At 68.8% G+C, this 110,859-nt stretch carries 103 protein-coding genes and 3 pseudogenes (2 of these 106 running past the window's edge); 59 read left to right on the top strand and 47 right to left on the bottom strand.

All coding sequences use genetic code 11. From position 1 onward, the window contains the following. A protein-coding gene (locus H3309_RS00290; protein WP_182296403.1) for an acetyl-CoA C-acetyltransferase crosses the window boundary here: on the top strand, nt 1-210 show its 3' end. 1,044 nt of this gene lie to the left of the window's left edge; the window shows 210 of its 1,254 coding nt (coding positions 1,045-1,254); its start codon lies beyond the left edge, outside the window; its stop codon occupies nt 208-210. A gap of 80 nt (nt 211-290) precedes the next feature. Here the strand turns inward: H3309_RS00290 and H3309_RS00295 are convergent, their stop codons facing one another. From H3309_RS00295 to H3309_RS00305, 4 genes and pseudogenes are all read right to left on the bottom strand, one after another. Next, complete coding sequence (locus H3309_RS00295; RefSeq protein WP_182296405.1) at nt 291-1,160, bottom strand: 3-hydroxyacyl-CoA dehydrogenase NAD-binding domain-containing protein; 870 nt, start codon at nt 1,158-1,160, stop codon at nt 291-293. Between the two features lie 89 nt (nt 1,161-1,249). After that, nucleotides 1,250-1,351, bottom strand: a pseudogene (locus H3309_RS17735) (PEPxxWA-CTERM sorting domain-containing protein); the annotation flags it as partial. A 174-nt stretch (nt 1,352-1,525) separates the two neighbouring features. Next, a pseudogene (locus tag H3309_RS17015) lies at nt 1,526-2,716 on the bottom strand (esterase-like activity of phytase family protein); the annotation flags it as partial. An 89-nt stretch (nt 2,717-2,805) separates the two neighbouring features. After that, complete coding sequence (locus H3309_RS00305; RefSeq protein ID WP_182296409.1) at nt 2,806-3,825, bottom strand: SDR family oxidoreductase; 1,020 nt, start codon at nt 3,823-3,825, stop codon at nt 2,806-2,808. Nucleotides 3,826-3,876: 51 nt separating this feature from the next. Here H3309_RS00305 and H3309_RS16895 point away from each other — a divergent pair, with 51 nt between their 5' ends. Continuing rightward, nucleotides 3,877-4,404, top strand: a complete 528-nt coding sequence (locus H3309_RS16895) for a helix-turn-helix domain-containing protein (RefSeq protein ID WP_207791533.1) — start codon at nt 3,877-3,879, stop codon at nt 4,402-4,404. Here the strand turns inward: H3309_RS16895 and H3309_RS00315 are convergent. The 8 genes from H3309_RS00315 to H3309_RS00350 all read right to left on the bottom strand — a co-directional run bounded on the left by H3309_RS00315 (nt 4,395) and on the right by H3309_RS00350 (nt 12,001). Next, a complete protein-coding gene (locus H3309_RS00315; RefSeq protein WP_182296411.1) occupies nt 4,395-5,459 on the bottom strand; it encodes a pyridoxal phosphate-dependent aminotransferase in 1,065 nt (354 codons plus the stop codon). The genes H3309_RS16895 and H3309_RS00315 overlap by 10 nt on opposite strands. A 166-nt stretch (nt 5,460-5,625) precedes the next feature. Further along, on the bottom strand, nt 5,626-6,558 hold the full coding sequence (locus tag H3309_RS00320) for an electron transfer flavoprotein subunit alpha/FixB family protein (protein ID WP_182296413.1): 933 nt from the start codon (nt 6,556-6,558) through the stop codon (nt 5,626-5,628). Further along, complete coding sequence (locus tag H3309_RS00325; RefSeq protein ID WP_182296415.1) at nt 6,555-7,304, bottom strand: electron transfer flavoprotein subunit beta/FixA family protein; 750 nt, start codon at nt 7,302-7,304, stop codon at nt 6,555-6,557. The genes H3309_RS00320 and H3309_RS00325 overlap by 4 nt, the downstream gene beginning before the upstream one ends. A gap of 70 nt (nt 7,305-7,374) precedes the next feature. Then, nucleotides 7,375-8,586 carry a hydrolase gene (locus H3309_RS00330; protein ID WP_182296417.1) on the bottom strand — a complete coding sequence of 404 codons (1,212 nt, stop codon included), beginning with the start codon at nt 8,584-8,586 and terminating at the stop codon, nt 7,375-7,377. Beyond that, the gene (locus H3309_RS00335) at nt 8,583-10,238 is read right to left on the bottom strand and encodes a thiamine pyrophosphate-dependent enzyme (RefSeq protein WP_182296419.1); all 1,656 of its coding nucleotides are present in this window, start codon (nt 10,236-10,238) and stop codon (nt 8,583-8,585) included. Before H3309_RS00335 ends, H3309_RS00330 begins: the two co-directional genes overlap by 4 nt. Before the next feature lie 37 nt (nt 10,239-10,275). Beyond that, entirely contained in the window at nt 10,276-10,920 is a 645-nt protein-coding gene (locus tag H3309_RS00340; RefSeq protein WP_182296421.1) for a cytochrome b/b6 domain-containing protein, read from the bottom strand. Nucleotides 10,921-10,924: 4 nt separating this feature from the next. After that, nucleotides 10,925-11,368 carry a c-type cytochrome gene (locus tag H3309_RS00345; protein ID WP_182296422.1) on the bottom strand — a complete coding sequence of 148 codons (444 nt, stop codon included), beginning with the start codon at nt 11,366-11,368 and terminating at the stop codon, nt 10,925-10,927. A 60-nt stretch (nt 11,369-11,428) separates the two neighbouring features. Continuing rightward, nucleotides 11,429-12,001 carry a thymidine kinase gene (locus H3309_RS00350; protein WP_182296424.1) on the bottom strand — a complete coding sequence of 191 codons (573 nt, stop codon included), beginning with the start codon at nt 11,999-12,001 and terminating at the stop codon, nt 11,429-11,431. A gap of 457 nt (nt 12,002-12,458) precedes the next feature. On the opposite strand from H3309_RS00350, the gene H3309_RS00355 reads away from it, so the two are divergent. Genes H3309_RS00355 through H3309_RS00365 form a run of 3 tightly spaced genes read left to right on the top strand, consistent with a single transcriptional unit; the run spans nt 12,459 to nt 13,576 of the window. Then, on the top strand, nt 12,459-12,713 hold the full coding sequence (locus H3309_RS00355) for an antitoxin (RefSeq protein ID WP_182296426.1): 255 nt from the start codon (nt 12,459-12,461) through the stop codon (nt 12,711-12,713). Continuing rightward, a complete protein-coding gene (locus H3309_RS00360; RefSeq protein ID WP_182296428.1) occupies nt 12,710-13,099 on the top strand; it encodes a PIN domain-containing protein in 390 nt (129 codons plus the stop codon). Before H3309_RS00355 ends, H3309_RS00360 begins: the two co-directional genes overlap by 4 nt. Nucleotides 13,100-13,105: 6 nt before the next feature. Further along, nucleotides 13,106-13,576, top strand: coding sequence for a hypothetical protein (locus tag H3309_RS00365; RefSeq protein ID WP_182296430.1), 471 nt, complete (start codon nt 13,106-13,108; stop codon nt 13,574-13,576). 140 nt (nt 13,577-13,716) lie between these two features. On the opposite strand, the gene H3309_RS00370 is transcribed toward H3309_RS00365, so the two are convergent. Further along, the gene (locus H3309_RS00370) at nt 13,717-14,475 is read right to left on the bottom strand and encodes a glucose 1-dehydrogenase (protein ID WP_182296432.1); all 759 of its coding nucleotides are present in this window, start codon (nt 14,473-14,475) and stop codon (nt 13,717-13,719) included. A 93-nt stretch (nt 14,476-14,568) separates the two neighbouring features. Between H3309_RS00370 and H3309_RS00375 the strand changes: the two genes are divergently transcribed. Then, nucleotides 14,569-15,831 (top strand): MFS transporter, encoded by a 1,263-nt coding sequence (locus H3309_RS00375; protein WP_182296434.1) that lies wholly within the window; start codon nt 14,569-14,571, stop codon nt 15,829-15,831. A 136-nt stretch (nt 15,832-15,967) separates the two neighbouring features. Beyond that, on the top strand, nt 15,968-18,646 hold the full coding sequence (locus H3309_RS00380) for a TonB-dependent receptor (RefSeq protein WP_182296436.1): 2,679 nt from the start codon (nt 15,968-15,970) through the stop codon (nt 18,644-18,646). Nucleotides 18,647-18,703: 57 nt separating this feature from the next. Here the strand turns inward: H3309_RS00380 and trmFO are convergent, their stop codons facing one another. Then, nucleotides 18,704-20,011 (bottom strand): methylenetetrahydrofolate--tRNA-(uracil(54)-C(5))-methyltransferase (FADH(2)-oxidizing) TrmFO, encoded by a 1,308-nt coding sequence (gene trmFO / locus H3309_RS00385; RefSeq protein ID WP_182296438.1) that lies wholly within the window; start codon nt 20,009-20,011, stop codon nt 18,704-18,706. A 77-nt stretch (nt 20,012-20,088) separates the two neighbouring features. On the opposite strand from trmFO, the gene H3309_RS00390 reads away from it, so the two are divergent. Together H3309_RS00390 and H3309_RS17860 are read left to right on the top strand one after the other, a co-directional pair. Next, on the top strand, nt 20,089-21,462 hold the full coding sequence (locus H3309_RS00390) for a M20/M25/M40 family metallo-hydrolase (protein WP_182296439.1): 1,374 nt from the start codon (nt 20,089-20,091) through the stop codon (nt 21,460-21,462). Nucleotides 21,463-21,782: 320 nt separating this feature from the next. After that, nucleotides 21,783-22,241: pseudogene (locus H3309_RS17860) on the top strand (PEPxxWA-CTERM sorting domain-containing protein); the annotation flags it as partial. Nucleotides 22,242-22,489: 248 nt separating this feature from the next. Here H3309_RS17860 and H3309_RS00400 read toward each other — a convergent pair. Continuing rightward, a complete protein-coding gene (locus H3309_RS00400) occupies nt 22,490-23,287 on the bottom strand; it encodes an enoyl-CoA hydratase/isomerase family protein (protein ID WP_182296443.1) in 798 nt (265 codons plus the stop codon). A gap of 72 nt (nt 23,288-23,359) precedes the next feature. Between H3309_RS00400 and H3309_RS00405 the strand changes: the two genes are divergently transcribed. From H3309_RS00405 to H3309_RS00420, 4 genes are read left to right on the top strand one after another with little or no spacing between them, the layout of a single operon-like run. Further along, a complete protein-coding gene (locus H3309_RS00405) occupies nt 23,360-24,277 on the top strand; it encodes a sulfite exporter TauE/SafE family protein (RefSeq protein WP_182296445.1) in 918 nt (305 codons plus the stop codon). Further along, nucleotides 24,274-25,032, top strand: coding sequence for a TIGR02186 family protein (locus H3309_RS00410; RefSeq protein ID WP_182296447.1), 759 nt, complete (start codon nt 24,274-24,276; stop codon nt 25,030-25,032). Before H3309_RS00405 ends, H3309_RS00410 begins: the two co-directional genes overlap by 4 nt. A 20-nt stretch (nt 25,033-25,052) precedes the next feature. Next, nucleotides 25,053-27,629: an aminopeptidase N gene (pepN, locus tag H3309_RS00415; protein WP_182296448.1), complete on the top strand. Its 2,577-nt coding sequence runs from the start codon at nt 25,053-25,055 to the stop codon at nt 27,627-27,629. Between the two features lie 5 nt (nt 27,630-27,634). Next, nucleotides 27,635-30,541 (top strand): M16 family metallopeptidase, encoded by a 2,907-nt coding sequence (locus H3309_RS00420; RefSeq protein WP_182296450.1) that lies wholly within the window; start codon nt 27,635-27,637, stop codon nt 30,539-30,541. A 180-nt stretch (nt 30,542-30,721) separates the two neighbouring features. Here H3309_RS00420 and H3309_RS00425 read toward each other — a convergent pair whose 3' ends face one another. Beyond that, entirely contained in the window at nt 30,722-32,068 is a 1,347-nt protein-coding gene (locus H3309_RS00425; RefSeq protein ID WP_182296452.1) for an MFS transporter, read from the bottom strand. A gap of 62 nt (nt 32,069-32,130) precedes the next feature. On the opposite strand from H3309_RS00425, the gene H3309_RS00430 reads away from it, so the two are divergent. Continuing rightward, nucleotides 32,131-33,597 (top strand): lipopolysaccharide biosynthesis protein, encoded by a 1,467-nt coding sequence (locus H3309_RS00430; protein WP_243453788.1) that lies wholly within the window; start codon nt 32,131-32,133, stop codon nt 33,595-33,597. A 56-nt stretch (nt 33,598-33,653) separates the two neighbouring features. Next, the gene (locus H3309_RS00435) at nt 33,654-36,122 is read left to right on the top strand and encodes a hypothetical protein (protein ID WP_182296456.1); all 2,469 of its coding nucleotides are present in this window, start codon (nt 33,654-33,656) and stop codon (nt 36,120-36,122) included. Nucleotides 36,123-36,124: 2 nt separating this feature from the next. On the opposite strand, the gene H3309_RS00440 is transcribed toward H3309_RS00435, so the two are convergent. Continuing rightward, nucleotides 36,125-37,279 (bottom strand): DUF2157 domain-containing protein, encoded by a 1,155-nt coding sequence (locus tag H3309_RS00440; RefSeq protein WP_182296458.1) that lies wholly within the window; start codon nt 37,277-37,279, stop codon nt 36,125-36,127. Nucleotides 37,280-37,354: 75 nt separating this feature from the next. Here H3309_RS00440 and hslV point away from each other — a divergent pair, with 75 nt between their 5' ends. Continuing rightward, a complete protein-coding gene (gene hslV, locus H3309_RS00445) occupies nt 37,355-37,900 on the top strand; it encodes an ATP-dependent protease subunit HslV (protein WP_182296460.1) in 546 nt (181 codons plus the stop codon). Nucleotides 37,901-37,905: 5 nt separating this feature from the next. Next, nucleotides 37,906-39,234: an ATP-dependent protease ATPase subunit HslU gene (gene hslU / locus H3309_RS00450; protein WP_182298384.1), complete on the top strand. Its 1,329-nt coding sequence runs from the start codon at nt 37,906-37,908 to the stop codon at nt 39,232-39,234. A gap of 117 nt (nt 39,235-39,351) precedes the next feature. On the opposite strand, the gene H3309_RS00455 is transcribed toward hslU, so the two are convergent. The 7 genes from H3309_RS00455 to H3309_RS00485 are packed head-to-tail and all read right to left on the bottom strand — an operon-like array spanning nt 39,352 to nt 43,420. Next, nucleotides 39,352-40,146 (bottom strand): VOC family protein, encoded by a 795-nt coding sequence (locus H3309_RS00455; RefSeq protein WP_243453789.1) that lies wholly within the window; start codon nt 40,144-40,146, stop codon nt 39,352-39,354. Next, complete coding sequence (locus H3309_RS00460; protein WP_182296462.1) at nt 40,143-40,523, bottom strand: DUF1428 domain-containing protein; 381 nt, start codon at nt 40,521-40,523, stop codon at nt 40,143-40,145. The genes H3309_RS00455 and H3309_RS00460 overlap by 4 nt, the downstream gene beginning before the upstream one ends. After that, nucleotides 40,520-40,954, bottom strand: coding sequence for a VOC family protein (locus tag H3309_RS00465; RefSeq protein ID WP_182296464.1), 435 nt, complete (start codon nt 40,952-40,954; stop codon nt 40,520-40,522). Before H3309_RS00465 ends, H3309_RS00460 begins: the two co-directional genes overlap by 4 nt. Nucleotides 40,955-40,969: 15 nt before the next feature. Continuing rightward, entirely contained in the window at nt 40,970-41,644 is a 675-nt protein-coding gene (locus H3309_RS00470) for a glutathione S-transferase family protein (protein ID WP_182296466.1), read from the bottom strand. Between the two features lie 21 nt (nt 41,645-41,665). Then, nucleotides 41,666-42,109 (bottom strand): SRPBCC family protein, encoded by a 444-nt coding sequence (locus H3309_RS00475; protein WP_182296467.1) that lies wholly within the window; start codon nt 42,107-42,109, stop codon nt 41,666-41,668. Nucleotide 42,110: 1 nt separating this feature from the next. Next, nucleotides 42,111-42,731 (bottom strand): TetR/AcrR family transcriptional regulator, encoded by a 621-nt coding sequence (locus H3309_RS00480; RefSeq protein ID WP_182296469.1) that lies wholly within the window; start codon nt 42,729-42,731, stop codon nt 42,111-42,113. Nucleotides 42,732-42,769: 38 nt separating this feature from the next. Next, a complete protein-coding gene (locus tag H3309_RS00485; RefSeq protein ID WP_182296471.1) occupies nt 42,770-43,420 on the bottom strand; it encodes a 2-hydroxychromene-2-carboxylate isomerase in 651 nt (216 codons plus the stop codon). An 88-nt stretch (nt 43,421-43,508) separates the two neighbouring features. On the opposite strand from H3309_RS00485, the gene H3309_RS00490 reads away from it, so the two are divergent. The 4 genes from H3309_RS00490 to H3309_RS00505 are packed head-to-tail and all read left to right on the top strand — an operon-like array spanning nt 43,509 to nt 48,529. Next, a complete protein-coding gene (locus tag H3309_RS00490) occupies nt 43,509-45,764 on the top strand; it encodes a DUF3604 domain-containing protein (protein ID WP_182296473.1) in 2,256 nt (751 codons plus the stop codon). Next, the gene (locus H3309_RS00495; RefSeq protein WP_182296475.1) at nt 45,754-46,491 is read left to right on the top strand and encodes a hypothetical protein; all 738 of its coding nucleotides are present in this window, start codon (nt 45,754-45,756) and stop codon (nt 46,489-46,491) included. The genes H3309_RS00490 and H3309_RS00495 overlap by 11 nt, the downstream gene beginning before the upstream one ends. Then, complete coding sequence (locus tag H3309_RS00500) at nt 46,488-47,657, top strand: HupE/UreJ family protein (RefSeq protein WP_182296477.1); 1,170 nt, start codon at nt 46,488-46,490, stop codon at nt 47,655-47,657. The genes H3309_RS00495 and H3309_RS00500 overlap by 4 nt, the downstream gene beginning before the upstream one ends. A 44-nt stretch (nt 47,658-47,701) precedes the next feature. Next, a complete protein-coding gene (locus tag H3309_RS00505) occupies nt 47,702-48,529 on the top strand; it encodes a hypothetical protein (protein ID WP_182296479.1) in 828 nt (275 codons plus the stop codon). 159 nt (nt 48,530-48,688) lie between these two features. Here H3309_RS00505 and H3309_RS00510 read toward each other — a convergent pair whose 3' ends face one another. Next, complete coding sequence (locus H3309_RS00510; RefSeq protein WP_182296481.1) at nt 48,689-49,645, bottom strand: SphA family protein; 957 nt, start codon at nt 49,643-49,645, stop codon at nt 48,689-48,691. Nucleotides 49,646-49,781: 136 nt separating this feature from the next. Between H3309_RS00510 and polA the strand changes: the two genes are divergently transcribed. After that, nucleotides 49,782-52,583, top strand: coding sequence for a DNA polymerase I (gene polA, locus H3309_RS00515; protein WP_182296483.1), 2,802 nt, complete (start codon nt 49,782-49,784; stop codon nt 52,581-52,583). A 278-nt stretch (nt 52,584-52,861) separates the two neighbouring features. Here polA and H3309_RS00520 read toward each other — a convergent pair whose 3' ends face one another. Beyond that, nucleotides 52,862-53,485: a hypothetical protein gene (locus H3309_RS00520; RefSeq protein ID WP_182296485.1), complete on the bottom strand. Its 624-nt coding sequence runs from the start codon at nt 53,483-53,485 to the stop codon at nt 52,862-52,864. Nucleotides 53,486-53,738: 253 nt separating this feature from the next. Here H3309_RS00520 and H3309_RS00525 point away from each other — a divergent pair, with 253 nt between their 5' ends. The 9 genes from H3309_RS00525 (at nt 53,739) to msrB (ending at nt 60,472) form a co-directional block, all read left to right on the top strand. Beyond that, nucleotides 53,739-54,419, top strand: coding sequence for a YbaY family lipoprotein (locus H3309_RS00525; protein ID WP_182296487.1), 681 nt, complete (start codon nt 53,739-53,741; stop codon nt 54,417-54,419). Nucleotides 54,420-54,454: 35 nt separating this feature from the next. Further along, the gene (locus tag H3309_RS00530) at nt 54,455-54,745 is read left to right on the top strand and encodes a nucleotidyltransferase family protein (RefSeq protein WP_182296489.1); all 291 of its coding nucleotides are present in this window, start codon (nt 54,455-54,457) and stop codon (nt 54,743-54,745) included. Beyond that, nucleotides 54,742-54,876 (top strand): HepT-like ribonuclease domain-containing protein, encoded by a 135-nt coding sequence (locus H3309_RS17495; RefSeq protein WP_256401605.1) that lies wholly within the window; start codon nt 54,742-54,744, stop codon nt 54,874-54,876. The genes H3309_RS00530 and H3309_RS17495 overlap by 4 nt, the downstream gene beginning before the upstream one ends. Nucleotides 54,877-54,929: 53 nt before the next feature. Continuing rightward, nucleotides 54,930-55,838, top strand: a complete 909-nt coding sequence (gene truB / locus H3309_RS00535; RefSeq protein ID WP_182296491.1) for a tRNA pseudouridine(55) synthase TruB — start codon at nt 54,930-54,932, stop codon at nt 55,836-55,838. Beyond that, a complete protein-coding gene (gene rpsO / locus H3309_RS00540; protein WP_182296493.1) occupies nt 55,822-56,091 on the top strand; it encodes a 30S ribosomal protein S15 in 270 nt (89 codons plus the stop codon). The genes truB and rpsO overlap by 17 nt, the downstream gene beginning before the upstream one ends. A 142-nt stretch (nt 56,092-56,233) precedes the next feature. Continuing rightward, the gene (pnp, locus tag H3309_RS00545) at nt 56,234-58,612 is read left to right on the top strand and encodes a polyribonucleotide nucleotidyltransferase (RefSeq protein ID WP_182296495.1); all 2,379 of its coding nucleotides are present in this window, start codon (nt 56,234-56,236) and stop codon (nt 58,610-58,612) included. A 100-nt stretch (nt 58,613-58,712) separates the two neighbouring features. Further along, nucleotides 58,713-59,405: a hypothetical protein gene (locus H3309_RS00550; RefSeq protein WP_182296497.1), complete on the top strand. Its 693-nt coding sequence runs from the start codon at nt 58,713-58,715 to the stop codon at nt 59,403-59,405. Between the two features lie 9 nt (nt 59,406-59,414). Further along, nucleotides 59,415-60,065 carry a glutathione S-transferase N-terminal domain-containing protein gene (locus tag H3309_RS00555; RefSeq protein ID WP_182296499.1) on the top strand — a complete coding sequence of 217 codons (651 nt, stop codon included), beginning with the start codon at nt 59,415-59,417 and terminating at the stop codon, nt 60,063-60,065. Nucleotides 60,066-60,073: 8 nt separating this feature from the next. Beyond that, on the top strand, nt 60,074-60,472 hold the full coding sequence (msrB, locus tag H3309_RS00560) for a peptide-methionine (R)-S-oxide reductase MsrB (RefSeq protein ID WP_317983331.1): 399 nt from the start codon (nt 60,074-60,076) through the stop codon (nt 60,470-60,472). 68 nt (nt 60,473-60,540) lie between these two features. Here the strand turns inward: msrB and typA are convergent, their stop codons facing one another. Next, entirely contained in the window at nt 60,541-62,370 is a 1,830-nt protein-coding gene (gene typA, locus H3309_RS00565; protein ID WP_182296503.1) for a translational GTPase TypA, read from the bottom strand. Between the two features lie 189 nt (nt 62,371-62,559). On the opposite strand from typA, the gene H3309_RS17500 reads away from it, so the two are divergent. The 6 genes from H3309_RS17500 to H3309_RS00595 all read left to right on the top strand — a co-directional run bounded on the left by H3309_RS17500 (nt 62,560) and on the right by H3309_RS00595 (nt 66,367). After that, on the top strand, nt 62,560-63,432 hold the full coding sequence (locus tag H3309_RS17500; protein ID WP_182296505.1) for a helix-turn-helix domain-containing protein: 873 nt from the start codon (nt 62,560-62,562) through the stop codon (nt 63,430-63,432). Continuing rightward, nucleotides 63,429-64,436 (top strand): tetratricopeptide repeat protein, encoded by a 1,008-nt coding sequence (locus tag H3309_RS00575; RefSeq protein ID WP_182296507.1) that lies wholly within the window; start codon nt 63,429-63,431, stop codon nt 64,434-64,436. Before H3309_RS17500 ends, H3309_RS00575 begins: the two co-directional genes overlap by 4 nt. A gap of 12 nt (nt 64,437-64,448) precedes the next feature. Further along, nucleotides 64,449-64,784 (top strand): hypothetical protein, encoded by a 336-nt coding sequence (locus tag H3309_RS00580; RefSeq protein WP_182296509.1) that lies wholly within the window; start codon nt 64,449-64,451, stop codon nt 64,782-64,784. Further along, the gene (locus H3309_RS00585) at nt 64,784-64,999 is read left to right on the top strand and encodes a hypothetical protein (RefSeq protein WP_182296511.1); all 216 of its coding nucleotides are present in this window, start codon (nt 64,784-64,786) and stop codon (nt 64,997-64,999) included. The genes H3309_RS00580 and H3309_RS00585 overlap by 1 nt, the downstream gene beginning before the upstream one ends. After that, nucleotides 64,987-65,919, top strand: a complete 933-nt coding sequence (tilS, locus tag H3309_RS17605; protein ID WP_182296519.1) for a tRNA lysidine(34) synthetase TilS — start codon at nt 64,987-64,989, stop codon at nt 65,917-65,919. Before H3309_RS00585 ends, tilS begins: the two co-directional genes overlap by 13 nt. Nucleotides 65,920-66,058: 139 nt before the next feature. After that, a complete protein-coding gene (locus H3309_RS00595; protein WP_182296521.1) occupies nt 66,059-66,367 on the top strand; it encodes a UrcA family protein in 309 nt (102 codons plus the stop codon). A gap of 54 nt (nt 66,368-66,421) precedes the next feature. Here the strand turns inward: H3309_RS00595 and H3309_RS00600 are convergent, their stop codons facing one another. From H3309_RS00600 to H3309_RS00630, 7 genes are all read right to left on the bottom strand, one after another. Next, the gene (locus tag H3309_RS00600) at nt 66,422-67,426 is read right to left on the bottom strand and encodes a peptidylprolyl isomerase (RefSeq protein ID WP_182296523.1); all 1,005 of its coding nucleotides are present in this window, start codon (nt 67,424-67,426) and stop codon (nt 66,422-66,424) included. Continuing rightward, nucleotides 67,423-67,974: a GNAT family N-acetyltransferase gene (locus H3309_RS00605; protein WP_182296525.1), complete on the bottom strand. Its 552-nt coding sequence runs from the start codon at nt 67,972-67,974 to the stop codon at nt 67,423-67,425. Before H3309_RS00605 ends, H3309_RS00600 begins: the two co-directional genes overlap by 4 nt. Continuing rightward, complete coding sequence (locus H3309_RS00610) at nt 67,971-69,125, bottom strand: deoxyguanosinetriphosphate triphosphohydrolase (RefSeq protein WP_182296527.1); 1,155 nt, start codon at nt 69,123-69,125, stop codon at nt 67,971-67,973. The genes H3309_RS00605 and H3309_RS00610 overlap by 4 nt, the downstream gene beginning before the upstream one ends. Further along, nucleotides 69,122-69,538 (bottom strand): GNAT family acetyltransferase, encoded by a 417-nt coding sequence (locus tag H3309_RS00615; protein ID WP_182296529.1) that lies wholly within the window; start codon nt 69,536-69,538, stop codon nt 69,122-69,124. Before H3309_RS00615 ends, H3309_RS00610 begins: the two co-directional genes overlap by 4 nt. A 39-nt stretch (nt 69,539-69,577) precedes the next feature. Then, nucleotides 69,578-70,717 carry a DUF1501 domain-containing protein gene (locus tag H3309_RS00620; RefSeq protein WP_182296531.1) on the bottom strand — a complete coding sequence of 380 codons (1,140 nt, stop codon included), beginning with the start codon at nt 70,715-70,717 and terminating at the stop codon, nt 69,578-69,580. Further along, complete coding sequence (locus H3309_RS00625; protein WP_182296533.1) at nt 70,714-72,126, bottom strand: DUF1800 domain-containing protein; 1,413 nt, start codon at nt 72,124-72,126, stop codon at nt 70,714-70,716. Before H3309_RS00625 ends, H3309_RS00620 begins: the two co-directional genes overlap by 4 nt. A 63-nt stretch (nt 72,127-72,189) precedes the next feature. Next, nucleotides 72,190-73,308: a CaiB/BaiF CoA transferase family protein gene (locus tag H3309_RS00630; RefSeq protein ID WP_182296535.1), complete on the bottom strand. Its 1,119-nt coding sequence runs from the start codon at nt 73,306-73,308 to the stop codon at nt 72,190-72,192. 236 nt (nt 73,309-73,544) lie between these two features. On the opposite strand from H3309_RS00630, the gene H3309_RS00635 reads away from it, so the two are divergent. The 4 genes from H3309_RS00635 to H3309_RS00650 all read left to right on the top strand — a co-directional run bounded on the left by H3309_RS00635 (nt 73,545) and on the right by H3309_RS00650 (nt 77,568). After that, the gene (locus H3309_RS00635) at nt 73,545-74,264 is read left to right on the top strand and encodes a PEPxxWA-CTERM sorting domain-containing protein (RefSeq protein ID WP_243453790.1); all 720 of its coding nucleotides are present in this window, start codon (nt 73,545-73,547) and stop codon (nt 74,262-74,264) included. A 180-nt stretch (nt 74,265-74,444) separates the two neighbouring features. Continuing rightward, nucleotides 74,445-75,158, top strand: coding sequence for a hypothetical protein (locus H3309_RS00640; protein WP_182296537.1), 714 nt, complete (start codon nt 74,445-74,447; stop codon nt 75,156-75,158). Nucleotides 75,159-75,374: 216 nt separating this feature from the next. Further along, nucleotides 75,375-76,697: an FAD/NAD(P)-binding protein gene (locus H3309_RS00645; RefSeq protein WP_182296539.1), complete on the top strand. Its 1,323-nt coding sequence runs from the start codon at nt 75,375-75,377 to the stop codon at nt 76,695-76,697. 154 nt (nt 76,698-76,851) lie between these two features. Further along, on the top strand, nt 76,852-77,568 hold the full coding sequence (locus H3309_RS00650) for an RraA family protein (protein ID WP_182296541.1): 717 nt from the start codon (nt 76,852-76,854) through the stop codon (nt 77,566-77,568). Nucleotides 77,569-77,725: 157 nt separating this feature from the next. Here H3309_RS00650 and H3309_RS00655 read toward each other — a convergent pair whose 3' ends face one another. Next, the gene (locus H3309_RS00655; RefSeq protein ID WP_182296542.1) at nt 77,726-80,143 is read right to left on the bottom strand and encodes a TonB-dependent receptor; all 2,418 of its coding nucleotides are present in this window, start codon (nt 80,141-80,143) and stop codon (nt 77,726-77,728) included. 171 nt (nt 80,144-80,314) lie between these two features. Here H3309_RS00655 and H3309_RS00660 point away from each other — a divergent pair, with 171 nt between their 5' ends. After that, complete coding sequence (locus H3309_RS00660) at nt 80,315-81,325, top strand: LacI family DNA-binding transcriptional regulator (protein WP_182296544.1); 1,011 nt, start codon at nt 80,315-80,317, stop codon at nt 81,323-81,325. A gap of 76 nt (nt 81,326-81,401) precedes the next feature. After that, the gene (locus tag H3309_RS00665; RefSeq protein ID WP_182296546.1) at nt 81,402-82,358 is read left to right on the top strand and encodes an ester cyclase; all 957 of its coding nucleotides are present in this window, start codon (nt 81,402-81,404) and stop codon (nt 82,356-82,358) included. Here the strand turns inward: H3309_RS00665 and H3309_RS00670 are convergent. Then, a complete protein-coding gene (locus H3309_RS00670; protein ID WP_182296548.1) occupies nt 82,309-83,292 on the bottom strand; it encodes a 2-hydroxyacid dehydrogenase in 984 nt (327 codons plus the stop codon). The two genes, H3309_RS00665 and H3309_RS00670, sit on opposite strands and share 50 nt — an antisense overlap. A 2-nt stretch (nt 83,293-83,294) precedes the next feature. Continuing rightward, on the bottom strand, nt 83,295-84,521 hold the full coding sequence (locus tag H3309_RS00675) for a glycerate kinase type-2 family protein (protein ID WP_182296550.1): 1,227 nt from the start codon (nt 84,519-84,521) through the stop codon (nt 83,295-83,297). 78 nt (nt 84,522-84,599) lie between these two features. Between H3309_RS00675 and H3309_RS00680 the strand changes: the two genes are divergently transcribed. From H3309_RS00680 to H3309_RS00705, 6 genes are read left to right on the top strand one after another with little or no spacing between them, the layout of a single operon-like run. After that, on the top strand, nt 84,600-85,829 hold the full coding sequence (locus H3309_RS00680; RefSeq protein WP_182296552.1) for an MFS transporter: 1,230 nt from the start codon (nt 84,600-84,602) through the stop codon (nt 85,827-85,829). Further along, a complete protein-coding gene (locus tag H3309_RS00685; RefSeq protein ID WP_182296554.1) occupies nt 85,829-87,079 on the top strand; it encodes a sarcosine oxidase subunit beta family protein in 1,251 nt (416 codons plus the stop codon). Before H3309_RS00680 ends, H3309_RS00685 begins: the two co-directional genes overlap by 1 nt. Next, the gene (locus H3309_RS00690) at nt 87,079-87,321 is read left to right on the top strand and encodes a sarcosine oxidase subunit delta (protein WP_182296556.1); all 243 of its coding nucleotides are present in this window, start codon (nt 87,079-87,081) and stop codon (nt 87,319-87,321) included. The genes H3309_RS00685 and H3309_RS00690 overlap by 1 nt, the downstream gene beginning before the upstream one ends. Then, entirely contained in the window at nt 87,318-89,957 is a 2,640-nt protein-coding gene (locus H3309_RS00695) for a 2Fe-2S iron-sulfur cluster-binding protein (RefSeq protein ID WP_182296558.1), read from the top strand. Before H3309_RS00690 ends, H3309_RS00695 begins: the two co-directional genes overlap by 4 nt. Then, nucleotides 89,950-90,426, top strand: a complete 477-nt coding sequence (locus H3309_RS00700) for a sarcosine oxidase subunit gamma family protein (protein ID WP_182296560.1) — start codon at nt 89,950-89,952, stop codon at nt 90,424-90,426. The genes H3309_RS00695 and H3309_RS00700 overlap by 8 nt, the downstream gene beginning before the upstream one ends. Continuing rightward, entirely contained in the window at nt 90,423-91,301 is an 879-nt protein-coding gene (locus H3309_RS00705; RefSeq protein WP_182296562.1) for an amidohydrolase family protein, read from the top strand. Before H3309_RS00700 ends, H3309_RS00705 begins: the two co-directional genes overlap by 4 nt. Before the next feature lie 97 nt (nt 91,302-91,398). On the opposite strand, the gene H3309_RS00710 is transcribed toward H3309_RS00705, so the two are convergent. Beyond that, nucleotides 91,399-92,067 (bottom strand): GntR family transcriptional regulator, encoded by a 669-nt coding sequence (locus tag H3309_RS00710; protein ID WP_182296564.1) that lies wholly within the window; start codon nt 92,065-92,067, stop codon nt 91,399-91,401. A 103-nt stretch (nt 92,068-92,170) separates the two neighbouring features. Here H3309_RS00710 and H3309_RS00715 point away from each other — a divergent pair, with 103 nt between their 5' ends. Beyond that, entirely contained in the window at nt 92,171-93,769 is a 1,599-nt protein-coding gene (locus tag H3309_RS00715) for an FAD-binding oxidoreductase (protein WP_182296566.1), read from the top strand. 11 nt (nt 93,770-93,780) lie between these two features. Next, a complete protein-coding gene (locus H3309_RS00720; RefSeq protein WP_182296568.1) occupies nt 93,781-94,209 on the top strand; it encodes a cupin domain-containing protein in 429 nt (142 codons plus the stop codon). A 12-nt stretch (nt 94,210-94,221) separates the two neighbouring features. On the opposite strand, the gene H3309_RS17505 is transcribed toward H3309_RS00720, so the two are convergent. Both H3309_RS17505 and H3309_RS00730 read right to left on the bottom strand, forming a co-directional pair. Continuing rightward, on the bottom strand, nt 94,222-94,725 hold the full coding sequence (locus H3309_RS17505; RefSeq protein ID WP_182296570.1) for a nuclear transport factor 2 family protein: 504 nt from the start codon (nt 94,723-94,725) through the stop codon (nt 94,222-94,224). 10 nt (nt 94,726-94,735) lie between these two features. Beyond that, complete coding sequence (locus H3309_RS00730) at nt 94,736-95,143, bottom strand: nuclear transport factor 2 family protein (protein ID WP_182296572.1); 408 nt, start codon at nt 95,141-95,143, stop codon at nt 94,736-94,738. Nucleotides 95,144-95,207: 64 nt separating this feature from the next. Here H3309_RS00730 and H3309_RS00735 point away from each other — a divergent pair, with 64 nt between their 5' ends. Continuing rightward, nucleotides 95,208-95,999 (top strand): alpha/beta fold hydrolase, encoded by a 792-nt coding sequence (locus tag H3309_RS00735; RefSeq protein ID WP_182296573.1) that lies wholly within the window; start codon nt 95,208-95,210, stop codon nt 95,997-95,999. Here H3309_RS00735 and H3309_RS00740 read toward each other — a convergent pair. Then, complete coding sequence (locus H3309_RS00740; protein WP_182296575.1) at nt 95,996-96,493, bottom strand: winged helix DNA-binding protein; 498 nt, start codon at nt 96,491-96,493, stop codon at nt 95,996-95,998. The two genes, H3309_RS00735 and H3309_RS00740, sit on opposite strands and share 4 nt — an antisense overlap. Nucleotides 96,494-96,753: 260 nt before the next feature. Here H3309_RS00740 and H3309_RS00745 point away from each other — a divergent pair, with 260 nt between their 5' ends. Genes H3309_RS00745 through H3309_RS00765 form a run of 5 tightly spaced genes read left to right on the top strand, consistent with a single transcriptional unit; the run spans nt 96,754 to nt 101,801 of the window. Then, on the top strand, nt 96,754-99,228 hold the full coding sequence (locus H3309_RS00745) for a TonB-dependent receptor (protein WP_182296577.1): 2,475 nt from the start codon (nt 96,754-96,756) through the stop codon (nt 99,226-99,228). Between the two features lie 12 nt (nt 99,229-99,240). Next, nucleotides 99,241-99,675 carry a cupin domain-containing protein gene (locus H3309_RS00750; RefSeq protein ID WP_182296579.1) on the top strand — a complete coding sequence of 145 codons (435 nt, stop codon included), beginning with the start codon at nt 99,241-99,243 and terminating at the stop codon, nt 99,673-99,675. A gap of 2 nt (nt 99,676-99,677) precedes the next feature. Next, nucleotides 99,678-100,265 carry a carboxymuconolactone decarboxylase family protein gene (locus tag H3309_RS00755; protein WP_182296581.1) on the top strand — a complete coding sequence of 196 codons (588 nt, stop codon included), beginning with the start codon at nt 99,678-99,680 and terminating at the stop codon, nt 100,263-100,265. A gap of 13 nt (nt 100,266-100,278) precedes the next feature. Next, nucleotides 100,279-101,448: a class I SAM-dependent methyltransferase gene (locus H3309_RS00760; protein ID WP_182296583.1), complete on the top strand. Its 1,170-nt coding sequence runs from the start codon at nt 100,279-100,281 to the stop codon at nt 101,446-101,448. A 2-nt stretch (nt 101,449-101,450) separates the two neighbouring features. Then, complete coding sequence (locus H3309_RS00765) at nt 101,451-101,801, top strand: hypothetical protein (RefSeq protein WP_182296585.1); 351 nt, start codon at nt 101,451-101,453, stop codon at nt 101,799-101,801. A gap of 5 nt (nt 101,802-101,806) precedes the next feature. On the opposite strand, the gene H3309_RS00770 is transcribed toward H3309_RS00765, so the two are convergent. The 6 genes from H3309_RS00770 to H3309_RS00795 are packed head-to-tail and all read right to left on the bottom strand — an operon-like array spanning nt 101,807 to nt 108,521. Beyond that, a complete protein-coding gene (locus H3309_RS00770; RefSeq protein ID WP_182296587.1) occupies nt 101,807-102,547 on the bottom strand; it encodes an IclR family transcriptional regulator in 741 nt (246 codons plus the stop codon). A 24-nt stretch (nt 102,548-102,571) separates the two neighbouring features. Further along, nucleotides 102,572-102,808 carry a biotin/lipoyl-containing protein gene (locus H3309_RS00775; protein ID WP_182296589.1) on the bottom strand — a complete coding sequence of 79 codons (237 nt, stop codon included), beginning with the start codon at nt 102,806-102,808 and terminating at the stop codon, nt 102,572-102,574. Further along, nucleotides 102,808-104,799 (bottom strand): alpha-ketoacid dehydrogenase subunit alpha/beta, encoded by a 1,992-nt coding sequence (locus tag H3309_RS17040; RefSeq protein ID WP_182296591.1) that lies wholly within the window; start codon nt 104,797-104,799, stop codon nt 102,808-102,810. Before H3309_RS17040 ends, H3309_RS00775 begins: the two co-directional genes overlap by 1 nt. A gap of 11 nt (nt 104,800-104,810) precedes the next feature. Then, nucleotides 104,811-105,455, bottom strand: a complete 645-nt coding sequence (locus H3309_RS00785; protein WP_182296593.1) for a DUF1330 domain-containing protein — start codon at nt 105,453-105,455, stop codon at nt 104,811-104,813. Between the two features lie 7 nt (nt 105,456-105,462). Continuing rightward, nucleotides 105,463-106,281, bottom strand: coding sequence for an alpha/beta fold hydrolase (locus H3309_RS00790; RefSeq protein WP_182296595.1), 819 nt, complete (start codon nt 106,279-106,281; stop codon nt 105,463-105,465). Beyond that, the gene (locus H3309_RS00795) at nt 106,281-108,521 is read right to left on the bottom strand and encodes a TonB-dependent receptor (protein ID WP_182296597.1); all 2,241 of its coding nucleotides are present in this window, start codon (nt 108,519-108,521) and stop codon (nt 106,281-106,283) included. The genes H3309_RS00790 and H3309_RS00795 overlap by 1 nt, the downstream gene beginning before the upstream one ends. 151 nt (nt 108,522-108,672) lie before the next feature. Here H3309_RS00795 and H3309_RS00800 point away from each other — a divergent pair, with 151 nt between their 5' ends. Together H3309_RS00800 and H3309_RS00805 are read left to right on the top strand one after the other, a co-directional pair. Then, complete coding sequence (locus tag H3309_RS00800) at nt 108,673-109,542, top strand: amidohydrolase family protein (RefSeq protein ID WP_182296599.1); 870 nt, start codon at nt 108,673-108,675, stop codon at nt 109,540-109,542. Continuing rightward, a protein-coding gene (locus tag H3309_RS00805; protein ID WP_182296601.1) for a class I adenylate-forming enzyme family protein crosses the window boundary here: on the top strand, nt 109,539-110,859 show its 5' portion. The gene runs 176 nt beyond the window's last position; only the first 1,321 of its 1,497 coding nucleotides appear in the window; the start codon lies at nt 109,539-109,541; the stop codon falls past the right edge of the window. Before H3309_RS00800 ends, H3309_RS00805 begins: the two co-directional genes overlap by 4 nt.

Below are 110,859 nucleotides of genomic sequence, written 5' to 3' on the forward strand. Positions count from 1 at the left end.
GAGAAGTTCATCCGCGACCTGCGGCTCGATCGCGACAAGGTGAATGTGAATGGCGGCGCCATCGCGCTGGGCCATCCCATCGGCGCCACCGGCAGCATGCTGATCGGCACGATGGTCGACGAGCTGGAGCGGCGCGGGTTGCGGCGCGGACTGGTGACGATGTGCGCGGCGGGGGGGATGGCGCCGGCGATCATTGTTGAAAGAGTGTAGGGGCGGCACCGGGACCCACCCCCGCTCGCGTGCCGCGTGTCGCCCCTCCCTTCTCCGCTTCGCGGGTGGTAGGGGTGTTTTTAGCGCGTGGGCACTGGGGTTTCACCGCTGTAGTCGTAGAAGCCGCGGCCGGTTTTCTTGCCGTGCCAGCCGGCTTCGACATATTTGGTGAGGAGGGGCGCGGGGCGGTATTTCGGGTCGCCGGTGGCGTTCAGCATCACCAGCATGATGGCGTGCAGCGTGTCGAGGCCGACAAAGTCCGCGAGCGTCAGCGGCCCCATCGGATGGTTGGCGCCGAGTTTCATGCCGAGATCGATGTCGGTGACGCTGCCGACGCCTTCGCCGAGCGCGAAGATCGCCTCGTTCAGCATTGGGCAGAGCAGGCGGTTGACGATGAAGCTGGGGCTGTCGGCGCTTTCGATCGCGGTCTTGCCAAGGCGCTGCGCAAAGGCGTGGAAGGCCTCCGTGGTGGCGCGGCTGGTGGCGAGGCCGGGGATGATCTCGACAAGCTGCATCAGGGGCACGGGGTTGAAGAAATGCAGGCCGCAGAAGCGGTCCGGCCGGTCGGTGGCGGCGGCGAGCAGGGTGATGGAGATCGACGAGGTATTGCTGGCGAGCAGCGCGTCCGCCGACAGATGCGGGGCGACGGCGGCGAAGATGCGTTTCTTGAGGTCGACATTCTCGGTGGCGGCCTCGATCACCAGCGTGGCGTCGGCGAATCGGGCCTGGTTGGGCGTGGCGGTGATGCGGTCGAGGGTGGCGGCGGCGTCCGCTTCGGTCAGGGTGGCTTTTGCCACCTGGCGGCCGAGGTTCTTCGCCACCAGCGCCTTGCCGGCATCGGCGCGGGGCTGGTCGACGTCGGTCAGGATCACCCGGTAGCCAGCGGCGGCGGCGACATGGGCGATGCCGTTGCCCATCAGGCCCGCGCCGATCACCCCGATAGTCTGCATGCGAAAATCCCTCCCGATTGACCGGGAGGGATTAGGCGTTGAAGCCCTGAAAGTCGAGCGATCAGGCCGGCTTGCGGCGGCGCCTCGCGCTATGCCTGCGCTGCACGCATGCTTCGCCGTGCAGCGGCGCCGACCAGACCGAAGCCCAGGATGAACATCGCCCAGGTGGCCGGTTCGGGCACGCCGCCGACGGCCGCGAGCGCATCGCCCTTGATGGCGAAGCTGTAGGCGTAGCTGGGGATCAGCGCCTGGCCCTGCGGGCAGACGCCGCCGATGGCGATGCGGGTGAAGCTGCCGCCGACCCCGCTGGTGCAGACATCGAGCTGCTCGCCGGGCTGGCCCTGCGAGACGGAGAAGTCGTTGTCGGTGGCGAGGATGAGGGCATAGCCGCCATCGATCTTCGGGCCGAAGCTGAGGCCTTCCAACTTTTCGGTGACCGGATGGCCGGCGGCGACAAGCGCGGCCTGCACATCGAGGAACAACGATTTCTGCACCGCGGTCACGCCGTTCGGCAGGCTGTTGCTGCCGGCGAGGCTGATCCCGCTGACATCGGTGGCGCCGGCGAGGTCGACGAGATAGACGCGCTTGCTGCCGACCGGCGCCGATTGGGTGGGATCGGCTTCGCCGAGGCCGCGGTTGTCGCGCTCGATCACCAGGAACTTGCCGTTCGCCATCGCGGTGATCGAACTGATGCCGATCGAGCGGCCCTGGTTGGTGGCGCTGAAATCATTCGCGGTGCCGGGGATGCGGGCGTTGATGTCGTCGATATTCTCCAGCCGGTAGATGAACTGGCCGGTCGATTTGCCGGTGGCGACATCATAGGCGACGATGCGCAGGTTGCGGCTGCGGCGGCCATCATTCTGCGCGCCTTCGTTGACCAGCGGGTCCTGCAGCATGGCATAGGCGGTCTTGCCGTCCCGCGACAGGGTCAGCCCCTCGAACCCGCGGTTGTCCTGGCGGCCGCTGGTGATGGTGGGGCGGCCGTCGGTATAGTTGAGCGTGCCGCCGGCGGTGCGCGGCTTCAGATTGTCCGGCACGGTGAAGGTGCGGACATAGGTGCCGTCCGATTTGAACTCAATGATGGACGGGCCATATTCGTCGCTGACCAGGAAATTGCCGTTGGCGCGGCGGACGAAGCCCTCGGGATCGAGCGAGGCGCCGAGGTTGGCGGGGTTGCCGGTGGCGAGCGTCGGGTTGAGGCCGGTGTAGGGCTGGCCGTTGGCCTGTTTGAAGACGGTGGTCTTCAGCAGCGTGAAGTTGGTGATCTGGCCGCTGGGGCTGAGGTCGAGCTTGAACTGGTTGACGCGCGGCGCGAAATCGATGACGCCGCCACCGGGGCCGCGGTCGGTGATGCCGAAGAAGGTCTGGCTCGCCTTGTCGAAATGAAGATCGCTGCCGAAGGACAGGCGCGACTGGTTCGGGCTGCTGCCGAGGCCGGACAGGTCCATGGCGCCGCCGGGGACGGCATATTGCCCCATGTAGGTGATCTGCGCCTGCGCCGTGACGGCGGTGGTGGCGAGCAGGGCAGTGGCGAGCAGCGACGCGAGAGAGTTCATGGTGCGACCCCGGTTGACTGGGCAGCCCCCTTGGCCGCCATCGCAGCCCTATTGTCGGCAATATGTTACAATCAGGCGACAGCGAAGGATTAGATTTTCACCACGCCCTTCCCGATCAGGCTGTTGCCGCAATCGCGGATGGTTTCAGCTGCCGGGCGCGGCACCCAGCCCAGCCGTTCGCGGGCATGGCCGGCGTCGCAGATGCGTTCCTTGCCCAGTTCGGTCAGCACGATCCTCACCGCCGGATCGAACAGCGCGATCAGTTTCAACAGGACATCGGGAAGGCCGCGGGTCGGCACCTTGCGGGCTTTTGGACCCAGTTCGGCGCGAAGGATCGCCGCGATTTCCCGCATCCACAGGAACTGGCCGGCGCACAGGAAGCGCTCGCCAGCGAGGCCAGGGGTGGTCATCGCCCGGACATGGGCGTCGGCGATGTCCCTCAAGTCGGTGACGGGAAAGCCGAAATTGGGCGTGCCGGGGAGCGCGCCGGAGAGCAGCTTCACCATCACCTCGACACTGGCGCTGTGGTCGGCGTTCTGCACGGGGCCGAGCACCAGGCCGGGGTTGATGGTCACGAACTCCATGCCGGCGCCGTTCGCCGCCATCCAGTCGCGGGCCGCGCGCTCGGCAATCGTCTTGGAGCGGACATAGGGGTAGGTGTCGGGATGGTCGGGGTTGGTCCAGTCGGCTTCGGTGAAGACCCGGCGGGTGCCGTCCATGCCATAACAGACCGCAGCGGTGCTGCTGGTCATCACCACGCGCCTGACGCCGGCGGCTTTGGCGGCGGCGAGCACGCGCAGGGCGCCGTCGCGGGCCGGGCGGATCAGGTCATCGGGATTTTTGGGGACATTGGCGGGGATGGGGGAGGCGATGTGCTGGACATAATCCACCCCGGCGGCGGCTTCGGCCCAGCCGGCATCACTGTCCAGGTCGGCGGCGAACAGGGGCAGCGTCTCGCGCGTCTGACCCATGGCGGCCAGCATGCGGTCGGCCTTGGCGGGATTGCGGACGGTGCCGCGCACGGCCCAGCCATCGGCCAGCAGCTGGCGGATGACCTCGCCGGCGATATAGCCCGAGGCACCGGTGACGAGGACGAGGCCTTTTGCCATGACTTGCTCCTGAGATCGATTCGTGTGACATTCTGACAAATGAATAACAAAGTGTCAAAGACAGAGATGGTGCGGGCCGCGGCGGTCGGGGTGTTCGCGCGCTATGGTTATGCCCGCACGACGATGGCTGACCTGGCGGCGGCGGCGGGCATGTCGCGGCCGGCGCTGTATCTGCTGTTTGCGGGCAAGGAGGCGCTGTTCCGAGACCTGGCGGAGGCGCTGACCGGCGAGGCGCTGGCGGCCGGCGAGGCAGCCTGGCCGGAGGGAGTGTCGCTGAGGCAGGGCCTGCCGGCGGCGCTGATCGCGAAGGACCTGCCGATTTTCCGGCTGGTGCGCGGCAGTCCGCATGGCGACGAGATCCTGGCGGCGAGCAACCGGCTGTCCGCCGACCTGCACGCGGCGATGGAGGCGCGGTTCGCTGCCTTCCTGGCGGCGCGGCTGGCGGCGGCCGGGGTGGCGGAGCCGGCGGCCTGCGCGCGCATGCTGGTGGCGGCCGCGCATGGCATCAAGGAGCGCAACCGCGACGAGGCGGATTTCGTGGCCGACCTGACGCGGCTGGCGAGATTGGTTCAGGCGTAGGCGCGGTTCAAGGCAATGATGAAGCGGGTGACGTCCGCGGGGAGCCCGGTGGAGACGCGGACCCATTGCGGGTGCGTATCCGTCCAGCGCTCGGCGATGATGACGCCATCGGTTTCGAGTTGCTTGCGCAGCGCGCCCACCGGCCGGCCGCTGTTGAAGAAAACGAAGTTGGCGTGGGATTCCATGCGCGGCAGTTTCAGCGCGTCGAGCGCGGCTTCAATGCGGGCGCGTTCCGTCGTGATGCTGATCCGAGCGGCGGCAAGGAAAGCGGTGTCGGCAAGCGCCGCCTGGGCAATGGCGACCTGGGGGGCGCCGAAGATCGAAAAGCGGGCGTCGGCGAGTTGTTTGGCGAGGTCGGGGCGCGCAAGCGCATAGCCCATGCGCAGGCCGGCAAGGCCATGGCCCTTGCTGAAGGTGCGCGAGACGATGACCGGGTCGCCGGCTCGGACGCGGTCGGTCAGCGTGTCGGCGGCCGGGGTGGCGGTGAGTTCCATATAGGCTTCGTCGACGAACAGCGGCGTCTTCAGCCCGGCGGCGAAGCGGCGAAGTGTGTCGCCCTTCAGCAGCTTTGCGGTGGGGTTGTTGGGGTTGCAGAGATAGACGAGGGCGGCCCCGTCGGCCTTCGCGGCGAGGCCGGCGAGATCGATGTCGCCGTCGGTCAGGAGGGGGACGGGGTCGATGTTGCCGCCGAGGCGTTTGGCCACCGATTGCAGATGGTCGAAGGTGGGGGCCGGGGCGACGACGCGCTGGCCGCGCATGCCGAAGGCGGTGGCGGCGGCGGCGAGGATGTCGGCGGAGCCGGCGCCGATGACGACATGATCCTCGGGCAGGTTTTCGTGGCCGGCGATCCGCGCGCGGAGCTGGCGGAGCGAGGCACCGCCGTAGCGGCTGAAATCGGCGGTGCTGGCGGCGATGGCGGCGCGGGCGTTGGGGCCGGGGCCGAGGGGGTTTTCGTTGGCGGAGAGGCAGGCGGGCAGCGGCGCCGCCGTGCTGGCGCGTGCGGCTACAGGAGCGAGCGCGGCGAGCGCCAGCGCGGAACGGCGGTCAATCGGCATGGCACCCCCCGATAGCGAAACGCCGCCGAAGCTAAGCTCCGGCGGCGTTCGAGTCGAGGGTGCGCCGGCTTGGCTTCGAGTCGTCGGACGGAGCCGCGTTAGACGGCAAAGCCGCCGAAGCGGCCCGCCGGCCGGCCTGCGTTCGAGTCTGCCGGCTTTTCAGCCGTCAGCCGAGCTTGGCAGTCAATTCCGGCACGATCGTGAACAGGTCGCCGACCAGGCCATAGTCGGCCACCTGGAAGATCGGGGCTTCCTCGTCCTTGTTGATGGCGACGATGACCTTCGAATCCTTCATGCCGGCGAGATGCTGGATGGCGCCGGAGATGCCGACCGCGACATAGAGTTCGGGGGCAACGATCTTGCCGGTCTGGCCGACCTGATAATCGTTCGGCATGTAGCCGGCGTCGACCGCGGCGCGGGACGCACCGACGGCGGCACCCAGCTTGTCGGCGAGCGGCTCGATCACGCTGTGGAAATTGTCGGCGCTGGCAAGCGCGCGGCCGCCGGAGACGATGATCTTGGCGGCGGTCAGGTCGGGGCGGGCGGACACGGTCTTTTCCGCGCCGACGAAGCTGCTGATGCCGGCGTCCGCGGCGCCGCCGATGGCCTCGACCGGCGCGCTGCCGCCGGTGACCGCCTTCGCGAAAGCCGTTGGCCGGATGGTGACGATGACCTTGGCGTCGCCGCTGCTGACGGTGGCGATGGCCTGGCCGCCATAGATGGGGCGGGTGAAGCTGGTGGGGCTTTCGACCGAGAGGATGTCGCTGACCTGCGCGACATCGAGCAGGGCGGCGACGCGCGGCGTGACATTCTTGCCGAAGGTCGAGGAGGTGGCGACAAGCGCGCTATAGTTCGCCATCAGGCCGGCGACCAGCGGTGCGACATTTTCGGCAAGGCCGTTGGCGAGCGTGACGTGATTCGCCAGCAGCACCTTGGCGACGCCGGCGACCTGGGCCGCGGCGGCCGCTGCGGCGTCGGCGCCGTCGCCGGCAACGAGGACGTGGACATCGCCGCCGATCTGCGTCGCGGCGGTGACGGCGGCGAGCGTCGAATCCTTCAGGCTGGCATTGTCATGGTCGGCGAGAACGAGGACGCTCATGCGAGGGCTCCCACTTTCTTCAGGTTTTCGATGAGTTCGTCGGTGGTCTTCACCTTGATGCCGGCGGAGCGCTTCGGCGGCTCGCTGACCTTGGTGATGCTGACGCGCGGGGTGAGGTCGACGCCGTAATCGGCGGCGGTCTTCTGCGCGATGGGCTTGGATTTCGCCTTCATGATGTTGGGGAGCGAAGCGTAGCGCGGCTCGTTCAGGCGAAGGTCGGTGGTGACGATCGCGGGCAGTTTCAGGCTGACCGTCTCCAGCCCGCCATCGACCTCGCGGGTGACGGCGACATGGTCGCCCTCGGGCGCGACCTTCGAGGCGAAGGTGCCCTGCGCCCAGCCGGTCAGCGCGGCGAGCATCTGGCCGGTCTGGTTGGCGTCGTCGTCAATCGCCTGCTTGCCCAGGATGACCAGCCCGGGGGCTTCCTCTTTCGCGATGGCCGCCAGCACCTTGGCGACGCCCAGCGATTCGGACGGGCCATCATGCGTGACCAGGATGCCGCGGTCGGCGCCCATGGCAAGCGCGGTGCGGATGGTTTCGGTGGCCTGCGCCGGCCCGATGCTGACCACCACGATTTCGGTGGCAATGCCCTTTTCCTTCAGGCGCACGGCTTCCTCGACGGCGATTTCGTCGAACGGGTTCATGCTCATCTTGACGTTGGCGAGTTCGACGCCGGACTGGTCGGACTTCACCCGGACCTTGACGTTGTAATCCACCACCCGCTTCACGGGCACCAGCAATTTCATGCGTGCGGCTCCTGTCCCTTGCTCAGCGGCACGCCTTGCAACAGGCGTCCGTGAATCGCAAGGGTTGCGGCTATGCGGCGCGGGGGAAGCCCCGCGCGGCAAGGCGCATGAGCAGGAGGGCGGAGAGGCGCGCGCGTTCGGCGAGGCTGTCCACCAGCAGAAATTCGGCGTCGCTGTGGATGGCGCCGCCGCGCACGCCCAGCGTGTCCACCACGGCAAGGCCGGTGGCGGCGAGGTTGTTGCCGTCGCAGACGCCGCCGGCGGGCTGCCAGGCGATATTCAGGCCGAGGTCGGTGCCGGTATCGCGCACCAGGTGGAACAGGCGGAGCTGGTTCTCGTCCAGCGGTTTTGGCGGACGGGCGAAGCCGCCATGGCGATGGGCGCTGACATCGTGCGCGAGGGCGACGGCGGCGATCGCCGCGTCCATGGCAGCGCTGGCCTCGGCCTGCGCTTGTGGCGTGGAGGGACGAAGGTTGACGCGGAGCACGGCGTTGTCCGGCACGACATTGTTCGGCGCGCCGCCGTCGATCTTCGCGACATTCACTTTCAGCTCGGGCGAGCGGAGCGCGGCAAGGCGGAGCGCCAGGTCGGCGGCGGCAACGATGGCGTTGCGGCCATCCTGCGGGTTGCGCCCGGCGTGTGCAGAGCGGCCGGCGAGGTGGACGGAGAAGTTGCCGCTGCCGGGGCGGGCGCCGGCGAGGGTGCCATCGGGCAGCGCCGAGGGTTCATAGGTCAGTGCCAGGTGGACGCGGGCCGCGGCGGCGGCGAGCAGCGGGGCGGAGCCGAGGGAGGAGACTTCCTCGTCTGCGTTGAGGATGATTTCATAGCCGAGGCGTGAGGCGTCGGGGCTGGATTCGAAAGCCGCCAGCGCGGCGAGCATGACGGCAATCCCACCCTTCATGTCGGCGACGCCGGGGCCGTTCAGGGTGTTGCCGTCGAGCCAGCGCAAGGACTGGAAGGGGTGATCGACGGCAAACACCGTATCCATGTGACCGGTGAGCAGTACGCGGGTGGCGGCGTTCGGGCGGACGGACAGGTGGAGGTTGCGGCCGTGGGGCAGCGGGCGTTCCTGACCGTCGGCGGTCATCTGGGTGGCGGGAGCGGGGTCGACGAAGGCCATGGTGCCGAGCGCCGCGAAGGCGGCGGCGAGGGTGGCGGCGGTGGTTTCGAGGCCGGCGAGGTTGCGGCTGCCGCTGTTGATGGCGCACCAGGCCTCGACCTGGGCCAGCATGGTGGCGGGATCGATGGACGCCAGCGCGGCCGCTTCCGCCGGGCTGATCATGCGCCGTCCGCCAGCCGCCGGCCGGGTCCGATTTCCTGCGGGTCGGTCAGGATGTGGATCAGCGCGGCGCTGCCCGCGGCGCGGGCGCGGGCAAGCGCATCGGGGAAGGCCCCGGTGGTGGTGACGGTTTCGCCGTGCAGGCCGAAGCTGCGGGCGAAGGCGGCGAAATCGGGGTTGGTCAGGCGCGTGCCGCTCTGCCGGCCGCTGAAGTCGCGGGCCTGGTGCATGCGGATGGTGCCGTACTGGCCATTGTCCAGCACGACAAAGATCGGCCGCGCGTCCTCATGCGCGCAGGTGGCGAGTTCGTTGCCCGACATCAGGAAATCGCCATCGCCGGCGACGACCACCACGGTGCGGTCCGGATGCAGGATGGCGGCGGCGATGCCGGCGGGGACGCCATAGCCCATCGCGCCGGAGGTGGGGGCGAGCTGCGTGCCGGCTGCGCGGTGGTGGTGGAAGCGGTGCAGCCAGGCGGCGAAATTGCCGGCGCCGTTGGCGAAGATGGTATCGGCGGGGAGCGTTTCGGAGAGGTGGGCGATGATGGCGGCGGGGTTGGGGCCGGACTGCACGCTGGTGGGGGTGGTCCAGGCGAGATAATCGGCGCGGGCCCCCTCCGTCACTCGCTGCGCTCGTGCCACCTCCCCCGCTTCGCAGGGGAGGAGCTTGGCCAGTGCGCTCAGCGTGGCGCCGATGTCGGCGTGGAGGGCGAGGGCTGGTTGCCAGACGCGGCCCAAGGCCAGCGGGTCCGGGTGGATGTGGACCAGGGTGCGGGCGGCGCTTTCGGGGGTGAAGAGGGTGTAGGCCTGGCTGGGGTTTTCGCCGAGGCGGGCGCCGACGCACAACAGCAGGTCGGCGGCTTTCACGCGGGTGACGAGCGCGGGGTTAGCGCCCAGGCCGAGTTCGCCGGCGTAGAGCGGGTGGCGGTTGTCGAAGCGGTCCTTGCGGCGCCAACTGGTGACGACGGGCATTTGCCAGGCTTCGGCGAAGCGGCAGGCATCGGCAACCTGTTGCGCGCTGACGCCGGGGCCGCCGAGCAGCAGCAGCGGGCGCTGAGCGGCGGCGAGGCGGGCGTGGATTTCGGCGAGCGCGGCTGCGTCTGGCGCGGGCGGGGCGATGCGGGCGGGGGCGACGGCGGGGTGGACGGCGGGTTCGGACAGCTGGTCCTCCGGCAACACCACCACCACCGGGCCGGGGCGGCCGCTGGCGGCGGCGGACAGCGCCGCCGCCATCAGTTCGGCGGTGCGGTCGGGGCGGTCGATGGTAATGACGCGCTTGGCGATGGTGCCGAAGACGGCGGTGTAATCCACTTCCTGAAAGGCTTCGCGGCCGAGCATGTCGGTGCCGACCTGGCCGACCAGCAGCAGCATCGGCGTGCTGTCCTGCTGCGCGGTATGAAGCCCGATGGCGGCGTGGGTGGCGCCGGGGCCGCGCGTCACCATGGCGACGCCGGGGGTGCCCCGCAACTTGCCATAGGCTTCGGCCATGTTGGCGGCCGCAGCCTCGTGCCGGCAGGTGACCAGGCGCAGCCGGTCGCGGACATCGTGCAGCGCATCGAGGACGGCAAGGTAGGATTCGCCCGGCACGGCGAAGGCGTGGGTGACGTTCGCTGCGATCAGGGCATCGACGATGGTCTGGGCGACGGTGCGTGACATGGGTGGCCTTGTGCCCGCCGGCGGTGCGCTTGGCAATTCAGCCGATACCGGGCGCGCCCCTGCCAATCCACCAGGCGAGGCCGGCGGCGACAACCGCGACCGGCACGCCCGCCCAGGCCGGGGCCATGCGCGGCGCGGGTGTGTTCGGCGGGATGTCGCGCCGGCCGGTCAGCATTGCCGTCACCAGGTTGCGCCGGCGCACCACGGCGTAGAAGAGGATGGCGGCGAGGTGCAGCCCGATCAGCCACAGCAGCAGGTCGAACCCGCGATGGTGCCATTCGCGCGCCGCCTCTGAGGTGTCATAGCTGACCAGGTGGCTGAGCGGGCCGGAAAACAGCCCGTCGACATCCTGCGCCACCAGCCCCAGCGCCATCTGAACGACGAGCAGCGTCAGCAGCGCAATGATGCTGAGAGCACCAAGGGGCGAATGGCCGACCGGGTTGATCCGCCCGCGCAGGTAGCCGAGAATGGCGCCCGGCCCGCGTACGAAGCTGCGGAAGCGCGCCGGCTCGCTGCCGACGAAACCCCAGACGATACGGAAGACGACGAGGCCGAGCGCAACCAGGCCGAGCTGGACATGCCGCTCCATCTTGCCTTCCTCCGCCGTCCACCACATCGCCGGGATCAGCAGAACGAGGCTCCAGTGGACGATGCGGACCGGCGCGTCCCACAGGCGGGCCATGCGGCTATTTCTTTTCCTCGCGGAACTGGTCGTGGCACGCCTTGCAGGTGCCGCCGGTGGCGCGCAGCGCGGCGCCGACCGCGGCGATGTCGGTGCCCGCGGCCGCCGTGTTAAGCGCATTGGCGGCGGCGGCGAAATTGGCGGCGGCCTTGGCGAAGTCGCCCGGCTTGCTCCAGATGTCGGCCTTAGCCTCTGTCTTGGCGCCCGTGCCGCTGCCGGCGGGGAACCATTTGGGCAGATCGGGGGCGAGCCGGTTCAGCGTGGCGGCGTTGGTGCGGAACACGGCGATGTCGGGCGAGCCGCCGCGAAACTCGTCGCCCATCGCCTTCATGGCGCGGCCCATGGCCTTGAAATTGGCTTGGCGCGCCTCGATCACCTTGGCGGGCTGGGCGAGCGCGGGGGCGCCCATGGTCAGCAGAATGGCAAGCAGGGGAAGGGGTTTCAGCATGGCTGCACTTTCATCCGCGATGCGCCCCTGCCGCATCTGTCGCGCGTCGGCCGGCTGCCGTCAAGCGAGCTTTCCCGACATGAAGTGGCGGCGGCAGAGCGCGACATAGCGGTCGTTGCCGCCGATTTCGGTCTGCTCGCCATCACGCACCATGCGGCCCTGAGCGTCGACGCGGGCGTTCATCGTTGCCTTCCGCCCGCAGTGGCAGATGCCCTTCAGCTCGATCAGGTTGTCGGCGAGCGCGAGCAGGGCGGCGCTGCCTTCGAACAGCCGGCCCTGGAAATCGGTGCGCAGGCCATAGGCGACGACGGGGAGGTCGCGCTCGTCCACCAGCCGGGCGAGGTCGAGCACCTGGGCGTGCGTCAGGAACTGGGCCTCGTCCACCAGCACGCAATCGACCGGTGGGGCGCGGTTGATGATGGCCTCGAACAGGTCGGTCGTCGCGTCGAACGGCGTGGCGGGGGAGTCGAGGCCGATGCGGCTGGCGATGCGGCCGACACCCGCCCGCGTGTCGATGGCGGCGGTGAAGAGGGCGGTTCGCAGGCCCCGTTCGGCATAGTTGAAGGCGGCCTGGAGCAGGGTGGTGGATTTGCCGGCGTTCATGCTGGCATAGTAGAAATAGAGTTTGGCCATGGCCCGGCGGGGCGTAGCCGTTGGAGGAAAATTGCGCAGCAATTTTCTGAAACGGCTCGACTCCCGCCGGTGCCTGGCCGGCGGGGCGGAGGGCTTGCCCGACGAGCCCGGCCGACAGCGTGGCTTTGCCACGCTTTTTGTTCTTTACTTCCCTTCTTGTCGCTCTCTCCACACGCGGCGCTGTTCGTTTCGCGCGGCTTGGCCGCGCAGGGGCTGTAGGTTTATGGAAGGTTTGTCGAAAAAAGTGACAGCCTGAATCAACGGCTTAGCAGAGATGGGGGTTTTCAACAGAGTCGCGCGGTGTGGATGGCGGATGGAACGAAACGGCGTGATACCGATATGGTTATCACAGGACAACGGATTTGACAAGCTGTTTGTGCCGGCTTGTTGGCGGCCATTGAGAGGTCTGTGGACAGGCTGCCCGATTGTTCGTATATACATGGTTGGAGGATATACCATGGCCGCACTCAACACGCGCACCTTCAAGTCCGGCAACAGCGAGGCGCTGCGGTTACCAAAAGGCTATGGTTTTGGTGTCGGCCGGGCCGTGCGGCTGGAGCGCCGGGGCGCGGAGTTGGTCGTCACTCCGGTGGCCGAGAAGGAAGAGCTGACGCCGTTTCAGCAGATGCTGCGTAAATTGGCGACCTTGCCGGCGCCCGATTATGTCGAGGAGCGTATCGGGCCGGAGCCGCCGGAACGGCCGGGTCTTTGATCCTGCTCGACACCAGCGCGGCCATTCCGATCCGCGACGCCCATCCGGCCATTCTGCTGCGTGCCGCCGAATGGACGGTGGCGTCCATCTCCGTCGTGACCGAAATCGAGTTGGAGGGTGGGGTCGTCAGCGACCCCGCCCAGTCGTCCCGCCGGCGTGCGCGGCTGGACCTGTTGCTGACGCAGGTGCGCGTGTTGCCTTTTCAACGCGACGCCGTGCGGGTCTATCGCGCGATCGTTGAAGCGTCGGGCTTTTCGCGGCGCAAGGTGATCGACTGCATGATCGCGGCGACAGCCATCGTCCACGACCTGCCGCTGGCGACCCTGAATCCGGGCGATTTCAAGGATATCCCGGGCTTGAGCGTGGAGAATTGGGGCGTTTCGTGAAATGAGTTGGCGGCATTCCGAGACTATATCCAAGCTAAAGTCTGTTCACTTAGCAAACCGTTGCCGCAATTTGAACTGATCAGTGCAACAGAAATTTTGGGTAAAACAGGAACATCAAATGTGATGAGCAGATCTCGTGCGCAGGCATATTTATTGGTTGGCGTGGTGCAAATCCTGCTTTTGATTCTTTTTGAGATGTTTAGCAAATATCTGCCGACTTCAATATATTATTCAGTATTTGTAATTATTCCGTTCGTTGGCTTCCTGTTGGTCAAAATAATCTATCACCACAAAAATGAATATTATAGTATTGTTGATACCAAAATTGCGCTATTTGCGGCGGCAATATCATTCACATGTGCCTATCTGATCACCAACCCTGGCACAGCGGGTAGGTGGACAATTATAGTGATCATGTGTTTGGCGCTAGTTGGTGGTTTGGCAATGACGCTCATATGGTCTAAAAGGAAGAAGTAGTTTTATAATGTTCAAACGCCTGATGTACGGAGGTATTGAAACGGGTTGCAAGATGCGCGCGCCCGCTCGTTGCCATCATAACCCCATGCCCGCTGTACACGTGGGAGTCTTCGTGGCGCGAGGAGCTTGGGCGGGTCGGATTATTGCGCACTAATCCCCCCATCGATCCAGAGTTCGGCGCCGGTGACGAATTTGGCTTCGTCGCTGACCAGGTAGACGGCGGCGTGGGCGACGTCGTCTGGCTCTCCCACCGTGCCGAGCGGGATCTGGCGGCCGAGTTTGGCCAGCGTCGCTTCCTTGTCGGTGCCGAAATTGTCCAGGATGGGCGTGTCCACGAAGGCGGGGTGGACGCTGTTGCAGGTGATGCGGTAGTTTTTCTTCGCGCAGTGCAGCGCGACGGATTTGGTCAGGTGGCGGACGCCGGCCTTGGCGCTGTTGTAGGCGGCCATCTGCCCGCTGGCGATGACGCCGGCGATGCTGCTGATGTTGAGGATGCTGCCGCGCGTGCCGTCCCGCGCGTTGGTGGCGGCGATGGCGGGAACGCCGTGCTTGCAGCCGAGGAAGACGCCGTCCAGGTCGATGGCGTGGACGCGGCGCCAGCTTTCGAGGCTGGTGTCCTCGACCGTGCCCGGCGTGCCGATGCCGGCGTTGTTGACCAGGATGTGCAGGGCGCCGAAGGTCTCGACAGCGAAGGCGACCGCCGCCTGCCATTGTGCCTCGTCCGTCACGTCATGCGCGAAGCTGGCCTGGCCGAGCGCGGCGGCTTCGCGGGCGGCGCCGTCGGCGTTGATGTCGGTCAGCAGCACGCGCGCGCCTTCGGCGACGAAGCGCCGGGTCATGGCGAGGCCGAGGCCCGACGCCGCGCCCGTTACCAGGGCCACTTTTCCTGCCAGCCGCATCGCGCTTCCTCCCCATGTTGCGGCGCTGACATTGATTGATGGCGCGCCGCGGTTATCCCTGCGGGCTAACGGGCGTGAGGGGAGAGCGCAAGCATGTCGGTAACCGGAGGGGCGCACAGCCAGTTGACGGACAGCAGCCCGCTGAGTTCGACCCGCTGGGCGATCCTGGCGCTGGTGGTGGTGGCGACGATCATCAACAATTTCGACCGGCAGATGATCGCGCTCTTAAAGCCCTTCATCGAGGCGGAGTTCGGCTGGGGCGACACGCTGTATGCGCGCCTGGCCTTCTGGTTCCAGATCGGGGCGGCGGTCAGTTACCTGTTCGCCGGCTGGTTCGTGGACCGCGCCGGCGTGCGCATCGGCTATGCCGTCGGGGTCGGCGTCTGGTCCTTCTTCACGCTGCTGCATGCCTTTGTGCAGAGTTTTGCCGGCATGGTGGGGTTGCGGATCGCGCTGGGCGGGTCGGAGAGCGTGAACACGCCGGCGGCGATCAAGGCGGTCGCCACCTATTTCCCGCCGCGCGAGAGCAGCCTGGCCATGGGGATCGCCAACAGCGCGTCCAACATCGGCGCGATCATCACGCCGCTGGCGATTCCGGCGATGGCGATCGCGTTCGGCTGGCGCAACGCCTTCATCGTGACCGCGGTGGCGGGGTTCGTGTGGCTGGTGGTGTGGCTGCTGGTGCGGCCGGCGGCGCCTTCCCTGGCGGGTGTGGTGCCGACGCCCGAAGCCTCTTTGGTGCACGAGCCGGCGGACCGCTGGTTCGACCTGCTCCGCGACCGGCGGGTGGCGGGGTTCGCGCTGGCAAAGGCGCTGACCGACAGCGTCTGGTGGCTGATGATGTTCTGGGCGCCGGATTTCTTCATGCGCACCTTCAGCCTGACGGTCAGCGAAGTCGCGCTGCCGGTCGCGGGGGTCTATGTGCTGGCGGCGCTGGGGTCGGTCAGCGGCGGCATGCTGGCGCAGCGGCTGATCCTGCGCGGGATGCCGGTGAAGGACGCGCGGCTGCGGGTGCTGTTCACCTATGGCACGCTGGCGCTGGTGGCGCCGATCGCGCTGTTCACCGCGCAGCTGTGGGTGTCGGTGCTGATGGTGGGGCTGGTGCTGTTCGCGCACCAGGGTTTTTCCACCAACCTGTTCGCGACCGTGATCGATGCCTTTCCGGCGCGGCGCGTCGCCTCGGTGGTGGCGCTGGGGGCGCTGGCGGGCAATGTCGCCGGTGCGGTGGTGCAGCTGCTGGTCGGCTGGCTGCTGGAAACGGGGATCGGTTACCTGCCGCTGTTCGTGGCGGCCGGGCTTGCCTATCTTCTGGGGGCGCTGGCGATCCGGGCACTGACGCTGCGGGCCGGGGACTGATGCAAGGATGCAACAGGTAGGGCACGGCATGCAGTGTTGCAATGCAGCAATGCTTGCGCGCGCATCGGGCAGGCAATAGGCGGCGCTCAACTAATGAACAGTCGGCTATCATGCCGCGATCCTTGGGAGAGATAATTTGCGCAGCCTTCTTTTGACCTCCGCGGCACTGCTCGCTTTTGCCGGCGCGGCCCACGCGCAGACGGCGCCCGCCACCCAGCCCGTGGCGGCGGATGAAAATCCGGGCGAAATCATCGTGACCGCGACCAAGCGCGCGCAGCGCCTGTCCGACGTGCCGATCGCGGTCAGCGCGGTGACGGCGGAATCGCTGCAGAATTCCGGTGCGACCGACATTCGCCAGCTGAACCAGCTGTCGCCGTCGCTGCTCGTCTCCTCGACCAGTTCCGAAGCCGGCGCCGGCGTGGCGCGGATCCGCGGCATCGGCACCGTGGGCGACAACCCCGGCCTGGAAAGCTCGGTCGCGGTGTTCATCGACGGCGTCTATCGCAGCCGCTCGGGCGTCGGCCTGACGGAGCTGGGCGAGATCGACCGCATCGAGGTGCTGCGCGGCCCGCAGGGCACGCTGTTCGGCCGCAACGCCAGCGCCGGCCTGATCAACGTCATCACCGCGCAGCCGAAGTTCGAGACGCAGGGCAACGCCGAGGTCAGCTATGGCAATTATGACTATTGGCGCGTGGCCGGCGGCATCACCGGCGGCCTGACCGACAAGATCGCGGTGCGGCTGGACGGCGTCTATACGAAGCGCGACGGCTTCATCAAGGACCTGACCTCGGGCCGCGGCCTGAACAACCGCGACCGTTACCTGCTGCGCGGCAAGGTGCTGTTCGAGCCGACCGACGATGTCTCGATCCTGCTGACCGCCGACTATGCCAGCCGCAAGGAGGAGTGCTGCGCCTCCACCTATGACACGCCGTTCGGCACCACGACGCGCGACGCGTCGGGCAATGTGGTGTTCCTGCCGAACGCCAATTCGGTGCTGAACATCCTCAACCAGCTGGGCGGCAACATCCAGATCGCCGACCGGTACAAGCGGGAGACAGCGATCACCCCCGGCCGCGGCTATCAGTCCGACGTCAAGGATTATGGCTTCAGCGGCGAGCTGAACTGGCAGTTCGGCGACACCAAGCTGACCAGCATCACCGCCTATCGCGACTGGAAGGTGACGAGCGGCCAGGACGCCGACTTCATGGCGCTGGACGTGCTCTATCGCCCCGGTGGCGCGAAGCGGCAGTTCCGCACCTTCAGCCAGGAACTGCGGCTGAACGGCACGGCGTTCGATGACCGGCTCGACTGGCTGGTCGGCGGCTATTACGCCGACGAGAAGCTGGATGTGACCGACAACCTGGCCTATGGCGCCGACTATCAGCGTTATGCCAACTGCCTGGTGGTCAATGGGCTGTCGGGGGTTGCGGCGTCCATCGGTCTGCCCGGGCTGCTCAGCACGTCGCAACCGGGCTGCATTAGCCAGACCGTGGCGGCGGCCATTCCCGATGTGCCTGCGCTGGCAGGCCTGCGCGGGCCTGCGCGGCTGTTTGCCGGGCTGACGGTTCCGGGGCTGTTCGGCTATGATGCGGTGGCGGCGGCCGTGGGCCAGCCGGGCAACTCGCTGGTGGGTGACGGGCTGAATGACCGCTACCGCCAGAACAGCCGCAACTATGCCTTCTTCACGCACAATGTCATCGACATCACCGACAAGCTGTCGCTGACGCTGGGCGCGCGCTACACCAACGAGCGCAAGGAAGTGTTCGCCAACCTGGCCAGCGTCGGCAACCCGCTGTGCGGCGCCATCCAGACCAACCCGGCCCTGGCGGGCCTGGCGACGCTTCCCTGCGTCATCAACAACCGGGTGAACGGCGCCTACACCGGCATCAAGAAAGAGGACAAGTTCAGCGGCACCGTGGTGGTCAGCTTCAAGCCCACCGACCGCCTGCTGACCTATGCCAGCTACTCGCGCGGCTACAAGGCCGGGGGTTTCAACCTCGACCGCTCGGCGCTGCTGCCGTCCGCGCCGAACATCAACCAGCTGACGTTCGAGCCGGAGACAGTGAACGCCTTCGAGCTGGGCGCCAAGCTGCGTGGCCGCGAGTTCAACCTGAACATCGCCGGCTTCTATCAGGAGTTCTCCAACTTCCAGCTGAACACCTTCAACGGGGTGAACTTCCTGGTGGAGAACACCACGGGCTGCAAGACCGCGCTGGCGGCGAACGGCAGCTGCGCACCCGGTGACACCAAGGCCGGCGTGGTCAGCAAGGGCGTGGAGATCGAGGCCAACATCTTCCCGATCGACAATGTCGTGTTCAACCTGGGCCTGACGGTCGCCGACACCAAATATCGCAAGCCGCTGGTGGGCCTCAACGGCCGGCCGCTGCCGGGTGCGCTGGCGCTGCTGCCGGGTGAGCGGCTGTCGAACGCGCCGCTCTATGTCGCCACGACCAGCTTCGCCTGGATGCCGCCGATCGGCGACACCGGGATGAGCGCGCTCTTCTATGTCGACATGCGTTATCAGTCCGAAATCCGCACCGGGTCCGACTTGTTCCCGGAAAAGACGCAGCAGGGCTTTGCCGTGGTCAATGCGCGGGTCGGCCTGAACGGCAAGGACAAGCGCTGGTCGGTGGAAGCCTGGGCGCAGAACCTGCTGAACGAGAAGTTCACCCAGGTCGGCTTCAACACCCCGCTGCAGGGCGGCGGCTCCGCCGGCCTGGTGGAGCGTGGCCTGGGCACGGTCGGCAACACGCTGTTCTCCAGCTTCCTGGGCGAACCGCGCACCTATGGCATCACGGTGAAGACCAAGTTCTGATCGACCTCATGGGGAGGGAAAGGCCCGTCGGCAACGATGCCGGCGGGCTTTTCCGTGTCAGGCGTTCAGCCAGTCCGCCAGCGCGGCGCGGGCGCGGGCGGCGTGGGCGGCCTTGCGGCTTTTCTTGTGGATGTCGTGCAGCGGCGGGAACAGGCCGAAGTTGACGTTCATCGGCTGGAAGCTGTCGGCCTCCGCACCGCCGGTGATGTGGTGCAGCAGCGCCCCGATGGCGGTGGTCGGCGGCGGGGGCGGCAGCGTCGCACCCCGCAGATCGGCGGCCGTGAAACGGCCCGCCAGCAGGCCAATCGCCGCGCTTTCGACATAGCCCTCGCACCCCGTGATCTGGCCGGCGAAGCGAAGCCTCGGCTCGGCGCGCAGGCGCAGCCGGTCATCCAGCAGCAGTGGCGAGCGGATGAAGCTGTTGCGGTGCAGGCCGCCCAGGCGGGCGAACTCGGCCTGTTCCAGGCCGGGGATGGTGCGGAAGATGCGGACCTGTTCGGCATGCTTCAGCTTGGTCTGGAAGCCGACGATGTTGAACAGCGTCGCCATGGCATTGTCCTGCCGCAGCTGCACCACCGCCCAGGGGCGCTTGCCGAACCTCGGGTCGCGCAGGCCGACGGGTTTCATCGGCCCCCAGCGCAGCGTTTCCGGGCCGCGTTCGGCCATCACCTCGATCGGCATGCAGGCCTGGAAATAGGGGGTGTTCGCCTCCCATTCCTTGAAACTGGTCTTCTCGCCGGCCAGCAGGGCCTCGATGAAGGCGTAATATTGCTCCTTGTCCATCGGACAGTTGAGATAATCGGCCTCGCCCTTGTCATAGCGGCTTTGCGCCCACACGATGCCGCGGTCGATGCTGTCGGCGTGGACGATGGGGGCGATGGCGTCGAAGAAGGCGAGATGGTCTTCGCCGGTAAGGCTGGCGATATACGCCGCCAGCGGCGCGGCGGTCAGCGGCCCGGTGGCGATGATGGTGGGGCCCCAGCCGGCGGGCGGCGAATCGATGCGCTCGCGCACGATGGTGACGTTGGGATGGGCGGCCAGCGCGGCGGTGACGCCGGCTGCGAACTGCTCGCGGTCGACGGCCAGCGCGCTGCCGGCGGGCACCCGCGCCCTGTCGGCCTCGCGCAGGATGAGGCTTTCCATGGCGCGCATCTCGGCATGCAGCAGGCCGACGGCATTGTGTTCGGGATCGTCGCTGCGGAAGCTGTTGGAGCAGACCAGTTCGGCAAGGTCCGTGGTGTGGTGGGCCGGCGTCGCCTCGATGCCGCGCATTTCGTGGATGACGACCGCAATGCCGGCCTCGGCCAGCTGCCAGGCGGCCTCGCTGCCGGCAAGGCCGCCGCCGATGATGTGAACGGGTGTCATGCCGCTGCAATACCCCCTTGCGCATGCGGTGCAAGCGGCCGACAAGGGCCATGGGCAGGGCATGGCCGAAAGTGACGATGATGCGCCTGCTGCTGTTGACCGCCCTGTTGCTGTCGTCCGTCGTCCAGGCCGCCGAGCCGGCGGACAGCGCGGCGAAGCTGCGCGACGCCGCGCTGGGCAATGGCGAGGCGTACAGGTTTCTGGAGGCGATGACCACCGAGGTGCCGCTGCGGCTGGCGGCGACCGAGAGCGAGGCGAAGGCGGCGGCCTGGCTGACGGCGCGGCTGAAGGCCATGGGGTTCAGCAATGTGCGCAGCGAGCGCTTTCCGATGCCGCGCTTCGATCGCGGCGTGGAGACGGCGAGCATCACCGCGCCCTTCCCGCAGCCGTTGCACATCACCGCGCTCGGGCGTTCGGGCGCCACGCCACCCGAAGGGCTGGAGGCGGAGGTGGTGCGCTTTGCCAGCCTGGACGATCTGCGCGCCGTGCCCGACGGCAGCCTGACGGGCAGGATCGCCTATGTCACGCACGCGATGGTGCGCACGCAGGACGGCAGCAGCTATGGCGCGGCGGGCGCGGTGCGACGGTCGGGGCCGTCGATTGCCGCAAAAAAGGGGGCGGCGGCGATCCTGATCCGGTCGCTGGGCACTGATCACCAGCGCAATCCCCATGCCGGCAGCAACAGCTGGGACGCCGGGCAGGCGCCGATTCCCGCCGCGGCGATGAGCCTGCCCGATGCCGAGCAGCTGGACCGGGTGTTCGCGCGCGGCAGGCCGGTGACGATCCGGCTGGTGCTGACGCCCCGGATCACCACCGGCACCAGCCAGAATGTACTGGCGGAGATCCCGGGCAGCGATCCGGTGCTGGGCAAGGAGGTGGTGCTGATCGGCGGGCATTATGACGCCTGGGACCTGGCGACCGGCGCGCAGGACGATGCATCGGGCTGTGCCATTGTCGTGGCCGCGGCAAAGACGATCCTGGACGCAAAGCTGAAACCGAAACGGACGATCCGCGTGGTGCTGTTCGGTGCCGAGGAGCCGGGGATCTTTGGCGGCCGCGCCTATGCCGAGGCCCACAAGGCCGAGGTCCACGCACTGGCGGCGGAAAGCGATTTCGGTGCCGGACGGGTGTACCAGATCTCGTCGCGCGTGAACGAGGCGGCGCTGCCGGTGGTGCGCGACATGGTGCGGCTGGTGGCGCCGCTGGGGGTGTCGGGCACGCGCGACAATGACAATCGCGGCGGGCCGGACCTGGTGGCGCTGGCGGAGGCCGGCGTGCCGACGCTGGAGGCGCAGCAGGACGGACTGCATTATTTCGACGTGCACCACACGCCGGACGACACGCTGGACAAGGTGGAACCGGCGGCGCTGGCGCAGAACAGCGCGGTCTATGCGGTCATCGCCTGGGTGGCGGCCAACAGCGGGGTGGCGTTCGCACCCGTCAAACCTTGATGTCTGTTTCGGCGCGGCCGGCACCGACCCTGACGCCGTCGGCAAAACTTAAATGTGAAAGAAGGTAAATCGCTGATATTCGTGCTTAACGTCACATTCGTTAACTTGCACGTAAAGGGCGCAACAGTCATATCCGCCGGGCAACCGAAAGGACATGACCCATGAAAACGCTCGCTCTCGCCATCGCCCTGCTGGGCACCGCCACCGCCGCTTCGGCGCTCACCGTCACCAGCCAGGCCTATGACGCCCCGCTGTCGGCCGGCCAGTCGATGGTCGTCACCTTCGACGCTCCGAACGCCGCGGGCTACAGCTTTGCGAGCAGCCCGAACCTCTTCGTCGGCAGCCATTCGGGCATCGCCGCCGCTCCGGCCGGTGACGCCACGCGCTATGCCGCGGTGCTGGGGGGCCAGACGCTGACGCTGAACACGCCGAACCTGAAGTCGCTGTCGCTCTATGCCGGCTCGATCGACACCTACAACTGGATCACCTTCAAGGGCGCGAACGGTTACAGCCAGACGGTCAGCGGCAGCGCGTTCGCGGTGGTGCCGAACGGCAGCTGGACCGAGGCGCTGGCCAACCGCCGGGTGGATTTCGATTTCGGCGGCAACCGGGTGAACCAGGTGATCTTCGGCTCGAACGGCAACAGCTTCGAGTTCGACAACATCGCCGCCGCCGGCGCGGTGCCGGAACCGGCGACCTGGGCGATGCTGATCGCGGGCTTCGGCCTGGTTGGCATGGCGGCGCGCCGCCGCAACAGCCCGAAGGCCGTGCTTGCATAAGGTTCAGGGTCGAACAGCCTCAGGGTCGGAAAACCTCTTGAGGTCGCAATCGAGAGGCGGGCCGGCGGTGCGAAAGCACCGTCGGCCCAACCCTTTTGACCGGCGGCGCCGGAGAAGACGGCGCATTGGCGCCGGCGCGCGGTCGCGCTTGCGGCCTGCGGGATTTTTTGGCCGGCTTCGCCGGAAGAAGGCGGCGCATTGGCGCCGGCGCGCGGTCGCGCTTGCGGCCTGCGGCCGATGACTCCGGATCAGCTGTCGCGCCAGGCGGGCGGGCGTTTATCCAGGAAGGCGCCGATCGCCTCGCGGTGATCGGCGGTGGCGGTCAGCAGCACCTGCTGCCGGTCCTCCAGTGCCATGGCGGCCTCCAGGCTCGGCGCGTCGATGTTCATGGCCAGGCCCTGTTTGGTGAGGCGCAGGCCCATGGGATTTTTCGCCAGCATCTCGTCGGCGAGCGCGAGGCCGGTATCGAGCAATTTGTCCGCCGCGACCGTTTCACTGGTGAAACCCAGTTTTTCGGCGCGTTCGGCGGTCAGAAACCGCGCCGTCAGCATCAGCTCGGCGGCGACGCTGGCGCCGATCAGGCGCGGCAGCAGATAGGAACAGCCGATGTCGCAGGATGACAGCCCGATGTTGATGTAGGCGGCGTTCATCCGCGCGTCGGGCGCGGCGATGCGCACGTCCGACGCCAGCGCCAGGCTGAAGCCGCCGCCGCAGGCCGCGCCCTGCACCAGGGCGATGACCGGCTGCGGGCAGCGGCGCATGCGCTGGACGATGCGGGCGATGCGCTGCTGCACGTCGAGCGCGGCGCGCACGCCCGTGTGCAGGCTGTTCGACGGCGATTTCAGGTCCAGCCCGGCGCAGAAGGCGCGGCCCTCCCCGCGCAGGATGACGACGCGGACAGGGTCCCGCTCGACCAACCCCTCGAAATAGGTGTTCAGCGCGTCGATCAGCGGCCGGTCGAGCGCGTTCAGCACCTCGGGGCGGTTGAGGGTGACGATTTCCAGCGCGCCGTCGCGGTGCGATTCGATCAGCAGCGGTTCGGTCACGGGCAGCCCTCCTTGAAAATTTCATGATGTGCCGGTTTGCCCCGCTGCCGCATCTGCTTCTAAAGACAGTGCATGGACCTGTATCTGCCGATTGCGGAAATGTCCGTGAACGCGTTGCTGATCATCCTGCTGGGTGGCGGGGTGGGGTTCCTGTCGGGCATGTTCGGGGTGGGTGGCGGCTTTCTGACGACGCCGCTGCTGATCTTCTATGGCATTCCGCCGGCGATCGCGGTCGCTTCCTCGGCGACGCAGATCACCGGGTCCAGCGTGTCCGGCGCGCTGGCCTATTGGCGGCGGGGGGGCGTGGACCCGAAGATGGGCGCGGTGATGGTGGGCGGCGGGCTGCTGGGGTCGGTCATCGGCAGCATCGTCTTTGCCTGGCTGAAGGCGCTGGGGCAGATCGATGTGGCGATCGGCATCATCTATGTGCTGTTTCTGGGCGGCATCGGCGGGCTGATGCTGAGGGAGGTGCTGGGCACGATGCGCCGGCAAAACGCCGGTTTGCCGGTGCAACGGCGCGCGCGGCGGCATCATCCGCTGGTGGCGGCGCTGCCGTGGCGGATGCGATTCCCGCGCTCGGGCCTCTACATCTCGCCGCTGGCGCCCTTCCTGCTGGGGGCGGCGGTCGGCGTGCTGACGGTGATCCTGGGGGTGGGCGGCGGCTTCATCATGGTGCCGGCGATGCTCTATCTGCTGGGGATGAGCGCCGCGGTGGTGGTGGGCACCAGCCTGTTTCAGATCGTGTTCGTGACGGCGTTCAGCACGATGCTGCATGCCGCGCAGTCCCAGTCCGTCGATATCGTGCTTGCCGTGCTGCTGCTGCTGGGCGGCGTGGTGGGGGCGCGGCTGGGGGCGCGGGCGGCGGAGACGCTGCCCGCCGAACGGCTGCGGCTGTTCCTGGCGCTGCTGGTGCTGGCGGTGGCGGTGCGGCTGGCGGTGCAGCTGACCTGGCGGCCGCCGGAGCTGTTCTCGATCCAGTTGCTGGCATGATCCGGGCGTTGCTGCTGTGGCTGCTGTGGGCCGGCGCCGCGCTGGCGGCCGAGCCGCGGCTGGTGACCGACCTGTCGCAGAGCCGGATCGACATCAGTTACCGCTTCGCCGGCGCGGAGCTGCTGATCTATGGCGCGATCCAGTATCCCGGCGGGCGCACGCCGGGGGACGAGCCGGGGATCGCCATCGTGGTGCGCGGCCCGACGGCGCCGCTGACGCTGCGGCAGAAGGAGCGCATCGCCGGCATCTGGATGAACACGCGCGCCGTGCGGTTCGAGAGCGCGCCCGGCTTCTATGCGGTGGCGACGACGGCGCCGGTGCGCGAGCTGTTGGATGAGCGCAACGCGGCGATCTATGAGATCGGCCTGCAGCACCTGCAACTGTCGCCGGCGACCGCGGTCGATCCGGCGACGACGCGCGCCTTTCAGGACGGATTGCTGGCGCTCCGGGCGCGCGCGGGCCTTTATGTCGAGCAGCCCGGCGGCGTGCGCGTGACGGAGAATGTGCTGTATCGCGCGCGCATTCCCATTCCCAGCGCGGTGCCGGTGGGGGAATATCGCGCGGAAATCTACCTGATCCGCAAGGGCCGGGTGCTGGCGCGCTCCACCACGCCGATCGTCATCGACAAGACCGGGTTCGAGCGCGGGGTGTGGCGCTTCGCGCAGGAGCACAGCATCGCCTATGGCCTGCTGGCGGTGGGAATCGCGCTGTTCGCCGGCTGGGCGGCGGGGCTGGTCACTCGACGCAAGGGCTGAAAGCCGATAGCGCTGCGCCTATGCACAATGCCGAAGCTCCGCACGCGCCCACCCGACTGATCGATTACCGCCCGCCGGACTGGCTGGTTCCACAGGTAAAACTGCGTTTCGAACTTGAAGCGCAGCGGACGCTGGTGCACGCGACGCTGCATGTCGTGCGCAACGGCGCGCATGACCGGCCGTTGCGGCTGGACGGGCAGGCGCTGGAGCTGCTGCATCTGGCGGTCGATGGCGCGGCGCACGACCATCGCCTTGCCGATGAAAAGCTGACCATCGCGCTGGGCGCCGATGCGGCGGTGGTGGAGACGAGCGTCGCCATCGCCCCGGCGGCGAACACGCGGCTGATGGGGCTTTATGCCAGCGGCGGCCTGCTGTGCACGCAATGCGAAGCCGAAGGGTTCCGGCGGATCACCTTCTTCCCGGATCGGCCGGACGTGCTGAGCCTCTATTCGGTGAGGCTGGAGGCCGATGCGGCGGCCTATCCGGTGCTGCTGGCGAACGGCAATCCCGGCGCGACGGGCGCGTTGCCCGATGGCCGGCATTTCGCCGAGTGGGACGATCCGATCCCCAAGCCCTGTTACCTGTTCGCCGCGGTGGCGGGCGACCTTTCGGCGCTGTCCGACCGGTTCACCACCATGTCCGGGCGGGAGGTGGCGCTGAACATCTGGACGGCGGCGGCGGACGTGGCGCGCTGCGGCCATGCCATGGCGGCGCTGAAGGCGAGCATGGCGTGGGACGAGCGCGTCTATGGCCGGGAATATGACCTGGATGTCTTCAACATCGTGGCGGTCGCCGATTTCAATTTCGGCGCGATGGAGAACAAGGGGCTGAACATCTTCAACAGCAAATATGTGCTGGCCGATGCCGAGACCGCGACCGACTGGGATTTCGACAGCATCGCCGGCATCGTGGCGCATGAATATTTCCACAACTGGAGCGGCAACCGGGTGACCTGCCGCGACTGGTTCCAGCTGAGCCTGAAGGAAGGCTTCACCGTGTTCCGCGACCAGCAGTTCAGCGCCGACCAGGGGTCCGCGGCGGTGAAGCGCATCGAGGATGTGCGCGGCCTGCGCGGCATGCAGTTCGCCGAGGACGCCGGCCCGCTGGCGCATCCGGTGCGGCCCGACAGCTATGTGGAGATCAGCAATTTCTATACCGCGACCATCTATAACAAGGGCGCGGAGATCATCCGGATGATGCACCGGCTGCTGGGCGAGGCGCGGTTCCGGGCGGCGAGCGATTCCTATTTCGCCGCGAACGATGGCCGGGCGGCGACGGTGGAGGATTTCCTGGCGGCGATGGCGGGACAGGGGCTGGACGCAGACACCTTCGCGCGCTGGTACCGGACGCGCGGCACGCCGGTGGTGGCGGCGGCGCTGTCGCACGATGCCGAGGCAGCGACCGCGACGCTGACGCTGCGGCAGTCGAACCCGCGGGCGCCGGACGCCGCGCCGCTGCCGATCCCGCTGGCGACCGCGCTGTTCGGCCGGCAGACGGGCGCGCGGCTGGGCGAGGAGCGGCTGATCCTGCTGGACCAGGCCGAAACGCGGGTGACGTTCGAGGCGGTGCGCGAACCGCCGGTGCTCTCGATCAACCGGGGCTTCTCCGCACCGGTGCTGGTGCAGGCGGCGCAGTCGGCGGACGACCTGGCATTCCTGGCGGCGCATGATGACGACGGGTTCGGCCGCTATGAGGCGATGCAGCAGCTTTTGCTGAACGCGCTCATTCAATCCGCGGGCGGTGGCGGCACGGCGGGGCAGGAGGCGGTGATCGCGGCGGTGCGGGCGACGCTGCGCCAGGCCGACGCCGACCCGGCCTTCGTGGCGGAGACCGTCCTGCTGCCGGCCGAGGCGCTGATCGGCGACCGGATGGGCGAGGTGGATCCGGAGGCGATCCACGCGGCGCGGGAAGCGTTGCGGCGGACGCTGTCGGGGGCGCTGCGCGAGGAGTGGTGGGCGCTGTTCCACGGGCTGGCGGACACGGATTTCGCGCTGACGCCGCTGGCCAAGGGCCGGCGGCGGTTGCGCGGCGTGGCGCTGGGCATGCTGATGGCCGGGGATGACCATGAGGCGACCGCGGCGGCGTTCCTGATGTTCGCGGATGCCGCCACCATGACCGACCGGATGGCGGCGCTGGGGGCGCTGGCGAACAGCCGGGCGGTGGAGCGCGAGGAGGCGCTGCGCCTGTTCGAGGCGCGGCACGGCGCGGACGCCAACGCCATGGACAAATGGTATGCGGTGCAGGCGGCCTCCTCCCGACCCGACACGCTGGCGGCGGTGCGCCGGCTGCAACAGCGCGCGGACTATTCGCCGGCGAACCCGAACCGGTTGCGGTCCCTGGTGCTGACCTTTGCCAACAACCAGCTGCGCTTCCATGCGGCGGATGGCGGCGGCTATGATTTCCTCACCGAGACGCTGCTGGCGGTGGATGCCATCAACCCGCAGTCGGCGGCGCGGCTGGCGGCGCCGCTGGGGCGGTGGAAGCGGTTCGACGCGGGGCGCGCGGGCCTGATGCGCCGCGCGCTGGAGCGGATCCGCGCCACGCCCGGCCTGTCGAAGGATGTTCAGGAAATGGTCAGCAACAGCCTCGAAGGTTAGTGGACATGCGCTTTTTCGTGATGATGCTGGCGGCCGCGGCTGCCCTGGTGCAACCGCTGCATGCCCGGGGCGGGCCCACCCCGATGCCGACGGCGAAACTGGCGAAGGTGCAGGCTTTGGCGCCGGCGCCGCTGTCCGAGCTGGTGCGCAAGGTCGACATTCCGTTCGAGCGGTTCGTGCTGCCCAATGGCCTGACGGTGATCGTGCATACCGACCGCAAGGCGCCGCTGGTGCATGTCGGCGTCTGGTACAAGGTGGGCAGCCGTGACGAGCCGCTGGGCAAGGGCGGCTTCGCGCACCTTTTCGAGCATCTGATGTTCTATGGCAGCCAGCATCATGACGACGAGCATTTCCGGCCGCTGGAGGAAGTGGGCGCCACCGACAGCAACGGCACCACCAGTTTCGACCGCACCAATTATTTCCAGACGGTGCCGACGCCGGCGCTGGACCTGGCGCTGTTCCTGGAGAGCGACCGCATGGGCTGGTTGTTGCCGGCGGTGACGCAGGCGAAGCTGGACCGGCAGCGCGACGTGGTGAAGAATGAGAAGCGCGAGGGTGACAACCAGCCGTTCGGCCAGGTCGGCTATGCGCTGTTCGGCAACCTGTTCCCGGCGGACCACCCATACAGCGTGACTTCGATCGGCAACCCGGCGGACCTGGACGCGGCGACGCTGGACACGGTGCGCGGCTGGTTCCGCACCCATTATGGCCCGAATAATGCCGTGCTGGTGCTGGCCGGCGACATCGATCTGGCGACCGCGCGCCCGCTGGTGGAGCGTTATTTCGGCAATATCCCGGCGGGGCCGACGCCGGCGGATTTCGCGGCGCCGCTGCCGGTGCGCACGGAAACGACGCGGGTGACGCTGAGCGATGCGGTGTCCGCGCCAAGGCTGTTCCGCGCCTGGGTGGTGCCGGGGCGGAAGGATGCCGCCGTGCCGCTGGTGGATGTGGCGCTGACGGTGCTGGCGGACGGCGCGACCTCGCGCCTCTATGATGCGCTGGTGCGGCGGGAGCGGCTGGCGGTGGGGGTGAGCGGCGGCATCAGCCCGCTGGACAAGGCGAGCGTGGCGACCTTGATCGTCGACCTGCGGCCCGGTGTCGATCCGGCGGTGGTGGAGCGCCGCGTCGATGCGCTGTTGGCAGAGTTCCTGAAAAGCGGCGCGAGTGCCGACGAGGTTTCCCGCGTGGCGACGCGCGCGGTGGCGCAGACGGTGCGCGGGTTGGAGCGCATCGGCGGCTTCGGCGGCAAGGGCGCGGTGCTGGCGGAAGGCGAGCTTTATGCCGGCGACCCCGGCGATTTCCGGCGCGAGCTGGGGGTCTATGCCGGCGCGACGCCGGCGCGGGTGCTGGCGGCGGCGCGGCAATGGCTGTCGAAGGGCGACCTGCGGCTGAACGTGGTGCCGGGCGAGCGCAAGGAGGCGGAAATCCGCGTGGCGCAGGCGCCGCGGGTGATCGAGACGCCGGAAAGGCCGGCGGCGGCCGCGCCGCTGTCGGCGGGGATCGACCGCAGCCGGGGCCTGCCGCCGGCGGGACCGGCGACGCAGCTGCGGCTGCCGGCACTGGAGCGGGCGACCCTGTCGAACGGGATCGATGTGCTGCTGGCGCGGGTGCCGGCGGTGCCGGTGGTGCGCATCGCCTTCAGCCGGCCCGGCGGCAGCAGCAGCGACGACCGGGCGAAACCGGGCGCCCATGCGATCATGCTGGCGATGCTGGACGAGGGCAGCAACGGCCGGCTGGGCGCCCTGACCGGGCCGGACATCGCGCGGCTGCAGGAGCGGCTGGGGGCGTCGATCTCGGCGAGTTCGACGCTCGACCGGACGCGGGTGACGCTGAGCGCGCTGACGCCCAACCTGGCGGCCAGCGTGGCGCTGTTCGCCGACGTGATCCGCGCCCCGGCCTTTCCAGCGGACCAGCTGGAGCGGGTGCGCGGGCAGGCGCTGGCGGGGCTGGCGGCGGCGGAGAAGGATCCGGATGCGCTGGCGATCAACGCGCTGCCGCCGTTGATGTACGGCGCGGCGCACCCCTATGGCCTGAGCTTCAATGGCCAGGGGACGGTGGCGGGCGTGGGCGCGCTGACACGGGCGGATGTGCTGGTTCGGCACGACGCGGCGCTGCGGCCGGAGGGCGCGACGCTGATCGTGGTGGGGGACACGACGATGGCGGGCGTGAAGCCGCTGCTCGAATCGGCCTTTGGCGACTGGCGCGGGCGGGGGGGCGACCTGCCGCCGCCGGCCGGCGCGGTAACGGCGGCGGGGGTGTCGCCGCGCATCCTGCTGATCGACCGGCCGGGGGCGCCGCAGTCCGTGGTCATGGCCGGGCGGGCGATGGCGGCGACCGGCGCGGAGGACCGCATCGCGCTGGCGGCGGCGAACGACATTTTCGGCGGGCAGACGACGGCGCGGCTGAACCAGAGTTTGCGCGAGGCCAAGGGCTGGGCCTATGGCGCGTCGGCCAGCGTGGCGCCGACGCGGTTGCAGATGCCGTTCCTGCTGAGTTCGTCGGTGCAGACCGACCGGACGGGGGCGGCGATCGCGGAAATCCGCCGGCTGCTGGGGGCGTTTGCCGGCACGGCGCCACCGACCCGGGCGGAGCTGGACCGGGTGGTGGCGAACAGCATCCGCAGCCTGCCGGGCGATTTCGAGACCGGCGCGGCGCTGCTCGGCTCGCTGGAGCGGAAGCTGAACCTGGGGCGGCCGGACGATTATTTCGCGACGCTGCCGAAGCGGCTGGAGGCGCTGACACCGGCGGATGTCGTGGCGGCGGGCTATCCGGGGCCGGACGCGCTGGTCTGGGTGGTGGTGGGCGACGCGACGCTGGTGGAGCCGCAGCTCAAGGGGCTGGGGTTGCCGGTGGAGCGGCGAAGCGATCCTGATAGCCGTTCGGGAAGCGGTGCTTCGCGCCCCCATCCTTGAGCGCCGGGCGCCGTTCATCGTGGCGACGGCGACGATCATGCCGGTGTGATTTTTTCAGGCGGGCGCGGGAACCGCGGGCGGTGGTGGGGGTTATGGAATCGCAATCCGGCATCGCTTCCCCCGCCGCGATTGCAATTGCCGCGGACCACCCCCGTCCTGCGGCACACGCGCCGGCCCGATTCAGTTCGGGTCGGCGCGGTTCGTTCGGGCATCCAGCCGCGCGCGGATCGCGGCGTGGGCGGCGGCGGTGATCGGCCATTTGCGGATCAGGATGGCGGCGGTGAGCGCCAGGATGGCGGTGGGGATGGAGAAGATGAGCTCCAGCCCGAGGATGGCGTTGGCGCTGTTGGCGGCGCCCGGGCGGGGATCGAAGCCGATGAGCGCGAGCGCGGGGTAGGTGAGGCCGACGGGGATGCCATAGCCGATCTTTTGCGTGGCGGTGAGGATGGCGAAGCTGAGGCCGGTGGTTTCGACGTCGCCGCGCTCGGCCCGCTGCGCATCGGTGAGGTCCGACAGCATGGCGCGCAGCAGGAAGGGGCCGGCGGCATAGGGGATGCCGGCGACGATCATGGCGATGGCGGCGACGGGGACATTGTCGTTGGGCAGCAGCACGATGCCGGCGTTGGTGAGCATGAACCAGAGGGCGGCGATGGCGAGCGCCTGGTGCTTGCCGAGGCGCTGGGCGAGGCGGATCCACAGCGGCGCGGCGGCGAGGCCGGCGACGAAATAGCCGAGCAGCAGCAGCGAGGCGGTGGCGGCGGGCATGCCCTTGGCCGCGGTGAAGAAGAACAGGAACAGCGCGCCGGTGATGCCGGGCGCGATGCCGAGCAGCAGGTCCACCCAGAGCAGGCGCTGCATGCGGCCGTCGCCGAGGACGGCGCGGACGTCGGCGAGGCGGACGCGGTGCTGTTCGGGTGGGGCGGGGCCGTCGCCGACCAGCAGGACCGCGGCGAGCGCGGTGGTGGGCAAGAGCGCCATGATGAACCAGCCCATGGCGTGGATGCCGGGCGCCACGCCTTCGCCGGGCAGCAGGCGGGCGACCAGCGGCGGGATGATGAGGACGAGCAGCAGGCCGATGACGTTGGTGGCGCTCCACCAGCCGAAGACGCGGGCGCGTTCGGCATAGTCCGGCGAGAGCGTGCTGCCCCAGCTGGTCTGGGAGAGATAGACCATCGACCAGCCGAGGTAGAGCAGCAGCAGCCAGGCGGTGAGGCCCAGCGCGGTGACGCCGGGTTTCGCCATGAACACGCCCCAGACGCCGAGCGCCAGCACGAAGGACCCGCTGAGCAGCCAGGGGCGGAAGCGGCCGAAGCGGCTGCGCGTGTTGTCCATCAGCGCGCCGATGAAGGGATCGATGGGAATGTCGATGACGCGGACGAGGAAGAAGATGAAGCCGACGGTGGCGAGCGGCAGGCCGAGCGTGCCGGCATAATAGGGGGGCAGGTAGACGATGAGGGGGAGGCCGAGCGCCGCCACCGGCAGGCAGGGGCCGCACCAGGCGACGAGGGATCGCAGCGGAACGCGCAAGACAGTCTCCTTGGCTTGCCATGTCTTGCCGCAAGGGTGGTGGCGGCGATAGGGGGAAAGCGATGGCCCGGCCCGCCCCTTCCGATGCACCGCTGGCCGATGGCGCGGCCCTGGCGAAGGGCGGGCGCACCAGCTTCCTGGGGTTCCTGCTGCGGCTGCTGGCGCGGCTGCCGTTCATCTTCATCGCCAGCCGGCTTTATGGTGCGGCGCCGCTGGGGCAGTTCGCCTATGCGACGATGGTGGTGGAGTTCGTGGCGGCGCTGGCGCTCATTGGGCTGAAGCGCGGGCTGGCGGCCGACATGGCGCGGGGTGAGCGGCCGGAGACGCATATCATCGCCGATGGCATCGCGTTGACGATGCTGCTGTCGGCGCTGGGGGTGGCGGTGCTGGTGCTGTTTCCGGTGCTGATGTTTCCGGCGGGGGAGATCGGCCTCAACGACCGGCTGCTGGCGCTGATCGTGCCGGCGATCGTGCTGTCGGACCTGACGCTGGCGGCGCTGGCCTATCGGCTGCGGATCGACGCGCAGGTGCGGGCGCGCTCGGTGGTGGAGCCGTGGGTGCTGACGCTGGTGGCGGCGGCGCTGGCGTTCACCGCCTGGAAGGAGGACGGGCTGCTGATCGCCTATGCCGCGTCGATGGTGGCGGCGATGCTGGCGTCGGTGGTACCGTGCTGGCGGCTGTTCGGTGCGGTGGAGGGGTGGACCCCGTCGCCGCGGCGGCTGTGGCGGATGGCGCGGCGCAACGGGCCGCTGGCGGGCGCCGACCTGGTGGAGTGGGGCACGCGGCGGCTGGACATCTTCATCCTGGGCCGGTTCGCCAGCGCGGAGATGGTGGGCATCTATTTCGCCGCGCAGCAGCTGGCATCGCTGCCGCAGAAGATCCGCAGCAGTTTCGACGCGGTGCTGGCGCCGCTCTTGTCGCAGGCGCTGGCGCGCGGCGACCGGGTGGCGACGGCGGCGAACCTGCGGCAGGTGGGGTTCTGGGTGCTGGCGTTCCAGGTGGCGGCGGTGCTGGGGCTGGCCTTTCCCGGCGATGGCTGGATGGGGCTGTTCGGGCCGGCCTTTCCCGCCGGCACGATGGTGATGGTGACGCTGCTGCTGGTGGAGGTGGTGGCGTCGCAGGCGAGCCTGGCCGAGGCGGCGATGGTCTATGCGCTGCCGCGGCTGAACTTCCTGTTGAGCGCGGCGGCGATGCTGGTGCAGGCGGCGCTGTCGCTGTGGCTGACGCCGATCTATGGCGGGGAGGGGGCGGCGCTGTCGCTGCTGGTCGCGGTGCTGCTGCTGGCATGCGCGAAGGCGGTGGTGCTGTCGCGGCATCTCGGCGCCTCGGTGCTGGCGTGGCGCTGGTCTTTGTTGCTGTGCATGGCGCCGGCGGCGCTGCTGGGCTGGCTGGCGCGGGGCTGGCCGGAATGGCTGATGCTGGCGGCCGGCGTGCCGCTGATCCTGCTGGCCTTCGGCGCGACGCTGTGGCGCTTCGGCTTCCTGCCGGCGGACCGGCTGCTGTTCCGGCGCCATCCGGACCCGCGCTGACTTTACAGCCGGGGGCGAATCGTGAAGTCTCCCCTGACAGAGGAGCGGGGGACGGCATGGCGAAGGCGGGGGAGGATCTGCTGGCGGCGGAACGCGACCAGGTCGCGCGCCGGCGGCGGCACCAGGGCACCCCGGCCGACGCGCCGGTGCTGGGGCTGGCGATTTCCGGCGGCGGCATCCGCAGCGCGACGCTGGGGCTGGGCATCTTGCAGTCGCTGTCGACGCATGGCGTGCTGGGGCGTGTCGATTATCTGAGCACGGTGAGCGGCGGCAGCTATATCGGCAGCTTCCTGGGCAGCCTGTTCGTGCCGCCGACGGCGCGTGGCGACGCGGACGCGGTGGATGCGGCGGTGGTGCGCGAGCATGTGAAGACGCTGGGGCATGACCCGCTGGGCAGCCCGATGGGGCTGCTGGCGGTGCGGCAGTTGCGGCAGTTCGGGCGTTACATCGCGCCGCGCGGCGCCGGGGACCTGATCTATGGCCTGGGGATCGTGATCCGCAACTGGATCGCGCTGCAACTGGTGATCGGGGTGTCGCTGCTGGCCATCTGGCTGTCGGCGATCAAGGCGGCGGTGGCGATGCGGGCGGAATTCTCCCCGACCGAACTGGCGCTGCTGCTGCCGCCGCTGCCGTTCAGCCCGCTGTGGGGGCTGACGGCGATCGCGCTGGTGTGGCCGGCGGGGGCGGCGCTTGCCTATTTCATGTCCCGCCGGGATTATTTTCCGCCGCCGCCGCTGCAATATGTGAAGCGGGTGTGGTGGTGGGTGCTGATGCTGGTGCTGGCGCTGTGCGTCTGGCGGCTGGTCGATCCGCCGCCGGAAATGGGCGGCACGGTGCGGCTGCTGCTGGCGGGCGCCGCGGCGGCGATCGCGGTGGCGCTGCTGGTGGACGCGAAGGTGCGGCAGGCGCAGCCGCCGGCGCGCAGCGACTGGCAATCCTCGGCCGTGGCGCGGGAGGACCGCATCCGCGCGAACATCAGCCGCATCCAGGCGAGCGGCATCACGCTGGTGTCGGCGCTGGCGATGGCGGCGGCGGCGGACACGGCGGCGCTGTTCCTGGCGACCTGGGTGACCAAGGCGGCGCTGCTGTCGGGCGGGGTGCTGGCGGTGGCGGCGATGCTGGCGCGGCGTTTCCTGTCGAAGGTGGATGTGAAAAAGGGCCTGGCGATCGCCAAGAAGCGGCTGGGGCTGGTGGTGAACCTGGCGGGCATCCTGCTGGGGGTGCTGGTCATCCTGTTCTGGGCGGCGTTCGCGCACCTGATCGCCTGGGACGATGACAGTTTGCGCACCGCGGTGCGGCTGGAGGAGCTGGTGACGTCGCCGGCGATCCTGGACCGCGCGGTGCTGATCACCGTGGGGGCGGCGCTGGCGGTGGCGTTCAGCCCGTCCTTCCTGAACCTGTCGTCGCTGTCGATCTTCTATGCCGGGCGGCTGCGGCGGGCCTATCTGGGCAGCAGCAACATCGACCGCAGCGACGACCGCTATGCCGTGGGCAAGGACCAGAAGTCCGACGATATCCGGCTGCACTGCTATTACCACGAGAGCCTGGCGCCGGTGCACCTGATCAACGTGACGCTGAACGAGACCAGCGGGCAGGGAAGCAATGTGGTGCAGCGCGACCGGCGCGGGCGCAACATCGCGCTGTCGCCGGCGGGGATGCTGGTGTCGGGCGACGATCCGCGCAACCTGAGCGCGCGGCCGCTGGACCGGGCGGAGGTGGCGCGCTTCGACTGCCCGGTGGGGGAGCCGCTGCCGCTGTCCGCCTGGGTGGGCATTTCGGGGGCGGCGGTGTCCACGGGCCTGGGGTCGCGCAGCACGGTGGGGCTGGCGCTGCTGGCGGGGCTGTCCAACGCGCGGCTGGGATATTGGTGGCGGGTGGAGCGGCAGGGCGGCTTCTTCGCGGTGTTCCGCAACCGGCCGGTGCAGGCCTATCTGCTGGACGAGCTGAACGCGCGCTTCGTGGGCGACGCCGGGGTGCGCTGGAACCTGTCCGACGGCGGGCATTTCGAGAACAGCGGGCTGTATGAGCTGATCCGGCGCCGGCTGCCGCTGATCATCGCGGCGGACAATGGCGAGGATGCCGAATATCAGTTCGCGGATGTCGCCAACCTGGTGCGCAAGGCGCGGATCGATTTCGCCACCGGCATCCGCTTTCTGGACGCGGCCGAGCTTGACGGGGTGCTGGGCGCGGGCACGCGCATCCGGCAGGCGTTCGACGGCACCGCGGGGTTCAGGGCGGATGCCTGCTGCGCGACCGCGCTGCTGGCGCGCATCACCTATCCGGACGGCGGCGCCGGCACGCTGATCCTGCTGAAGCCGCGCGTGGTGGCGGACGCGCCGCTCGACCTGATCCGTTATCAGGCGGAAAATGCCATGTTCCCGCACCAGTCGACCGGCGACCAGTTTTTCGACGAGAGCCAGTGGGAAAGCTATCGCCGGCTGGGGCAGCTGATCGCCGACCGGCTGTTCGCGGGCACACCGGAAGTGCCCGACCTGTGGCATCCGGCGATGCTGCGGCCGCTGTAGGATCAGCTTCGGGCGGTGCGCATGATGCGCTGCCAGCCCCAGGCGAGCGCGATCAGCAGCAGTCCGCCGCTGACCAGGCCGGCGCCGGTGGTGGCCATCGAGCCGAACAGCTCGAGGTAGATGATGAACAGGCGCAGGGCGAGGGCGGCGATGGCGATGCCGAACAGTGCGCCCCAGCCCGTGCGCGCGGCGGCGGCGGCGATGCTGCCCCAGAGCGCGGCGTAGAGCAGGACGCCGAGGAGGCGGCTGCCCCAGGCGTCCGGGTGCGGCAGGGCGGTGGCGAGCGCGACGGCGACGAGGGGCCCGAAGAGCAGCGGCAGGCGGAGCGCCGGCGGCAGGCTGTCCGTGTGCCGGACGGCCCAGAGGGCGAGCGCGGTGGCGAGCGCGGCGGGGATGAGGCGGATCGCCATGTCCCGCGCCTGGGCGGCGGTGATGGCGTCCGCCCAGGCGAAGTGCGCGACGCCGGCGCCGGCGAGCAGGGCGACGAGACCGACCGCCCGGAGCGCATCGCCGACCGGGCCGCCGCGCGTGGCGGCGATGGCGATGAGCAGCGCGGGCGTCGCCATGGCGACGCCCTGGGCGAGCAGGCGCGCCGTGCCGGTGCCGGGGGGCTCGGCGGCAAGCGCGATGGCGGCGAGGCCGGCGACCAGCGCCCAGCCGAGCGCGGTCCAGGCGGTGCGGCCGAGCAGCAGCAGCGGCGCGGTCATCAGCGCGAGCCAGAGCGCGAGCGCGCGCCACAAGGGCCCGGTGAGGACGAAGACCTGCGCCCACAGGAAGATGCCGGCCATGACGATGGCGCCCAGGATGACCAGCAGCGCCTCCTGTCGCGCGGTCTCGCCGGCGCGGTGCGCGCGGATGAGCAGCAGCGCGGTGGCGGCGGTGAGGACGCCATGGCCGCCGAGCTTGACGGCGTCCGGAATGCGCGCCCAGTTGGCGGCGACCAGCAGCAGGAGGCCGAGGCCGACGGCGAACAGGCCGAGGCCGGCGAGCGCCCAGCGCACCAGCGGGCGTTCGCGGCTGCCCTCGTGGGCGGCGATGCGGCGGGCGGCCTCCGCATCGATCAGGCCGGCGGCGACCCAGTCGCGGAGCTTGTCGTCGAGCGCCATGGCCGCCCCCTGCCCGGCCGGGGCGCGGCTGTCCAGCGCCGGGTCTTCCATCGGCGGGCGCGCTTCCTACATGGGTTCGGCCCGCCCACGCGAGGTGGCGCGGCGGAAAGGACATGATTTTCCCACATGGCAGAGACGGTGAGCTGGCACGGCACGACGATTTTGTCCGTGCGCAAGGATGGCAAGGTCGTGGTGATCGGCGACGGCCAGGTGTCGATGGGGCAGACGGTGATGAAGCCGAACGCCAAGAAGGTGCGGCGGCTGGGTGGCGACGGCAGCGTGATCGGCGGGTTCGCGGGCTCGACCGCGGATGCCTTCACCCTGTTCGAGCGGCTGGAGGCGAAGCTGGAGCGCTATCCAGGCCAGCTGACGCGCGCGGCGGTGGAGCTGGCGAAGGACTGGCGGCAGGACCGTTACCTGCGGCGGCTGGAAGCGATGATGATCGTTGCCGACAGGGATGTGACGCTGATCCTGACCGGCACCGGCGATGTGCTGGAGCCGAATGACGGCATCGCGGCCATCGGGTCGGGCGGCAACTATGCCCTGTCGGCGGCGCGGGCGCTGGCGGACAGCGGCCATGATGCCGAGGAGATCGGCCGGCGGGCGATGAAGATCGCTGCCGACATCTGTGTCTATACCAATGAGAATGTGACCGTCGAGGTGATCCAATGAACGAGATGCCCAACCCCGAACAGTTCGTCAGCGGCATCGCGGCATTGACGCCCAGCCGGATCGTGGCCGCGCTCGACCGGCATATCGTGGGGCAGCGCGACGCCAAGCGCGCGGTCGCCGTGGCGCTGAGGAACCGCTGGCGGCGGCAGCAGCTGGACGCTGACCTGCGCGACGAGGTGACGCCGAAGAACATCCTGATGATCGGGCCGACGGGGTGCGGCAAGACCGAGATCAGCCGGCGGCTGGCGAAGCTGGCGGAGGCGCCGTTCCTGAAGATCGAGGCGACGAAGTTCACCGAGGTCGGCTATGTCGGCCGCGACGTTGACAGCATCATCCGCGACCTGGTGGAGGAATCGATCCGGCTGGTGCGCGAAAGCCGGCGCGCCGGGGTGAAGGAAGCGGCGGAAGCGGCGGCGCTCGACCGGCTGGTGGATGCGCTGGTGGGCAAGGACGCGAGCGAGGCGACGCGGCTGGCGTTCCGGGCGCGCGTGCTGGACGGCGCGATGAAGGGCCGGGAGGTGGAGGTCGAGGTGGAGGATGCGGGCGGCATGCCGTTCGACATTCCGGGGATGCCGCCGGGCAGCGTCGGCATGATCAACCTTGGGGACATGCTGGGCAAGGCGATGGGCAAGCGGACGAAACGCCGCAAGATGCCGGTGGAGGCCGCGTGGGAGCTGCTGGTCAACGAGGAGAGCGACAAGCGGCTGGACAGCGACGACCTGACGCGGGAGGCGGTGCGCAACGCCGAGCAGAACGGCATCGTGTTCCTGGACGAGGTGGACAAGATCGCCGTCAGTGACGTTCGCGGCGGCAGCGTCAGCCGGGAGGGCGTGCAGCGCGACCTGCTGCCGCTGATCGAGGGCACCACCGTTGCCACCAAGCATGGCCCGGTGAAGACCGACCATATCCTGTTCATCGCCAGCGGCGCCTTCCATGTGGCGAAGCCCAGCGACCTGCTGCCCGAACTGCAGGGGCGGCTGCCCATCCGGGTGGAGTTGAAAGGCCTGACCCAGGCGGATTTCCGCCGCATCCTGACCGAGACCGAGGCCAGCCTGACGCGGCAATATGCGGCGCTGCTGGGCACCGAGGGCGTGACGCTGCGCTTTACCGATGACGGCCTGGACGCGATCGCGCGGATTGCCTTCGAGGTGAACGACCGGGTGGAGAATATCGGCGCGCGGCGGTTGCAGACGGTGATGGAGAAATTGCTGGAGGACATCAGCTTCGACGCGGCGGATGCGGAAGCGCAGACGCTGGAGATCGACGGCGCCTATGTGGGGCGGCAGCTGGAGGCGATCGCCAAGGACAATGACCTGAGCAAGTTCATCCTCTGAGGGCGATGGGGGTCGCGGTCACGACCCGCATTTTGATGGCATCAAAATGCGGGTCTGTCTTTCTGTTGTCGCGCATCTTTCTGCGGAAAACCGGTATCCACTTTTCCGCGATGCGCTCTAGAGGCGCGGCCCCACCAGCCCGAAATGCGCGCCCTGCGGATCGGCGGCGTTGAGGCTGTATTCGCCGCCGGGAATCTCGATCGGCGGCTGCATCAGGGTGCCGCCATGGTCCTGGATGTGCACCACCGCGGCGTCGATGTCGGCGACGCGGAAGTAGAAGCTCCACACCGCGTGCGGCACGCCGGGCATCAGCGGCATCATCGCGCCCAGCATGGCATGCGGTGCACCTTCAGCGCCGCGCCCGGTGTGGCGCAGGAAGTCGTATCGCCCGATGCCGGGCATGTCCATGCCGCCATCGGCGACCCAGCCGAAGCGCTGGCCATAGAAATGCAGCGCGGCCGGTGCGTCGGGCGTCATCAGCTCGTTCCACGCGCAATGCCCCAGGCGCGGACGGTCATAGGAGAAGGCGCTGGCCTCCCCCTCGCCGGTCGGTGTCATGACATAAAAGGGGGCGCCGTGCGGATCGGCGACCATCGCGAAACGCCCGACGCCCGGCATGTCGCGCGCCGGCATCAGCAGCCGCCCACCGCCGGCGGTGATCGATCCGACCATCGAATCGACATTGTCGACCGCGACATAGCCCACCCAGCCGGGCCGCGCGCCACCTTCGGTCATCGCCGGCGTCAGCTGGAGCATGCCGCCGACCATGCCGTCGCTGGCGGTGATTTCGGCATAGTCCGGGTCGTCGCGCACCGTCCAGCCGAGCATCGGCGCATAGAAAGCCGTCGCGGCGCGCGCGTCGGGCGTCATCAGCTCATACCAGATCCAGTCACCGTGATGATTTGCCATCATTTTTCTCCCGCACCCATGTCCACCACCGGCACGAAGCCACCGAAGATCATGCGCTTCCCGTCGAAGGGAAGCGGATTCTTCGCCTGATCGAGGCGCGGATCGTCGTTCGCCGGGTCCTGCATCCAGGCCATCGCCGCGTCGCGTGTCGCCTTGTCGGGCCATTCGATCCAGCTGAAGGCGACCGCTTCATCGGCGGTTGCGGCAACCGCGCGGCGGAAATCGGTGAGCGTGCCGTCCGGCACATCATCCTCCCACGCCTCGACGATGCGGGTCGCGCCGCGTTCGAGGAAGATCGCATCCGCGTGGCGCGCATGGTCGATGAAGGCCTGGCGCCGATCCCTCGGCACCGCGATCACGAAACCGTCGAGGTAGCTCATCGCGCCTCTCCCTGCATCGGGCCGCCGATCGACCAGCGATAGCCGAACGGGTCGACCACCTGGGCATAGCGGTCGCCCCAGAACATGTCGGCGGGCGGCATGGCGGCGCGCGCGCCGGCGGCGACGGCGCGGCCGAACCAGACGTCGGTATCGTCGACCTGCAGGTGCAGCGTCAGGCCGCTGCCGCCGGCCGGGCCGACATCGGCGGGGCCGACATATTCGGGAAACTCGTCGTGCAGCATCAGCGATGCGCCATTGATGACGACGTGGGCGTGCATCAGCCGCCTGCCATCCTCGGCCAGCTGGCGGTGGCGCTCGGTCGCGCCGAAGGCCGCGCGATAGAAGTCAATCGCCTCGGCGGCGCGGTTGTCGCCGATCTGGATATGCGGCGTCAGGCCGCCCGTCGGCGTCGTTTCGGCTGTGTCTGCCATGTCTGCTCTCCTCCCTTACGCAACATCCCGGAAATCGGCGAGCTGCGCCGCATGCGCCGCACGAAATGCCGGTCTCGCGGTGCCGCGCGCGACATAGTCGGCAAGGTTCGGATGCGCCGCCACCAGCGCCGGCGGCGCCTGCGCCCGCAACACATCGACCATCAGCAGGTCGCCGATGGTGAAACGGCCGTCGAGCCACTCGCGGCCGCCGAGCGCCACCGACAGCTGCGCCAGCCGCGTTTCGAGGAAGGGCCGGACCAGATCGCCTGCCTCATCCTGCCACGGCTTGCCATCGGCGAGCCAACCCATCACGAAGAGCATCTGCGCAAAGGGCTCGATGCTGTTGAGCGCGGCGAACGCCCAGCCGATGGCACGCGCCCGGGCGCCGTCCTCGCGCGGCAGCAACCGCGCATCCTTCGCGCCGATGTGAAGCAGGATCGCGCCCGATTCGAACAGCGTCAGCCCGCCTTCCTTATAGACCGGCACCTGGCCGAACGGCTGGTCGGCGAGATGTTCGGGCGACTTCACGCCGCCACCCCCGCCGGCGCCGCCGACGAGCCGGACCCGGTAGGGCAGGCCGATCTCCTCGAGCGCCCAGCGTATGCGGCAATCCTTCACCCGCCCGCGCGCCATGTCGGGCACCCATCCATAGGCGGTCACTTCGATGTCGGCTGCCGGATCAACGGGCATTGTACGGCTCCTGCAGCGCGGTCACTGAGTGATGTCGGGCGTGACCAGGCGGGCAAGCTTGTCGAGCGAATCCTGCCAGCCGAGATAGCACATCGCGACCGGGATCGCATCGGGGATGCCGGCCTGCTCGATCGTCAGGTCGGTGCCGCCATCGACGGCCTTCATGTCGACGGTCACCATCATCTCGCCCGGCATGGCCGGATCGTCGAAGCGGTCGGTGTAGCGAAGCCGCCGGCCGGGCACGAACTCGTGATAGTCACCGCCGAAGCCGTGGGCGTGGCCGGTGGTGAAGTTGGTGAAGGACATGCGGAAGCTGCCGCCGTCGCGCGCATCCATGTGATGCACATGCGCGGTGAAGCCATAGGGCGGAAGCCACTGCGCCATCGCGTCGGCGTCTGTGAAGGCGCGGAAGACCTTGTCGGGTGTGGCGGGCAGCACGCGGTGCAGGTTGACGGTTCCAGGCATGTCACGCTCCTTCGGATGATGCGGCGACGCCGCACAGCATGGCGATGTAACGCTTCAGATGGGCGATGCTGCCGAGCGCCTGCGACGGATCGCCCGTGGCCTTCGCCAGGATGAAGCCGCCCTGCAGCACCGCCTGCGTGTGCAGCGCGAGATCATGCGGATCGACCCCGGTCACGCCGTGGGCGGCGAGCGCGGCGGTGATGTCTGGCACCAGCGTGTCGGCATGGCCGGTGATGCTCGCGCCACAGGCGGCGCGGATCGCCGGGCTGCTTTCATGCACTTCCTGCACCATCGTGCCGGCGACGCAGCTGAATTCGGCGGCGGTGCCGGCGATCAGGCCGGCGCGAAAGTCGAGATAGGCGAAAAGGCGCGCCAGGGGATCCGCGGCATCATGATAGGGCGCCGCCGCGAACAGCGCGCCGGTGGTTTGCGACCAATGGTCGGCGGCGGCCACGCCGAGCGCTTCCTTCGACGCGAAATGATGGAAGAAGGCGCCCTTGGTGACGCCGGCCGCGGCACAGAGCGCATCGACGCTGGTGGCGGCGAAGCCCTGCTTGCGGATCAGCCGGACGGCCGCGTCGAGCAGCGCGGTGCGGGCAGAGGGGGCGGTGCGACTCGACATGAGGCATACATACCAACCAGTCTGTATGTATGCAAGACCTATTCGCGCGCCACCAATCCGTTTTGCCGCAGGCGCCAGAGCAGCACATCGATGCGGTCCTGGCCGAAGAAGGGTTCGCCGTCGAACAGCATCAGCGGCACGCCCCAGTGGCCGCTGGCATCCTGCGCGGCTTCGTTGGCGGCGATCGCCGCGTCCAGCCGCGCTGTCTCCTCGCGCTCGGCGATGTCCAGTGCCGCCCAATCCAGCCCGGCCACCGCCGCCGCCTCGGCCAGATGCGTGCCCTGATGCCAGTCCGGCGTGCCGCCCCAGATGCGGGAGGCGACCGCATGCGCGAACGCCAGCCCGTCGCCCTGTTCGGCCGCCGCCTGCCCCAATCGTGTCAGGCGGCCGATATGGGGCTGCTCCGCCGCGATCTCGCGGGTCGCCATGTTCTGCACGATGGGGTCGGGGCGCGGCGGGGCGAAGGGCAGGCCGGCCATCTGCGCCAGGCGGAAGACATCGCGCACCACATACAGGGGCCAGCGCGGGTCGATGCGTTCGAAGAAGCCGGCGTCGCGCACCGCCAGCGGGCGGACGGGGCGGAAACGGATGGCGAGGTCCCATTCGGCGCGGAGCGCGAGGAGGCGCGGGGTCGCCAGATAGGAATAGGGCGAGCGGAAGGACCAGAACAGGTCGATGGTCAGCGTCATGCGGAGCATTTGACACGGCCGGCGCCGGCGTGACAAGCTGCGCGAAATAACGGCATTAAATGCGCCAATAGTTTGGGAGGTACGCGGCATGCGGCGTGTTCTCGGCTGGAGCCTGGGGGGACTGGTCGGGCTGGCAGCCATGCTGGGCGCGCTGTGGTGGCTGTTCGGCGCCGGCTGGCTGGGGAATGAGCGGGACGCCGGGACGATCCGCAGCCCGCGCGTGCCGGACGCGGTGGTGGCGGCGCGCGATGAGGGCGTGGCGGCGGCGCGGCCGGCGGGTTCGGTGAAGCAGATCCTGTTCGGCGACCTGCATGTCCACACCAGCTATTCGACCGACGCTTTCCAATGGGCGCTGCCGATCAATGGTGGCCCGGGCGTGTTTCCGGTGGCGGATGCCTGCGATTTCGCGCGGACCTGCGCGGCGCTGGATTTCTGGGCGATCACCGACCATGCCGAGGCCTCGACGCCGACGCGCTGGGCGCGCACGAAGGCGGCGGTGCGGCAATGCCAGGCGGTGAGTGGCGACGGGCCGAATCCCGACCTGATCAGCTTCCTGGGGTTCGAATGGACGCAGGTGGGGCGGCTGCCGGACGAACATTATGGCCACAAGAATGTGATCTTCCGCGACCTGGATGATGCGAGCGTGGCGGCGCGGCCGATCTCGGCGGGCGGGGTGGCGACGACGGTGTTGCGCAACACGCGCATCGGCATCCGGCCCGGCGTGCTGATGCTCGATATGGAGCACGGCGATGTTTATCGCGATTTCAACACCTTCCTGCGCAAGATCCGCGAGGTGCCGGATTGCGATGCCGACACCCCGTCCGACCGGCTGCCGGCGGGCTGTTATGAATCGGCGGCGACGCCGGGCGAGCTGGTGCGGCGGCTGGATGCGCAGAAGCTGAAGCCGATCATCATCCCGCACGGCGGCACCTGGGGATTCTACACCCCGCCGGGGACGACGCTGGACAAGGCGCTGGCGGCCAACGACGTGCCGGAGCGTTTCCCGCTGGTGGAAATCTATTCCGGCCATGGCAACAGCGAGGAGTATCGCAGTTGGCGGGAGGTGCTGCCCGGGCCGCTGAGCGCCGCGGGGCCGACCGCCATCTGCCCGCCGCCGTCCAAGAACTACACGCCGAGCTGCTGGCGGGCGGGGGAGATCATCGCGGCGCGCTGCCAGGCGGAGGGGGGTACGGACTGCCCCGCGCGCGCGGCCTATGCGCGGGCGGCCTATGCCAACATGGGGGTCGCCGGGCATCTGGCGGTGAAGGGAGAGACGCCGGAAGAGTGGCTGGACGCCGGGCAGTGCACCGATTGCTACCTGCCGGCGTTCAACTATCGCCCGCGCATGTCGGTGCAATATGGGCTGGCGATCAAGCGCTTCGCCGCGGACGGCACGCAGGCCGCGCGCTGGCGCTGGGGGTTCATCGGCAGTTCGGACAACCATCGGGCGCGGCCGGGGACGGGGTACAAGCAGGTGGACCGGCGGCGGAACACCGAGGCGTCGGGCGCGGTCAGCGAGGCGGCGCGGCGCGCGCAGCTGGGCGACATGCTGAAGGAAAAGCCGAGCGCGAATGCGACGCTGATCCCCGCCGAGAAGCTGGTGGCGATGGGCGGCTTTCAGTTGACCGAGTTCGAGCGGCAGACGAGCTTCTTCCTGACCGGCGGCATCGCGGCGGTGCATGCCGAGGGCCGCAGCCGGGCGGCGATCTGGGATGCGATGCAGCGGCGGGAGGTCTATGCCACATCGGGCCCGCGCATCATGCTGTGGTTCGACCGGGTGCTTCCCGACGGCCGGCGGCTGCCGATGGGCAGCATCAGCGAGGGGACGGCGAACCCGACCTTCAAGGTGAAGGCGGTGGGGGCGTTCAAGCAGAAGCCGGGGTGCCCGGATTTCGCCCGGGCGGGGAATGACGCGGCGCGGTTGCAGGCGCTATGTTCGGGCGAATGTTTCAACCCGACGGACGAGCGCGAGCGGATCACCCGGATCGAGGTGGTGCGCATCCGGCCGCAGGTGCGTGCCGGGGAGGATGTCGGCGGGCTGATCGAGGACCGGTTCCTGGTGCATGCGTGCCCGCCGTCGGCCGATGGCTGCACGTTCCGCTTCAGCGACCCTGGCTATGCGGCGGGGCGGCGGGACGCGATCTATTATGTGCGGGCGATCCAGGAGGCGACGCCGACGATCAACGCCGATCCGCTGAACTGCACGCGCGATGCCGCCGGCAAATGCGTGAAGGTGCGGCTGTGCTATGGCGACTATCGCAGCGGCGCGTCGGAATGCCGGGCGCCGTCCGAGCCTCGGGCCTGGTCGTCACCGATCTACCTCGACTGGCCGCGTGCGTCCTGAGCGGCTGTTCGGGCTGGCGGCGGCGGCGGGCCTGCTGCTGGCGCTGGCGGTGGCGCTGGGGCCGTGGCGGGAGGATGCGACGCCCGACGACCTGGTGGCGCGGGTGGGCGATGGCGGCGTGACGCGCGCGGCGCTCGACCGGGCGATGGCGGCGCTGGCGGCGGACAATCGCAATGCGCCGGGGCCGGCGGACCGGGCGCGGGTGCTCGACCGGCTGATCGACGAGGAGTTGCTGGTGCAGCGCGGCATCGCGCTGGGGCTGCCGGAACGCGAGTTGAGCGTGCGCAAGGCGATCGTGGATGCGATGCTGCAATTCGCGAGCGTGGAGGGGGAGCGGGCACCGGGCGAGGCGGAGCTGCGGGCCTTTTATGACGCACGGCCGCTGCTGTTCGCGGGTTCGCCGGCGGTGACGCTGGCGGTGAGCGTCGATGGCCGGGCGCTGGAGCTGCCCGCGGCGTTGCCGCTTGATCGGGTGGCGGGGCTGGCGGGGGCGACGGTGGCGGCGCTGGCGGCGCGGCTGGCGGTGGGGGAAAGCGCATCGGCGAGGGGCGAGGACGGGCGGGCCTATGCCGTGCGGATGCTGGCGCGGTCGGCGGGGGAGCGGGTGCGGTTCGAGGATGCCCGACCGGCGGTGGAGGCGGCGTGGCGGCGGCAGGCGCAGGAGGCCGCGGTCGAGGCCTATCTGAAGACACTGCGGCGCGAGATGCGGGTGAGCAAGGCGGAATGAGGTGGCTGTGGCTGCTGCTGATCCTGCTGGCCGCGCCGGCGGGGGCGCATACGCGCAGCGAGAGTTTTTCGGTGTGGCAGGGGGAGGGGCGGACGCTGCACGGCGTGTTCCGGGTGGATGCGCGCCGGGCGACGCAGCTGATCGAGCCGGGTGGCGGGCTGGAGCCGGCGCTGCTCGCGCATCTGGCGGCGACGGTGGTGCTGACGCAGCACGGGGCGCCCTGCCCGGCGGCGCCGCCGCGGCTGTTGGCGGGCGCGCCGGGCGAAGTGCGGGTGGAACTGCGTTTCACCTGTGCATCGCCGCTGGACGGCGGGACGGTGCTGCGGGTTGCCGCGTTCCGCGACGTCTCCCCCAGCCATGTGCATTATGCGGTGTTCAGCGATGCCGCCGGTGGGCGGCAGGAGGTGGTGCTGAGCGCGGCGCGCATGACGACGCCGGTGGTGGCGGAGCGGCGGGGGACGGATTTCCCCGCCTATCTGTGGCTGGGGCTGACGCATGTGCTGTCCGGCGCGGACCATCTGGCCTTCCTGCTGGCGCTGGCGCTGCTGGCGGGAACCCCGGCGCGGGCGGCGCTGGCGGCGACGGGGTTCACGCTGGGGCACTCGCTGACGCTGGGGCTGACCGCGACCCGGCATCTGTCCCCGGACGTGCCGGCGATCGAGGCGATGATCGGGTTCACGGTGGCTTGGGCGGCGTGGGCGGCGATGCGGCATGGCCGCACACGGGGCATTGGGAGGGATAGTGCGCTGTTGCTGGCTGGGGCCGTGCTGGTGCCGGCGGTGCTGGCATGGGTGCTGGGGCGGTCGCCGGCGTGGGGGGTTCATGCCGGGCTGGCGCTGTTCGCCGGTGCAATGGCGTTTCGCCAGCAAAACGAGGGGTCATGGATGGCGGTGGTGCTGGCGGCTGCCTTCGGCCTGGTGCATGGCGCGGGCTTTGCCGGCGCGCTGATCGAATTGCAGGTGTCGCGGGACCGCATCCTGCCGGCGCTGCTGGGGTTCAACCTGGGCGTGGAGGCGGCGCAGCTGCTGGTGCTCGCGGTCGTCGGCCTGGTGGCGCTGCTGGCGCGGCGGGTCGGCCCGGACCTGCGGCAGCGGGCGCGGACGGTGACGCTGGCGGCGCTGGCCATGCTGGGCAGCTTCTGGTTCGTGACGCGGTCGCTGGGGTAAGACGCGCGATGGACGCATCGCGGGGAATCTGTTAGTCGATATTCATGCAACTAACGCCCCGTCTTTCGCCGCTCGCGGCCCTCTGTCTGATGGTCATCGCGACGCCTGGCCTGGCGCAAACAGCGGCGCCAGCCGCGCCGACTCCCGTTGCGGCCCCCGCGCCCGATCCGGCGCCGGCGAAGAAGGCGAATGACGGCACGGACCCGACGCAGCTGCTGACGACGGCGGGTATCTCCATCGAGCATTTCGATTTCGGCGGCGGTTTCTGGCGCGACCAGCTGAACGCCGACCTGACCATTCCCTTCGGCAGCGGCGACCGCCAGTCGCTGCGGGTGCGGACGCCGTTCGTCGCCACCAATGTGGGGCGCGAGCGCGGCTATGGTTTCGGCGACGTGCAGGTGCGCTATACCAGCGTGCTGAACGTGACGCGCAAGGCCGGCTGGGTTTTCCAGGGGGAGATGGCGTTCGATACCGCCGCTTGGCCGGAACTGGGCACCGGAAAGAATGTCGCCAAGCTGACGCTGATCTATGCGCGCTTCCTGCCAGGCGGCGTGATTTTCGCGCCCGCGGTGGTGCACAGCGAATCACTGTGGGGTCGGACCGGGCGGCGGGGGGTGAGCGTGACCACGGTCGACTTCTATGTCGTGCCGAAGCTCGCCAACCCGCGATTCTACATGACCATCGACCCGAGCCTGACGCAGGACTGGGTGAACGACAAATTCTATCCGGCGGCGGCGGTGACGCTGGGCTACAAGCTGGGGCCGGCGATGGGCGGACAGTTGCAGGCGTTCGTGAAGCCGTCGGTGGCGGCGTTCGGCGACCGGCCGTTCAACTGGGCGATGCAGGCGGGCGTTCAGCTGCTGGGTTTCTGACGACGGCCGCGCTTCAGAGACCGTTTGAGAAATCGTTCAGGCCGTGGCGAGAAGGGTGATTTGAGAGCACCAAAGCGCAGCGACCTTCAGGGTCGTGAGCATCGGAGCGCAGCAAATCGCCCTTCGCAGCCCGGCATGAGCGATTTATCAAACGGTCTCTCAGAATTTGGTGCCGATTGAGAGCATGTAGATGTCGCCTTTCAGGCGTTGTTTGTTGTGCACGTCGAAGATCATCTTGCCGATGACGAAGATGTTCTGCTTGCCGATGTCGAAGCTGCCGAAGGCCGAGGGGCCGACGCCGATGCCGCTGCCCTTGAAGCCGTTGCGGGCGTAGAAGGGGAGCTTGCCGCTGTCCGAGCTGATCTGTTCATACCAGTAGCCGGTGACGCCGACGCCGACATGTTCGGAGAAATATTGCCCCAGGTTGAAATCCAGGTGGAACTCCTCGCCGGTCTTGTATTGCGTGTCGGGGTTCTTGAAGTTGAACAGGATGCCGGCGGTGAAGGACAGGTCGCGGCCCTTTTCCTCGTCGAGATAGGTGTAGCTGACGGTGGGATCGATGGACCAATAGTTGCGGCTGAGATTGAGGATCGCGTCCGGGCGGTATCGGCCGGTGGGGATGACGACGCCGGCGGCGGCGGTGATGTGGTGGTTGCCTTCCTTCCAGTTGAGCTGGATGGGGATCAGGAAGATGTCGCCCACGCCGGCGACGTTGCCGCGGCGCAGGACGGGGATGCCGCTGAGGCTGCCGCGCAGGTTGACATCATAGATGACGGGGATGACCGCGGTGGCGGAATAGCGGCCGCCGAAGATCGTGGCGTCGGTTTGCCAGGCGAGCTTGACGTTGGAGGCATAAAGCTGCTGGTCGAGCCGGGCGGTGATGGCCTGGCCGAGCAGCGGCACCTTGGCGCGCGCGGTATAGTAGAAATTGTCGACGAGGATATAGACGCCCTTCGGCTGCGCGACGGCGGCGCCAAAATCGCCATAGGTGCCCTGAAGATAGGCGCTGCCGCCGCCCTCGCCGGCGTGGACCGCGCCGGAAAGCCCGGTGGCGGCAAGGCCGGCCGCTGCCCAGGCAAGGAGGCGGGCGCCTTTGCTGCTGCGGTTGCTCATCATGGCGCTGTCTCCTGTCTAATCGACATATATCGGAAATCAGCGCCCGGGTCAAAGCCCCCGACCATGGCGTGCGCCGGGATGGGAGGTGCGGGAAGATTCGGTTTGGGCGCCGGCGATCTTGGCGGTAAAGCGGGGCATGACCGCACCGCATCTGACGCTGGTGGACGGCAGCGGGTTCATTTTCCGCGCCTACCACCGTTTGCCGCCGCTGACCGATCCGCAAGGCGTGCCGGTGGGGGCGGTGTTCGGATTCACGGCGATGATGTGGAACCTGATTGAGGCGGCGCGCAAATCGCCGGAGGATGATTATCTGGCGGTGATCCTGGACGCGGGGAAGCGCAGTTTCCGGCACGACATCTACGCCGAGTACAAGGCGAACCGGCCCGATCCGCCGGAAGACCTGCTGCCGCAGTTTCCGCTGATCCGCGATGCCGTGAGGGCGCTCTCCGTCCCCTGCATCGAGCGCGACATGATCGAGGCCGATGACCTGATCGCCAGCTATGCCGAGGCGGGGATCGCCGCGGGGATGAGCGTGACGATCGTGTCCAGCGACAAGGATCTGATGCAGCTGGTGCGGCCGGGGCTGAGCCTGCTCGATACGATGCAGAACAAGCGCTTCGGCGAGGCCGAGGTGCTGGAGAAATGGGGGGTTCCCGCCGCGCAGCTGGGCGACCTGCTGGCGCTGATGGGGGACAGTGTGGACAATGTGCCCGGCGTGCCGGGCGTGGGGCCGAAGACGGCGGCGGATTTGATTAAAGAGTTCGGCAGCCTGGAGGGGGTGCTGGGCAATCTGGAGGCGGTAAAGCGGCCGAAGCTGCGCGAGGCGCTGGCGGCCAATGTGGAGGCGGTGCGGTTGTCGCGCGTGCTGGTCGATCTGAAACGGGATTGCGCGCTCGATCCGCCGCTCGAGGCGCTGAAACTGCCGGAGAGCCAAGCGCAGGAGGTGCTGGCGGATTTCCTGGCGAAACATGGGTTCCGGTCGCTGCTGGCGAAGCTGGGGACGGTGGGCACGGCCGCCGCGGACAGCGCGAAGGCGACGCGGGCGGCGAGCGCGCCGCCATCCGAGGCACCGCCGGCGGTGCCGTTCGACCATGCCGCCTATGAGACGGTGACCACGGTGGAGCGGTTGGAGGACTGGATTGCGGACGCGCGCAAGGCGGGGGTGGTGGCCTTCGATACCGAGACCAGCGCGCTCGACGCGATGCGGGCGGACATCGTGGGGTTCAGCCTGGCAACCGCGCCGGGGCGGGCCTGCTATGTGCCGCTGGCGCATGTTTCGGGCGAGGGGCTTTATGCCGAGCCGGTGGCGCAGCTGGACAAGGCGGTGGCGCTGGCGGCGGTGAAGCCGCTGCTGGAGGACCCATCCGTGCTGAAGGTCGGGCAGAATTTGAAATATGACCTGATCGTGATGCGGCGCCTGGGGGTGGATATCGCGCCCTTCGACGACACGATGCTGCTGAGCTATGCGCTGGATGCCGGCAACCACAACAGCCATGGCATGGATGAGCTGAGCGTGCGGCATCTGTCTCACACGCCGATTTCGTTCAAGGAGGTGGCGGGGACGGGCAAGGGGCAGGTGAGTTTCGGCCAGGTGCCGCTGGACCGGGCGACCGCCTATGCCGCCGAGGATGCCGATGTGACGCTGCGGCTGCACGGGGCTTTGAAGCCGCGGCTGGCCGACGCCCAGGTGACGCGCGCCTATGAATGGTGCGACCGGCCGCTGGTGCCGGTGCTCGCCGACATGGAGATGGCCGGGATCAAGGTGGACCGGGCCGAGCTGGCGCGGCTGTCGGCGCTCTATGCCGCCGAGATCGAGCGGCTGGAGGGCGAGGTGCACGCGCTGGCAGGCGGGGCCTTCACCATCGGCAGCCCCAAGCAGCTGGGCGAGGTGCTGTTCGACCGGCTGAAGCTGCCGGGGGGGAAGAAGAGCGGCAAGTCGGGGCAATATGGCACCGACGTGACCGAGCTGGAGCGGCTGGCGGCGCTGCCGGAGGGCGGCATCGCGCGCCTGGTGCTAGACTGGCGGCAGAACAGCAAGCTGCGATCGACCTATACCGAGGCGTTGCAGAACCAGATCAACCCCGACACCGGCCGCGTGCACACCAGCTTCTCGATGGCGGTGGCCTCCACCGGCCGGCTGGCCTCGACCGATCCGAACCTGCAGAACATCCCCATTCGCACCGAGCTGGGCCGGCGCATCCGCTATGCCTTTGTGGCGGAAGCCGGCCACCGCATCATGGCGGCGGATTACAACCAGATCGAGCTGCGGCTGATGGCGCACATCGCCGACGTGCCGGAGCTGAAGGCGGCCTATGCCGCGGGGCAGGACATCCATGCCATCACCGCGCGGCAGCTGTTCGGGCTGGGCGCGGATGCGGCGGTGGACCGGGACCAGCGCGGGCGGGCGAAGACGATCAACTTCTCGATCATCTATGGCATCAGCGCCTTCGGCCTTGCCCAGCGGCTGGGGATCGACCGCGGCGAGGCGGCGCGCTTCATCGAGCGTTATTTCGAGCAGTTTCCGGGCATCCAGCGTTACATGGCGGAGACGACGGCGTTCGTGCGCGAGCATGGTTTCGTGCGCACGCTCTATGGCCGGCGGGTGAACCTGCCGCTCATCAGGTCCAAGGTGATGGGGGAGCGGCAGTTCGCGGAGCGGGCGGCGATCAATGCGATCGTGCAGGGGACGAGCGCCGATATCATCAAGCGGGCGATGATCCGCATGGGGCCGGCCTTGAAGGACGCGGGGTGCCGGGGCACGCGAATGTTGTTGCAGGTGCATGACGAGCTGGTGTTCGAGGTGCCCGATGATGAGGTGGAGTGGGTGCAGCCGGTGATCCGCGCGGTGATGGCGGGCGCGGTGGGGCCGGCGCTGGAACTGAGCGTGCCGCTGGGGGTGGAGATCGGGGTGGGGGCGAGTTGGGGAGACGCGCATTGACCCAGCGTTCATCCCACCAAGGGGGAGGTGGCGCGCAGCGCCTGAGGGGCATCCTACTCACAGCACAAGCATGGCACCATCCACCACACCCGTCGCCCCGGGCTCGACCCGGGGCTTGGATTTTTCGTTGCGACCGCCGGCAAGCCGGCCCGACCGCCACCAAGTTAGGGATACTGTCCCCAGATTTCCCCGTCCTCGGTTTTACCCGACCAAAAGGCATACTGTCCCGTGAATTCACGCTGTCACGTGTATTCACGGAATGTTGGTTCCGGAATGCTCTATATCGGATGCCAATCTCCGCACTCTGAGTCGACCACTAACTCTGCTGATAGCAAGTCGGCTACCGCCTCCGCACCTTTCGCACGCAAGCAAATCTTAACTGCCGCAATAAAAGTCGGTACCAAAGTCGCACCGGCAGTCACAATGCTTGCCAGAATCGCAACGACTGCACTCGTTTTCAAGCAATCTTCTATCTCATCTTCAATGCTGGAAGGAAATTCCAAATCCAGGAAGATGCCTTTCGTGCACGATCTGTGATAAATAACAGGGACATCAGTGCATACACGACCAAGGGGCAAGTCAACACAGCGAGTGGTCATCTCAGTTTTTGTTTCCGGCCAGCCAGATATCGTAGTAATACCGATTCTTTTCTTGGATTTTGCTAAGATGAACGTTCCAGTCGCATTGATGACATCTGACGGAGGAGCGGGAGCGGGAGCAGGCGTAGGAGCAGGATATATTGTGGGCTCTTGATCCGGCTTCTCCCGAACGGGGGGCCAGTCTTCATTCCGCAGAAATACATTCTTGACTGAGTCGAGCACACTCTCGGCATTCTCCGCACCGACATTGCCAATCGGCGGATTGACGCGATCGGAGGGCTCAAATCTACAAATAAAATCCATGCTTCTTCCTCCCAAAGCCAACGCGTCCGATTTTGAAGATGCCAGTTTGCCGTGTCAAGGACAACTGCCGGTCGCATCTATAGGATTCGTAGGATTCCCGGGACAGTATACTCAATTGAGCTGGCGGCTGCCGGCTGGAACGCCCGCCTTTAGCGAGACGGTTGTCGAACGGGCGGTCGGCGCGATAGGATCTGCTGTTTGGAACGGCGAACTAATGTCGGCGAGTGGGGAAGGTGAGATGGGACGAGGCGCATTGAGACAGATTTTCGCAGGTGTCGCATTGCTGGTGCCGCTGGCGGCAGCGGCGCAGGGCCATATTGTGGTATCGAGCGACGACCGGTGGCAGCAATTTGTCTGTCCGGACGGGCGGATGGTGTCGATGCAGCTGGACGCGGTGGTCGGGACGGCCAGGGTGATCGACAGCGGCACGATGAAGCGGACGCTGTTTCGCGCGGTCGATCCGGTGGCGGCGAAGGGTTTGGCCGGAACGCGCTATGTGGCGGGGCAGCTGACGCTGACGCTGCTGCCGGGGGAGATCGCGTGGCACCAGCGGCCGCTGGCGGCGATGCGCTGCCCGGCGGTGGCGGCGGGGCCGGGGGTGTTGACGGGGACGGCGACCTATTTGCAGCGGATGGCGCTGCCGCCGGGCAGCCGGTTGACGGTGACGCTGGCGGATGTTTCCCTGGCGGACGCGCCGATGAAGGTGGTGGCGACGACCGAGGTGCGGCCGGGGCTGAACCAGGTGCCGCTGCATTGGCTGATCCGCTATGATCCGGCGAAGGTGCCGCCGCGGGGGATGACCTGGGCCGTCAGTGCGCGGCTGGTGGATGCGCAGGGAAAATTGCGGTTCATCACCGATACGCGGGTGCATGTGATCGAGGATGCGGCGGCGCCGAAGCCGGTGGAGCTGGTGATGGTGGCAGTGGGGCGCTGATTGCGTGGTGACGCGGATGGCGGTATGGATGGCGCATGCGCCCTTCTGCCGCCCTTGCCCTGCGACGGACGGAGGTTCTGGACCTTTTGGGACGGTTCAGGGCCGGAAATCCGCGCGTTTTCGGGTCTGTGGCGCGCGGTGAAGACCGCGACGGCAGTGACCTTGACCGGCTGATCGATGCGGCACCGGGCACGACGCTGTTCGATCTGGCGCGGCTTCATAACGCGCTGAGCGATCTGCTGGGCGTGCCTGTGGACATCGCGACGATGGGAGGGATGACGCCGCGGTTGATGGCGCGGGTACAGTCGGATCTGAAGCCATTGTGACCTACCAGCGCGCTCTCGATCTTGTGGATCAGATGCTGGAAGCTGCGCGGCAGGCGGTGCGGACGATGCGCAACGTGCTGGGACATGCTTATGTGAGGGTCGATTTCGATACGATCTGGCAAACGGTGTGACACGACCTTCCTGTTCTCGAGACCGAATTGACGAAAGTGCGCGCGACCCTGTGATGCCGCACGGCTGGCTGGTGATTGACAAGCCGTTGGGGCTGACCTCCGCGCAGGTGGTGGGGCGGTTGAAGCATGCCATGCGTGGCAGTTATGGCAAGGTGAAGATCGGGCATGGCGGGACGCTGGATCCGCTGGCGACGGGGGTGTTGCCGGTGGCGCTGGGGGAGGCGACCAAGCTGGCGGGCCATCTGCTGAACGGCAGAAAGGGCTATGCGTTCACCGTGGCGTTCGGGGTGGCGACGGCGACCGACGATGCCAAAGGGGCGGTGACGGCGACGAGCGCGGTGCGGCCCGACGAGGCGACGCTGCGGGCGGTGCTGCCGCAATTCACCGGCCCGATCCGCCAGCGGCCGCCGGCCTATTCCGCGCTGAAGGTGGATGGCGAGCGGGCCTATGCGCGGGCGCGGGCGGGGGAGGATGTGGTGCTGGCCGAGCGGGCGGTGACGATAGATGCACTGACGCTGGAGGCGGTGACGGCGGACAGCGCGACGTTTGTGGTGACGTGCAGCAAGGGCACCTATGTGCGCAGCCTGGCGCGGGACATCGCGCTGGCCGCTGGCACGGTCGGCCATGTCTCCATGCTGCGGCGCACGGAGGCCGGGCGGTTCGGGCTGGCACAGGCGATTGTGCTGGACAGGGCGGTCGCTCTCTGTCATGGGGCCGCGCTTGGACAGGCCCTTTTGCCGCTGAGTGCCGGACTGGACGACATCCCGGTCCTGGTGCTCGAACCCCACGAGGCGACGCTGCTGAAAAGCGGCCGGCGCTTGCCGGGGCCCCGCGCGAAACCCGGCACCTATCTCGCCACCCTCGGGTCTGTTCCGGTGGCGCTGGTGGCGGTTTCCGCACTCGACGTGCGCGTTGAGCGGGGATTCAATCTGGAAGGAGACCCCGATGTCGGTCACTGCTGAACGCAAGGCGGCGATCATCGCCGACAATGCCCGCGCTGCCACGGATACCGGCAGCCCCGAAGTGCAGGTTGCGATCCTGTCAGAACGCATCGCCAATCTGACCGAGCATTTCAAGACCCACGCGAAGGACAACCATTCGCGGCGCGGCCTGCTGATGCTGGTCAACAAGCGGCGGAGCCTGCTCGACTATCTGAAATCCCGTGATGCGGCGCGCTATCAGGCGCTCATCGCGAAGCTGGGCCTGCGGAAGTAAGCGCCCGGTAACCCCCATGCGACGGCCTCCGGCAACAGCCGGGGGCCGTTTTCGCATATCCCGGCGTGGAGCGAGGTTGCACCGCCGGTTGTTGGAACCGCCTTCGGCCTGATGGCGTCGGGGGCATGAGAAAGTAATCCCGATGTTCAATATGGTGAAAAAATCGATCGAATGGGGCGGCCGCACGCTGACGCTCGAAACCGGCCGCGTGGCGCGGCAGGCGGATGGCGCGGTGCTGGCGACCTATGGCGAGACCGTGGTGCTGTGTGCCGTGACCGCGGCCAAGAGCGTGAAGGAAGGCCAGGACTTCTTCCCGCTGACCGTGCATTATCAGGAGAAGTTCAGCGCGGCTGGCCGGATCCCCGGCGGCTTCTTCAAGCGCGAGCGCGGCGCGACCGAGCATGAGACGCTGACCAGCCGTCTGATCGACCGCCCGGTGCGGCCGCTGTTTCCGGAAGGCTTCTATAACGAGATCAACGTCATCGCCCAGGTGCTGAGCTATGACGGGGAGAATGAGGCGGATATCGTGGCGATGATCGCCGCGTCCGCCGCGCTGACGCTGTCCGGCGTGCCCTTCATGGGGCCGATCGCGGCGGCGCGCGTGGGCTTCGCCGATGGCGAGTATCAGTTGAACCCCAGCAAGGAAGCGCTGAAGGAAGGCCGGCTGGACCTGGTGGTGGCCGGCACGCATGACGCGGTGATGATGGTCGAATCCGAGGCGAAGGAGCTGTCGGAGGACGAAATGCTGGGCGCGGTGATGTTCGCGCACCGCAGCATCCAGCCGGTGGTGGGGCTGATCATCGCGGTGGCCGAACAGGCGGCGAAGGAGCCGTGGGAGCTGAAGGGCAGCGACGATGCCGGCGCGATGCTGGCGACCATCCGCGAGGCGGTCGGCGCGGACATCACCGCAGCCTACAAGCTGACGCAGAAGTCCGAGCGGCAGGCGGCGCTGGCCGAGGCCAAGGCGAAGATGAAGCCGCATTTCGCCGACGCCGACGCGACGACGCAGCAGAAGGCCAGCAAGCTGTTCAAGAAGCTGGAGGGCGATATCGTCCGTGGTGCCATCCTGAAGGAAGGCCGGCGGATCGACGGGCGTGACACGAAGACGGTGCGCCAGATCGAGGCGATGGTGGGTTTCCTGCCGCGCACGCATGGCTCCGCGCTGTTCACGCGCGGCGAGACGCAGGCCATCGTGACGACCACGCTGGGGACGGCGGATGCCGAGCAGATGATCGACGGGCTCGACGGCCTGAAATATGAGCGCTTCATGCTGCACTATAATTTCCCGCCCTATTCGGTGGGGGAAGTGGGGCGGTTCGGGGCGCCGAGCCGGCGCGACATCGGCCATGGCAAGCTGGCCTGGCGCGCGATCCATCCGCTGCTGCCGGGCAAGGAGGAGTTTCCCTATACCATCCGCGTGCTTTCCGACATCACCGAGTCGAACGGCTCGTCCTCGATGGCGACGGTGTGCGGCGGCAGCCTGGCGCTGATGGATGCCGGCGTGCCGCTGAAGCGGCCGGTGGCGGGCATTGCCATGGGCCTGATCCTGGAGGGCAAGGACTTCGCCGTGCTGAGCGACATCCTGGGCGACGAGGACCATCTGGGCGACATGGATTTCAAGGTGGCCGGAACGAGCGAGGGCATCACGTCCCTGCAGATGGACATCAAGATCGCCGGCATCACCGAGGAGATCATGAAGGTGGCGCTGGCCCAAGCCAAGGACGGCCGTGCCCACATCCTGGGCGAGATGGCGAAGGCGCTGGACAGCGTGCGCACGGAAATGTCCGCGCACGCGCCGCGCATCGAGACGATGCAGGTGCCCAAGGACAAGATCCGCGACATCATCGGCACCGGCGGCAAGGTGATCCGCGAGATCGTGGCGACGACCGGCGCCAAGGTGGACATCGAGGATGACGGCACGGTGAAGATCGCCAGCGCCGACGCCGAGAAGATCGAGGCGGCGCGCGCGTGGATCATCGGCATCATTGCCGAGCCGGAAGTGGGCAAGATCTACACCGGCAAGGTGGTGGGCATGCCCGAGTTCGGCGCGTTCGTGAACTTCCTGGGGGCGAAGGACGGCCTTGTCCACATCTCCGAGATCATGAATGAGCGGGTCAACAAGGTGAGCGACGTGCTGACCGAGGGCCAGATGGTGAAGGTGAAGGTCATCGGCGTGGACGACCGCGGCAAGGTGAAGCTGTCGATGCGGCTGGTGAACCAGGAGACGGGCGAGGAGCTGCCGGACAGCCGGCCGCCGCGTGAGCCGCGCGAAGGCGATGATCGCCCGCGTGGTGATCGCGGCCCGCGCCGGGATGGCGATCGCGGGGATCGGGGCGGTGATCGCGGCCCGCGCCGGGATGACCGGGGTGGTGATCGCGGCCCGCGCGGTGATCGCGGTGGTGATCGGGGCCCGCGCCGCGATGGCGGTGGCGAGCGTCGGGAGCGGCGCGAGCGCGACGATGCGCCGCGCGCCGATGACGGCGGCGACGTTGGCCTGCCGGCCTTTCTGACCGAGAAGTAATCGTTCAGAGGACAGACAGGGCCCGTCGGTATCACCGGCGGGCCCTTTCTTGTGTCGCGTGGCCGTTGCGGTAGAAGGGCGGCGATTGTGGAGATGTCCGATGCGTGCCCTGTTCCTGTTGCTGGCGCTGGCCGCCGTTCCCGCGGTGGCGCAGCCCGCCGTTCCGCCCGCGCCGGCCGCGGTATCGCCGGCCACCGACGCCGCCGTCGATCGCCTGCTGGCGGCGATGGGCGGGCGGGAGCGCTGGGCGGCGGCGACGGGTTATCTGACCACCGGGCTGCTGGTGGTGGAGGGCGAGAAGGCGCCGCGCGAGACGACATTGTGGGTGCGGTTCGACACGCCGCAGACGCGCAGCGAAGCCCGCGCGCCGGGCAGCCTGCGGGTGACACTGCTGGACGGTGACCGCGTGGTGCGGCGGCTGGACGGGGTGACCGGCAATGCCGACCGGGCGACGGTGGCGGGCGAGGTGCTGTGGTGGCAGGGCAACCTCTATCGCAACCTGGCGCGGCTGGCCAAGCGCGACCCGGCGCTGGTGGTGACGCTCGCCGGCAACCGCCTGACGCTGAGCGAGGCGGGTGACACGCTGCTGTGGATCCGGCTGTCCGCCGAGGGCCGGCCGGCGGCGTTCGGCAATGCGTTGAACGAGGAAGGCAGCGAGCTGGGGCCGCTGGTGGCGCAGGGTGATGTGCGCGTGCCGGAATTTGTCAGGCGCAATGGCGGGTTGTGGCGCCAGCAGATGCGCAGCTTTGCGTTGAACCCGGATTTTTCGGGCGTATCCTTCACGACACCATAGGGGCACTTCATGAAACTGATCATCGGCAACAAGGCCTATTCGAGCTGGTCGCTGCGCGGCTGGTTGGCGGCGAAACAGTCGGGGCTGCCGTTCGAGGAAGAGGTGGTGTCGATGTATGACGCCGCCTGGGCGACCCGGCGGGAGACGGCGGATTTCGCGCCCTCGGGCGGGAAGGTGCCGATCCTGTGGGATGGGGATGTGGCGGCGTGGAACGCGCTGGGCATCATCCACCATCTGGACGCGAAGACCGGCGGCACGCGCTTCTGGCCGGTGGATGCGGCGGCGCGGGCGTTCGCGGCAAGCATCGCCGCCGAGATGCAGGCAAGCTTTGCCGCGTTGCGGACGCATTGCAGCATGAATGTGCGGCGGCATTATTCGGGCTGGGCGCTGCATGCCGATGCGGTGGCGGACGTGGCGCGGGTGGATGCGCTGTGGCGTGAGGGGCTGGCGCGCTTCGGCGGCCCCTGGCTGGCGGGTGCGGACTATGGCGCGGCGGATATCCTGTTCGCGCCGGTGGCGAGCCGGTTCACCACCTATGACGTCAGGCTGTCGCCAGCGGCGGAGGCCTATCGGGCGCGGGCGATGGCGCATCCCTGGGTGGCGGAATGGGTTGCCGAGGCGCACAAGGAAGCCTGGGTGCTGGACCAGTATGAATATTGAGGTGTGTGGTGGCTGAGGATTTTCCGGTGCGGTTCAGCGATGCCGAGTGGCGGGCGCGGCTGACACCCGAGCAATATGCGGTGATGCGCGGGCATGGCACGGAGCGGCCGGGGAGTTGCGCGCTGCTGCATGAGAAGCGCGCGGGGGTGTTCCATTGCGTGGGGTGCGAGCGCGCGCTGTTCGTGAACGGGGAGAAGTTCGAGAGCGGCACGGGCTGGCCGAGCTTTGGCGCGCCACTGGCGGGCGCGACGGCGACGACGGTGGATCGCAGTTACGGCATGGTGCGCACCGAGGTGCATTGCGCCAGCTGCGGCAGCCATCTGGGGCATGTGTTCCCTGATGGCCCGCCGCCGACGGGGCTGCGATATTGCATCAACGGGGTGGCGTTGCGGTTCGAGGTGGGGTGAGGCGGCGAATGCGCGTCCCCACCCCCGCTCAGCTTCGCTGAGTCGCCCCTCCCCTGAAGGGGAGGGGGTTACGCGCTTTTGCGGCTTTGGCGTTTGCGTTCGTGGGGGTCGAGGTAGCGTTTCCTGAGGCGGATGCTTTTGGGCGTCACTTCGACCAGCTCGTCATCATCGATGTAGGAGATGGCCTGTTCCAGCGTCAGGCGCTTGGGCGGGGTGAGGCGCAGCGCGTCGTCCTTGCCGCTGGCGCGGAAGTTGGTGAGCGCCTTTGATTTCAGCGGGTTGACCTCCAGGTCGTCGTCCTTGGCATTCTCGCCGATGACCATGCCCTGATAGACGGCTTCGCCGGGCGAGACCATCAGCACGCCGCGCGGTTCCAGATAGCCGAGCGCATAGCCGACCGCTTCGCCGGTCTCCGTCGAGATCAGCACGCCGTTCTGGCGGCCGGCGATCGGGCCTTTCCAGGGGCCGTAATGGCTGAACAGGCGGTTCATGATGCCGGTGCCGCGCGTGTCCGACAGGAATTCGCCATGGTAGCCGATGAGGCCGCGCGAGGGGCCGGTGAAGGTGAGGCGCTGCTTGCCGCCGCCCGAGGGGCGCATGTCGGTGAGCTCGGCCTTGCGGATCGCCATCTTCTCGACGACGGTGCCGCTGTAATCCTCGTCCACGTCGATCACCACGGTCTCATAGGGTTCGGTGCGGTTGTGCGCCTCGTCCTCGCCGAAGATCACGCGGGGGCGGCTGATCGACAGTTCGAAGCCTTCGCGGCGCATGGTCTCGATCAGCACGCCCAGCTGAAGCTCGCCGCGGCCGGCGACCTCGAAACTGTCCTTGTCGCTGCTTTCGGTGACCTTGATGGCGACATTGCCCTCCGCTTCGCGGAACAGCCGGTCGCGGATCATGCGGCTGGTCACCTTGCTGCCTTCCTTGCCGGCGAACGGGCTGTCGTTGACGGCGAAGGACATGCTGAGCGTGGGCGGGTCGATGGGTTGCGCGGCCAGCGGCTCCGTGACGGCCGGGTCGGCGATGGTGTTGGCGACGGTCGCCACCGTCAGCCCGGCGAGGCAGATGATGTCGCCGGCCTGCGCTTCCTCGACGGTCACGCGCTCCAGCCCGCGGAAGGCCATGATGCGGGTGGCGCGGCCGTCCTCGACGGTGCTGCCGTCGGGCGCGAGGGCGCGGATCGGCATGTTCTGGCGGATGCGGCCGCTGCTGACCAGGCCGGTCAGGATGCGGCCGACGAAATTGTCGCGGTCGAGGAGCGTGACGAGCATCTTGAACGGGCCGTCGGGGTCGGCCTTCGGCGGCGGCACATGGCGGACGATGGTTTCGAAGAGCGGCGTCAGGTCGCCGTCGCGGACCTCCATCGTCTCCCCGGCATAGCCGTTGCGGCCGGAGGCGTAGAGGGTGGGGAAGTCGAGCTGCTCGTCGCTGGCGTCGAGGCTGACGAACAGGTCGAAGACTTCGTCGAGCACTTCCTGCGGGCGGCCGTCGGGGCGGTCGATCTTGTTGACGACGACGATCGGTTTCAGGCCGAGCGCCAGCGCCTTCGAGGTGACGAATTTGGTCTGCGGCATGGCGCCCTCGGCGCTGTCCACCAGCAGGATGACGCCATCGACCATGCTGAGGATGCGTTCCACCTCCCCGCCGAAATCGGCGTGGCCGGGGGTGTCGACGATGTTGATGTGGGTGGTTTCACCGGCCTTGTCCGTCCATTCGATGCTGGTGCATTTGGCCAGGATGGTGATGCCGCGCTCGCGTTCGAGGTCGTTCGAGTCCATCGCACGCTCGGCGACGCGCTGATTGTCGCGGAAAGTGCCCGACTGGCGGAACAACTGGTCGACGAGCGTCGTCTTGCCATGATCGACGTGGGCGATGATCGCCACATTGCGGAGCGCCATGAAACGGGGCCATTCTTTGCGAAAGGGGGAGGTCTTGGCGCGCGGCCATAGCCGAGATGCTGTATTGCAGCAAGGGCGGGCTGTGGCGTTGCCTTTGGCGCACGCGGGCGATAGGACGGTGGGGGGCGTGGCAAGGCTGTCTCCGCTGGGTCGCATCGGACGGAGAGACAGCCCGGGAGACGGGTGTTGGTGGACGCTGAACAAGAGGCAGTGACGATCGGCGCGGCGCTGCGCGGCGCACGCGAGGCCGCCGGGCTGAGTCTGGCGGACGTGGCCGACCGGACCAAGGTGCGGCCGGGGATCCTGAGCCTGATCGAGGCGGACGAGCATGACCGGCTGCCGGCGCTGACCTATAGCCTGGGGTTCGTGAAGGCCTTTGCCCGCACAGTGGGCATGGATGCCGATGCGGCGGCGGAACGTTACCGGCGGGAGAGCGACAAGACCGCGCCGGTGCCGCAGCTGAATGACCTGCAACCGCTGGACCAGCGCCGGCTGCCCACGGCGCGGGTGGTAGTGCCGGCGACGGTGCTGGTGGTGATCGTGGTGGGGCTGGCCTGGGCCTGGGGCATGGGCTGGTTCGACGCGGCGACGCCGCCGCCGCCGGTGGTGGAAGCGCCGGCCGCACCCTCGACACCCGCGGTTGCACCCGCCACGCCGGCGGGCGTGGTATCGGCGGCGGGGGCACCGGCGGCTGCGGGAGCGGTGCCGGCCGCGCCGCAGGGCGACACCGTGATCCTGACGGCAAACGAGGATGTGTGGATGCGGGTCTATGACCGGATGAGCGGGCGCTCGGTGTTCAACGGCACGCTGGGCAAGGGACAGAGTTTCACCGTGCCGCCGGCGGAGGCGGGATGGTTGCTGCGCGCGGGGCGCGCCGGGGAGTTGACCGTCACCGTGGGTGGCGTGGCGATCCCGCCGCTGGGCGGCCGGGCGCAGGCGGTGAAGCATGTGCCGCTGGACGCGGCGGCGCTGCGCGCGCGGGGCGGCGGGGTGGCGGCCGGCGCGCGGGCGGTGGCGCCGGCGGACGCCCAGGCCTCCAACATGCCGACGCCCGTTCAATGAGGGCGGCGTTTCTGGGGCTGATGCTGCTGGCGGCGCCGCTGCCGGCGCAGGAACCGCCGGCCTCGCAAAGGAGCGTGGCGGCAGTGGAGCGGCGGGTGGGCACGCTGGAAAGCCAGATGCGCGCGGTGCAGCGGCAAGTGTTTCCGGGCGGCGACAAGCGCTTTTTCGAGCCGGAGAATGCGCCGGTGTCGGCCGCGCCCGCGGCGCCGACGGTGGCGCCGGGAACGCCGGCGACCAGCCCGCTGGTGGACCTGACGGTGCGGGTGGACGCGCTGGAGCGGCAGCAGAAGGCGCTGACGGGTCAGGTGGAGCAGTTGCAGTTCCGCACCCGGCAGCTCGATGAGGCGCTGGCGAAGTTCCGGGCGGATGCCGAGTTCCGCATGACCACGCTGGAGGGCGGAACGCCACCGGGCGGGGCGACGGTGACCCCGCCGGGCGGGGCAGTGGCGCCGCCGCCGGGCGGCATGCCGGCCACCGTGCCCGGGGTGGTGCCGGGGGCAGTGCCGCCGGCAGGCGCGAAACCGGGCGTGAAACCGGGGGCGCCGGTGGCGAAGCCGGGCACGCCGCCCGCCACCGCGGCGGCGCCGGCGAAACCGGTGGCGGCGGGCACCCCGGCGGCGGAGGAAGCGGCCTATCGCGCGGCGCTCGCCAAATGGACGGCGAAGGATTATCCGGCGGCGGCGGTGGCGTTGCAGGATTTCGTGACCGCCAACCCGAAGGCGGCGCGTGCCGGCCACGCCCAGTTCTGGGCCGGGCGGGCGATGATGGAACAGGGCCAGCATGCGCAGGCGGCGAAGGCGTTCCTGAGCGGCTATCAGAATTATCCGCGCGGGGAGCGGGCGCCGAACAGCCTGTTGTGGCTGGGCAAGGCGCTGACCGCGATGAAACAGCCGAAGGCGGCCTGCCAGGCGCTGGACCAGCTGGCGAGCGCCTATCCCGACAAGCTGACGGGGCAGTTGAAGACCGACGCCGACGCGGCGCGGACGGAAGCGAAGTGCCGATAGGGAGACAGGCGGATGGCGACGTTCAATCCCGATGTGCCGGTGGTGCAGGCCGATCCGACGGTGGAGGTGACGGTCGGTGCCGCCAATCCGCTGCCCCTTGGCGCCAACCGCTTCCGGCTGGTGGCGGTGGATGATTCCGGCAATGAATCCGATCCCGCCTTTCTGGACGTGATCGTGCAGGATGTCGGCCGGCCGACGGCGGTGCTGGACATGGTGGACGGCAATGGCCGGCGCATCGATCCCCGGGTGGCGGCGGGCGCGAGTTTTCGCCTGTCCGGCGCGCGCTCGTCGGACGAGGCGCCGGGGCGGATCGTGGAATATCGCTTCACGCTGCTCAGCCGCGACTGATGCCGCCGGCGCTGCAGCCCGGCGACATCCGGCGGACCGCTTTGCCCGACATCCGGCTGCGGGCGCCTGACCGGCCCGGGCGGTACCGGGTGCAGCTGATCGTGGTGGACCACCTGGGCCGGGAAAGCGCGCCGGCGGTGCTGCGGCTGACGGTGGTGCCGGGGCCGGGATGGTGGCCGCGCTTTTGGGACCGGCTGGGGCGATGGAAGCGCTGACCGGCGCGCTGGCGGCCGGCGTGGGCGAGGCGGCGGCGCCGTTCGCGCTGGCGGTCTCCGGCGGCCCGGACAGCCTGGCGATGCTGGCGCTGGCGCGGGCGGCATGGGAGCCGGAGGCGCTGCTGGCGTTGACGGTGGATCATGCGCTGCGCGCGGAGGGGGCGGCGGAAGCGGCGGCGGTTGGCATGCTGTGCCGGCGGTTGGGCATCGGGCACCGGACGCTGCGCTGGGAGGGGCCGAAGCCCGCGGCGGGCGTGCAGGCGGCGGCGCGGGCGGCGCGCTATGCGCTGATGCGCGATGCGTGCGTGGCGGCGGGGGTGCGCTGGCTGCTGACGGCGCATACGGCGGATGATGCGGCGGAGACGCTGTTGATGCGGTTGAACCGGGGCGCGGGCGTGCGCGGGCTGGGGGGCATCCGGGCGCGGCGGGATTTGGGGGACGGCGTGACGCTGCTGCGGCCCCTGCTGGGGGTGCGTCGGGCGGACCTGCATGCGGCGCTGCCGCCGGACTGGCCGGTGGTGAGCGATCCGTCCAACGAGGATGCGCGCTTCACGCGGACGGCGGTGCGGCGGCTGCTGGCGGGGGCGGGGTGGCTGGACGCGGCGCGGCTGGCGGACAGCGCGGCGCACCTGCGGGCGGCGGAGGAGGCGCTGGGCTGGATGGCGGAGCAGGCCTGGCGCGGGCGGGTCGAGCGGCGGGAGGGTACGGCGCTGCTGGATGTGGCGGGGCTGCCCGAGGAGCTGGCGCGGCGGTTGCTGCTGCGCGCGCTGGGGGAGCCGGAACCAAGGGGGCCGGACCTGGCGCGGTTGATGGCGCGGCTGGCGGCTGGGGGGCAGGGCACGCTGGGCGCGCGGCAGGTGCGCGTGGCGCGCGACGGGCGCTGGCGGGTGCGACGGGTGGAAATGCCGTCGAACGGCTGAAATCGGGATTTCGTCGGGCATCGGTCGGGCAGCCATCGGGCCCGGCCCCTGTCTCGTCGGGCAGGATCGGCGGACAAGGGAGCCACGCCGGAGACGCCGCCAATCCTGGGGACCCCGGTCGGACGATGGGAGACGAGAGATGACCAGCTTCAAGATGATGATCGCCGCCGTTGCCGCTTTCGGTGCCTTTGCCGCGGTGCAGGCCGAAGGGGTGAGGTCGGTGAATGTCGAAACCGCCGACCTGAACCTGGCGTCGGCGCGGGGTGTGGCCGAGCTGCACGGCCGGATCGGCGTGGCGGTGAAGGCGGTGTGCGGCAAGGCCGATGGCCGCGATCTGAACGCAACGGCCGATGTCGCCCGGTGCCGCGCCGAAAGCCTGCGGGCGGCGATGCAATGGGCGGATGCGGTGGTGGCGCGCCAGGGCGCGACGGTGATCGCCAGCCGCTGAGCGCGTGACGGTTGGCGAAGCCCCCGGAGCCACCGGCTCCGGGGGTTTTTGCCGTCAGGGTTTGGTTCGGATGGGGACGGGGATGTTGCAGATGTCGGCGCCGCCGGCGGGGTGGATGAAGAAGCGGTCGCGGCGGTTGGCGCGGGCGGCGGCGTAAGCGTCGAAGCTGGCGCTTTCGGTGGAGAGATATTGCAGGCGGGGTTGTTCGGTGGCGGGCAGGTCGCTGGCGAGGCGGATGCGGGTGATGGGCGTGCGTTCGGCCGGCGTTTCGTAGAAGCCGAGCGGGCCGGTGCCGCGGGGCAGGCTGCTGAGATGTTCGATGCCTTGCACGACCCGGCCGACGAGGGCGATGTTGCGGTCGAGATGGCGCGGGGCGTGGCCGATGACGGTGTAGAGTTCGGCGCCGCTGCCGGCATCGGGCGGCATGCCGCGGCCGACGCCGACCATGCCGTAGCAGTGGACGGGCCAGATGCGCTTGCCGTCTGAGGCGAGGGGCCAGCCGATTACGTTATGCGCGGAGGGGGCATAAGGGTCTTTCGTGGGCTTGGCGCTCTTCAAAAGCCCTTTCAGCCGAGTTGCGTAAAAAACCTGCAATCCAATGTCGCGGAACTCTTGACCGTCCGTAGGATCGAATGATGTCGTGAAAATCATGCCGATTTTTGGCGATGCGGTGTATCGGGCATTGGACGTCGACAGGAGGGGCGGCAGTCGTTTTGCTTTTATGGGGTCTTCACCATCAGGGTCGCCCCATTGCGTAACATAATTGTCCTGGACCCGGACAATGGCGGTGCCGTCGTACCACGCTGCCCTTGCTAGTCTGCGGACATTGGCGACCCATGGCATGCTGAACGGCAGCGGGATGAGCTGGATGACGACGCGGCGCGGTTTGTTGGCGAGGGGCGGGAGGTCCATGACGAGGAGGTCGGTGGCGGGGATGGTGATCCAGTCGGCGGCCGGTGCTTGGGCGACGACCTCATTGGGAGACGGCGCGGGCGGCGCGGCCGCGAGGAGGAGGGGGGCGAGGAGGAGAGCGCCGACGGCCGGGAAGCATGTTTTCATGTTGGTTCTGCGACCGCGCCGACCCTCACCCCGCACGCGCTGTCGCGCGAGTCGCCCTCTCCCGCAAGGCGGGACAGGGGAGTCCAGCGCATGGCGACGTCGCAGCGGGCGTATCGTGTGCCGTAGCGGGCCATGATGTCGGCGTCGTGGGTGAAGCCCAGTTTTTCGTAGAGGTGGATGGCCGGCGCGCAGATCCTGTTGGTGAGCAGGTAAAGGGTGGTGATGCCCATGGTTCGCGCGCGGTCCAGCGCGGCGGCGAGGAGGGCTTCGCCGGCCTTCATGCCCTGGGCGCGGGCGAGCACGCCCATCTTGGTGAGTTCATAGACGCCGTCGCCGGCCTTCATCAGCGCGACGGTGCCGATGATGCCCAGGTCGGGGTCTTCGGCGAACAGGATGACGCCGCCGCGGTCGATGATGAGCGTGCGGGGGTTTTCGAGAAGGAGGCGGTCGTTTTCCTCCAGCGTGAACATGCCCTCGATCCATTCGGCGTTGATGGCGTGGAATGCGGGGGCGAGGTCGTCGGTGAAATCGCGGATCGTCAGCGTCATGGCGTCATGTCTGGCCGAAAGGGCTGGCTGCCGTAAAGGCGCTTGTGTTCATTCAGCGCGAAACGGTCGGTCATGCCGGCGATATAATCCGCGATGTGGCGGGCGCGGGCGGGGTCGCCCTCGGGCAGCGTCTCGAACCAGCGGTCGGGCAGGGTGGCGGGGTCGGCGCGGAAGCCGGCGAACAGCGCGGTGACGACGGCGGCCGCGGGCTCGCGCACGGCGTTGACGCTGGGGTGGGTGTAAAGCGCGCGGCGGAGGAAGGCTTTCAGCGCGCGGTCGTGCGGGGCGAAGGCGGCGGAGAAGCGCGCGATGGTTTGCCCGGCGCCGCGGATGTCGTCGGGGTGGCGGGGGTCGAGTGCGGCGAGGTTTTGCCGGGTTTCGCCGAGCACGTCGCCCAGCATCAGGCCGATGAGGTCGCGGACCAGTTGCGGGCGCAGGCGACGGGCGGGCGTGCCGGGGAAGCGGGTTTCGACGCCGTGCCACAGGTCGGCGAGCAGCGGCACATCGGCCAGCACCTGGTCGAGCGTCAGCAGCCCGGCACGCAGCCCGTCGTCCAGGTCGTGGGCATTGTAGGCGATGTCGTCCGCGATGGCGGCGACCTGCGCCTCCAGCCCGGCGTGGCTGGCGAGATCGAGCGGGAAGGCGGCGTCCGCCTCTGCCAGCGCCCAGCCGGGGCGGGGCACGGGGCCGTTGTGCTTGGCGAGGCCTTCCAGCGCCTCCCAGCCCAGGTTGAGGCCGGGGTAGGCAGGCGTGCGCGCCTCCAGCCGGGTGAGGATGCGCACCGTGTGGCCGTTGTGGTCGAAGCCGCCCCAGGGCGCCATGGCGGCGGTCAGCGCGTCCTCGCCGCTGTGGCCGAAGGGCGGGTGGCCGAGGTCGTGGCCGAGCGCCAGCAGTTCGGTCAGGTCCTCGTTCAGGCCCAGGCTGCGCGCCACGCTGCGGGCGAGCTGCGCGACCTCGAGGCTGTGCGTCAGGCGGACGCGGAAATGGTCGCCATCGGGCGCGACGAACACCTGGGTCTTGTAGCGCAGGCGGCGGAAGGCGGTGCAGTGGATCAGCCGGTCGCGGTCGCGGGCGAACGGGGTGCGCGTGCCGTCAGGCGTGTCGGGATGCTGGCGACCGCGGGTGGCGACGGTGGCGAAGCGCGCGGTCATGCAAGGCCCTTTTGCAGTACGGTCACATCGGACAGGGTATAGCCGATAGCCTGGTAGAAGCCCTGTGCGACGGCGTTGTCGGCACGCACCATCAGGTTCAGTTTCGGCACGCCATGTCGCAGCAGCCAGGCCTCGGCGGCGGTCATCAGGGCGCGGCCGAGGCCGTGTCTCTGGCGGGCCGGGGCAACGGCGAGATAATAGACCCAGCCGCGATGGCCGTCGTGACCGACCATGACGGTACCGGCCAGCCCGACAGCATCGTGCAGACCGAGGATCGTGGAGGCGGGGCCTGACAGCGCCCGGTCGAAATCGCTGCCCGGATCGTTCCACGGCCGGGTCAGGCCACAGTCATGCCAGAGCGCGATGGTCGCGCCGCGGTCGGCGGGGACAAGGGGCGCGGGGCGGTTGGTCACGCACGGTTGGTAGGCCGGGCGGCGGCGTTTGGCGAGGGGTCAGAGGGTCAGCGGTGGCGGCGGGGCGTCGGGGAAGAGCTGGCGGGCAAGGCGGGCCGGGTCCTGCGCGAAATGGCCGGCGGCGAGGGTGAGGATGAGGGCGCGGAGGTCGGTGGTGGGGCGCAGGTCGCGCCCCTCGAACCGGGCGGCGGGGGCAAGGCCGGGCCAGTCCGCCAGCACGCGGCCCGACAGGCGGGGGAAGGCGGCAAGGCCGCCGCCGGCGACGAGGGCGGCGCCGCCGGTGCCATGATCGGTGCCGCCGGTGCCGTTGACGGCGACGGTGCGGCCGAATTCGGTGGCGGCGAGCACCAGCGTGTCCGCCCAAAGAGGGCCAAGGCCGGAGGCAAGCGCGGCGATGGCGCCATCCAGTTGCCGCAGCTGGTTGGCGAGACGGCCTTTCTGGCCGCTGTGGGTATCCCAGCCGCCGATTTCCAGCGTGGCGAGGCGGGGACCGTTGGCCTGGGCGAGGAAGGTGGCGGCGATCTTCGCCAGTGCCTGCGGTTCGGCGCGGTTGCCGGTGGGGTCGGCCATGCCGCTGGCCAGCGTGCGGGCGCTCAGCGCCTCGCTCCACAGCGGGTGCAGCAGCGGGTCGGCGGCGTAGAGGCGGGTGACGCGCGACAGCAGCGCTTCCTGCGCGTCGGGCAGGTTGCTGGGGGCATAGCTGGTGACGTTCGCCGGGCCTTTCAGCGCCAGCGGGATCACGGGCGCGATGGCGACCGCGCTGCTGCCGGCGAGCGCCCCGGTCAGCCGGTTCATCCAGCCATCGCGCAGGGCATGGACGGCGGCGGCCCCGCTTTCCAGCACGTCCTGGCCATCGAAATGGCTGCGGTCGCGATAGGGGCTGGCGACGGCGTGGACGAAGCCGGCCTGGCCCCGCGCGGCGAGCGCGGCGGTCTGGGCGAGCGCCGGGTGCAGGCCGAACAGCCCGCCGGGCAGCGGCAACGGGTTTTCCACGACCAGCGCGCCGCGCGCGGCGGCATAGCCCGGGTCGGCGCCGGGGATGACGGTGTCGAGGCCGTCCATGGCGCCGCGCAGGATGATGAAGACGAAGCGGCGCGGGGTGGGCGCGGCGGCGAAGGCGAGGCCGGGCAGCAGGCCGGCGGCAAGGCCGGTGCCGAGCAGGAGACGGCGGCTGATCATCGGCGCAGGAACTCCGGCGAGAGGAAGAGGAGGGCGAGCGCCTGGGCGCCGCTGTCCGCCGCGGTGATGGCGTTGGCGGTGGTGGGCGTCAGCGTGCCGGGCAGCAGGCGGGGGGCCAGCGTGCGGGCGTCGAGCGCGGCGGGGAGCAGGGCGGCGAGGCGCTGCGCGGTCTCGACGCGGCGCATCAGCGCGTCGGGCGCGGCCCAGGTGGCGGCGGTGTCCCCCCAGCCGGCAGGGGAGCCGGGCCGCCAGGGCGGCTGGCCGAGCGCGTTGAGGGCCGGCACGATGCCGAAGCCGGGAAGGTCGCTGAGGCCGGCGCCGCGCAGGGCGGCGATCAGCCAGTCCCAGGGGCTGCGCACCTTGGCGGCGGGGGCCGCCCAGCTTTCGGGGGCGCTGGCCAGGGCGCGGTGGAGCGTCGGCAGGTCGCCGCGGCCCTGCAGGAAGCTGTCGGCGAGGCGGGCGACGAGGGCGGGTGGCGGATTGTCGGCGACGAAATGACGGGCGAGCTTGGTGGCGAGGTGGCGGGCGGTGGCCGGGTGGCTGGCGAGGGTGGCGAGCATCGCCTCGGCCTGGGTGGCACCGCCCTGGCGATAGCGGGTGCCGAGCAGGCGGCGGTCGCCGGGTTCGTGCCAAGCCGGCTGGAAGACGAAGGCGCCGTCCGGGGCATCCCGGCTGAGGCGGGCAAGCGGCCCGCGCCGGGCAAAGCCTCCGACGCTCCAGCCGGTCAGCGCGCGGGCGAATTCGCTGACATCGGCCTGGGTGTAGCCACCGTCGACGCCGAGCGTGTGCAGTTCGAGGATTTCGCGGGCGAGATTCTCGTTGAGGCCGACCGGGCGCGGCGGCTGGCCATCGGCGCGCGGGCGGCGCGCGGCGGCACGGGTGCCGACCTCGCTGCCGGGGCCGATGGACTGCGCCTGGTCGAGGTAGAGCAGCATGGCGGGATGGCGGACGACGGCAAGCAGCAGGTCGGCGAAGCGGCGGTTCAGGTTGGGGCGGATCGCCTCCACCTCCAGCGTGTGGGCGAGGCCGAGGGTCTCCAGCTTGTCGGCGCTGACGGTGAAATGGTTGGCCCAGAAATGTGCCAGCCGTTCGGCAAAGGGCGTGGCCGTGGTGAGGGCGGTGACGGCGCGGGCGCGCACGGCCTGGCTGTAATCATCCTGCGCCTGTTTGCGGACGATGCGGCGCGCCTCCATCCGGGCGGCGGGGTCCTGCCCATAAGTTTCGCGCAGCGCGACGAGGCGGGCGGTGACGGCGGCGCTGCCGGCGACGGCGGGAAAGGCGTCGGCACGGAAGCGGTCGAGCTGCGCCAGGAGGTCGGCGCGCGGGTCCGCGGGGGCCGGCCCATCGGGGCGGGCGCCCAGGCCGAAGCGGTTGGCGGCGATGGCGGGGGCGAAGACGGGCAGCGACATCGGAACCTCTGCGCCTGACTACGCCGCGCGTTCGGGCTTTTCCCCGGCGGTTGCGTCCAGGCGTTAGCGCACCGCGCCCGATGCCTTCAGCGCGGCGGCATCGAGGCCGAGTTCGGCGAGCAGCGCGTCCGTGTCTGCGCCGGCTTTCGGGGCGGGCGTGGGGGTGGGGACCGTGGTGGCGCTGTAGCGGGGCGCCGGCATCGGCTGGGTCATGCCGCCGATGTCGGCGAAGCTGCCGCGCGCGGCATTGTGCGGGTGAGCCGGCGCCTCCGCCATGCTGAGGATGGGGGCGTAGCAGACGTCGGTGGTTTCCATCAGCGCGTCCCAGTGGGCGCGGGGCCGGGATTTGAACAGCGCGGTCAGCTTCGCCTTCAGCGGGCCCCAGCTGGCGGGGTTCATCTGGGCGTCGAAATCGGGATCCTGGTCCAGGCCGGTGCGGGCGCGCAGCTCGGCGTAGAATTGCGGCTCGATGCTGCCGATCGAGATCCACCGGCTGTCGGCGGTTTCATAGCTGTCGTAGAAATGCGTGCCGGTGTCGAGCAGGTTGACGCCGCGCTCGTCTTTCCAGATGCCCAGCCCGCGGAAGCCCCAGATCATCGCCATCAGCACGGCGGCGCCCTCGGTCATGGCGCAGTCGATCACCTGGCCCTGCCCGGTCTTCTGCGCGTGCAGCAGCGCGGCTGTCATGCCGAAGGCGAGCATCATGCCGCCGCCACCGAAATCGCCCACCATGTTGATCGGCGGCGTCGGCTTGTCACCGGCGCGGCCATAGGCGTGGAGGGCGCCGGCGAGCGCGATATAGTTGATGTCATGGCCGGCGGCGGGCGCATAGGGGCCGGTCTGGCCCCAGCCGGTCATGCGGCCATAGACGAGGCGCGGATTGTCCGCGAGCAGCGTGTCGGGGCCGAGGCCCAGGCGCTCCATGACGCCGGGGCGCAGGCCTTCGAAGAAGCCGTCGGCGGTCTTCACCAGCGCGCGCACGGTGGCGATGCCGTCGGCATGTTTCAGGTCGACGATGATCGATCTGCGGTTGCGGCCCAGCACCGGCTCGGGCGCCTGGGCACCGGGGCGGTCGATGCGGATCACCTCCGCGCCATGGTCGGCGAGCATCATGCCGGCAAAGGGCCCGGGGCCGATTCCCGCCATTTCGATGATTCGGATGCCGTCGAGTGGCCCGGCCATGTTCGTCTCCCTGCGGCTAACCATGATTTTGCCACGTGCTAGCGCGTGGGCGGCGCGGGAGGCAAGCCGCTGATTCGACAGGGGTGACGGGAAAAATACCAATTAATGTGTCAGTTAAGTTATAATCTTTCCATCCACTTCGGCTTTGACGCTGCATTGACGAACGATGCGGAACCCGTTCTAGCGACGCTAAAGGTCGCAGCGTCGAAAAGGCGCGATAACAAGGTGGGGTTCGCATGATCAATCGCATGAAGCTGACCGTTGCCGCGGCGCTGGTGTCGTTGGCGGTGATGCCGGCGCGGGCGCAATATCTGGTGGATACCGGGGCCGGCGCGGGGCCGGATGCCTGGGTCCTCGCCGGCGGCGCATCGCAATGGGGCACCAATGTCAACTGGGCGGGGAAATTCACGCTGTCCAGCGCCTCGGTGATCACCTCGCTGGAATATTGGATGGATGTGGTGAATGCCGGGTCCTTTGCCATTCGCGTGTACAGCGCCGCGAAGGGCCTGCCGGGATCGTCCGCGGCGCTTTATGCGCGCGGCGTGTCGATGGGCAGCAGCAGCGTGGCGGGCGGCGCCGCCTGGCGGGGGGCGACACGGCAGGCGCTGACGCTGGCACCGGGCAGCTACTGGATCAGTTTCGAATCGTCGCGGACGTCGACCTTTGACGCGCTGCTGCCCAATTATCCCGCCAGTCCGCTGCTGGATCAGGCGTTCCGCGTGGGCAGCGATCCCTGGGAGCCGGCGGGCACTTTCGAGCCTTTCGGGGTGCGCATCGGCGGTTCGGCTGTGGTGGCCCTGCCGGGTGACCAGCTGGAGGGCGGGGCGCTGCTGGGCCGCTTCGACGCGGGCGCGATGAATGCGGCGGTGCCGGAAAGCGCCACCTGGGTGATGCTGATCGCCGGTTTCGGGCTGGTTGGCGCCGGGCTGCGCCGACAGCGGGCCGCCATCGGCTGACCGCAGATTCAGAACGGGTCATATCCCCCCCGGTCGCCTGCCGTGCGACCGGGGGTTTTCTTTTGCCGCCGACGTACGACAGTGCGGAGGATGAATGATTAACCATATTTCATGTGGGCGCGATCCAGGTCTTGTCATGTCGCGTCCGGGGCCCTGTTCTGTTGCGTAAAGGGGGATCAAGTGGATCTGAGGCTGGACACGCCGTCAATCCGGTCGAGCGACCGGACCTGGTTCGCCCCGTTTCTTTACAATGCCGGCTACTTGTTCAGCTATCTGCTGTTTCCGACCCGGGTCTGGCCCTATCGTCTGCTGCGCTTCTTCGGCATTGGCCTGATGGGACTGACGCGGGGTGTCGGAACCGCCGGGCTGCCGCTCGCCACGGGCAATGCCATCTGCATCGCGGGGTACCGCCATTCGGCCAACAGCTTCCTGGTCAGCAATGTCGACCGTGATGTGCATGCGCTGGTCCTGTCGCACAACCATCGCGCGTGGGAAGTGCGCCGCGCGGTGGCGTTGAAGCTGCCGGTCCTGTTGCTGGTGCGCGATCCGAAGGCCATCGCGGAATCCACCTGGCTGCGGTCTCGGGTGGGATGGAACGGCCAGCGCTATCCCATCTGGCCGGCGACCACCCTGCTGTGCTGGATGCTCTATCATCGCGCGGTGATGCGGTTCGAGAGCCGGCTTTCGGTCGTTTGCTTCCAGCGCGTGATCCGGGGCTGGCCGGCGGTGGTCGAGGCCGCCGCGGCGCGCGGCGTGACCTTGCACCTGCCGGCGCGGGAGGAAGCGATCAATGGCCTTGGCAATTTGCGGCCGGTGACGCTGAGCCGCTGGGCGTCATGGCTGCTGCGCCACGCCGAGGCGCGGCATCGCGCCCTGGTGGCGAAGAGCATTTAGAGTGCATTTCGCAAAAGTGTGAAGCGGTTTTCCGACAAGAGTGCACGACAACAAAAGATAGACCCCCATTCTGATCCCATCAGAATGGGGGTTTGGCACGGCCGGTCCGACAAGGAAGGCGCGGGGCCGCAGGAGCAGCCGTCGCGCTTCAACTCCGGGGCAAACGGGGCTAGATCGGTGACGCGCGCTGTGGCGTTCCGGTCGGGAGCATTGAACATGTCATCGGCCGTGGGGCGCGTCGCCATCATCGGTGCGGGATTTTCCGGCACCATGTGCGCGATCAACCTGGTGCGCCACGGCGCCGCCGTCGACCTGATCGACGCCTCCGGGCATTTCGGTGGCGGCCTCGCCTTCGGCCGCGCCGCCCCCGGCCATCTGCTCAACGTCCGTGCCGCCAACATGAGCGCGCTTCCCGATGCCCCCGACCATTTCGCCCGCTGGATGGCGCACCAGGGCATGGACGGTCATGGCTTCGCGCCGCGCCGCGCCTATGCCGACTATCTGGCGCAGCTTCTGGCGGAGAGCGAGGCCGCGCATCCCGGCATGCTGGCGCGCCACCATGGCCGCGCCGTCGCTGCCTCGCCCGCCGGCATCACGCTGGACGGCGGCCCCTTCCTGCCCGCGCGTGCCACCATCCTGGCCGCGGGCAATTTCCCGCCCGTGCTGCCGCCGGGCGTCGATCCGGCAAGGCTGCCCCCCGGTCGCTGGCACCCCGACCCGTGGCGGCTGGATGCGCCCGCCCTTGTGCGCGCAGGCCCGGTGCTGCTGCTCGGCACGGGCCTGACCATGGTCGATGTCGCGCTCAGCCTGGCGCGCGCCGGGCCGGCGCCGCTGCACGCGCTGTCGCGGCGCGGCCTCACCCCGCGCGCGCATGCCGATGCCCCGCCGGCGCCGTTGCCCGATTGTCCGCGCGGCAGCCTCGCCGAGTTGCTGCGCGCCACCCGGCGGCGGGCGGCGGACGTCGGCTGGCGCTCCGCGGTCGATGCCCTGCGCCCCTACACCGCCTCGCTCTGGCAGCGCGCCACCCTTGACGAGCGCCGCCAGTTCCTGCGGCATCTTCGCCCCTGGTGGGACGTTCACCGCCACCGCCTTGCCCCCGAGGTCGCCGCGGATGTCAGGGCGCTGCGCGAAACCGGCCGCCTCTCGGTGGTGGCGGGCCGCATGGTTGCCGCCGTGCCGTCGCCGGAGGGTATCGCCGTCCGCTGGCGCGGCCACGATGGCGACGAGACCAGCCTCAGCGTCGCCCATCTCGTCAACTGCACCGGCCCCGCCGGCGATCCGTCGCGCGCGGGCGATCCGCTGATCGGCGCGCTGCTGGCCCGCGGCGATGTCCGCCGCGATGCGCTCGGCCTCGGCCTCGACGCCGACGCCCAGTGCCGCGCACTCACTGACGCCGGCCCCAGCGACTGGCTGCATCTGGTCGGCCCGCTCAGCCGCGGCGCCTTCTGGGAGATGACCGCGGTTCCTGACATCCGCCGCCAGGCCTGGATGCTCGCCCGGCGCCTGTGCGCCGCCCATTGGGTCGGTGGCGAGCTTTGATCCGGACCACCAAGCGTCTGCCCGCCCGCCGTCCAAGGGGGACAGCGGGCGGCCTTCCCGACCTCCCCTGCCTTGCCGATCGCGGCATGCATATATATGCAGCTTCCAGACGTCCGGGCGATGCGATCCCCGGTGGCGGGCCTTTGCGGGAGGGATGACCATGGGCTGGGGTGACGGGGTCGACGCGGCGTTGCTGGCGCGGTTGCGGGCGTTCGACACGCCGACCATCTGCAATGCGCTGGAGCTGGCGACCGGCGGCCGGCGCGCGACCGGCTTCACGCGGCGCACCATGGTCTGCCCGTTCCCGGCGCTGCCGCCGATGGTGGGCTTCGCGCGGACGGCGACGCTGCGCAGCGCCGCGCCAAGTTCGATGGCAGCGGCGGAGGCGCGGGCGCTGCGGCTGCGTTACTATGCCCATGTCGCAGGTGGCGGGGTGCCGACCATCGCGGTGATCCAGGACCTGGACCATGATGTCGGGCTGGGCGCCTTTTGGGGAGAGGTCAATTCCAAGGTCCATCGCGCGCTGGGATGCGCCGGGGCGCTGACCAACGGCGCGGTGCGCGACCTCGACATGCTGGCGCCGGACTTTCCCATCGTCGCCGGCTGCGTCACGCCGAGCCATGCCTTCGTCCGCATCGAGCAGGTGGGCGGCGATGTCGAGATATTGGGGATGCCGGTGCGCGACGGCGACCTGATCCATGCCGACCGGCATGGCGCGGTGACGATCGACCGCGACGCGGCGGCCCGCCTGCCGCATGCGATCGAGGTGATCATCGCGCGCGAGCGGCTGATCCTGGAGGCCGCCGCGCAGCCGGGGTTCGGCGTGGAGGCCATCCGCCGGGCGATGGCGGAGGGCGACGACATTCATTGAATCATTGCGTGCGCGACGACCGCGTGAGAAATTGCGCGGGGGGTGGCGAAAACGGTGATTTGCGCGCACCGGAGCGCAGCGTGCTTGACGCACGTGAGCACCGGGGCACAGCAAATCGCCGTTTGCAGCCCGCTCTGCGCGATCTATCGCACGGTCGTCAGAATTTGGCGCGGAGGCGCACGCCATAGTTGGTGGGCAGGCTCCAGGTGGTCTGGTTGATGCCGTCGCCGCCATAGACGGTGCGCTGGTTGACGATGCTGTTCTCGATATTCTCGACATAGGCATCGATACCGAAGCGGTCGTTGGCGCTGCTCCAGCTGACGCGCAGGTCGGTCTTGGTGAAGGCCTTCTGGTCGCCGTTGTTGTCGAGGAAGGAGACCTGCGTCTGTGCTGAATAGGCGCTGGAGAAGAAGAACTGCACCTGCGGCGTCAGCCGGCCCATGTCGCCCAGGTCGATGTCATAGGCGCCGATGACGCTGGCGGTGAACTCCGGCGCGAATTGCGGCCGCAGGCCGCGCAGGCTGATGAAGCGCGCGGTCGGCTGCCCCAGGCCCTTGACGGTCTGGTGCGGGGCCAGCACGCTGTAGGCACCGAATTTCGAATCGAGATAGTTGGCGGTCAGTGTCACGCGGAAATTCTCGACCGGCAGGATTTCCAACGCGGCTTCGACGCCCGTCGTCTTGATGTCGCCGCCGTTGACCGCGATGGTGTCGACGCTGCCCGAGGCGTTCAGCCGCTGGAAGCTGGTGACCAGGTTCTTGTATTTGGTGTGATAGATCGAGCCGTTGAACTGGACGCGATTGTCCATGAAACGGCTCTTGATGCCGAGCTCGTAGTTGATCGACTTCTGGTCGCCGGTGGTGGTGCCGTCGGTCGCCAGCGAGCCCGAGAGGAAACCGGTGGAGACCTGCGCGAAGACCAGCACATCCTCGCCGGCGTCGAACTCGACCGCGCCGCGCCAGGTGACGTTGCTATAGTCGCGCTTGGTCCTGCTGGTGGCGAGCGCCGGGTCGGTGGAGAAGCCATCGACGGTGATCGGCGCGAACAGCGGGAATTGCGGGCCGCGATAGGAGGTCGGCCCGTTGAAGTTGACCGAATCCTTCTTGTCGATCGAGTAGCGGATGGCGCCGACGACGCGCAGTGAATCGATGAGTTCGTAGCTGGCCTGGCCGAAGGCGCCGAGCGTGGTGACGTTGACATATTGGAAGGTGTTGGAGTTGCGGCCGTTGCGGTTGGCAACCGTCGGATCGCCCATGTTGATCTGGTTCACCAGGATCGGCGTGGGGTTGAGCACACGGACCGTGATGCCGTCGGGCGTCGTCACCAGCGGGCGGATGGCGTTGTTGAAATCATCGGTGACGAGGTAGCGCAGCGAGGCGCTGAGAAACTGGATCTTGTCCCGCGAGGCATAGCCGCCGAGGTTATATTTGAAGCGGCCGGTATCGCGGGAGGCGAGTTGCAGTTCCAGCGTGTAGGATTTCACCCGCTCGCGCAGGAAATCGGCGGCGATCGGCGCTTCGCTGAAGTCATTGTCCTGACCGACATCGAGCTTGAAGTCGGTGTAGCTGGCGATGATCTTGCCATCGAGCGTGTCGGCGAGCGGATAATTGCCCTCCAGCGTGGCGTTGAACTCGTCGATGCGGTCGTTGTGGACGAAGTCCTTGTTCACCGTGTGCGGGTCATTGGGGTTGAAATCGCGCGTGCCGGCGGCACCGCGCCGCGGGTTGCGGCAATCCTTGGTGGTGCCATAGGGATCGGTCAACCCTTGAGCGTTCAGGTTGCGGCAGACGCCGGTATAGGCGAACAAGCCGGCGACATTGCCGCGTTCACGCACATTGGTGACACGCAGCGTCAGGTCGCCGCCGCCGGCGGGGGCATAGCGCGCCGAGCCGCGGAAGGCGACGGTGTCGATGGTGCCGAGATTCTCGCCGTTCAGGTTCTTCACATAGCCATCGCCGCGCTCGTAATAGCCGGCAAGGCGCACGGCGAAGGAATCCGACAGCGGCGCGTTGACGAAGCCTTCGGTGCGCAGCGTGTTGAAGCGCGCGTAGGAGACGGTGGCGCCGGCGGCGAAGCCGGTGGTGCTGGGGGCGTTGGTGTAGAGGTTGACGGCACCGGCGAGCGTGTTGCGGCCATAGAGCGTGCCCTGCGGGCCTTTCAGCACTTCCATGCGGGAGACATCGAAAAAGGCGCGGGTCTGTTGCGAGGCGCGGGGTTTGTAGACGCCGTCGACGAAGACCCCGACCGAGGGCGCGGCGTCGAGGAAGGTGTTGTTGGAATTGGCGCCGCGCAGCGAGATCTTGGCGTCGGGACCATAGCGGGCGAAGGTGAGGCCGGGCGTGATCAGCTCGATCCGGCTGACATCGGTGATGCCCGAGCGTTCGAGACCGGCGGCGGTCACGGCCTGGATGGCGATCGACACGTCCTGGATATTCTCGGCGCGTTTCTGCGCGGTGACGATGATATCCTCCAGCCCGCCGGTGTCGGCCTTCGCCGCGGTCTGCGCCTGGGCGGCACCCGTCAGCGCCAGCAGGCTGACGGAGGCCAGGATGATGTTCATCGGTGCGATCTGCATGTGCTTTTCCCCCTTCGTGCCACAATTGCCATCGGGCATCGCCCCGGCCCTTCTTCGGGCACATCGGCGGTTGCGGCGGCAAAGGTGCGACAAACTGAATATATATGCAACAGCAAACTGCATATATTTGCAAGCTCTTGTTTCGCGCGGTGCGTTGCTTAAGGTGCGGCGGTGCCCAAACCGAAACGCGCTTCCTCGACCGATGTCGCCCGGCTGGCCGGCGTCTCCCAATCGGCGGTGTCGCGCGCCTTCTCGCCCGGTGCCATCGTCTCCGTCGCCACGCGGGAAAAGGTGCGCGCGGCGGCGGCGCAGCTGGGCTATCGGCCCAATGCGCTGGCCAGCAGCCTGATCACCAAGCGCACCAACATCGTCGCGCTGATGACCGGCGACATCGCCAATCCGCACTATGCCCGCACCATCAACGCCTTCTCGCTGGGGTTGCAGGAGCGCGGGCTGCACGTGCTGCTGTTCTCGCTGACCGACGGGCAGGATGTGGAGGCCGCGGTGGAGGAGGTGCTGAAATATCGCGTCGATGGCGTGATCATGATTTCGGCGGCGCTGTCGGCGGAGGTGGGGGAGGCCTGCGCCAAGGTCGGCGTGCCGGTCGTGCTGTACAACCGCTATGCCTCGCAGCCGAACGTCAGCTCGGTCCGGATCGAGAACCGGCGCGGCGGCGCGATGGTGGCGGAACATCTGGCAGGCAACGGCCACCGCCAGCTGGGGTTCATCGCCGGCACGCGGGTGGATCGCACCAGCGAGGACCGGGAATGGGGCTTTGTCTCGACGCTGGCGAGCGTGGGGGCGTTCCTGACGGCGCGGGTGGAGGGGGATTATAGTTTCGAAAGCGGCCGGGCGGCGATGCACGAGATGATGCGTGCCGTGGTGGTGCCGACGGCGGTGTTTGCGGCGTCCGACCTGATGGCGTTCGGCGCGCTGGACGCGGCGCGGCACGACCTGAAGCTGCGGGTGCCGCAGGACATCGCCATCGTGGGCTTCGACGACCTGCCGGCGGCGGGCTGGCCGAGCTATGACCTCTCCACCATCCGCCAGCCGGTGGAGGCGATGGCGACGGCGGCGGTGCGGCTGCTGCTGGAGCGGGTGGGCAATGCCGCCGCCGAGCCGCAGACGCTGCTGGTGCCCGGCACGCTGATAAAACGCGGGTCGTCGGCGATCACGCGCTGAGCGTCACGCGCCACGGTTGCGCCGCCCGCCGGTCTGTGCTGAATATATATGCAGCACAGACAGGGGTGGTGGGCAGATGCGCGGTTTTGACCCGAAATTCACAAGTTTTCCCGACTATATCGAGAAGATCACGCGGGAGATCTGGGAGGATCGCGGCATCGGGCTGTCGCTGCGGAAATATTATGCGCCCGACGTGATCGTGCGGGCATCGAATGCCATCATCACCGACAACCGCGGGGTGACGGCGGCGACGCTGGCGACGCTGAACGAGTTTCCCGACCGGCGGCTGGTCTATGAGGATGTGATCTGGGCCGGCAACGACGACGAGGGCTATATCTCCTCCCACCGGCTGATCTCGGTGATGCGCAAGCAGAATGACGGGGCCTATGGCAAGGGTCTGGGCCAGCTGGTGCGCTCCCGCATCATCGCCGACTGCGTGGTGCATGAAGGGGTCATCACCGAAGAGTGGCTGGTGCGCGACCATGGCGCCTTCGCCGCCTGCCTGGGGACGACTCCGCGCGCGCTGGCGGAGACGATGATCGCGCGCGGCGATACCAGCGTGTTCACCCCGGCGAACGACAAGCCGGGGCCCTATCGGGCACGGATCGAGGATGGGGCCGAGGCGCGGCGCTATGCCGAGGCGTGGCGCACGATCTGGGGGGCGAAGACGCCGGCGGCGATCCGCGACCATTATCACCAGGGCGTGACGGCGTTCGTCGCCAATGGCGAGGTGCTGAGCGGGCATGAGGATCTGGACCGCTTCGTGGTCGGCTATCTGGCCTCCTTTCCCGATGCCGCGCTGACCGTCGACCATCTGATCGTCAACCGCGATCCGGGGCAGCCGGTGCGGCTGGCGCTGCGCTGGTCGATCGAGGCGACGCACAAGGGCTGGGGCCGGTTCGGCGAACCGACCGGCGCGCCGGTCTATATCCTGGGGATGACGCACGCCTATATGGTGGATGGCCGGGTGACGATGGAGTGGATCACCATCGACGAAGTGGCGATCTGGAAGCAGATCCTGGCGGCTGGCTGACCGGGTCCGGCAGCGGGTCGCCGGCGAAGAACGCGCGGGCGTTGGCGAGCGCGCGCAGGCCCATGGCGGTGCGGGTCTCGGTGGTGGCGCTGCCGAGGTGGGGCAGCAGGAAGCTGTTGCGAAGGCTGGCGTAGCGCGGGTCGAACGCCGGCTCGTTGGTGAAGACGTCCAGGCCGGCGGCGGCGAGCTGGCCGGATCGCAGCGCGGCGATGACGGCGTCGTCGTCCACCAGTTCGCCGCGGGCGGTGTTCACCAGGATGGCGCCGGCGGGAAGCCGGGAGAGCGTGTCGGCGTTGATGATGGCGCGGGTCGCCGGCGTGAGCGGGGCGTGCAAGCTGAGGGCCTGGCAGCGCGGCCAGAAGTCGGCGGCGTCGGCAACGAACTCCCAGGGCAGGCCGGGTTGTTCGCGGCGGCCGTGGTAGAGGATGGTCATGCCGAAGGCGGCGGCGCGGGTGGCGGTGGCGGCCCCGATGCGGCCCATGCCGAGGATGCCGAGCGTCTTGCCGCCGAGGTGCGTGCCGAGCATTGCGGTGGGGGCCCAGCCGGTCCAGGCGCGGGCCCGCATCATCGCCTCGCCCTCCGCGGCGCGGCGCGCGGCGCCGAGCATCAGCAGGATCGCGAGGTCGGCGGTGGCGTCGGTCAGCACGTCGGGCGTGTTGCTGATGGCGATGCCGCGCGTCGTGGCGGCGGCAAGATCGATATGGCTGGTGCCGACGCCGAAATTGGCGAGCAGGCGGACAGTCGTGGGCAGCGCCGCGATGGTGGCGGCGTCGAGCCGGTCGGTGACGGTGCAGAGCAGCGCGTCGGCATCGGTGGCGGCGAAGTCGGCGGGCGTCCAGGGCCGGTCATCGGGGTTGGCGCGCAGGGTGAAATGGCGCGCGGCCTCGGCCTCCACGGCGGCGGGGAGGCGACGGGTGAGGGCGAGGGTGGGCATGGTCAGCTTTCGATCAGGATGGCGCGGAAATCATTGACGTTGGTGCGCGTGGGACCGGTGACGATCAGGTCGCCCAGGCCAGCGAACAGGGCGTGGGCGTCGTTGTTGGCGAGGAGGGCGGCGGGGTCGAGGCCGCGTGCGCGGGCGCGGGCAAGCGTGGTGCCGTCGGCATGGGCGCCGGCGTTGCTCTCGCTGCCGTCGATCCCGTCCGTGTCGGCGGCGAGCGCAGTGACGGGGAGGCCGGCGATGCCGAGCGCCAGGGCGGCGAGATATTCGGCGTTGCGGCCGCCGCGCCCGCTGCCGGTGACGGTGACGGAGGTTTCGCCGCCGGAGAGCAGCAGCTGCGGGCCGTGGCCGACCAGACCGCGGGCGAGGGCGGCGTGGGCGCTGCCCAGGGTGCGGGCCTCGCCCTCCAGCCGGTCCGAGAGGAGGGTGCAGCGCAGGCCGCGGCGGGTGGCGAGCGCCGCGGCGGCGCTGAGCGCGGACGCGGCGGTGGCGGCGATGCGGTGGCTGAGCGCCGGCAGGACCGGCGGCGACGCGGGACGGGCGAGGTGGCGGGCGATGTCGTCGGGCAGCGGGATGCGCCAGCGGGCGAGGATGGCGGCGGCGGCCTGTGGCGGGGAGGGGTCGGGAAAGCTGGGGCCGGAGGCGACGAGCGCGGGGTCGTCTCCGGGCACGTCGGAGATGACGATGCTGTGGACGCGCGCCGGCGCGGCCGCGGCGGCGAGGCGGCCGCCCTTGAAGGCCGACAGGCGGCGGCGGACGCTGTTGATGTCGGCGATGGGGGCGCCGCAGTGGAGGAGCGCGCGCAGCACGGCGGCCTTGCTGGCGGGGTCGATGCCGGGCGCGGGCAGGGTGGTGAGCGCCGAGCCGCCGCCCGAGACCAGGACGAGCGCGAGATCGTCGGGACCGAGGGTGGCGGCAAGGTCGAGCATCCCGCGGGCGGCCTGGGCGCTGCGCGTGTCGCCATGGGGGTGGCCGGCGAACAGCAGCCGGATGCGATGCAGTGGCAGGCCGTGGCCGTCGCGGGTGACGGCGAGGCCTTCGAGCGGTCCGGGCCAGTGCGTTTCGACGGCGGCGGCCATCGACGCGGCGGCTTTTCCGAAGGCGAGGACGGCGGTGCGGCCGCGCGGTGGCGGGGGCAGGCAGGGGGGGACGCAGTGCGCCGGATCGGCGGCGGCGACGGCCGCGGCGAACAGCTCGGTCAACAGGGCTTGCGCTGGCGTCATGGCTGGTGAATATATATGCAGTGAGCGCCGCACAAGCGCTGACGGCAGCGCGAATGGCAGCGCGGAGGGGGGCTTTCGATGCAGGCGATGGTGAGGGCAGAGGATATCCCCATCCGGCGCCGGGTTGTTGCCTTCGTGTTTTTCATGCTCGCCGACTTCTTCTATGGCTGGGCGTGGAATACCGAAAGCGTGTTCCGCCCGGACATCCGCGCGGCGCTGGGGCTGACGCTGACGGAAGCGGGCCTGATGTACACGGCGCAGGGGCTGGGCGCGCTGGTCGGCGGCGGGCTGATCATCGGCCAGGTGGCGGACCGGATCGGCCGGCGCAACGCGCTGTTCGTGGTGATGGTCGGCTATGGCCTGGCGTTGCTGGCGGGCACCTATGTGGTGAATTTCGAGCAGCTGATGGCGCAGCGCTTCGTGCTGGGGTTGTTCCTGGGCGGCGTGTTCCCGACGGTGGTGGGGCTTTATACCGCCCTGTTCCCGCGCCAGGTGTGCGGCAAGCTGGCGGGATTCTACAACGGCACCTTCAACGGATCGGTGACGGTGATGGGGCTGATCGTGGCGAGCGCGTTCAGCAGCGACTATCATCTCTATCTGCTGATGGGGGCGATCCCGCCGCTGCTGCTGGCGCCGTTCGCCTTCCTGATCGTGCCGGACGACCGGCGGGTGGTGGCGTTCGGGACGGACCCGGCGGCGCCGACGGTGGCGCGCGGCAGGCTGCCGATCGCCGAACTGTTCGGACCCGGCCTGTCGAGCCAGACGCTGCGGCTGGCGGCGATGGTGGGGCTGAACTTCTTCGGCTCGGCGAGCTTCATCAACTGGCAGACCACCTACATGGAGGAGGTGCGCGGCATCGCGGGCGCAAGTTCCAAGGCGATCTTCGGCTGGCAGTTCGCCGCCGCGATCGTCGGCGGGTTCATCTGGGGCGCAGTGAGCGACAGGTTCGGCCGGCGGGTGAACGCCTGGGGGTTCCTGGCCGGGGCGGCCTCGGTGCTGCTGTACCTGACGGTGGCGACGACGACCGCGACCCTGGCGCTGGCGGGGCTGGCCTATGGCTTCTTCATCGCTGCCTCGGTGATCTGGGGGCCGTGGCTGACCGAGCTTTATCCGTCGCATCTGCGGTCGACCGCGGCGTCGATCTTCCAGTGGGGGCGGATCGTCAGCTTCATGGCGCCGCCGATCACCACCGCGGTTGCCGCGGCGACCAGCCTGGGGGTGGCGATGGGGCTGGCGGCGGTGGCGTTCACGCTGTCGGCGCTGATTTGGCTGAGCCTGCCGGAGACCTTGCACCGGGAGGGACGCTGATGCGGACCTATTCGGCGCTGGCGCTGCTGCGCGAGGGACTGTCGGGCCATCGCGGCTGGCAGCGCGCCTGGGCCGATGCCACGCCGAAGCCGCATTATGACGTGGTGATCATCGGCGGTGGCGGGCATGGGCTGGCGACCGCGCATTATCTGGCGGCGGAGCATGGCATCAGCAATGTGGCGGTGTTGGAAAAGGGCTGGATCGGCGGCGGCAACACCGGGCGCAACACCACCATCGTGCGCTCCAACTATCTGTGGGACGAGAGCGCGCGGCTCTATGACCATGCGCTGGGGCTGTGGGAAGGGCTTTCGGACGCGCTCAATTACAATGTGATGTTCTCGCAGCGCGGCGTGATGAACCTGGCGCACAATCTGGGGGATGTGCGCGAGGGCAAGCGCCGGGTGAATGCGCTGCGGCTGAACGGGGTGGACAGCGAGTGGCTGGAGCCTGCCGCGGTGAAGGCCTTCTGCCCGCCGCTGGAGGTGGGTGCGGCGGCGCGATATCCGGTGATGGGCGCGACCCTGCAGCGCCGGGCGGGGACGGCGCGGCACGATGCGGTGGCCTGGGGCTATGCCCGCGCGGCGTCGGCGCGCGGCGTGGACATCATCCAGAACTGCGAGGTGACCGGGTTCCGGCGCGAGGGCGGGCGGATTGCCGCCATCGAGACGACGCGCGGCAGCATGACCGCCGGCAAGGTGGGGATGGTGGTGGCGGGGCATTCGAGCGTGCTCGCCGACATGGCAGGCTTTCGCCTGCCGGTGGAGAGCCACACGTTGCAGGCGCTGGTCTCCGAACCGGTCAAGCCGGTGCTGGACACGGTGGTGATGTCCAACGCGGTGCATGTCTATGTCAGCCAGTCGGACAAGGGGGAGCTGGTGATCGGCGCGGGGATCGATGATTATCTGAGCTATGCCCAGCGCGGCAGCTTTCCGGTGATCGAGCATCAGATGGGGGCGCTGCTGGCGCTGTTCCCGAGCTTTTCGCGGCTGCGGATGCTGCGGGGCTGGGGCGGGACGGTGGACATCTGCCCGGACGCCTCGCCCATCATCGGCCGGACGCCGCTGGACAATCTGTTCATCAACTGCGGCTGGGGCACGGGCGGCTTCAAGGCGACGCCGGGATCGGGGCATGTGTTCGCGCACACCATCGCCCGGGGCGAGCCGCATCCGCTGGCGGCGCCGTTCGGGCTGGAGCGGTTCACCAGCGGGCGGTTGATCGACGAGCATGGCGCCGCGGCGGTGGCGCACTGATGCTGCTCATTGTCTGCCCGCACTGCGGTCCGCGCGACCAGACCGAGTTCAGCCATGGCGGCGAGGCCGGGCGGGTGCGGCCCGCCAACCCGGAGGTGCTGGGCGATGCCGAATGGACGGATTACCTGTTCATGCGGACGAATCCGAAGGGGGTGCACAAGGAGCGCTGGTGCCACAGCGCGGGGTGCCGGAAATGGTTCGTGACCGGGCGCGACACGCGCAGCCACGGGTGGGTCAAATGAGGGTATCGGCGGGCGGGGCGCGGATCGACCGGGGCCGGGTGCTGCGGTTCCGCTTCGACGGCGTGGCGATGACCGGTCATCCGGGCGACACGCTGGCGTCGGCGCTGCTGGCGAACGGCGTGCACCTGGTGGGGCGGAGTTTCAAATATCACCGGCCGCGGGGGATCGTCTCGGCGGGGGCGGAGGAGCCGAACGCGCTGGTGACGGTGGGGGAGGGGGCGTTCGCGGAACCCAACACGCGGGCGACGATGGTGGAGCTGCATGAGGGCCTGGTGGCGACGAGCCAGAACCGCTGGCCCTCCCTTTCGTTCGATGCCGGCGCGCTGACCGGGCTGTTCGGGCGGTTCTTTCCGGCGGGCTTCTACTACAAGACCTTTTTCGGGCCGGCCTCGCGCTGGACCGGGCTGTATGAGCCGTTCATCCGGCGGATGGCGGGGCTGGGGCCGGCGCCGACGGCGGCCGATCCCGACCATTATGACCGGGTGGTGGCACATTGCGATTGCCTGGTGATCGGCGGCGGCGCGGCGGGGCGGGCGGCGGCGGCGGCTGCCTCAGGCCGCGTGATGATGCTGGATGAGGGCATGCCGGGCGCGGACCCGCCCGGCGTGACGTGCCTGTGGCGGACGACGGCGTTCGGGCGTTATGACGACAATCTGGTGATGGCGGTGGAGCGGGTGGCCGACCATCTGCCGCCGGATGAGCGCCGCGGGCCACGGCAGCGGCTGTGGCAGATACGGGCGAAAGAGATCGTGCTGGCGACCGGCGCGCATCAGCAGCCGCTGGTGTTTCCGGGGAATGACCTGCCGGGCGTGATGCTGGAGAGCGCGGCGGTGCGCTATCTGAACGATTTCGGCGTGCTGGTGGGGCGGCGGATCGTGGTGGCGGGCGAGATCGGTGGTGCGGACGCGCTGCGCGACGCCGGGGCGGAGGTGGTGCACCTGCCGCATGTGCTGGCGGCGCATGGCGGCAGGCGGGTGCGCGGCGTGACCGGGCCGGACGGGCGGCGGATCGCCTGCGACGCGCTGCTGATGGGCGGGCATTGGCAGCCGGCGGTTCACCTGTTCACCCATGTCGGCGGCAAGGTGGCGTTCGATGCCGGGCGACATGCCTTCCTGCCGGTGGCGGCGGAGGGTCAGCCGCGCTGCGTGGGAGCATGCGCGGGCGAGCTGCCGGTGGTGGCGCCGGTGGCACCGGTGGTGGGGCCGAAGGCGTTCGTGGATTACCAGAATGACGTGACGCTGGCGGACATCGACCTGGCGGCGCGGGAGGGGTTCGTCTCGGTCGAGCATCTGAAGCGCTATACCACCACGGGGATGGCGACCGATCAGGGCAAGCTCTCGAACCTGAATGCGCTGAGCCGGCTGGCGGACAATCTGGCGGTGGCGCCGGGGGTGGTGGGGACGACGACCTTTCGCCCGCCCTATACGCCTGTCACCTTCGGCGCGCTGGCGGGGCATGACCGCGAGCTGCTGATCGATCCGGCGCGGACGACGCCGCTCCATGGCTGGCATGTGGCCCGCGGCGCGGTGTTCGAGGATGTCGGGCAGTGGAAGCGGCCCTGGTATTTTCCGAAGGCCGGCGAGTCGATGCACGAGGCGGTGCTGCGCGAGGGGCGGGCGGTGCGTGAGGGCGTGGGGATGCTGGACGCCTCCACGCTGGGGAAGATCGACATCCGCGGGCCGGACGCGGCGGCGCTGTTGAACCTGGTTTATACCAATGCCTGGGCGAAGCTGGAGGTCGGGCGCTGCCGCTATGGCGTGATGCTGGGCGAGGACGGGATGGTGTTCGACGATGGCGTCAGCGCGCGCATCGCCGACGATCATTTCATCATGTTCACGACGACGGGCAATGCGGCGCGGGTGCTCGACCGGCTGGAGGATTATTGCCAGACCGAATGGCCGCACCTGGAGGTGTGGCTGAATTCGGTGACCGAGCATTGGGCGGCGGCAGTGGTGACGGGGCCGCGGGCGAGGGACCTGTTGAAGGGCGCGGTGAGCGGCTGCGACCTGTCGGCCGAGGCCTTTCCCCATCTGGCGTGGCGGGAGGCGGTGGTGGCGGGGCATCCGGTGCGGCTGTACCGCATCAGTTTCACCGGTGAATTGAGTTTTGAAATACACAGCGATGCGCGCCATGCCGTGGCGGTGTGGCAGGCGCTGTGGGCGGCGGGCGAGGCGCTGGGGGTGACCGCCTATGGCACCGAGACGATGCATGTGCTGCGCGCCGAGAAGGGCTATGTCATCATCGGGCAGGAGACGGACGGCACGGTGGGGCCACATGACCTGGGGCTGGGCTGGGCCGTTTCACTGAAGAAACCCGATTTCATCGGCAAGCGCAGCCTGGCGCGGCCGGACATGCAGCGGCCGGACCGCAAGCAGCTGGTGGGGTTGCTGCCCGATGCGGCGGTGCCCGAAGGCGCGCAGCTGACCGCGGGCGCGGCGGACAGGGCGATGCTGGGGCATGTGACCTCGGCCTATCACAGCCCGGTCATGGACCGGCCGTTCGCGCTGGCACTGCTGAGCGGTGGTCGCGCGCGGGTGGGGGAGGAGGTGTTCGCCCGGTTCGGGGGCGCGCCGGTGCGCTGCACGGTGACGGAGGCGATGTTCCATGATCCGGAAGGGGTGCGGATGAATGGCTGAGCTGGCGCGGATGCCGGACCGGGCGATGCTGGTCCTGCGCAGCCGGGACGCGGCGGCGTGCGGCCTGCCGGTGGGTGTGGGGTCCGCGGCGGCGTGGCGGGGCGGGACGGCGGTGTGGATCGGCCCGGACGAGTGGCTGCTGATCGGCGGGGACGGGGTGGGTGGCGACGATGCGCCGGCGCTGCTGGCGGGGTGCGCGGGGTTGCCGCTGGTGGCGGTGGACGTGTCGGGCAACCGGTCGCTGTATCGCCTGCACGGGGCGGACGCGGGCGCGGTGCTGGCGCGGGGCTGTTCGCTGGACCTGGCGGGGCTGGCGGTGGGGACGGGCTGGTCGACGCTGCTGGCGCGGGCGCAGCTGGTGCTGCTGGTGGCGGCGGACGGCTATCGGCTTTTGCCGCGGCGGTCGTTCGGCCGCTATCTGGAGGCATGGTTCCAGGCGGTGGGGGTTGCGGTGGCGGAGCGGTCATGATCGTCGACGGGCATCACCATTTCTGGCATTTGAACGAGGTTCATTATCCCTGGCTGGCGGCGGCGGGGACGCCGCGCTTTTTCGGTGATCCCGATCCGATCCGGCGGGACTATGGCGTGCCGGAATTCCGCGCCGACCATGCGCACGTGGACGTGCGCGCCTCGGTGCACATCCAGGTGGGGGCGGCGGATGCCTTCGCCGAGACCGCCTGGGTGGCGCGGCATGCGGCGGCGCAGGGCTGGCCGGTGGGAATCGTGGCGGCGGCGGACCTGACGGCAGCGACGCTGGCGGACGACCTGGCGCGGCACGCGGCGCTGGCGGACGGGCGGCTGCGCGGGGTGCGGCAGATCGTGGCGCGGCATCCGTCCGAAGACGGGCCGGGAGCGGGGGCCTTGTTGCGCGATCCGGCGTTCGCGCGCGGGCTGGAGACGCTGGCGGCGGCGGGGCTGCGGTTCGACCTGCAACTGACGGGCGAGCTGCTGGCCGAGGCGGCGGCGGTGTTCGGCGCGGTGCCGGCGCTGCGGGTGGCGCTGTGCCATGCCGGCTCCCCCTGGGACGCGAGCGAGGGGGGCATGGCGCGCTGGCGGGAGGGGCTGCACGCCTTCGCGGCGCTGCCCGGCGCGGTGGTGAAGCTGTCCGGGCTGGGGATGCTGCGGCGTGACGGCGCAGGGGTGGGCGCGATCGCCGACGGGCTGCTGGCGGCGTTCGGCACGGCGCGGATGATCTGGGGCAGCAACTGCCCGGTCGATGCGCTGCACCGGCCATGGCAGGCGCTGTACGCGGAGGCGCGGGCGCTGGTGCCGGCGGCCGGGCGGGAGGCGGTGTTCGGCGGCAACGCGGCGGCGTTTTACGATCTGGATACCAAAACCCCCTGATGTTGACTCATCAGGGGTAGGAGGCGGCGCATGGGCGCCGGCGCCCGGTCGGGCTTGCCGCCCGCGGCGGAGGGGATGGCATCGCAGGGACGGGCTATTAGCCCTTGCTGCTGTTGCGCATGTTGGTGAGCACCCAGCGGATGTGGCTGACGAAGGTGACGACGCTGCTGTGGGCGTCGCCGGACAGGATCATGGCGTGGATCTGCCGGTAGTTGAGGATATATTGTTCCCAGTGGCCGCCCGGCGCCAGTTCGGCGAGCAGCGTGGTGTAGAAGCGGATGTAGGGCCGGCGGTAGAAGAAATCGAGGAAGGCGTTGCCGGACAGCGCGTTCAGCTCGATGTGGTAGCGGTAGAGCGCTTCGACGAAGACCTGCGGGTGGCGGCGGATCCAGGCGTCCTCGATGCGGGCGAAGGCCTCGATGATGACGGCGCGGGGGGCTTCCTCGCTCATGCGGGCGGTGGCGAGGCGGACGCCGAGGACGCAGATCGCCTCGGTGAACTCCAGGAACTCGACCAGCTCCTTGGGGCTGAGGCGGCGGATGCGGGCGCCGCGGTTGGCGACCAGCTCCACGACGCCTTCGCCGGCGAGCATGTGCAGCGCCTCGCGCACGGGGGCGCGGCTGACATTATATTCCTCGGCCAGGTCGGCGGCGATCAGGCGCTGGCCCTGGACATAGCGGCCGCGCATGACGCCATCGACGATGGCATCGACGACGGCGGCGACGGAGGAGATTTCCTCGTCATCGATCTTTGCTTCGCTGGTCATTGCCCCTGCCTAAACCATGAAGTGCCGGCCGCCAAGTTTGTCGGTTGATGCGGGAGACAATTTTGCATACAAAAATGCCAAGCGATTCGAGGGAGACTAGCGCATGGCGACGGTGTTGGCGGAGGTTCGGGACGGTGACGGCCTGGCGCAGCGGCTGCGGCAGCTGCTGGGCAACGACCATGTGCTGGTGGACGAGGCCAGCCGCGCCTTCTACTCGACCGACCTGAGCTGGCGGCCGCGCGAGGTGGCGGCGATGGTGGCGCGGCCCGGCAGCGTGGAGGAGCTGGCGGCGACCGTGGGCGCGGCGACGGAGGCCGGCTTCGCGGTGGTCGCGCGCGGCGGCGGCATGTCCTATACCAGCGGCTATACGCCGGAGCGGCGCGACACGGTGCTGCTGGACACGCGGCGGCTGAACCGGGTGATCGAGGTCAACACCGAGGACATGTATGTGCTGGTGGAGGCCGGCTGCACCTGGAAGGAGCTGCACGAGGCCCTGGCGCCGCACGGGGTGCAGACGCCCTATTGGGGGCCGCTGTCGGGCGCCTATGCGACGGTCGGCGGCGCGCTCAGCCAGAACAGCCTGTTCCATGGCTCGGGCATCGGCGGCACCGCGGCGGAGAGCGTGCTGGGGCTGAAGGTGGTGCTGGGCGACGGCCAGCTGCTGACCACGGGCAGCTGGGCGCATCGGGCCGGCAATCCCTTCTGGCGGCATTTCGGCCCCGACCTGACCGGGCTGTTCACCGCGGACACCGGCGCCTTTGGTGTGAAGGCGGTGGCGGCGCTACGGCTGGTGACGGCGCCGAAGCACACGGGGTACCTGTCCTACAAGTTCGACACGCTGGAGGCGATGCTGGCGGCGCAGGTGAAGATCGCGCGGCTGGGGATCGCGTCCGAATGCTATGGTTTCGATCCCTATTACAATGGCGGCTTCGAAAAACAGGGCATCACCTTCGAGGAAGGCCTGTCGATTGTCGGCAAAATTGCCCGGAAAGGCGGGCTGAAGGGGTTGAAGGCGGCGGCGAAACTGGCGCTGGGGGGCAAGCGCATCCTGAAGGATGTGCCCTATTCGCTGCACATGACGCTGGACGCGCATACCGAGCTGGTGGCGGCCGAGCATACCGACATGGCCGCCGAGATCTGCGCCGAGCTGGGCGGGACGGAGATGGCGAACAGCATCCCGACGGTGTTCCGCGGCGCGCCCTTCGGCGGGGTGCGCACCATCCTGTTGGGCAGCGAGGGCGAAATCTGGATTCCGGTGCATGGTTATTTCCCGCTGTCCCGCGCGATTCCGGCGGCGCAGGCGACCGAGCGCTTCCTGGCGGAGCGGCGCGACCTGATGGACCAGTGGGGCATCAAGACCAGTTACCTGACCTGTTTCAGCGGGCCGGAGTTCGTGATCGAGCCGAGCTTTTACTGGCATGACGAACTGGGCGAGTTCCGGCTGAGCCTGATCGAGCCGGAGTTCGCCGAGAAGTGGAAGGACATTCCGGCGAACGAGGCGCGGCGCGCTGTGGCGCTGAAGCTGCGCGACGAGCTGCGCGACCTGTTCGACAGCCTGGGCGGGCTGCACCTGCAGATCGGCAAATATTACCCCTATACCGACATCATGAACAATGCGCCGCTCGCGCGGGTGGTGCGCGGGGTGAAGGAGGTGCTGGACCCGCAAGGCCTGGTGAACCCGGGGTCATTGGGATTGCGTTGAGGGAGACGGCCATGGACCGCATCAGCTGGGGCAAATTCGCCCATTACCGTTACGACCCGACCGATCTGGACGCGGAGCCGGACCTGCAGTTTCCGTTCGTCGAAGGCTCGCGCTTTCGCGCCGCGAACATCGCCATCGATGAGCCGGCGGTGCAGATCAACATCGAGGATTTCTACCAGGGCGTGGAGATCCCCTGGACGCTGGCGCATGACGAGGTGCACACGGTGATCAGCGGCGAGTGCGAGATCGACTATCACCTGCCGCCGCTGATGCTGGAATCGGGGACGGTGCGGGTGAAGGCGGGCGACGCCTATTACATGCCGCGCGGCTGCCGGGTGGTGTGGCGGGTGCTGAGCGAGGAACCGTTCCGACATTATTGCGTGTGTTTCCCGAACCCCGGCTATCCTATTCCGGTGGTGCGCAGCGTGCGGGAGGCGTAGTTTTCCGGGTCTTCAGGACGGGCTGGCGTCGAGGATCTGGCCGGCGAGCGGGCTCAGGTGCAGGCTGAGGGCTTTCCAGCCGGCCGGCGTGCGGGTGCAGACGGCGGAGACGAAGCCGGGGCGGAGACGGAAGCCGGCGTCCTTCGGCTTGCCGCGCAGGTTGAAGAAGGCGGAGACGATGCCGGTCTCGCCATGCACCTGCGCCGTAACCTGCGACAGGATGATTTCCAGCCGTTGCCAGTTGGCGGCGTGGAAGGCGAGGTGATCGGCGGCGGCGGTGCGATCCATGGCGAAGGGCACATCGTGATCGATCATCAGCGCGGCCTCGGCGAGGAAGTCTTGGCGGGCGCGGGCCAGCGCCGTCGGCGCGTCTGCAGGGGCGGTGAAGGCGGCGCGGAAGGCGGCCTCCAGCCCGGCGGCTGGGTCGGGCGCGGCCATGGCGGCGGCGGGGAGCGTGGCGGCGGTAGCAGCAGCGAGGGCGGCGGCAAGCGCGGTGCGGCGGTCCGTATCGGTCATGGCGCGTCCTTCAGGCGGGGGATTGGCGGGTGACGTGGCCGATGATCGGCGACTGGTGCCAGCTGGCGAGTTTCCAGCCGTCGGTTCCGCGCCGCCAGCCCTGGCTGAACAGCATCGGGCGCAGGCGGAAGCCGGCATCGACCGGCTTGCCGCGGAACATGGCGAAGCCGAGCACCGCGCCGCTGCCGCCGGACGCCACGAAGCGCAGGCCGCTGGGGAGCCAGGCGAAGCCCTGCCAATTGTCCGGACCGTGGAAGGCGATGTGCGCCTGGAAGCCGGCGCGGTCGACGCGGAAGGGCAGGTCTTCATCGAAGATGATCGCCTGGGGCAGGATGGCGGCGTAGAAGGCATCGAGGTCGCCGCGGGCGAGGGCGGCGGCGAGCGCGGCGAAGGCGGCTTCGAGTGATGGATCGGACATGGGGACCCTCTTGCCAGTTTTGCATACAGAATCATAAGATAGGTTGCGATGCAAGGGAGGGTTTATGATTCGCTGTGGCTATGTCGATATCGCTGCCGGACAGGTGCATTACCGGCATGTCGCCGGCGAGGGCCTGCCGATCCTGTTCTTTCACCAGAGCGGCAGTTCCGCGAAGATGTGGGACAAGGTGATGACCCGGCTGGACGGCGGCCGGCCGATGTTCGCGTTCGACATGGCGGGCTATGGCGGCAGCTTCGATCCCGATCCCGAGCGGGATCCGACGATGGCGGACTATGTCGACTGGCAGGCGGCGGCGGTGGCGGCGCTGGGGATTTCACGCGCGCATCTGGTGGGGCATCACACCGGGTCGTGCGTGGCGGTGGAGCTGGCGGCGCGCCATCCGGCGCTGGCGCAATCGCTGACGATGGCGGGGCCGGTGCCGCTGACGCCCGAGGAGCGGGCGGAATTCGCCAAGCATTTCGGCACGCCGTTTACACCGCGCGCCAGTGGCGGCTATCTGCTTGATAACTGGCATTATCTCCACAATCTGGGGGCGCATGCCGATGTCATGCTGCACCATCGCGAGCTGGTGGACACGCTGCGCGCCTGGTTCACCCGGGTGCAGAGTTACAACGCGGTGTGGGGGCAGGATTTCGCCGGGTTCCTGATGGCGGTGCAGGCGCCAATGCTGTTGATGGCGGCGGAGGATGATGTGCTGTATCCCTTCCTGGCACGCGCGCTGGCGATGCGGCCGGATGCTGAAAGCTGGCCGGTGAAGGGCGCCAATTTCGAGCCCGACCTGGACCCGGACGGTTTCGCGGCGGGGCTGTCGGCCTTTGTGGCGAAGCATGGTTAGCTGCCCAGTATCTTGCGGTTCAGGACGGTTTGGGTGGACTGGTCGTAGAGGCCGGTGAGGCGTTCGAGCGCGGCGGCGCCTTCCTCCAGCGCGGGTGACAGGCCGTTGACGTCGCCGATCAGCGCCACCAGCAGTTCCTGCCGGACGCGGGCGTAGGCGTCGGTGGCGGCGCGGCCCTTGTCGGTCAGGCGGTAGCCGGCCTCGCGCTTGCTGTTGCCGGTGATGCGTTCAATGAGGCCGGACTGTTCGATCTTGCGCAGGGAATATTGCAGCGTCGAGACGTCGTTGCGGTTGAGGAAGAGCAGCAGTTCGGAGAGATTCTGCGCCTCGCCGCGCATGCGAATCGAGTGCAGCAGCCAGACGTCGGTGGCGCCGAGCGGCGTGCCGCTGACACTCTTGTGCAGGAAGACGCACCAGCGGCCGAACGCCTCGACGGCACGGATCATGGCGAGCTCGGCGCGGGTCAGCGCCGCGGCGCTGTGGTCCGCGGTCATGTAGCGGACCGGCTTTCCGTCCTTATCGCTATCCGTATCAGCACCTTGCGGTTCGGTTGCCGCCATTTGCCTGCCCTTTCGCCGGTTCTGTTCCGTGCAATTCACCTGCGTTTTGGCTGCGCCAGCACAAACCCCAACGCGGCGAAATGCGATGGTTTAAGATGCATTCTTTTTCGTTGACAGCAAGCGAAAGCTGCACAGAATTGTATGCAAAGAGGGATGACTGCGAGCACCCGCAAAAATCACAAGGGAGAGATCGGATGACGGGTCGGAACGGAACATGGGTGGCGGTCCTGCTGGCGTCGGTCGCGCTGCCGGGCCTGGCGGTGCCGGCGGTGGCGCAGACCGCGGCGGCGCCGGCGGCGCCGGCGGTGGAGGAGATCATCGTGACCGGCACCAAGCGCGATGAGAAATTCATCGATGTGCCGGTGGCGGTGCAGGTGTTCAGCGAGAAGGCGATCACCCAGGCGGGGATAACTCGGCCACAGGATTTCCTGGGGCTGACGCCGAATGTCACTTTCATTCAGTCCAACCATGCCGGTGAGGCGTTCGTCAATGTGCGGGGTCAGACCAGCGTGCGGCAATCCGAATCGGCGGTGGCGGTGGTGATCGACGGCGTGCAGCTGGCGACGCAGAATGAATTCAACGGTGAGCTGTTCGACATCCAGCAGATCGAGGTGCTGAAAGGGCCGCAAGGCGCGCTTTACGGGCGCAATGCGGCGGCGGGCGCGATCATCATCACCACCAAGCCGCCCACCGACGAGTTGAGCGGCTCGGCCTCGATCAGCTATGGCAACTGGCAGTCCGTGAAGGCGGTCGTCAGCGCCGGCGGCGCGATCGTCCCCGGCAAGCTGCGGGTACGTGTGTCGGGCGCGATCAATGACAGCGAGGGGCCGTTCACCAACATCATCACCGGCGAGAAAAGCTATCGCACCAACGAGAAGACCGGCCGGCTGCGGCTGGACTGGAACCTGACCGATGACGTGAAGCTGGATATCCGGGTCGGCGGCAGCCATCTGACCGGCGGCGCCATCGCCGCGCAGGCGCAGGGGCCGAACATCGTGGTGGGCGGTGTGCGCAGTCCGGTGAACAGCAATGCGCCGACTGCGCCCTATGTCAGCGACGTGCCGGGATCGAACGTGCAGGACAAGTTCAGCAGCTCGCTGAAGCTGGATGCCGATTTGGGGCTGGGGACGATCACCGCGGTCAGCGCCTACAGCCGGATCGTCGATAATTATCAGGCCAAGCTGTTTCCCTACATGACGCATGCCGATCCGCGCAACGATGCCGGCAATGCCATATTGTTCGGCGACCAGACGCAGAAATATCGGATCGCCAACAAGGCGTTCAGCCAGGAAATCCGCTTCACCTCGAAGGGGGATGGCCCGGTACGCTATCAGGCCGGGCTGTATTTCCTGACATCGACCCGCAATTTCACCACCGAACAGGGCTATAACGGCCGGGTGCCGCTGAACCCCAACGGCACGCCCAACATTGGCGTCAGCGGCTTTCTGCCCAATCCCAACGGCCTGATCCGCGGCAGCCTGGACCCGGCGATTTCAACGGCCATCTTCGGAGCGGCGTTCAACCGCTGGGATCGGCTGCTGATCGGCGGAGGCGCCATCGCGCCGACGCTGGGGATCGACGGGCTGGACAGCAGCAACCCGACCAACGCCTATGACATCAGCGAGTATAAGGCGCGCAACTTCGCGCCCTTTGCCAATGCGCAGTGGGATATCACACCCGATATCGAGCTGGGGGTGGCGGCGCGCTATGACATCGAGAAGCGCGAGGTGCGGACGCTGACGCCGAACGTCATCAACCCCTTCACCGGCGCCAGTTTCAACGATTGCGTGCGCATCCTTGGCGTGCAGCCGGGCGCCTGCAGCAAGGAGAAGACCTTCAAGCAGGTGCAGCCGAAGGTGACGCTGACCTACAAGTTCCCGGAGCGCAATGGCTCGGTCTATGCCACCTGGGGGCGCAGCTTCAAATCCGGCGGCTTCAACGCCATCGGCACGCGCGAGCGGGTGGTGCAGGCGACGCAGGTGGGGATCACCCGTGCGCAGGCGGAGGCGCTGGTGTTCGTGCGCGACGATTATGACAAGGAAGTCGCCGACAGCTATGAGGTGGGCTTCAAGTCCGAGTTCGCCGACCGGCGGGTGTCGCTGAACGGCGCCGGTTTCATCACCAATGTGCGCAACGCGCAGCAGTTTGTCTTTTTCCCCGCCGGATCGGTGCAGGCCGTGTCCGCCATCGACAAGGTTGAGATCAAGGGTTTCGAGTTCGATGCAACCGCGCGGGTCGCCGATACGGTCACCCTGTTCGCCGGCTTCGGATACATCGATCCGAAGATCAAGGCGTATCGCGCACAGGCATCTAGCGTCGGCAACCGCGCGCCCTACGTATCGGACTACAACCTGACCGTTGGCTTTCAGGTCAACCAGCCGCTGTCGGACAGCCTGACGCTGAATGCCCGCGGCGAGTATAACCGGCAGGGGTCGCTGTTTTTCGACAGCGCCAATACGCCCGGCACGAAGCGCGATCCGGTGAACCTGGTCAACGGCCGGCTGGGGCTGAGCGGCGAGCGCTGGGAGGCGGCGGTCTGGTCGCGCAACCTGTTCAACGAGCGCTATCGCAGCGAGAGCGTGGTGCTTGTCACCGGCATTGGGGTGTTCAATCCTGGCTTCCCGGCGCTGCCCCGCAGCTTCGGGGTGGAAGCCAAGTTCAAATTCTGACGGAGAGATTGCATGCCCATCGGTCTTGCCCCCACGCCGCGGTCGGGTTTCGGCATCCACAGCATCGACGATGCCGTGATGGACGCGGCGCCGATGCTCCCTCTGCCGTTCAACCCCGGCGTCAGCATCCGCGGCTATTCGGCGATCAACCAGCCCAACTGCCAGGTGATCATCGAGGATTTCATGCCCGGCGACGAGTTCGTGTGGACCTTCGTGCATGACGAGTTCCAATATTGCCTGAGCGGTGAGATGGAGGTGGAGGTGTTCCTGCCGCCGCTCTACGCCGAGAGCGTAAAGGCGCGCATCACGCCGGGCACCGTCTATACCTATCCGGTCGGCGCGCGGAAGCATGTGAAGGTGGTGGGCAGCGTGCCGTTCCGCCACATCTGCTTCTGCCCGCCCAGCCCGGACTATCCCTTCCCCACCTATGACGAGCTGAAAGGGTAGCCATGCCGAACCCGTCGATCACGCCCATCCCGCGCGACGCGCTGCCCGCCGACCTGCAACCGCTGCACGATACCGGCGTGGAGCGGACGGGCGACGCGACGATCATCGGCGTGATGGCGCACCAGCCGGACATCCTGCGCTGGTATTTCGGCGAATTCTACGATGGCCTGTTCTACAACAAGCATCCCGGCATGACGGTGGATGTGCGCAGCAAGGAATTGCTGCGGCTGAAGCTGTCGAAACAGCATGGCTGCCAGTTCTGCAACCGCTTCAACACGGTGGAGGCGCTGGCCGCCGGCATCACCCAGGCACAGGTGGATGCCATCTACGACCCCGAAAGCCCGGTGTGGGACGCGAAGGACCGCGCCGTCATCGCGCTTGCGGAGGAGATGATGCTGCAGAACATGGAGGGGCATCTGTCGCCCGCCCTGCACGCGCGGCTGTGGGCGCATTACAGCGAGGCGCAGATCATCGAGCTGGGATTCATCGCCGCCGTGCTGACGGGGGTTGCGAAATGGATTTTCACCTTCGACATGGTGAATCGCGAGGAAATCTGCCCGATCCAGCGCCCGGCGCTGGCAGCCGAATAGGAGGAGAGTGAGAATGGAAACGCTCGATCTGACCCGCCAGGCGCCGCACGCGGTGCTGCCGCAGACCACCGCCGAGGAGTTCGACCGGCAGGAGTTCGTGAAGAGCCTGAAACTGCACCTCGCCAGCAAGGTGAGCCTGGGCAACAAGGCGGCGTTCGAGGGCCGGGCCGCGCCGGCCTTCGCCCGGGCGCATGGCAAGCCGCCGGAAAGTCACCACGACATCCGCCGCGCGATGGCGGACGAACCCTATTTCAACTTCTGGAGCGCGTTGCAGCGCAACAGCCAGGAGATGATGTGGAAATCGGTGCAGATCCCGGTCGAACGCCAGCTGCCGGCGATCATCGAGGCCGGCAAGGCGGCGGCGGGCACCGGCACGCTGCGGCTGAACCCGGCGCTGGAAATCCCGCGCTATCACCGCAGCGTCGACATCCACTGCATGCCCGGCGGCTATCACAGCGAGTTCGCCGAGGACGACCTGGCGAACGGCGCGGTCTATGATCGCGCGGTCTATATCTATGCCATGGGCCGGATGGGACCGCTGAACAGCGACATCGGCGACACCACCATCGCCGCCATCAAGGCGCGCTTCCCCGGGCTGAAGCCGCGCCGCATCCTGGACATGGGCTGCACCGTCGGCCATTCTACGCTGGGCTATTGCGATGCCTTTCCCGATGCCGAGGTCCATGCCATCGATGTCGGCGCGCCGGTGCTGCGCTATGCCCATGCCCGGGCGCGGTCGCTGGGCAAGACGGTGCATTTCAGCCAGCAGAATGCCGAGGCGACCGATTTCGAGGATGGTTTCTTCGACCTGATCGTCAGCCACATCCTGGTGCACGAGACCGGCCACCGGGCAATGCGCGCCATCATGCGCGAATGCCACCGGCTGCTGAGCCCGGGCGGGGTGGTGGCGCATGCGGAAACGCCGCCCTATCGCGACCTGCCGGCCTATGACGCCTTCATGCTGGATTGGGACACGCGCAACAACAACGAGCCTTACTGGGGCGCATCGCACGAGATCGTGGCGGCGGAGATCGCGGCGGAGACCGGCTTCGATCCGGCCAAGGCGTTCGAACTCTATCAGCCGAGTGCCTTCGAGGCCGCGGAGGCGAAGCGCACCAAGGTGTTCCAGGGGGGTGATTTCGGCGGCGGCGGCGCCTGGTGGCTGTGGGGTGTGCAGAAATAGCCATGGGCATCGAGCTGCAGAAAAAGGCCCGCGGCGAGCGGCCGCGCTATTTCGCCGATCCGGCGATCGACAAGACGCTGGCGATCACGCTGGCGCTGGCCGGCGAGGTGGCGGTGCTGCGCGACCGGCTGGACAGCATCGAGCGCATCCTGGAATCGGGGGCGCCGCTGACCCGCGCCGCCATCGACGGCTTCGTGCCCGATGCCGCCATGCGGGCGGAGCGCGATGCCTGGCGCGACCGTTACCTGGATAATGTACTGCGCATCGTCCACCAGGAGCGCGAGGAGCTGGAGCAGCGGGCGGCGGAGGCGCAACCCTATGAGGCGGCGATCGAGCTGGTGGAGAAGGGGTAGGCCCGTCAGTCCACCAGCGTGCGCGCGGAGGCGCGGCGCAGCAGGTCGACGATGACGTCCTGCCGCCGGGCGATGCGCTGGCTGAGCCCGGCGACGGCGAGCACCAGCGGTTCCGCGCTGTCCTCCTGCTGCAGGGCGACGGCGACCGCGCCGGCGTCGGGTGTCACCCGGTCATAGACGGCGGCATAGCCCTGCTTCTTGGTCTCCGCGATGGCACGCTCGGCCTCCGCCAGCAGCGCCGCGGTGATCGTCATGTCGCGGCGGGCCACCTCGCGCAGGATGACGGGGACGCGCGACGGCGGCATGCCGGCGAGGCAGGCGGTGCCGACCGCGGTGCCCAGGATGGGAAAGCGCGTGTCCGAATCGAGTTGCAGCGCGATCGGCTGGGTGCCGGGCAGCACGCGCAGGCAGCGCATTTCCGTGCCGGCCAGCGCCGTCAGCGTGATGGTCTCGCCGGTGCTGGCCTGAAGCGCGCGCATCGTCGGCAGGATCTGCTCGTCGATCAGCAGTGGCGGCAGCCAGTCCGCCAGCGCCACCAGCCGGCGGGTGGGGAGATAGCTGAGCTCGACCGGGTGCAGCGACAGATAGCCCTGGGCGTGCAGGCTTTTCAGCAGCACCCCCAGGCTGGACTTGGGGTAATCGAGCAGGCCGCAGAGCTGTGCCAGCGACAGGCGGCGCTGTTCGCGCGCGAACACCTCCATGATTTCGAAGGCGCGCGCCGCCGATTTGACCAGGCCATCAGACATGGCGCGGGCATAGCCGGTGCCAGTTCAGGTCACAATCTCGGCAATCGGGGTGCCGATCCGCATGGTTTGCCCGATGGCGCCGAGGACGGTGATGGTGCCGGCAAACGGGCTTTCCACCTCGAAACTGCTTTTCTCGGTCTCGATCGAATAAAGTTTCTGGCCGACCGCGACCGTGTCGCCGGTGGCGACGAACCATTCGACCAGCGTGCCTTCCTGCATCGAGACCGCGAGCTTGGGGATTTTCAGCGTCATTTTCGGCATCAGAGCAGGGCCCTTGCTTTCCGGACGATCCCGGCGGCGTCGGGAAAGTGCATGGATTCGAGGTTCTGGGCGAAGGGGATCGGCGTGTAGCGGGCGCCGAGGCGCGCGACCGGGGCCTTGAGCTGGCCCCAGAGGCTTTCCTGGAGCCGGGCGGCGAGCTCGGCGCCGAAGCCGCAGAACTCGACCGCAGCGTGCACGATCAGCGCCCGGCCGGTGCGCGCGACGGAGGCGCGGACCGTCTCGAAATCGAGCGGCACTAGGCTGCGCAGGTCGATCACCTCGGCCTCGATGCCGTCCGCGGCGAGCGTTTCGGCGGCGGCGAGCGCCTCCTGCATCGCCCAGCTGTAGCTGATGATGCTGAGGTCCCTGCCGGGGCGCGCGATGGCGGCCTTGCCCAGCGGCACGCGATAGGGCTGTTCGGGCACCGGACCGGGCACGAAATAGCAGCGCATCGCCTCGAGGATGATGACCGGGTCGGGATCGTCGACGGCGGCGAGCAGCATGCCCTTGGCGTCGTAGGCGTTGGATGGCGCGATGATCTTCAGGCCGGGGATATGCGCGAACCAAGCCTCCAGCGACTGGCTGTGCTGCGCGCCGAAGCTGCCGACCTTGCCGGCGGTCAGCATCCTGAGAACGATGGGCACGCTGGTGCGGCCCCCGGACATGTAACGCAGCTTGGCGGCATGGTTGGCGATCTGGTCCATGCATACCATGGCGAAATCATTGATCATGATCTCGGCGATGGGTTTCAGGCCGGCGAGGCTGGCGCCGATGGCGGCGCCGACGATGGCCTGTTCGGAAATGGGGGTGCCGCGCACGCGGTCGCGGCCATATTTGGTGGACAGGCCATAGGTGGCCTTGACGATGCCGCCGGCGGGATCCTCGATATCCTCGCCCAGCAGGATCACGTCGGGATTTTCGGCGAGGGCCTGGTCCTGCGCCTCGTTGATGGCCTGGCCGAACATGATGCGCCGTGTTGTTTCGATGCGCGCCGGTTCGCTGGGCGCGGGGCCGGGGATTTCCGGGCTGTGCGTGGGGTCGGCGAAGATGTCGGTGGTCAGCTCATGCGCCCCCGGCGCCTGGGCGCTTTCGGCGAACGCCTGCGCGGCATCGACCTCGGCCATCACCCCTGCCTCCAGCGCGGCAAGGTCGGCGTCGGTCGCATGGCCATCGGCGATCAGGCGCGCGCGGAAGGTGATGACCGGCGCCTCGGCGCGGGCGGCCGCCAGCAGCGCGGCATCCATGTGCGCCTCCTCGCTGCCATAGCTGTGGCCCTGCAACCGGTGCGCGACGCATTCCAGCAGGGTCGGGCCGTCGCCGGCGCGGGCGCGGGCGATGGCGCGACCGGCGGCGGCGTGCAGCGCATAAGGGTCGGTGCCGTCGACCTTCTCCCCGGCCATGCCATAGGCGGCGGCGCGCGACGCGATGTCCGGCGAGGCGGTCGAGCAGGCGAAGCTGGTGTATTCGGCGTAGAGGTTGTTCTGGCAGACGAACAGCAGCGGCAGCTTCCACAGGGCGGCAAGGTTCAGCGCCTCGTGCACGGCGCCGATGTTGGCCGCGCCGTCGCCGAAGCTGCACGTCACCACCCGCCCCGTGCCCTTCAGCTTCGCGGCGAGCGCCAGGCCGGTGGCGATGGGCGCGCCGGCGCCGACGATGCCGGTCGTCACCATCAGGCCGCTGGTGGGGTCGGAGAGGTGCATCGGACCGCCCTTGCCCTTCGACGTGCCCGATTCGCGGCCATACATTTCCGCCATGATTTCGGTCAGCGGCGTGCCCTTGGCGACGATGTCGTGGATGCAGCGATAGGTGATGACGCTTTCATCGTCGGGCTTCAGGTGGGTGGCGATGGTGGCCGGGATCGCCTCCTGCCCGCCGCAGGGATAATATTGGAATTGCAGGTCGCCCGCCGCCAGGCCCTGCTGGATGCGCTGGTCGGTGCGGTGGATGCGCACCATGGTGCGATAGATGGCGATGGCGGTCTGCGAATCCATGTGCGTCTCCGTCAGCCGGCGATGCCGGCGGTCAGTTGAACCTCGAAATCGCCCTTGCCGGTCCGGATGGGGATGGCGACCGTCTGATAGCGTTCCGAGAACCAGAAATCCTGCGCCGCGGCGATGTCGGGCCAGCGGCTGATGGCGAGGATGCCCCAGCCCCAATTCCCGTGCAGCACGCGGACGCTGCCGCCGAGTTCGAACAGCGGGTAATAGCCGCCGCGTTCGCGCAGCATCGGCAGGATCACGTCGCGATAGGCGTCCATGGCGGCTTCGTCATGGCCGGTGCCCTCGATCAGCATATAGGCGCGGGGGCGGTCCGACGCCGGCACGGTGACCGTGGCGATGGTCGGCACCGGATGGCCGGGCCAGCCCTCCCACGCCAGCCCCGCCGCGCCCAGCACCTGCGCGCCGGCGGGAAGGCCGGCCGCGAGCGCGGCGGCGCCGGCCCAAAAGGCGTCGAGATCGGGCGCCCAGGCAAAGCGCGCGATCAGCAGCGAGGTGTGGATCGTGCCCGGTTCCAGCACGTCCACGGCACCAGCCTCGCTGGCGGCGAGGATGGTGCCGCGCGCGGCCTCGATGGTTGCGACCCAGGAGGCATGATCGATCGGGGACGGCGATTTCAGGATGAGGAAGGAAGGGGCAAGGCCGGTCATGGTATCCTCAATGTCTGGCCGCGAAATCGCCGAGGGCGGTGTTGAAGCCGGCGGGATCATCCCAGAAGGGGCTGTGGCCGGCGTCTGGCAATTCCACCAGCGTGGCGTCGGGGATGCGTTCCGCCATCCAGCGGCCGACCTCGCCGGGCATCACCGGGTTGTTGCGGCGGCCGTAGATCAGGAGGGTCGGCAGGCTGATGCCGGCGAGCATGGCGCGGCTGTCGGGCTTCACCATGTCGTCGATCAGGTCGGCGACCGCGTCGGTCGGGGTCAGCCAGGTCTGGCGGGTCATCTCCGCCAGCGTGTCCGCGTCGGGGGTCGTGGCGAAGCAGCCGAGCAGGAAACCGCCGAGCGCGGCGGTGCGGTCGGCGCGGACGCCGGCGGCGAAACCCGCACCGGCTTCGGGCGGGAAATCGCCGAAGGTCGGATGCGCCCAGCCCTCGGCATTGGTGAGCCGCGGCGTCATCTCGGACAGCCACAGGCTGCGCAGGCGGCCGGCGCCGTGGCGTTGCAGATAGTCGAGCACCACCATGCCGCCGAAGGCAACGCCGCCCAGGCAGAGGTCGTGCAGGTCGAGCGCGGCGATGACATGGGCGAGGTCGTCGGCGCACTGCGCGATGCTGTGGCCGTGGCTGCCCTTGCCGGACAGGCCCTGGCCGCGCAGGTCGAGCGTGATGACGCGGTGCCGCGCAGCGAGCGCCTCGAGATTCTTCTGCCAGAAATAGCCGGCGGGAAATTGCAGCCCCTGGAGCAGCAGCAGCGGCCGCCCCTGGCCGCGGTCGTCGATCCACAGCGGCACGCCATCGGGCAGCGTCAGCGTGCCCATCAGAATTTCACCGACGCGCGCACGCCATAGGTGCGCGGCGGCGCGACATAGGCCTGCCCCACCAGCTGCGGGTTGAAGGCGCCGGATTCGAGCACTTCGGTGAAATAGGTCTCGTTGGTGAGGTTCTGCACAAAGCCGCCGAGCGAGAAACGGTCGTTCGCCGACGTCCAGGTGAGCGAGGCGTTGGCGGTGACGGTGCCGCCCTGCGCGATCAGCGGCCGGTTGAACTGGGTGAAGAACATGTCGGACTGGTGGCGCAGGTCGCCGCGCAGGTTGACCTTGCCGGCATCGCCCAGCTCGGCGGTGTAATCGACGAAGGCGGTCAGCACCCATTGCGGGGCGCGCGGCAGGCGGTTGCCCTTGAGGTCGATGGGATTGGCGGCGTCGCAGCCGGGGCTGACCGGCGCGGTCGGCTGCGTCGGATCCCCGGTGCAGAATTTGCGGTATTTGGTGTCGAGATAGGCGAGCGTGCCGCCGACCTGCAACCCTTCCGTCGGGCGCGCGGTGAACTCCGCCTCGGCCCCCCAGATGCGGCTGCTGGCGGCGTTGGTCAGCACCGATTGCAGGTTGACGATCTGGCCGACCTGCTGGTTCGTGTAGTCATAGTAGAAGCCGTTGGCGTTCAGCGTGAATTTCCGGTCGGCGGTCTGCAGTTTCACGCCGGCCTCATAGGCCCAGACCTTTTCCGGCTCGAACGCCGGCTGCACCGCCAGCAGGTTGAAGCCGCCCGACTTGAACCCGCGCGTCACCGAGGCGTAGAGGTTGGTGCTGTCCGACGCCTCATAGGCAATCACGAAGCGCGGGGTGAAGGCGTTGAAGTCCCGGTCGAGGCTGGGCGTGCGCACGAACGGCGCCCCGAAGTTGATCTCGTAGCGATAGGTGGATTTGCGGTTCTCGTGGCTGTAGCGGCCGCCGATGGTGAGCTTCAGCCGGTCGGTGGCCTGCCAGCGCACTTCGCCATAGCCGGCGAGCGCGCTGGTCTTGGCGGTGCCGTCGATGGCGATGTAGAAGGGCAGGCCGGCGCCGAAGGTGAAGGGAAGGGCGATGAAACTGTCGCCGGTCTCCCGGAAATAAAAGCCGCCGAGCAGCCATTGCAGCGGGCCGTCGCCCTTCGAGCTCAGTTGCAGTTCCTGGCTCCACTGCTCGTTGCGGTCCTGCTGGATATAGTTGACGTAGAAGGTGTCGGCGCCGTCGCCGTCGTTGAACCAGTTGAAGCGCGTCTTGCGATAGCCGGTGATGGAGGCGACATCGACGCCACCGGCATCATAGCCCAGGTGAAGCGCCACACCGGTCTGCCGGGTCAGGAAAAAGTCGCTGCGCTTGCTGCCGACGCCGCGGGTGAAGCCGGGGATCGCCGGTTCGAACCCCTGGTTGACGGTGCGCAGGTTGCCCGGCGCGAAGGCGGTTGCGCCGCCGCCGAAATCGGCGTTGGGCAGGGCGCCGGGCCGGTTCAGATATTTGTAGGCGGGAAGGTTGGACCGGTCCTCCAGATGCTCGACCGAAAGGCGCGCGGTGAACGGCCCGCCATCGTCATAGCCCAGCTGGCCCCGCACCGCCCAGACATCCTTGCTGTCGAGGTCGCCGAAGCCGCGTGACCGGGCGTTGGCGTTGGTGTTGGTGGTGAAGCCGTCGCGCCAGCTGCCCAGCGCCGCGACGCGCAGCGCCCAGCCGCCGCCCAGCGGCGCATTGATGTGGCCATCAACCCGGACCGCGTTGTAATTGCCATATTCGCCGGTCAGGTGGGCGCTGAAACGGTCGGCATCGGGGGCGTTCGGAATGACGTTGATGACGCCCCCGGTGGCATTCCGGCCATAGAGCGTGCCCTGGGGTCCGCGCAGCACCTCCACCCGGTTGATGTCGAACAGGTCGAACAGGCCGGCGGCCGCGCGCGCGACATAGACGCCATCGCTGTGGACGGCGACGCCGGGGTCGCCGGCGATGGTGTAATTCTCGTTGCCGATGCCGCGGATGCTGATCTTGCCCACGACGCTGCGCTGCACCAGCAGGCCCGGCGTCAGGTCGGAGAGTTGTTCGGTGCCGCGGATGCCGGCGGCCTCCAGCGTGCTGCCGGACAGGGCGGTGATCGAGATGGGCACATCCTGAACCGAGGCCGCCCGCCGTTCCGCGGTGACGATGATCTCGTCATCGGCCGGGGCGGTCGCCGTCTGGGCCAGCAGGGGCGCCGCCAAGGCGGCGCAGCCGAGCAATGCGATGCGAATCGGGCGGTAGAAACGGGTCATCCATGGCCTCCCTGACCAGCGGCGCCGGATGCAGTTCCCGGTCTGCCATCGGCGGCAACCTGTCACAGGCCAGGGGGCGCGTCAAGTCTTGTCCATGAACATATTGACAGCATCCACAGATATGGACACATTGCAGGAAAGGGAGACGTTTGTGGCGGGGTTCATCGACATCGTCGTCAACCAGTTCGGACCCGAGGAAGTGGCGGCCGGCCAGACCGGCTTCGACGCCGCCTTCATGGCGCAGGTGCGCATGCCCGAGGCGATGCGCGGCGGGGTGGGGATCGACGACTATCTGCGGATCATGGACGCCGCCGGGGTGGAGCACAGCCTGCTGATCGCGGTGCGCGCGGGTGACCGACGCTGGAAGGGCAGTTTCGAAATCCCCTATGAGCAGGTGGACCGCTGGTGCCGCGCGCATCCCGACCGGTTCAGCGGCCTCGCCGGTGCCGACCCGACACGGGGGCTGGCGCAGCTGAAGGATCTGGACGAAGCGCGCGACCGCGGTTTCGTGGGTGTCCACGCCTATCCGCACTGGTTCAGCCTGCCGCCCGATGCCGCCCGCTGGTATCCGATCTACGCGCGCTGTGCCGAGCTTGACCTGCCGTTCATGCTCCAGGTCGGGCAGAACCTGATCTATCAAAAGGATGTGCGCCTGCCGTCGGTGGCGCGGCCGATCCTGCTGGACCAGGTCGCCATCGATTTTCCCGAGCTGACGCTGATCGGCATCCATGTCGGCACGCCCTGGGCCGACGAGATGATCGCCATGGCGTGGAAACATGCGCGCGTCTTCATCGGGCTGGACGCCTATGCGCCGAAGCATCTGCCGGCCGGCCTGGTGCAGTATATGGACAGCTATGGCGCGGACAAGGTGCTGTGGGGCACCGACTGGCCGGTCATCGATCCGCGCCGCGCGGTGGAGGAAATGCGCGCCCACAATCTGCGGGCCGAATCCTTCGCCAGGGTGATGCGCGGCAATGCGCTGAAGGTGTTTCCGGCGCTCGCCGGGCGGATGGCGCGATGAGCGCGGCGCGGCGCGAGATGACGCTGGCGGGCGGCATCCTGGCGGCGGCGGCGCGCTGGCCGGACCGTGCCGCCATCGAGCATGCGTCGGGCACGACCAGCTACCGCGCGCTTGCCGACGCCATCCGGCGTGCCGCCAACATGGCGCGCGCGCGCGGGCTGGAACCCGGTGACCGGGCGCTGCTGATGGCGGCGAACACGCCCGCCTATGTGGAGATCGTCGCCGGCCTGTCCGAAGCCGGCGTCATCGTCGTGACGCTGTCGCACCGGCTGACCGTGGCCGAGGTTGCCGCGATCATCGACGACTGCACGCCGCGCCTGCTGCTTGCCGACGGCGCGAGCGAGGCCATCCTGCGCGCGGCGGCGCCCGGTCTGCCGCTGGTCAGCGTTCCCGGCGGCTGGCGCGCGCTGCTGTCGGGCGCCAGCGCGGCGCTGGTGGCGGGCCCGGCGGAAACCGACAGTTTCGCCATGGCCTATACCAGCGGCACGACGGGCGCGGCGAAGGGCGTGATGCTGTCGCACCGCTCCCGCGCGCTGATGTTCATGGCGATGGCCGGCGAATATGGCTGCTTCGGCCCCGGCGACCGTTTTCTGGCGCTGACGCCGATGGCGCATGGCGCGGGGTTCGCCTTTGCCGCCGCGCCGCTGTTTTATGGCGGCACCTGCGTGCTGGCCGACAGCACCGATCCGGCCTGGATCGCCGAGCGCATCGCCGCACCCGACATCGACGGCGTCTTCGTGGTGCCGACCATCCTGTCGCGGCTGGGCGGCCTGCCCGCCGGCGCGTGTCTGCGCGGCGCGCGGCTGCGCACCATCATCAGCAACGCCGCCGCGCTCGCCCAGCCGCTGAAGGAGATGGTGATCGAGCGGTTCGGCGACGGGCTGCTGCACGAGACCTACGGCTCGACCGAGGCGGGCATCGTCACCAACATCCGCCCGGACGAGCTGCGGGCGCGCCCCGGTTCGGTCGGCACGCCCTTTCCGCTGATCGAGCTGTCCTTGCGCGACGATGCCGGCGCCGAAGTGCCCGCGGACACGCCGGGGGAGCTGTTCGTGCGCGGTCCCTATGCCTTCAACGGCTATTGGAACCGCCCGGAGGCGACCGCCGAGGCGCTGTGCGATGGCTGGGTGACGGTGGGGGACGTGGCGACCCGCGATGCGCAGGGTTTCGTGCGGATTGTCGACCGGAAGAAGGACATGGTCGTCTCCGGCGGGATCAATGTCTGGCCCGGCGAGATCGAGGCGGTGCTCGCCGCCGTGCCGGGCGTGCGGGAGGCCGCGGTGGTCGGGCTGCCCGACGGCGAATGGGGGGAGCGGC

It is taken from the genome of Sandaracinobacteroides saxicola (genome assembly GCF_014117445.1).
GTDB lineage: Bacteria > Pseudomonadota > Alphaproteobacteria > Sphingomonadales > Sphingomonadaceae > Sandaracinobacteroides_A > Sandaracinobacteroides_A saxicola.

What these genes read in the sequence shown, in the direction of transcription:
- H3309_RS00680 (WP_182296552.1), top strand. Translation starts at nt 84,600, where the DNA reads ATGCAGGCGATGGTGAGGGCAGAGGATATCCCCATCCGGCGCCGGGTT.
- H3309_RS00420 (WP_182296450.1), top strand. Translation starts at nt 27,635, where the DNA reads ATGCGCTTTTTCGTGATGATGCTGGCGGCCGCGGCTGCCCTGGTGCAA.
- H3309_RS17040 (WP_182296591.1), bottom strand. Translation starts at nt 104,799, where the DNA reads ATGGATTCGCAGACCGCCATCGCCATCTATCGCACCATGGTGCGCATC.
- H3309_RS00485 (WP_182296471.1), bottom strand. Translation starts at nt 43,420, where the DNA reads ATGACGCTGACCATCGACCTGTTCTGGTCCTTCCGCTCGCCCTATTCC.
- hslU (WP_182298384.1), top strand. Translation starts at nt 37,906, where the DNA reads ATGCCCAACCCCGAACAGTTCGTCAGCGGCATCGCGGCATTGACGCCC.
- H3309_RS00370 (WP_182296432.1), bottom strand. Translation starts at nt 14,475, where the DNA reads ATGCGGCTGGCAGGAAAAGTGGCCCTGGTAACGGGCGCGGCGTCGGGC.
- H3309_RS00500 (WP_182296477.1), top strand. Translation starts at nt 46,488, where the DNA reads ATGAGGTGGCTGTGGCTGCTGCTGATCCTGCTGGCCGCGCCGGCGGGG.
- H3309_RS00405 (WP_182296445.1), top strand. Translation starts at nt 23,360, where the DNA reads ATGGACCTGTATCTGCCGATTGCGGAAATGTCCGTGAACGCGTTGCTG.
- H3309_RS00655 (WP_182296542.1), bottom strand. Translation starts at nt 80,143, where the DNA reads ATGCAGATCGCACCGATGAACATCATCCTGGCCTCCGTCAGCCTGCTG.
- H3309_RS00335 (WP_182296419.1), bottom strand. Translation starts at nt 10,238, where the DNA reads ATGTCACGCACCGTCGCCCAGACCATCGTCGATGCCCTGATCGCAGCG.
- H3309_RS00645 (WP_182296539.1), top strand. Translation starts at nt 75,375, where the DNA reads ATGTCATCGGCCGTGGGGCGCGTCGCCATCATCGGTGCGGGATTTTCC.
- H3309_RS00790 (WP_182296595.1), bottom strand. Translation starts at nt 106,281, where the DNA reads ATGGGCACGCTGACGCTGCCCGATGGCGTGCCGCTGTGGATCGACGAC.
- H3309_RS00520 (WP_182296485.1), bottom strand. Translation starts at nt 53,485, where the DNA reads ATGGATTTTATTTGTAGATTTGAGCCCTCCGATCGCGTCAATCCGCCG.
- H3309_RS00665 (WP_182296546.1), top strand. Translation starts at nt 81,402, where the DNA reads ATGCGCGGTTTTGACCCGAAATTCACAAGTTTTCCCGACTATATCGAG.
- H3309_RS00325 (WP_182296415.1), bottom strand. Translation starts at nt 7,304, where the DNA reads ATGAAATTGCTGGTGCCCGTGAAGCGGGTGGTGGATTACAACGTCAAG.
- H3309_RS00580 (WP_182296509.1), top strand. Translation starts at nt 64,449, where the DNA reads ATGGCGACGTTCAATCCCGATGTGCCGGTGGTGCAGGCCGATCCGACG.
- H3309_RS00480 (WP_182296469.1), bottom strand. Translation starts at nt 42,731, where the DNA reads ATGTCGAGTCGCACCGCCCCCTCTGCCCGCACCGCGCTGCTCGACGCG.
- H3309_RS00390 (WP_182296439.1), top strand. Translation starts at nt 20,089, where the DNA reads ATGATGCGCCTGCTGCTGTTGACCGCCCTGTTGCTGTCGTCCGTCGTC.
- H3309_RS17505 (WP_182296570.1), bottom strand. Translation starts at nt 94,725, where the DNA reads ATGACCGATACGGACCGCCGCACCGCGCTTGCCGCCGCCCTCGCTGCT.
- typA (WP_182296503.1), bottom strand. Translation starts at nt 62,370, where the DNA reads ATGGCGCTCCGCAATGTGGCGATCATCGCCCACGTCGATCATGGCAAG.
- H3309_RS00625 (WP_182296533.1), bottom strand. Translation starts at nt 72,126, where the DNA reads ATGTCGCTGCCCGTCTTCGCCCCCGCCATCGCCGCCAACCGCTTCGGC.
- H3309_RS00720 (WP_182296568.1), top strand. Translation starts at nt 93,781, where the DNA reads ATGGACCGCATCAGCTGGGGCAAATTCGCCCATTACCGTTACGACCCG.
- hslV (WP_182296460.1), top strand. Translation starts at nt 37,355, where the DNA reads ATGGCAGAGACGGTGAGCTGGCACGGCACGACGATTTTGTCCGTGCGC.
- H3309_RS00765 (WP_182296585.1), top strand. Translation starts at nt 101,451, where the DNA reads ATGGGCATCGAGCTGCAGAAAAAGGCCCGCGGCGAGCGGCCGCGCTAT.
- H3309_RS00315 (WP_182296411.1), bottom strand. Translation starts at nt 5,459, where the DNA reads ATGCCGATTGACCGCCGTTCCGCGCTGGCGCTCGCCGCGCTCGCTCCT.
- truB (WP_182296491.1), top strand. Translation starts at nt 54,930, where the DNA reads ATGCCGCACGGCTGGCTGGTGATTGACAAGCCGTTGGGGCTGACCTCC.
- pnp (WP_182296495.1), top strand. Translation starts at nt 56,234, where the DNA reads ATGTTCAATATGGTGAAAAAATCGATCGAATGGGGCGGCCGCACGCTG.
- H3309_RS00505 (WP_182296479.1), top strand. Translation starts at nt 47,702, where the DNA reads ATGCAACTAACGCCCCGTCTTTCGCCGCTCGCGGCCCTCTGTCTGATG.
- H3309_RS00440 (WP_182296458.1), bottom strand. Translation starts at nt 37,279, where the DNA reads ATGGAAGACCCGGCGCTGGACAGCCGCGCCCCGGCCGGGCAGGGGGCG.
- H3309_RS00670 (WP_182296548.1), bottom strand. Translation starts at nt 83,292, where the DNA reads ATGCCCACCCTCGCCCTCACCCGTCGCCTCCCCGCCGCCGTGGAGGCC.
- H3309_RS00340 (WP_182296421.1), bottom strand. Translation starts at nt 10,920, where the DNA reads ATGGCCCGCCTGTGGGACGCGCCGGTCCGCATCGTCCACTGGAGCCTC.
- H3309_RS00760 (WP_182296583.1), top strand. Translation starts at nt 100,279, where the DNA reads ATGGAAACGCTCGATCTGACCCGCCAGGCGCCGCACGCGGTGCTGCCG.
- H3309_RS00715 (WP_182296566.1), top strand. Translation starts at nt 92,171, where the DNA reads ATGGCGACGGTGTTGGCGGAGGTTCGGGACGGTGACGGCCTGGCGCAG.
- H3309_RS00330 (WP_182296417.1), bottom strand. Translation starts at nt 8,586, where the DNA reads ATGATCAGCCCGGCGGAAGCGGCCGCGCTGGCGTCCATCGATCCCGCC.
- rpsO (WP_182296493.1), top strand. Translation starts at nt 55,822, where the DNA reads ATGTCGGTCACTGCTGAACGCAAGGCGGCGATCATCGCCGACAATGCC.
- H3309_RS00550 (WP_182296497.1), top strand. Translation starts at nt 58,713, where the DNA reads ATGCGTGCCCTGTTCCTGTTGCTGGCGCTGGCCGCCGTTCCCGCGGTG.
- H3309_RS00320 (WP_182296413.1), bottom strand. Translation starts at nt 6,558, where the DNA reads ATGAGCGTCCTCGTTCTCGCCGACCATGACAATGCCAGCCTGAAGGAT.
- H3309_RS00465 (WP_182296464.1), bottom strand. Translation starts at nt 40,954, where the DNA reads ATGGCAGACACAGCCGAAACGACGCCGACGGGCGGCCTGACGCCGCAT.
- H3309_RS00585 (WP_182296511.1), top strand. Translation starts at nt 64,784, where the DNA reads ATGCCGCCGGCGCTGCAGCCCGGCGACATCCGGCGGACCGCTTTGCCC.
- H3309_RS00430 (WP_243453788.1), top strand. Translation starts at nt 32,131, where the DNA reads ATGGCCCGGCCCGCCCCTTCCGATGCACCGCTGGCCGATGGCGCGGCC.
- H3309_RS00785 (WP_182296593.1), bottom strand. Translation starts at nt 105,455, where the DNA reads ATGACCGGCCTTGCCCCTTCCTTCCTCATCCTGAAATCGCCGTCCCCG.
- H3309_RS00530 (WP_182296489.1), top strand. Translation starts at nt 54,455, where the DNA reads ATGCGCCCTTCTGCCGCCCTTGCCCTGCGACGGACGGAGGTTCTGGAC.
- H3309_RS00690 (WP_182296556.1), top strand. Translation starts at nt 87,079, where the DNA reads ATGCTGCTCATTGTCTGCCCGCACTGCGGTCCGCGCGACCAGACCGAG.
- H3309_RS00575 (WP_182296507.1), top strand. Translation starts at nt 63,429, where the DNA reads ATGAGGGCGGCGTTTCTGGGGCTGATGCTGCTGGCGGCGCCGCTGCCG.
- H3309_RS00460 (WP_182296462.1), bottom strand. Translation starts at nt 40,523, where the DNA reads ATGAGCTACCTCGACGGTTTCGTGATCGCGGTGCCGAGGGATCGGCGC.
- H3309_RS00595 (WP_182296521.1), top strand. Translation starts at nt 66,059, where the DNA reads ATGACCAGCTTCAAGATGATGATCGCCGCCGTTGCCGCTTTCGGTGCC.
- polA (WP_182296483.1), top strand. Translation starts at nt 49,782, where the DNA reads ATGACCGCACCGCATCTGACGCTGGTGGACGGCAGCGGGTTCATTTTC.
- H3309_RS00675 (WP_182296550.1), bottom strand. Translation starts at nt 84,521, where the DNA reads ATGACGCCAGCGCAAGCCCTGTTGACCGAGCTGTTCGCCGCGGCCGTC.
- H3309_RS00355 (WP_182296426.1), top strand. Translation starts at nt 12,459, where the DNA reads ATGGCCGCACTCAACACGCGCACCTTCAAGTCCGGCAACAGCGAGGCG.
- H3309_RS00700 (WP_182296560.1), top strand. Translation starts at nt 89,950, where the DNA reads ATGGCTGAGCTGGCGCGGATGCCGGACCGGGCGATGCTGGTCCTGCGC.
- H3309_RS00705 (WP_182296562.1), top strand. Translation starts at nt 90,423, where the DNA reads ATGATCGTCGACGGGCATCACCATTTCTGGCATTTGAACGAGGTTCAT.
- tilS (WP_182296519.1), top strand. Translation starts at nt 64,987, where the DNA reads ATGGAAGCGCTGACCGGCGCGCTGGCGGCCGGCGTGGGCGAGGCGGCG.
- H3309_RS00555 (WP_182296499.1), top strand. Translation starts at nt 59,415, where the DNA reads ATGAAACTGATCATCGGCAACAAGGCCTATTCGAGCTGGTCGCTGCGC.
- H3309_RS00695 (WP_182296558.1), top strand. Translation starts at nt 87,318, where the DNA reads ATGAGGGTATCGGCGGGCGGGGCGCGGATCGACCGGGGCCGGGTGCTG.
- H3309_RS00605 (WP_182296525.1), bottom strand. Translation starts at nt 67,974, where the DNA reads ATGACGCTGACGATCCGCGATTTCACCGACGACCTCGCCCCCGCATTC.
- H3309_RS00410 (WP_182296447.1), top strand. Translation starts at nt 24,274, where the DNA reads ATGATCCGGGCGTTGCTGCTGTGGCTGCTGTGGGCCGGCGCCGCGCTG.
- H3309_RS00740 (WP_182296575.1), bottom strand. Translation starts at nt 96,493, where the DNA reads ATGACCGCGGACCACAGCGCCGCGGCGCTGACCCGCGCCGAGCTCGCC.
- H3309_RS00600 (WP_182296523.1), bottom strand. Translation starts at nt 67,426, where the DNA reads ATGAAAACATGCTTCCCGGCCGTCGGCGCTCTCCTCCTCGCCCCCCTC.
- trmFO (WP_182296438.1), bottom strand. Translation starts at nt 20,011, where the DNA reads ATGACACCCGTTCACATCATCGGCGGCGGCCTTGCCGGCAGCGAGGCC.
- H3309_RS00795 (WP_182296597.1), bottom strand. Translation starts at nt 108,521, where the DNA reads ATGACCCGTTTCTACCGCCCGATTCGCATCGCATTGCTCGGCTGCGCC.
- H3309_RS00475 (WP_182296467.1), bottom strand. Translation starts at nt 42,109, where the DNA reads ATGCCTGGAACCGTCAACCTGCACCGCGTGCTGCCCGCCACACCCGAC.
- H3309_RS00735 (WP_182296573.1), top strand. Translation starts at nt 95,208, where the DNA reads ATGATTCGCTGTGGCTATGTCGATATCGCTGCCGGACAGGTGCATTAC.
- H3309_RS00610 (WP_182296527.1), bottom strand. Translation starts at nt 69,125, where the DNA reads ATGACCGCGCGCTTCGCCACCGTCGCCACCCGCGGTCGCCAGCATCCC.
- H3309_RS00470 (WP_182296466.1), bottom strand. Translation starts at nt 41,644, where the DNA reads ATGCCCGTTGATCCGGCAGCCGACATCGAAGTGACCGCCTATGGATGG.
- H3309_RS00620 (WP_182296531.1), bottom strand. Translation starts at nt 70,717, where the DNA reads ATGATCAGCCGCCGTCTCCTGCTCGGCACCGGCCTTGCCGCCGGCCTG.
- H3309_RS00635 (WP_243453790.1), top strand. Translation starts at nt 73,545, where the DNA reads ATGATCAATCGCATGAAGCTGACCGTTGCCGCGGCGCTGGTGTCGTTG.
- H3309_RS00685 (WP_182296554.1), top strand. Translation starts at nt 85,829, where the DNA reads ATGCGGACCTATTCGGCGCTGGCGCTGCTGCGCGAGGGACTGTCGGGC.
- H3309_RS00305 (WP_182296409.1), bottom strand. Translation starts at nt 3,825, where the DNA reads ATGGCAAAAGGCCTCGTCCTCGTCACCGGTGCCTCGGGCTATATCGCC.
- H3309_RS00730 (WP_182296572.1), bottom strand. Translation starts at nt 95,143, where the DNA reads ATGTCCGATCCATCACTCGAAGCCGCCTTCGCCGCGCTCGCCGCCGCC.
- H3309_RS00375 (WP_182296434.1), top strand. Translation starts at nt 14,569, where the DNA reads ATGTCGGTAACCGGAGGGGCGCACAGCCAGTTGACGGACAGCAGCCCG.
- H3309_RS00490 (WP_182296473.1), top strand. Translation starts at nt 43,509, where the DNA reads ATGCGGCGTGTTCTCGGCTGGAGCCTGGGGGGACTGGTCGGGCTGGCA.
- H3309_RS00745 (WP_182296577.1), top strand. Translation starts at nt 96,754, where the DNA reads ATGACGGGTCGGAACGGAACATGGGTGGCGGTCCTGCTGGCGTCGGTC.
- H3309_RS00295 (WP_182296405.1), bottom strand. Translation starts at nt 1,160, where the DNA reads ATGCAGACTATCGGGGTGATCGGCGCGGGCCTGATGGGCAACGGCATC.
- H3309_RS00630 (WP_182296535.1), bottom strand. Translation starts at nt 73,308, where the DNA reads ATGGCCGGGCCACTCGACGGCATCCGAATCATCGAAATGGCGGGAATC.
- H3309_RS00345 (WP_182296422.1), bottom strand. Translation starts at nt 11,368, where the DNA reads ATGCTGAAACCCCTTCCCCTGCTTGCCATTCTGCTGACCATGGGCGCC.
- H3309_RS00755 (WP_182296581.1), top strand. Translation starts at nt 99,678, where the DNA reads ATGCCGAACCCGTCGATCACGCCCATCCCGCGCGACGCGCTGCCCGCC.
- H3309_RS00710 (WP_182296564.1), bottom strand. Translation starts at nt 92,067, where the DNA reads ATGACCAGCGAAGCAAAGATCGATGACGAGGAAATCTCCTCCGTCGCC.
- H3309_RS00435 (WP_182296456.1), top strand. Translation starts at nt 33,654, where the DNA reads ATGGCGAAGGCGGGGGAGGATCTGCTGGCGGCGGAACGCGACCAGGTC.
- H3309_RS00770 (WP_182296587.1), bottom strand. Translation starts at nt 102,547, where the DNA reads ATGTCTGATGGCCTGGTCAAATCGGCGGCGCGCGCCTTCGAAATCATG.
- pepN (WP_182296448.1), top strand. Translation starts at nt 25,053, where the DNA reads ATGCACAATGCCGAAGCTCCGCACGCGCCCACCCGACTGATCGATTAC.
- H3309_RS00650 (WP_182296541.1), top strand. Translation starts at nt 76,852, where the DNA reads ATGACCATGGGCTGGGGTGACGGGGTCGACGCGGCGTTGCTGGCGCGG.
- H3309_RS00455 (WP_243453789.1), bottom strand. Translation starts at nt 40,146, where the DNA reads ATGATGGCAAATCATCACGGTGACTGGATCTGGTATGAGCTGATGACG.
- H3309_RS00775 (WP_182296589.1), bottom strand. Translation starts at nt 102,808, where the DNA reads ATGCCGAAAATGACGCTGAAAATCCCCAAGCTCGCGGTCTCGATGCAG.
- H3309_RS00750 (WP_182296579.1), top strand. Translation starts at nt 99,241, where the DNA reads ATGCCCATCGGTCTTGCCCCCACGCCGCGGTCGGGTTTCGGCATCCAC.
- H3309_RS00510 (WP_182296481.1), bottom strand. Translation starts at nt 49,645, where the DNA reads ATGATGAGCAACCGCAGCAGCAAAGGCGCCCGCCTCCTTGCCTGGGCA.
- H3309_RS00350 (WP_182296424.1), bottom strand. Translation starts at nt 12,001, where the DNA reads ATGGCCAAACTCTATTTCTACTATGCCAGCATGAACGCCGGCAAATCC.